Source organism: Vogesella sp. LIG4 (assembly GCF_900090205.1).
In the GTDB taxonomy this organism is placed as follows: domain Bacteria; phylum Pseudomonadota; class Gammaproteobacteria; order Burkholderiales; family Chromobacteriaceae; genus Vogesella.
In genome coordinates, this window is the sequence record NZ_LT607802.1 from 2,638,106 (window position 1) to 2,747,992 (window position 109,887).

Here is a 109,887-nt window from a genome sequence, read left to right on the forward strand (position 1 = left end):
TGTCACCGAGCGTCTCGCCGGCGCCCAGCGCATCGACGGCGCCGCTGTCGTGCACGGTGTAGTGCCATTCACCTGTGGTTGTATCGACCGAAGCGGTGCCGTAGGTGGCGGCAGTGCCCTGCAAGGCGAAGCTGTGGCTGTCGCTGGCATCGACATCGCTGTAGGCGATGACACCGCTGGTGCTCCTGCTGCTGTTGTCGTCGCCTTCGGACACCGCGCCATTGGCGGTAGTGTTGGCCGCATCGATCAGCGGGGCGTCGTTGGTGCCGGTGATGGTGACGCTGACCAGCTGATCGACGTAACCGCCATGGTTGTCGCTGACGCGCACGGTGAAGCTGTCGCCGAGGGTTTCGCCGGCGCCCAGCGCATCGACCGCACCGCTGTCGTGTACGGTGTAGTGCCAGGTGCCATCGGCATCCACACTGGCGGTGCCGTAGGCCGCGGCAGTGCCCTGCAGCGCAAAGCTGTGGCTGTCAGTGGCATCGACATCGCTGTAGGCGATGACGCCGCTGGTGCTCCTGCTGCTGTTGTCGTCGCCTTCCGAGACGCCACCGCTGGCGGTGGTGTTGGCCGCATCAATCTGCGGCGCATCGTTGGTGCCGGTGATGGTGACGCTGACCAGCTGGTCGACGTAGCCGCCATGGTTGTCGCTGACGCGCACGGTGAAGCTGTCACCGAGCGTCTCGCCGGCGCCCAGCGCATCGACGGCGCCGCTGTCGTGCACGGTGTAGTGCCATTCACCTGTGGTTGTATCGACCGAAGCCGTACCGTAGGCCGCGGCAGTGCCCTGCAGCGCAAAGCTATGGCTGTCGCTGGCATCGACATCGCTGTAGGCGATGACGCCGCTGGTGCTCCTGCTGCTGTTGTCATCGCCTTCCGAGACGCCGCCGCTGGCAGTGGTGTTGGCCGCATCGATCAGCGGCGCATCGTTGGTGCCGGTGATGGTGACGCTGACCAGCTGATCGACGTAACCGCCATGGTTGTCGCTGACGCGCACGGTGAAGCTGTCGCCGAGCGTCTCGCCGGCGGCCAGCGCATCAACGGCGCCGCTGTCGTGCACGGTGTAGTGCCAGGTGCCATCGGCATCCACACTGGCGCTGCCGTAGGTAGCCGGGGTGCCATGCAAGGCGAAGCTGTGGCTGTCCGTGGCATCGACATCGCTGTAGGCGATGACGCCGCTGGTGCTCCTGCTGCTGCTGCCGTCGTCACCTTCCGAGACGCCGCCGCTGGCGGTGGTGTTGGCCGCATCGATCAGCGGGGCGTCGTTGGTACCGGTGATGGTGACGCTGATCAGCTGGTCGACGAAGCCGCCGTGGTTGTCGCTGACGCGCACGGTGAAGCTGTCGCCGAGGATTTCGCCGGCGCCAAGCGCATCAACGGCGCCGCTGTCGTGCACGGTGTAGTGCCAGGTGCCATCGGCATCGACCGAAGCGGTGCCGTAGGTGGCGGCAGTGCCCTGCAAGGCGAAGCTGTGGCTGTCGCTGGCATCGACATCGCTGTAGGCGATGACACCGCTGGTGCTCCTGCTGCTGTTGTCGTCACCTTCCGAGACGCCGCCGCTGGCAGTGGTGTTGGCCGTATCGATCAGCGGCGCATCGTTGGTGCCGGTGATGGTGACGCTGACCAGCTGGTCGACGAAGCCACCCTGGTTGTCGCTGACGCGCACGGTGAAGCTGTCGCCGAGCGTCTCGCCGGCGGCCAGCGCATCGACCGCGCCGCTGTCGTGCACGGTGTAGTGCCATTCACCTGTGGTTGTATCGACCGAAGCCGTACCGTAGGTGGCGGCAGTGCCCTGCAGCGCAAAGCTGTGGCTGTCAGTGGCATCGACATCGCTGTAGGCGATGACGCCACTGGTGCTCCTGCTGCTGCCGTCGTCACCTTCGGACACCGCGCCGCTGGCGGTAGTGTTGGCCGCATCGATCAGCGGCGCATCGTTGGTGCCGGTGATGGTGACACTGACCAGCTGATCGACGAAGCCGCCGTGGTTGTCGCTGACGCGCACGGTGAAGCTGTCGCCGAGGGTTTCGCCGGCGGCCAGCGCATCGACGGCGCCGCTGTCGCTGACGGTGTAGTGCCAGGTGCCATCGGCATCCACACTGGCGCTGCCGTAGGTAGCCGGGGTGCCATGCAAGGTAAAGCTGTGGCTGTCGCTGGCATCGACATCGCTATAGGCGATGACACCACTGGTGCTCCTACTGCTGTTGTCGTCGCCTTCGGAGACGCCACCGCTGGCAGTGGTGTTGGCCGCATCGATCAGCGGGGCGTCATTGGTGCCGGTGATGGTGACGCTGACCAGCTGATCGACGAAGCCGCCGTGGTTGTCGCTGACGCGGACGGTGAAGCTGTCGCCGAGCGTTTCGCCGGCGCCCAGCGCATCGACGGCGCCGCTGTCGTGCACGGTGTAGTGCCATTCACCTGTGGTTGCATCGACCGAAGCCGTACCGTAGGTGGCGGCAGTGCCCTGCAGCGCAAAGCTGTGGCTGTCGCTGGCATCGACATCGCTGTAGGCGATGACGCCGCTGGTACTCCTGCTGCTGCCGTCGTCGCCTTCCGAGACGCCACCGCTGGCAGTGGTGTTGGCCGTATCGATCAGCGGCGCATCGTTGGTGCCGGTGATGGTGACGCTGACCAGCTGGTCGACGAAGCCACCCTGGTTGTCGCTGACGCGCACGGTGAAGCTGTCGCCGAGCGTCTCGCCGGCGGCCAGCGCATCGACCGCGCCGCTGTCGTGCACGGTGTAGTGCCATTCACCTGTGGTTGTATCGACCGAAGCCGTACCGTAGGTGGCGGCAGTGCCCTGCAGCGCAAAGCTGTGGCTGTCAGTGGCATCGACATCGCTGTAGGCGATGACGCCGCTGGTGCTCCTGCTGCTGTTGTCGTCGCCTTCGGACACCGCGCCATTGGCGGTGGTGTTGGCCGCATCAATCAGCGGCGCGTCGTTGGTGCCGGTGATGGTGACGCTGACCAGCTGGTCGACGTAGCCACCGTGGTTGTCGCTGACGCGGACGGTGAAGCTGTCGCCGAGGGTTTCGCCGGCGCCCAGCGCATCAACGGCGCCGCTGTCGTGCACGGTGTAGTGCCATTCACCCGTAGTCGCATCGACCGAAGCGGTGCCGTAGGTGGCAGCGGTGCCCTGCAGCGCGAAGCTGTGGCTGTCGCTGGCATCGACATCGCTGTAGGCGATGACGCCACTGGTGCTCCTGCTGCTGCCGTCGTCACCTTCGGACACCGCGCCGCTGGCGGTAGTGTTGGCCGCATCGATCAGCGGGGCGTCGTTGGTGCCGAGGATGCTGACGGTAATTACCTGGGCGGTGCCATCGGCGGTCGTGACGGTGAAGCTGTCGGTGTAGGTGGTGCCGGCCACGAACTCGTCGTGGGCGTTGTTCATGGTGTAGTTCCAGTGGCCGCCAGCATCGATGCTGAACTTGCCGTAGCCGTGGTTGCCGTCCACGCTGGTCTGCACCACGAAGGCGGCGGAGCTGTCCACATCGGTAGCACTCAGTGTGCCGCCGGTGCCCTGCGCCACATTGCTTTCGGTCAGGGCTGCCGTACTGGTGCCGGTGATTACTGCGGCGTCGTTGGTGCCGAGGATGCTGACGGTGATTACCTGGGCGGTGCCATCGGCGGTAGTGACGGTGAAACTGTCGGTATAGGTGGTGCCGGCCACGAACTCGTCGTGGGCGTTGTTCATGGTGTAGTTCCAGTGGCCGCCAGCATCGATGCTGAACTTGCCATAGCCGTGGTTACCGTCCACGTTGGTCTGCACCACGAAGGCGGCAGAGCTGTCCACATCGGTGGCACTAAGGGTGCCGCCGGTGCTCTGCGCCACATTGCTCTCGGTCAGGGCTGCCGTACTGGTGCCGGTGATCACTGCGGCGTCGTTGCTGCCGAGGATGCTGACGGTGACTACCTGGGCGGTGCCATCGGCGGTCGTGACGGTGAAGCTGTCGGTGTAGGTGGTGCCGGCCACGAACTCGTCGTGGGCGTTGTTCATGGTGTAGTTCCAGTGGCCGCCAGCATCGATGCTGAACTTGCCGTAGCCGTGGTTACCGTCCACGTTGGTCTGCACCACGAAGGCGGCGGAGCTGTCCACATCGGTAGCGCTAAGGGTGCCGCCGGTGCTCTGCGCCACATTGCTTTCGGTCAGGGCTGCGGTACTGGTGCCGGTGATCACCGCGGCATCGTTGGTGCCGACAATGGTAATGGTGACATTCTGTGTGACCACTGAACCATGCCCATCGTTGATGGTAACCACATAGGTTTCAGTAACGATTTGGCCTCCAGCGAGGTATTGGGCGGCTGCATTGTTCAGGGTGTAAGACCAGTTCACGTTACCGTTGGTGGTGCCGGTGCCTTCGTTCACTGGCGCCAGTACAAAGCTACCCAGCGTGGTGCTGTTACCGGCGGCGGGGGCAAACGAGGCGCTGTGGTGGTCATGGGCGTCCACGTCATGAAAAACGATGCTGCCTGAGGTGTTCAATGTACCGCTTGGGCTGGCGCTGGCGCTGGAGCTGGTGGTCAGCGGAGCATCTTCGGTGACCGTGCCACTGCTGATGCTGGCAGTGCTGAGGGTGACGGCGTCGTTCGCACCGGAAAATACTACCTGTGCCGTTGCCCAGCTGAGCGTGCCGTTACCAAGGCGGATGGCATAGGTAAAGCTGTCCTTCAGTACTTCTCCAACAGACAGCGCCTGCAGACTGGCTTTGAAAGCAGTCGATAAAGTTGCTGAGTCGTAGCCCACCTTACCGTCGGCGGTAATCCAGATTCTTGCGCCATTCGCGCTGTAGTCGGGGGTCGAATCGATGATGCCCCCTTTGTCATCCTGAACCAGCAGGTCTGCCGGGGCGTAGGTTTTGGTTCCGACCGAATCACTGATCCCGTCATCCAGCGACCAGAGCGTTTTCGCATTGCCCCCCAGGTCGTTGGCCATCACATCCAGATACATCACCGCCTGCGTATCTTCAGTGATGGCACTGTTCAGCCCGTTGATCAGCGCGGAGGTGAAGCTGTCATCCTGAGCTTGAGGCGTATTCGAGAACGAGGTGGCAGTTCCACCGCTGCTGGTTGTGGCCATGGTGATTATTCCCCCTGAATGGTCGGCGCGCTTGTATCGATCCGGCAAGCCAATTTGTAAACATCTCGAATAGTAGTTTTCAGGGGAATTAAATCTATTGTCCTTCGGTACACCCCGGTTTTTCCTGGAAAAAGCGGGGCCTATGCGCTATGGGTGGCATTTTCCGGCAGCGCAAAAGCAAAAACCCCGCACCGAGGTGCGGGGTTTTGCGGCCAACCTTGTGAGTCTTAGCGATCCACGTGGTAGTTCGGCGCTTCCTTGGTGATCTGCACGTCGTGCACGTGGGATTCGCGCATGCCGGCGGAGGTAATCTCCACGAAGCCGGCTTTTTCGTGCATTTCGTCGATGGTGCGGCAGCCAAGGTAGCCCATGGAGGAGCGCAGGCCACCCACCAGCTGGTGGATTACCTGGGCGATCGGGCCCTTGTACGGCACGCGGCCTTCGATGCCTTCCGGTACGAACTTGTCGGCGTTGCTGGTGGTGTCCTGGAAGTAGCGGTCGGCGGAGCCCTGGCTCATCGCGCCCAGGCTGCCCATGCCACGGTAGGACTTGTAGGAGCGGCCCTGGTACAGCTCGACTTCGCCCGGTGCTTCCTCGGTGCCGGCAAACATGCCGCCCAGCATCACGGCGTTGCCGCCGGCTGCCAGTGCCTTGGAGATGTCACCGGAGAAGCGGATGCCGCCGTCGGCGATCATCGGCACGCCGGTGCCTTTCAGCGCTTCGGACACGTTGTGGATGGCGGTCAGCTGCGGCACGCCCACACCGGCCACGATACGGGTGGTGCAGATGGAGCCGGGGCCGATGCCCACTTTCACGCCGTCGGCGCCAGCGGCCACCAGGGCGCGGGCAGCGTCGGCAGTGGCGATGTTGCCGCCGATCACGTCAACGTGCGGGAAGTTGGTTTTCACCCACTTCACGCGGTCCAGCACGCCCTGGCTGTGGCCGTGGGCGGTGTCCACCACGATCACGTCCACGCCGGCTGCCACCAGTGCGGCTACGCGCTCGTCGGTGTCGCCGCCGGTGCCTACCGCTGCGCCTACGCGCAGACGGCCCTGGCTGTCCTTGTTGGCGTTCGGGTGTTCGCTGGTCTTGATGATGTCTTTTACGGTGATCAGACCCTTCAGCTCGAAGTCGTCATTGATCACCAGCACGCGCTCCAGGCGGTGCTTGTGCATCAGTTCGCGGGCTTCTTCGATGCTGGCGCCTTCCTTCACGGTTACCAGGCGCTCGCGCGGGGTCATGATGCTGGCAACCGCCTGGTCGAGGCGGGTTTCGAAGCGCAGGTCACGGTTGGTGACGATGCCCACGACTTTGCCGTCCTGCACGACCGGCAGGCCGGAAATCTTGTGCTGACGGGTCAGCAGCACCAGATCGCGCACCAGCATGTCCGGGGCGATGGTGATCGGGTCCTTGACCACGCCGCTTTCATGGCGCTTCACCTTGGAGACTTCCAGTGCCTGCTTTTCGGCCGGCATGTTCTTGTGGATGATGCCGATGCCGCCTTCCTGCGCCATGGCAATGGCCAGGCGGGATTCGGTAACGGTGTCCATCGCAGCGGAAATCAGCGGCAGGTTCAGGCTGATGTTGCGAGTGAGCTTGGTGGAGAGGGTGACGTCGCGCGGCAATACGGAGGAGTGGGCCGGGACGAGGAGGACGTCGTCGAAGGTATAGGCTTTCTCGATAATGCGCATCTTGGCGTTCCTTTGGCGGCAAAAACGCATTATACCGATATGCCTCTTGCAGTGCAAAAAGCCCATTGCCGGTTTCGACTCTGCCGGCCGTACGTATACAATCAAGCTATCGCTATTTAATGAAACGGATAAGCGCCATGGGGATGGGGAACAGGTTGTTGTTGCTGGCTTGTCTGCTGGCTGCGGCTGGCGCCCAGGCGGTGGATGTCTACCGCTGGAAGGATGCCAAAGGCCATATGGTGTATTCCGATACGCCGCCGCCAGGACGCAGCGCCACCAAACTCATTCTGCAGGCCGGTGCGCCACCGGTGGCGGCGGATGCGTCTGCGCCGGCGGGCAAACCGCCGATGGACGGCCAGGCCATCAATGCCAAGGCCAAGGAGCAGAACAAGCGCATCATGGATACCAATTGCCGTACGGCAAGAGAAAACCTGGGCATGGTGAACAAGCCGTTGCCGCCGGGCGCTGCGCCCAGTGCCAGCCGCGATGAAAGCATTCGCCGGGCCCAGGAAGACGTAAAGACCTGGTGCCAGCCATAAATGTCATTACCGTTTGACCCCAAACCGGTGCTGGCCAGCCTGCCTGGCCTGCCCGGCGTGTACCGCATGCTGGATGCCGCCGGCAACGTGCTGTATGTCGGCAAGGCCATCGACCTCAAGAAGCGTGTTAGCTCCTACTTCCAGAAAAGCGACCTCAGCCCGCGCATCCAGCTGATGGTGGTGCAGATCGCCGCCATCGAAACCACGGTAGTGCGCAGCGAAGCCGAAGCGCTGATCCTGGAAAACAACCTGATCAAGGCGCTGGCGCCCAAGTACAACATCCTGTTCCGCGACGACAAGTCGTATCCCTACCTGATGTTGTCCGGCCACACCTATCCGCAGCTGGCGTACTTCCGTGGCGACCCCAAGAAACCCAACCAGTACTTTGGCCCGTACCCGAACGGCTACGCGGTGCGCGAGAGCATCCAGATCCTGCAGAAAGTGTTCCGCCTGCGTACCTGCGAGGACAGTGTGTTCAGCAACCGCTCGCGGCCCTGCCTGCTGTACCAGATCAAGCGCTGCACCGCGCCGTGCACCGGCGAGATCACACCGGAGCAGTATCGCGAGGATGTGCGCCGCGCGGTGACCTTCCTGCAGGGCAAGCAGAACGAACTGATCGACGAGCTGACCGAGCGCATGTTGGCCGCATCGGAAAACCTGGATTTCGAACGTGCCGCCGAGCTGCGCGACCAGATTCAGGCGCTGTCTCGGGTGCAGGAAAAGCAGTTCGTGTCCAGTAATGCCAGCCAGCTGGATGCCGACGTAGTGGCCATCGCCAGCGAAGCCGGCCAGGTGTGCGTCAACCTGGTGATGATCCGCGGCGGCCGCCACCTGGGCGACAAGAGCTTCTTCCCCAGCAATGCCGACGACACGCTTGCGGCCAACCTTGAGGCTTTCCTGGCCCAGCATTACCTGGGCGCAGCGTTGCCGTCGGTGATCATCCACAACGAGGAAGTGTCGCCGGAGCTGCAGCAGCTGCTGATCGAGCAGGCGCAGAAGCGGCTGGCCTTTGTCGGCAACCCCATCGGCGAGCGCCGGGTGTGGCTGGAAATGGCCGAGAAGAATGCGCGCATCGCCATAGGCCAGCGCCTGCTGAGCGCCGCCAGCCAGACCGCCAGGTTGGCCGCATTGGCCGAGCTGATGGAAGTGGACGAGATTGCGCGGCTGGAGTGTTTCGACATCAGCCACACCATGGGCGAGGCCACGGTGGCGTCCTGCGTGGTGTACGACCGCGGCGGCATGCAGCCGTCGGAATATCGCCGCTTCAATATCGAAACCGCGGCGGCAGGCGACGACTACGCCGCCATGCGCGAGGCGCTGACCCGGCGCTACACCCGGCTGGCCTCCGGCGACGGCAAGCTGCCGGACGTGCTGCTGATCGACGGTGGCAAGGGGCAGGTGGGTGTGGCGCTGGAAGTGCTGGCCGAAGTGGGGGTGGATGTGCCCATCGTCGGCGTGGCCAAGGGCGAGGAGCGCAAGCCGGGGCTGGAAACACTGATCGTGCCGCACCTGCAAAAAACGCTACAATTGCCGCGCGATCACGCCGCCCTGCACCTGATCCAGACGGTGCGCGACGAAGCGCACCGTTTCGCCATTACCGGCCACCGGGCACGGCGGGCCAAGGCGCGCACGCAGTCCACGCTGGAGGACATTCCCGGCGTGGGGCCAACGCGGCGCCAGCGGCTGCTGACCCGTTTTGGCGGTCTGCGCGGCGTGGTGGCCGCCAGTATCGACGACCTGGCGCAAGTAGACGGCATCAGCCGCGCGCTGGCCGAGAAAATCCATAATGCCCTGCATTAGATAACAAGAAACCCCGACACATGCCCTTCAATTTGCCGATTCTGCTTACCTGGCTGCGCGTGGCGCTGATTCCCGTCTGCGTCGCCGTGTTCTTTTTACCGGACAGCGTGTTGATAGAGCATCACCGCAACAGCCTGGGGGCTTTCATCTTTGCGCTGGCGGCGGTAACCGACTGGCTGGATGGCTACCTGGCACGCCGGCTGGGGCAGACCTCGGCGTTCGGCGCCTTCCTCGACCCGGTGGCGGACAAGCTGATCGTGGCCGCCGCGCTGATCCTGCTGGTGGAGCTGGCACGTACGCCGGGCTGGATGGCGATGATCATCATCGGTCGCGAGATCACCATTTCGGCCTTGCGTGAATGGATGGCGGGCATGGGCAGCCGCAGCAGCGTGGCCGTTGCCTATATCGGCAAGCTCAAAACCAGTGCACAGATGCTGGCCATTCTGTTGCTGCTGTACGATGGCCCGCTGTTGTCGGGCATCATGACGCGCGAGCTCGGCAATCTTTGCATGTATGTCGCTGTAATTTTGACTTTGTGGTCAATGGTTTATTATTTGCAGATGGCGGCGCGGGAATTTTCGGGCAAAAAAATTGATGTTTGAGCGTTGACAAGCCTGAATCCATCATTATAATTCGCCTTCTCTTAACGACGCAGACGCAGCAGCGAAAGCGAAGTTGTCGAGAAAACGGTTTTGCGGGAATAGCTCAGTTGGTAGAGCGCAACCTTGCCAAGGTTGAGGTCGCGAGTTCGAGCCTCGTTTCCCGCTCCAGAAAACCAAGCAGTATATGCGACGCGGGAATAGCTCAGTTGGTAGAGCGCAACCTTGCCAAGGTTGAGGTCGCGAGTTCGAGCCTCGTTTCCCGCTCCACAAACTGTAGCAGTACATGCGACGCGGGAATAGCTCAGTTGGTAGAGCGCAACCTTGCCAAGGTTGAGGTCGCGAGTTCGAGCCTCGTTTCCCGCTCCAAAAATTCAAGCAGTATTATGCGATGCGGGAATAGCTCAGTTGGTAGAGCGCAACCTTGCCAAGGTTGAGGTCGCGAGTTCGAGCCTCGTTTCCCGCTCCACAAAACTGCAGCAGTACATGCGACGCGGGAATAGCTCAGTTGGTAGAGCGCAACCTTGCCAAGGTTGAGGTCGCGAGTTCGAGCCTCGTTTCCCGCTCCAAAGATTGTTCAAATTGTTTGAATGATGTAAACTTCAGGCAATAAGTTTTACGGCGCGGTAGCAAAGCGGTTATGCACCGGATTGCAAATCCGTGTAGGTCGGTTCGACTCCGGCCCGCGCCTCCAACAGAAAGCCCCGGTAGATGAAAATCTGCCGGGGTTTTTGCTTTACGGGCGCAGCTTTCCCGCTTGCTGGCAAATGCTGCCGGCAGATGTCCGGCAGGGCAGTTTTGCCGCTGATGTCCGATTGTCCGGGGCCGCGCTTTCGGCTAGAATCGCCCCCCTGTTCTGTTTGCCCCGGTGGTGAAATTGGTAGACACAAGGGACTTAAAATCCCTCGCCTTCGGGTGTGCCGGTTCGACCCCGGCCCGGGGCACCACGGCTTTTGCCGCAACAGCACAGACAAAAAACCCGCACGCATCAAGCGCTGCGGGTTTTTTGCGTTCTGACGGGTGTGATGTGGTTCTATGACATCCACGAAGTTGCGGGGGATGCACAGGGGCGTCGGCGATGGTGTATGGGTGATATGCCCCCAATGTCACTGCATTGGTGATGAGGAGGGCTTATGCCCCCTGACTGCTCTTCAAGTGCAGCAAGCTGCGCTACGTGAAGAGGGAAAGCCCAAAAAGCTTGCGGATGGCTACGGGATGTCCCTGGAACTGATGCCGAATGGGGCAAAGCCCTGGCGCTAAATTATCGATTTGCAGGTTAAGGAGACGCGACTCGCCTTGGGGGCTTGCCCAGAGCTTGCTCTCTATCTTCATCAGGCCCCACAGCTTGGCCTTGTTTGGCCAATTGCTGCAGCTTGTGCATTAATTAACTGCAAAAGTATCGTATTGCTCAGGCAGGGATGCATTTCCATAATCTAGGTCAGCATGTGCGAAGGCATGGTCTGTCCTAAAGGAGATGTAAATGGTTGCAGTTATCCGTCTTGAGCAGCATGGCAGCCCCGATGTCTTGCAGATACAGGAAGCAAACCCTGCCACCCCTGGGGCGGGCGAGGTGTGGATCGAGCAAGCCGCCATTGGCGTGAACTACCTGGATGTGATGCAGCGTAATGGCTCGGTGCCAATCCCGCTGCCATCCGGCCTGGGGCTGGAAGGCGCCGGCCACGTTACCGCCGTGGGGGCCGGGGTAAGCAATGTCCAGCCTGGCGACCGCGTGGCTTATGCCACCGGCCCGCTGGGGGCTTATGCCAGTGGCCGGATCTACCCTGCCGAGCGACTGGTCAAGTTGCCGGACAACCTGTCCTGTGAAGATGCGGCGGCCATCCTGTTCAAGGGCATCACCGCGCAGTACCTGCTCACAAGCACCTATCCGGTAGGGCCGGGCACCAGCATCCTGCTCTACGGCGTGGCCGGCGGTGTGGGTGCCATCATGGCGCAGTGGGCCAGGCAGCTGGGGGCATGCGTGATCGGCGTGGTGTCGAAGGCGGCCAGCGTGGCCAAGGCGGAGGCGCTGGGCTGCGACGCGGTGCTGGTCTTTGATCCGGCCACACTGGCCGCCGAGGTTGGCCGCATCACGCACGGCCGCATGGTGGATGTGGTGTACGACCCGATTGGTCGCATCTCGTTTGAGGCCTCGCTGAACAGCTTATGCCCACGCGGGCTGATGGTGTCGTTCGGGGCATCATCCGGTGTACCGGCTGCGGTCGAGCTGGCCACGCTGAATGCCAAAGGCTCGCTGTTTCTCACCCGACCATCACTGGCCGCGCATACGGCCAACGTTGCGGAGTACCAGCAACGCGCGCAAGACGTGCTGAACGCCGTGAGCAGCGGCGTGATCACCCCGCATATCTGGGGGCGTTACGCCCTGGCCGATGTGGCCACCGCCCATGCCGATCTCGAAGCCGGGCGTGCCTCCGGCAGCATTATCCTGCAGCCATGATGTACGACGCATTCGACAATCAACATAGCGACGAAATCGCCGCCCTGCTGGCGGTGGCATCCGAAGGCTCGTTCGTGGCCGCCGGACGCCTGCTGCAGCGCCATCCGACCGTGGTGTCCAAACGGGTGGCCGCCATGGAGGCGCGGCTGGGCATCCGGCTGATAGAACGCACCACCCGGCAGGTCCGCCTGACGGATGCCGGCATGCAACTGACACAGAAGCTGCGCACGGCCATCAACCTGATTACCGAGGCCGAGCAAGAGGCATCGGCTGGTGCAGCGGAAGTGCGTGGCACCTTGCGGCTTGCCTTGCCGGCCGCCATGGGGCGGCAATGGCTGGCGCCGCTGATGCCCGCGTTTCTGGTGGCCTATCCGCAGGTGTCCATCGTGGCCGATTACAGCGAACGCTTTGTGGACATCATTGCCGAAGGTTTCGATCTGGCCATTCGCATGGGGGAGCTGCACGACAGCCGGCTGATCGCCAAAAAGCTTGGTGATCACCGCCGTATCCTGTGTGCCTCCCCGGCATACATCGCCGCCCATGGCTTGCCGGGCAGCCCCCAGGCGCTGGCGCAGCACAACTGCTTGCGCTTCAGCGGCTTTGCCACGTTTCCGCAATGGCGTCTGAGCAATGGGAGCCAGCAGCAAACGGTGCTGGTAGCAGGCTCGATGACCAGCAATGACAGCGAGGCCCTGCTGGCTGCCGCCTGTGCCGGGAGCGGCATTCTGGCTGCCGGCGAGTGGCTGATGAGCCGCGACATCGCTGCTGGCAAGCTGGTACGGGTGCTGCCGGACTGGCAACTGGATGCCCCGGGCGGCATCTACCTGGTGCGCCCATCGGCCAGGTTTGCCGCCGCCAGCACACTGGCGTTCAAAGCCTGGATCGAGGAGCGATTCCGTACCGGACTCCCCTGGCAAATCGGGGGGAATTGAGATACTGCAGCCAGGAAATGACGCCCACCCGTACCGGGGCGTGGCGTTGTCGGTAACGTCATCGTGCCTGGCGGACTGCTCTCTGCTTTTGATTGCTATGGCCTGAAGGCGGCAGATCACCGCAACAACACAGACAAAAAACCCGCACGCATCAGGCGTTGCGGGTTTTTTGCTGGCAATGTGCTTGCGGCCAACCCTGGCCGCGGCAGGATTGCTAGTGGGGCACTATCTAGTGGGGAACGATGATGGGCGGCAGACTGGCGGCCTGTTTCTTCATGTGTTTGGCGTTCCGCTTTTCCTTGAACGTGTGCGTGGCCGGTTTCTTGGCCTCCTTGGTACTGTGTCTGGTCTTGCTCATGATGCGACTCCTTGGCGAAGCAGCGGCTGAGTGTCGCGGCTTATCGCCAGTATAGGCATTGCCGACCGTGATGCCGCCCGAATCGCGCCTGACGCTAGTCCACGCCCAACTGCTGGCGGAAGTCGTTGAGAATGCGCTGGTAACGGCCGTTCTTGTGCAGTGTCTGCAGGCCGGCTTCGAATTTTCGCGCCATGCTGGCGCCATCCGGGTTGCGGCGCGAGAACGCTAGCCAGAAGGCATCCACGCCGACCACGCCCAGCCTTCCCACCTTGTCCCGGGCCGGAGGGTTCTTGTTGAGCTGCATGAGGCCGGGCAGGGTATTCATCAGGATGTAATCCACCTGGTGGGCCAGCAGCATGTCAATGAGTTGTTCGTCCTTGGCTGCGGTGATCTTGCGGATGTCGCTATCGGCAGTGAAGCTGGAGGGGTAGGTGTAGCCTTGGGTAAGGCCTACCGTATGGCCGTGCAGTGTGGCCTGGGTGACGGTGCTGCTCTGGTCGGTGACCAGGCCGAAAATGGCGGCTTCTTCATAAAACAGCGGCGTGCGGTGCCAGATGTATTTGCTGCGGTTGTCGGCGGTGATGGAGACATCGAAGCAGCCGACGACACTGCCGGTTTCCGCCATTTTCAGGCACTGCGAAAACGGCACGGTGACAAACCGCGTGTTGATATCCTGGCTGGCAAAGGCTTCGCGTACCAGCAGCGGGGTCAGTCCCTGCGGTGCATTGCTGCCGGTCCTGCCGTAGGAGTAGGGCGGCCAGTCGTCCTCTGCCGCGATGACGATGGTTTTTGCCTGGGCGATGCTTGTCGCCAGGCAAAGCAGCAGAGCGAGGACACGATCGATCATGATGAAAGCCCCTGTTATGGTCGGCCGACTATATCGTTATCTAATAACAAATTTAAGGTATGTTTACCGATATTGAGTATTACATGGGCAGCAAAAAACCGGGGCAAGCCCCGGTTTTTTGTTGTCGGGCGGGAGCGCTACCTCCCGCCATGGCCGATAACGCCACCGATGGCGGCACCGCCCACGGTGCCGATACCGCTGCCATTAGTCAGAATGGAACCGGCGACACCGCCGATGGCTGCACCGATAGCGGTATTCTGCTGGCGCTGGGTCATGCCGGCGCAACCGGCGAGGGAAGTCAGGATCAAGGTAATGAAGATACTGCGGCTCATGGATGTTTTCATGTTGGGGCTCCTTCACAGGGCCGACGACAGAGGCCGGCATACATGCTCCACGGTCTTTGTGAGACTCCATGCCTTGCGCCCGGGTTCCATGGCAATGGCCGTCATGTTGCCTACAATGATGGCGTAATGCCGGCATTTGCCTGTCGGCGGCGGGCATCAGCAGCAGGAAAGGGGTGGCGATGAAGGACGCAGCAACACGCCCGGCGGTGGCGCAGGACGTTATCCGGCTTTACGACGAATACACCCACCAGCCGCTGTCGCGCCGGGTTTTCCTGCGCCGCCTGGTGCGCCTGCTGGGCAGCTCTGCCGCGGCCTATGCGGTGCTGCCGCTGCTGGAAAACAACTATGCGCATGCCGACCTGATCGCCCCCGGCGACCCGCGGCTGCAGGCTGGCGATGTGCATTTTGGCAGTCTGGGCGCGGCGCCGTTGAGCGGCTACCTGGTGCAGCCGCAGGGGCAGGCCGCCAAATCCCTGCCGGGCGTGGTGGTGGTGCACGAAAACCGCGGCCTGAACCCGCATATCTGCGATGTTGCCCGCCGGCTGGCGCTGGCCGGCTTCCTGGTGTTGGCGCCGGACTACCTGTCGCCGCAAGGCGGCACGCCGCTGAATGAGGATCAGGCCCGCGACATGTTCGACAAACTGGACGCGGCCACCACCCGCGAGGTGGCCAGCCAGGCTTTCGGCTACCTGCGTACCGCCGGCAACGGCAGGGTGGGTGCGGTGGGATTCTGCTGGGGCGGAGGGCAGGTCGGGCAGATGGCGGTGCAGTTGCCGGATCTGGCCGCTGCCGTGCTGTATTACGGCAACCAGCCGGCAGCAGCAGAGGTTGGCCGCATCCAGGCGCCGCTGCTGTTGCACTATGCCGGGCTGGACGAACGCATCAATGCCGGCATCCCGGCGTTCGAGGCGGCGCTGAAGGAGGCCGGAACCAGCTACCGGCTCTATGTCTACCCGGGGGTGAACCACGCCTTCAACAACGATACCAATGCCGCACGCTACGACCAGGGTGCGGCCAACCTTGCCTGGCAGCGCACGCTGGAGTTCCTGCATCAGTACTTGTCGCCGTAAACGCAGCAATGCCCCGGTGCTCAGGCCGGGGCATGCTGTGCGGTGGCGGCATCGGCAGGGCTAGCCGTGCTTGCCGCCGCCCTTGCCTTCGTGGCTGTGGTGGTCGCCCTTGCCGTTGTGGTCACTATCGTTGTCATCATCCGGAAGGGCCTTTTTCGCCGGGATGGCCCGCCGTACGTGGGGAATGGCCGGTGCGGTGCCGGAGCGGGTGGTGACCGGGTGCCCATCGATGGTGATCCTGCCGCGGACACGGTTGAGGGTGCCCTGGGTGATGCCTGGCAGGCCCAGCAGCTGCTTGCTGCTGGTGAACAGCGTTGGCGGGCCGCTGAGCGGATGGGTGTCGTTGTAAATGCTCTGTGCGCTACGCGGGCTGAAACCGGCGTGTTCCAGCTGGCTGACCGTGGCGGTGTTGATGTCTAGCAGCACTGCCGCCACGCCGGCAGTGCTGGTGCCAAGCAGCGCGACTACAAGTAGTGATTTGCGCATGATGAACTCCATGATTTCTCCCTGCGGGGTCTGCTTCCTTTGCTGAAGCGGCCTTTACTGAGCGTAGACCCGCACGACCCTGCTTGCCACACCACTGGCGCGGTTCTTTTACCACTTGCCGGCGTCGTCCAGGGTGGCAAACAGGTGTTGCACCGCCTGCTGCCAGCCCGGTAATTGCAGGCCGAAAGTGCGCTGCAGCTTGCTGCAATCCAGCACCGAGTAGGCCGGTCGCTGTGCCTGCTGCGGGTAGTCGGCGGCGGGAATGGCCAGCAGCCCGTCCGGCGGCAGGGCAAGCTGCCAGCCGGCTTCGCGCGCCAGGCCGATGACGAACGACGCGTAGCGATGCCAGCTGGTGCAGCCCTGGCTGGCAACATGGTAGCTGCCATAGGGTTGCTGGTTGTCCACCAGGCTGCGCGCCAGCAGCTGGGCGCTGACATCGGCCAGCAGGCTGGCGGGGGTGGGGCTGCCGAACTGGTCGTCCACCACCTGCAGCTGCTCGCGGCTGGCGGCCAGTTGCAGCATGGTTTTCAGGAAATTGCCACCGTGCACGCCGGCCAGCCAGCTGGTACGCAGGATGAAATGCCGGCAGCCGCTGGCGCGTACCGCCTCCTCGCCCAGCCATTTGCTGTGCCCGTACACCGACAACGGCCGCGCGGCATCGTCCTCGCGCCACGGTGTTTCGCCGCTGCCGTCGAACACGTAGTCGGTGGAGTAGTGCAGCAGCAGTGCATCGTTGGCCGCAGCCCACTGCGCCAGGGCTGCGGGCGTGTCGGCATTGATGGCGTGAGCCAGCGCCGGCTCGCTTTCCGCCTGATCCACCGCGGTGTAGGCCGCAGCGTTGACGATGATGTCCGGCCGTTCGGCATCCAGCCAGGCCAGTACGGCGGTCGGGTTGGCCAGGTTGAGCCGCTGGCGGCCGGGGCAGCGCAGCTCGCCGAACAGGCACAGTGCGCGCTGCAGCTCGAAGCCCAGCTGGCCGCTGGCGCCGGTAATCAGGATGCGGGGCATGATGTCACTTTCAGCAGGAGGCCGGCGGCAGGCTGGCGGCCGTGCCGTGGGGCAATGCCATCATTGTAGCGGGCAGCCGCCGACCGCGCCGGCTGCCGCGGGCAAATCGTACGCGGCATCGCCTGGCGCGGCCCGCGGGTGTAAACTTGACGGCGTTTCGATAGCAGGTGTTTCGCATGCACCAGAGTCTTCTTGCTCGCCGTCAGCATCTGCTGGCGGCCATCGGCGACGCGGTAGCCGTGTTGCCCACCGCGCCGGTGGCAGTTCGCAATGCCGACGCCCACTACCCGTACCGTGCCGACAGCCATTTCCTCTACCTCACCGGCTTTACCGAGCCGGAAGCGGTACTGGTGCTGGATGGCCGCCGCGGCAAATCCATGCTGTTCTGTCGTGCCAAGAACCCGGATATGGAAATCTGGGACGGCTTTCGCTATGGCCCGCAGGCCGCGGCCGAGGCCTTCGGCTTCGACGAAGCCCACCCGGTGGACGAGCTGGATCAGCGCCTGCCCGAGCTGCTGGCCGACGTGCCGGTACTGTACTGGCCGGTTGGCCGCAACGCCGGCTGGGATGCGCGAGTGGCCGGCTGGCTGGACGCGGTGCGCGCTCGCGCCCGCCTGGGTGTGGATGCACCCAGCCAGTTCGGCGACCTGCTGCTGGCAATCGACGAGATGCGCCTGTTCAAGGACGAGCGCGAGCAGGCGGTGCTGCAACGCGCCGGGCAGATATCCGCCGAGGCGCACGTGCGCGCCATGCAGGCCACCCGCCCGGGGCGCTACGAATACGAGGTAGAGGCCGAGCTGCTGTACCACTTCGTGCGCAATGGCGCGCGCCAGCCGGCCTACGAGAGCATCGTCGCCGGCGGCGCCAATGCCTGCACGCTGCACTATGCGGCCAACAATGCACGGCTGAACGATGGCGAGCTGCTGCTGATCGATGCCGGCTGCGAATTCATGGGCTACGCCGGCGATATCACCCGCACCTTCCCGGTGAACGGCCGCTTCACTGCGCCGCAGCGCGACCTGTACGAAGTGGTGCTGGCGGCGCAGCTGGCCGCCATTGCCGCGGTACAGCCGGACGCCGCGCTGGATGCGCCGGCCGAGGCTGCGCTGCGCGTGCTGGTGCAGGGCATGCTGGACCACAAGCTGCTGGATGGCAGCGTGGACGGCGTGATCGAATCCGGCGACTACCGCCGCTTCTACATGCACGGCATCGGCCACTTCCTGGGGTTGGACGTGCACGACGTGGGCCTGCGCCGCCCCGGCGGCCAGTGGCGGGCGTTCCGCCCCGGCATGTGCACCACCATCGAGCCCGGCCTGTACGTGCGGCCGGACGACCGCGTACCGGCTGCCTTCCACAATATCGGCATCCGCATCGAGGACAACGTGCTGGTGACCGCCAGCGGCCACCACGTCTACACCGACGCGGCGCCCAAACGGATTGCCGACATCGAGGCGCTGATGCAGGCCCGCTAGTTGGCCGCAGCGTAGATACATCATGCAGACAGACATTCTTCATTCCGACATCGTCATCGTTGGTGGCGGCCCGGTGGGCGCACTGGCGGCCCTGCGGCTGAAGCAGGCCGGCCGCGACGTGTTGTTGATCGAGGCGCGCGCCAGGGATGTGCAGGTGCGCGACGCGCGCGCACTGGCACTGTCCTGGTACAGCCGCGAGCAACTGGCGGCGGCCGGTGCCTGGCCGGATAACCTGCCGGCCACCGACATCGACAGCGTGCACGTATCACAGCAGCAGGCCTGGGGCCGCACCGTGATCACCCGCGACGACCTGGCGTTACCGCACCTGGGCGCGGTGGTGGACTACCCGGTGCTGGCGCACAGCCTGGGCGAGGCGCTGGCCGCGCAGGGCGTGCCGGTGCTGTGGCAGCACAAGGTCCGTGCCGTGCAGTCGCTGGCGCGCTATGCCAGCCTGACGGTAGAGGATGCCGACGGCCGCAGCCGCCGGCTGACCGCGCGGCTGGTGGTACTGGCCGAGGGCGGCGCGCTGGCCGAGAGCCTGCCGGGCATCCAGCGCCATGTGCACGATTACCACCAGACAGCGCTGCTGGCCGAAATCAGCACCAGCCTGCCGCACGGCAACATCGCCTACGAGCGCTTTGCCGATGCCGGGCCGTTTGCACTGCTGCCGCATGGCGAGCGCATGATGCTGGTATGGACGCGCACGCCGGACGACGCGCAGCGCCTTATCGATGCCGACGAAGCCAGCGTGCTGGCCGAGCTGCAGCAGGCCTTCGGCGAGCGCCTTGGCAGCTTCAGCGCCATTGGCGAGCGCGCCGCGTTCCCGCTGCTGCTGCGCCAGCTCAACCGCGTGGTGTCCGGGCGGGTGGTGATGATAGGCAATGCCGCCCAGACCATGCACCCGGTGGCGGCGCAGGGCTTCAACCTGGGGCTGCGCGATGCGGTGGCGCTCTCCGAACTGCTGGCCGATGCCGCCGACCCGGGCGATGCCGCGCTGCTGCGCCGCTACGCCGCGGCACGCCGCGTGGACAGTCACGCGGTGGTAGGCTTCACCCACGGCCTGATCCAGCTGTTCGACGGTGCCGGCCCGCTGCTGAAGCAGCTGCGTGGCGCCGGCATGAATCTGCTGGACAGCGTGCCGCCGCTGCGCAAGCGTTTTGCCAGCCACCTGGTATTCGGCGTGTAGCGCCAACGTTGGCCGCAAGGTGACAAGGAATACATGAAACAGCATTTTGACGTGGTAATCGTGGGCGGTGGCCTGGTGGGCGCCGCGCTGGCGCTGGCGCTGGACCGCCAGGGGCGCCGCGTGGCGCTGGTGGAAGGCCAGAGCGCCCGCTTCGAACAGCTGCAGGACGGCTGGGACGCGCGCGTGTATGCCATCAGCCCGGCCAACCGCCGCTTCATCGACAGCCTGGGCGCCTGGCCGGACATGGCGCGCATCGGCACCATCGCCGCCATGGATGTCAGCGGCGACCAGGGCGGGCGCATCGCCTTTTCCGCCGCCGATGCCGGCGCCGAGGCGCTGGCGTGGATCGCGGAAAACCGCTGGCTGCTGGCCGCCCTGTGGCGGCAGCTGCAGGACGCCAGCGGCGTGGAGCTGGTGGAAGGCGTGCGCCCGCTGCGCCTGAGCCACAACCCGCGCGAGGCGCAGCTGCAGCTGGAAGACGGCCGCGAGCTGACTGCCCGGCTGGTGGTGGGCGCCGACGGCGCCAACTCCTGGGTGCGGCAGCAAAGCGGCATCGCCGCCGACGTGAAGCCCTACGGCCAGAGCGGGGTGGTGGCCAACTTCGCCACCGAGAAGCCGCACGACGGCATCGCGCGGCAGTGGTTCCTGGGCGATGGCATCCTGGCCTGGCTGCCGCTGCCGGGCAACAGCATCTCCATCGTGTGGTCCACCGCGCAGCCGGAGCCGCTGCTGGCGCTGCCGACGGAACGTTTTGCCGCCGTGGTGGCCGAAGCCGGTGGGCATGCGCTGGGGCAACTGGAAGTACTCACCCCGGCGGCGGCCTTTCCACTGCGGCTGCTGACGCCGCAGCATGTGATTGCCGAGCGCGTGGCGCTGGTGGGCGATGCGGCGCATACCGTGCATCCGCTGGCCGGGCAGGGCGTCAACCTGGGCTTCCAGGATGCCGCCAGGCTGGCCGCCATCATCGCCGGCAGCAAGGACCCGGGCGAGTGGCTGGCGCTGCGCCGCTACGAGCGCGGGCGCAAGGAAGCGGTGCGCACCATGCAGCTTACCTGCGATACCCTGTTCGGCCTGTTCCACGCCAAGGAGCTGCCCGGCATTGCCTGGCTGCGCAATACCGGCCTCAACCTGACCAATCGACTGCCGCTGATCAAGCGACAGCTGGCCCGCCACGCGGTGGGTTTCTAACCGTAAAGGATTGCATGATGTTTCCCCTGCGCCGACTGGCCATCATTCCGCTGTGTCTGTCCTTGCTGGCCTGCACGGCTTCCGCCGCCGACGAAACCCCGGCCAGCGTGAAAGCGGCCTTCGCCAGCAAGTTCCCGCAGCACGAAGTCACCAGCGTGCAGCCGGCACCGGTGCCCGGCCTGTATGAAGTGGTGGTGAAAATGAAGCGCGGTGGCCGCGAGGAGTACACCATCGTCTACGCCGATGCCAAGGTGGAACACCTGCTCACCGGCGACCTGATTGACACCGCCAGCCACAAGAGCCTGACCGAGGCGCGGCTGGACGAGCTGAACCAGGTGAAGTTCGACTTCGCGGCCCTGCCGTTCGACAAGGCCATCAAGGAAGTGCGCGGCAAGGGCGAGCGCAAGCTGGCGGTGTTCTCCGACCCGGACTGCCCGTTCTGCAAGCGCCTGGAGCAGGAAAGCCTGTCCAAGCTGGATAACGTCACCATCTACACCTTCCTCTACCCGCTGGCGCAACTGCACCCGGACGCGCCGCGCAAGGCGGAGCAGATCTGGTGCAGCAAGGATCGCACCGCGGCCTGGACCGGTGTGATGCGCAACGGCAGCAAGCTGCCGGCCGGCAAGGCCAGCTGCGCCACGCCGCTGGCCGAGCTTGCCAAGCTGGGCGAGCAGTTGGGCGTGGAAGGTACCCCGGCGCTGTTCTTTGCCAATGGCAAGATGATTGCCGGCGCAGTACCGGTGGAGACCATTGAAGCGGCCTTCAAGGCCAAGTAAGCACGGCCATGGCCGCCTGGCTGCCCCGACCGCGGCTTGCCGTCTGCGCCTTGCTGGCGCTGGCTGTGCACGCCGCGGCGCTGCTGTGGCCGCTGGCGCCTGCGGCCAGTTCTGCTCCTGCGACCAACCATGAGCCTGGCGGGCCGCTGGCGGTGACCCTGCACGCCAGGGCCGTGCCGCATGCGGCGCCGTTGCCGCCGCTGGAAAGCATGGACAGCGGCGCGGAGCAGGCGCATGCGCTGGCGCAGGCCTCCGCACCGGTTGAGCAACTAGCCGACCCACCTGTCGAGCCGCCCGTCGAGGCATCGGCGGCCTTGCCCGGGGAGGCTGGCGAGCCGCAACCGGCGGCCGCGCCGTCGGGCGGCGGGTTCGATCCTTACTACCCGGCCAGCGAGCTGGACGTGCTGGCCGCGCCCATTGGCCAGCTGCTGCTGGATTTTCCGCGTGTCGCGCCGCAGGAGCTGCAGCTGGAGCTGTATATCGGCAGCGATGGCGCGGTGGACCGGGTGGCGGTGATCGCCGGCAATGCCGACAGCGACTATGCACGCTACGTGATGGCCAGTTTCCGCCAGGCCCTGTTTGTGCCGGCACAGAAGGGTGGCGTGGCGGTGCGCAGCCGCAAGCACATCCGCGTGGCACTGCAGCAGCCCTGATTATTGTTCGGCTTGATTTCAAACAACTGTTTCATGTTACATTTGCGCTGTCGGCTTCTGCCGCTGGGCTAACATAACATCAACCTGGAGCAAGACCTTGCTCCACTGTGCAAAGGATTCATGACATGTCCGATCTGAAAGCGCTGTTTGAACAGGCACAACAAGACGTGACCACCCTGGCCGAGCGCCCGGATAACCAGACCCTGCTGCAACTGTATGCACTGTTCAAGCAGGCTACCGAGGGCGATGTGCAGGGCGAGCGCCCGGGCATGATGGATTTCATCAACCGCGCCAAGTACGACGCCTGGGACAAGCTGAAGGGCCAGGGCGGCGAGCAGGCGATGCAGGGCTACGTAGACCTGGTGAAGTCGCTGCTGGCCTGATCGCCGGGCGGTTGCGGTAAATAAACAAGGGCTGGTGCGTTGCACCAGCCCTTGTCGTTTTCATGGCGACGTTCAGGCGCCGAACCAGCCCTGCTGCCGCGCGTGTTCCAGCTGCGCTTCCAGGTAGTGCCACAGTGCCGGGCAGCCTTCGCGGATCGGCGGGCCGATGCGCTTTACCACCCGCTCGTGGCTGATGCCGTTCTCGCGCCAGCTCTGGCCGTTGTTGGCCAGATTCAGCAGCACCGGCATGGCGCGGTCGGCGGCGTGGGCGAAGCGTGCTTCGGCCGTTTCGCCGTCCTCGAATTCCTGCCACAGCGCCAGGAAGCGCGCGCCCTGGCCATCCGGCAGCAGGCCGAAGATGCGCGTCACCGCCGCCAGCTCCGCCGCCTTGCGCTCCTCCCAGCCTTCCTCGGCGTAGACGATGGTGTCGCCGGTTTCGATCTCGCCGATATCGTGCACCAGCAGCATGCCGATCACGCGGTGGATATCCACCGGCTGCGGCGCATAGGGCTGCAGCGATGCGGCCAACATGGCGATCTGCCAGCTGTGCTCGGCGGAGTTTTCCTGGCGGTCCAGCCCCAGCGGGCGGGTCTTGCGGGTTACACCCTTGAGCCGGTCCAGCTCCAGGATGAAATCTACGATGGCTTGCATGGCTTGCTTTCTAGTCGGTGGTGCCGGTTACGCTGCGTACCAGCACGGCAATGTCGTAATCGCTGTCCGGCCCGGCGCTGCCATCGGCATGTGAACCATACAGCAGCACCGCGCTGGCGCCGTATTGCTGCTGCAGTTCATGGCTGATGCCCTGCAGCACGCTTTCCGTGGCGGTGCTCATTGCCCGGGGTTGGCCGCATCCAGGCTGCGCACGAACTCGCCGGCATCCTGGTAGCCGATGACCTGCTGCGTCTGCCGGCCGGCGGCATCGTACAGCATGATGCCCGGCGGGCCGTACAGGCCGAAGCGTTTGAGCATGGCCTGCTGCGCCGGGTTGTTGGCGGTAACGTCGGCCTGCAGCAGCAGCATGTGATCCATGCGCTGGCGCACCGCCGGGTCGCGGAAGGTGGTTTCTTCCATCTCGACGCAGCTCACGCACCAGTCGGCGTAGAAGTCCAGCAGCACCGGCTGGCCGGCGGCACGGGCGCGTGCCAGCGCGGCATCCAGCTCGGCATTGCTGGCCACGCGGGTAAACACCGCCTTGGGCAGCTGCGTGCCATGCCAGATGCCGGCCCACGGCAGGCGCGGCGACGGCGCACCGGTGGCGGCGCCGACAATCTGTAACAGGCCGGCCACGGTGAACAGCACCGCCAGCAGCCGGCGCAGCCATGCGGCCAACCCCTGGCCGCCGACACGCAGCAGTTGCCAGGCAATGCCCAGTGCCAGCGCGCTCCACAGCAGCATGGTGAGGGCAGTGGGCAGGAAGGGCCCGGCCATCCAGATCGCCACGCCCAGCATCACGCAGCCGAAGGCGGCCTTGACGGCATTCATCCACTGCCCGGCGCGCGGCAGCACGTGGCCGCCGAAGGTGCCCACCAGCAGCAGCGGCAGGCCCAGGCCCAGCGCCATGGCGTACAGCGCGGCACCGCCCAGCAGCGCGTCGCCGCTTTGGCCGATGTAGCCCAGCGCCACTGCCAGTGGCGGTGCCACGCAGGGGCCGATCAGCAGCGCCGACAGCGCGCCCATGGCGAACACGGTGGCGACATGGCCGCCGGACAGGCGGTTGGAGGTGGAGGCCAGCCGGCTTTGCAGTGCTGCCGGCAGCTGGATGCTGATCACGTCGAACATCGCCAGCGCGAACAGCACCATCAGCGCAGCGGCGGTCAGGATTACCGCCGGCTGCTGCAGCCACACGGTGAGCAGGCTGCCGGTGAGGCCGGCGGCCACACCCACCGCGGTGTAGGTGAGCGCCAGGCCCTGTACATAGGCCAGCGACAGGCCGAAGCCGCGGCGTTTGCTCAGCCGGTGGCCGTGGCCGGCAATCAGCGAGGACACGATGGGCAGCAGCGGGTACATGCAGGCGGTGAACGCCATGGCGAGGCCGGCGGCAAAGAACGCCGCCAGCGTGGCTGCCAGCTTGCCGCGCGCCAGCGTTGGCGCGGTGCTGTGGCTGGGAGCGCTGTCCAGCCACGGGTTGCTGTTCATGCCGTCACCCACCTTCAGGGTGCGGGTCAGCGGCGGGTAGCACAGGCCGGCGTCGGCACAGCCCTGCACCACGGTCTTCAGTGCGAAGCCGGCAGGCAGCGGGGCCGAGATCGGCAGCGCCAGGGTGATGCCGTGGTGGAACACCTGCTGGCGGCCGAAGTAGGGGTCGGTCTTGGCTTCGCCTGCCGGCAGAACGGGGAGGCTGACGCTGCCGGCCGGCTGCGGCGTGAGCTGGATGCGCTCGCGGTACAGGTAGTAGCCGCGGGCTACGTCCAGGTGCAGCAGCAGTTGCTGGCCCTGCTGCTCCAGCCGCGCGGCAAAGGCGCGTTCCGGCGGCAGCAGGTCATCGGGATTCAGCGCCCAGCTGCCGGCGCTGAGCAGCATCAGCAACAGCAGGGGAAACAGGCGGATCAGGCGGGGCAGGGACATGGCAGGCAGCGGAGAATGTATCGGCAAAAGACCACGGCGTGGTGCATTGGTTCAGGCTGGCAGCTTAACAGTGTGTGCGGCCAACGTCATGCCGCAGCACCTGAGCCAAGCGTTTGCTTGGTGTATGATGGAGCATCTGCCACGGAAACCCGGCCATGAAACTGCTTTTTGCCCACGCCAACAGCTTTCCTTCCTCCATCTACCGTAAATTGCATCAGCGGCTGGCGGAGCATGGCTATGAAGTGGGCTATCTGGACACCATCGGCCACGACGCGGCCTATCCGGTTACCGACTGTTGGCCGCAACTGGCCGACGAGATGCTGGCATATATGGCGGCCAACTACCGCGAGCCGGTGCTGGCGGTGGGGCATTCGCTGGGCGGGGCGGTGCTGTTCCTGGCGGCGCTGCGCGAGCCGCAGCGCTTCCGGCAGCTGATCGTGCTGGATTCGCCGCTGCTGGGGCCGCGCACCGGTTTTCTGATCTGGCTGGCCAAGCGGCTGGGCTTCATCCAGCAGCTCACCCCTGGCGGCACCGGCACACTGCGCCGGCGCGACAACTGGGCCAGCACCACCTCGGTGTACGACTACTTTGCGCGCAAGCCGGCGTTTGCGCGCTGGGACCCGGACTGCCTGCACGACTACGCGCAATACGGCACGGAGGACAATGGCGATGGCGGGCGGCGGCTGAAGTTCCGGCCGCAGGTGGAGCACGCCATCTACGAAACGCTGCCGCACGATGCCTGGTTCAAGCGCGGCAAGTTGCAGGTGCCGCTCAGCTACGTGGCGGCCGGGCAGGGCAGCGCCATCAGGCCGCATGACCTGGCCTTCATGCACCGCCATTTCGCCGCCGACATCCACGTGCAGCGCGGCAGCCATCTGTTTCCGCTGGAGCACCCGCTGGAAACGGCGGACCTGATTGCCCGGCTGGCGGGCGGTGCAGCGCGGGCTACAGCCGCGTAATCACCCACAGCCCGCCCAGCATGCCCACCATGGCCATGCCCAGTGTGGGCAGGCAGCGCATGGCCAGCTGGCGGCCGCCAATACTGAGAATCAGCCCGAACTTGAACACGGTGTTGGTGAGCACGGCAATGGCCACGGTGACCAGCAGCGGCTGCAGCGGCAACTGGTGCTGGCCGAACATCTCCATCACCGTCAGCGAGATGGCGTCCACGTCGTTGATGCCGGAAACCAGCGCCATCATGTACAGGCCGCTGTCGCCGAAAATGTTTTTCAGCCAGGCCGAGCACAGCATCACGAAGGCGAACAGCACGGCAAAGCCGAAGGCCACATTCAGCTGCGCCGGGTTTTTCAGCTCCAGCTCCGGCGCGCTGTCCGTTACCTTGCCGTAACGGCTGCCGATGAAAAGAGTCAGCAGCCCCAGCGCCATGCCCGGCAGCATGATGCCCAGCATGGGGCGGCCGGCGGTGGGGGCAATGGCCATCGCCAGCACCTGCAGGCGCAGGAACAGCACCATATTGGCCAGCAGGATCACCCGTACCGCCAGTTGCTGCGAGCCGGGGTTGCGCGCCACTTCGCGCGCATAGATCAGGCTGGTGGCGGTGGTGGACACCAGGCCACCAAGAAAGCCCAGCAGCGGCGCGCCGACTTTTTCGCCCAGGATCTTTACCGCCATGTAGCCGGCCAGCCCCACGCCGACGATCAGCACCACCAGTAGCCAGATGCGGTGCGGGTTGAATGCCGAATACGGCCCGAAGCCCTGGTTGGGCAGGATGGGCAGGATGATGAAGGTGAGGGTGGCGAACTGCAGCAGCGACAGCAGGTCGTGCCGCTGCAGCTTGTGGGTGAAGCTGGTCAGTTCCGGTTTCAGGTACAGCAGCCCGGTGGTGATTACCCCCAGCGCCACCGCCAGCTCGATATTGCCCAGGCCTATCATCACCCCCAGCGTGTAGGCCACCAGCAGCGCGATGACGGTGGTGGTGCGCGGCTCGCTGGGCTCGTCCGGGTTGCGGCTGGACAGCGGTAGAAAGCCCAGGCCGGCCACGGCCAGCAGCCCGGCAGCCGGCAGCCACTCGCCACCCAGCGACGGAATCAGCATTGCCAGCATGGTGCCCAGCATGCAGACCAGCGGGAAGGTGCGGATGCCGGCCAGCACGTGCTGCTTGCGCTCGCGCTCCACCCCGATCAGCAGGCCGATGCCCAGGCTGGAAAGCAGTGCCGGCAGGTTCTGGTACGGCGTGCCGGCCAGGTGCAGCCAGGCGGAAAGATCCCATTGCATATTGTTGTTCTCCGGGCAGATGGCAAAACGGCCAGCAGCGGGAGCTGCTGGCCGGTTCCGGTGCCGGGCGGGGTTTAGTCGCCCTTCAGCCGTGTGGCGATGCTGCGGGCGATGCCTTCCGCATCCAGGCCGCAGCCGGCCAGCAGCAGCGCCGGGTCTCCATGCTCAACATAATCGTCGGGCAGGCCCAATAGCAAGGTTTGAATGGCGATACCGGCGCTGGACAGCGCTTCCAGACAGGCGCTGCCGGCGCCGCCCATGATCACGTTCTCTTCCACCATCACCAGCAGCTCATGGCTTGCGGCCAACTGTCTGACCAGCTCGGCATCCAGTGGCTTGACGAAGCGCATGTCGGCCACGGTGGCATCGAACTGCTCGGCGGCGGCCAGGGCCGGGGTCACCATGCTGCCGAATGCCAGAATCGCCACCTTGCCGTTGCCCTGGCGGCGGATATGGCCCTTGCCGACGGGCAGTGCCGTCATCTCCTGCTCTACCGTCGCGCCCGGGCCGGTGCCGCGCGGGTAGCGCACCGCGCTCGGCGTATCCAGGGTGAAGGCGGTGTACAGCAGCTGGCGGCATTCGTTTTCGTCTGACGGCGCGATGACGGTCATGTTCGGGATGCAGCGCAGGAAGGACAGGTCGAAGGCGCCGGCATGGGTGGGGCCGTCGGCGCCCACCAGACCGGCGCGGTCGATGGCGAACACCACCGGCAGGTTCTGGATCGCCACGTCGTGGATCAGCTGGTCGTAGCCGCGCTGCAGGAAGGTGGAGTAGATCGCCACCACCGGCTTCATGCCGTCACAGGCCATGCCGGCGGCGAAGGTCACCGCGTGCTGCTCGGCAATCGCCACGTCGAAGTAGCGGTCCGGGTGCTCCTTCTCGAAGCGCACCATGCCGGAGCCTTCGCGCATCGCCGGGGTGATGCCCACCAGGCGCGAGTCCTGCTTGGCCATATCGCACAGCCAGTCGCCGAAAATCTGCGTGTACTGCGGCTTGCCGCCGCCGCTCTTGCCGGCGGCCAGGCCGTTGGCCGGGTCGAACTTGGTCACACCGTGGTACTTCACCGGGTCGTTCTCGGCCAGCTTGTAGCCCTGGCCCTTCTTGGTGACGATGTGCAGGAATTGCGGGCCGGACAGGCTGCGGATGTTCTTCAGCGTGTCCACCAGCACGTCCACATCGTGGCCGTCGATGGGGCCGATGTAGTTGAAGCCGAACTCCTCGAACAGCGTGCCGGGGGTGAAGAAGCCCTTCACGTGCTCTTCCACCTTGCTGGCGATTTCACGCAGCGGCGGCGCCATGCCCAGCACCTTGCTGCTGCCCTGTTTCATTGCCGCGTAGAAGCGGCCGGACATCAGCTTGGCCAGGTAGTTGTTCAGCGCGCCCACATTGGGCGAGATCGACATATCGTTGTCGTTGAGGATCACCAGCAGGTCGGTGTCCATCGCGCCGGCGTTGTTCAGTGCCTCGAAGGCCTGGCCGGCGGTCATGGCGCCATCGCCGATGATGGCCACGCACTTGCGGTTCAGGTTCTGCGCCTTGGCGGCTACCGCCATGCCCAGCGCGGCACCGATGGAGGTGGAGGAGTGCCCCACGCCGAAGGTGTCGTACTCCGATTCGCAACGCTTGGGAAAGCCGGCCAGGCCGCCCAGCTGGCGCATGCTGCCCATGCGCTCCTTGCGGCCGGTAAGAATCTTGTGCGGGTAGGTCTGGTGCCCCACGTCCCACACCAGGCGGTCGTCCGGGGTGTTGAACACGTAGTGCAGGGCAATGGTCAGCTCGATGCTGCCCAGGTTGGAGGCGAAGTGGCCGCCGGTCTTGCTGACGGTCTCCACCAGGAATTCGCGCAGTTCCTGCGCCAGTTGCGGCAGCTCGTGGCGACCGAGTTTTCTCAGGTCGGCCGGACTCTGTATGGTGTCGAGCAATGTTGTCATGTTGATTTTTTTGTAATGATCAGAACGAGCGGGCGACGATGTACTCGGCCAGCTGTTTCAGGCGCAGCGCGCGCTCGCCGAACGGCGCCAGCGCCGCCAGCGCGTCGTCGTACAGGTCGCGTGCATAGGCGCGGGCTTCGCCCAGGCCCATCAGGCTGACATAGGTGGGCTTGTCGTTGGCCGCATCCTTGCCGGCGGTCTTGCCCAGCGTGGCAGTGTCGGCTTCCACGTCCAGCACGTCGTCCACCACCTGGAACGCCAGGCCCATGCGCTTGGCGAAGTGGTCCAGCGCCTCGGTCTGCGCGCCGTCCAGCGGTTGGCCGCACAGCGCGCCCAGCAGTACCGAGGCGCGAATCAGCGCACCGGTCTTCATCAGGTGCATGAACTCCAGCTCCGGCTGCGACAGCGGCTTGCCGACGCTGGCCAGGTCGATGGCCTGGCCGCCGGCCATGCCGGCGTGGCCGGATGCCTGCGCCAGCAGCTTCACCATGGCCAGCTGCTGCTCGGCAGCCACGCCCGGCAGTGGGGTGGCCACCAGTTCGAAGGCCAGCGTCTGCAGCGCATCGCCCACCAGCAGCGCGGTGGCTTCGTCGAACCGCACGTGGCAGGTGGGCTTGCCGCGGCGCAGCACGTCGTCGTCCATGCACGGCATGTCGTCGTGCACCAGTGAGTAGGCGTGGATCATCTCCACGGCACAGGCCACGCGCGCCACGTTGGCCGCATCGGCGCCCACCAGCTCGGCGGCGGCGAAGGCCAGCAGCGGGCGCACGCGCTTGCCACCCTGCAGCGTGCTGTAGCGCATCGCCTCGTGCAGCACGTGCGGTGCGCGGTCAGCGGCTGGCAGCAAGGTTTCCAGCGCCGTTTCCACGGTCTGCTGGGTGGCGGTCATCCAGGCGGTGAAGGGGTTATTGGCCATCGGCGAGGTCCAGCGGCTTGAGTTCGTCGTTCTCCAGCACGCGCAGCTGTTGTTCGGCGTCCGCCAGTTTGCTCTGGCAGAACTTGATCAGTTCCATGCCCTGCTTGTAGGCGGTCAGGGCGTTGTCCAGCGGCATGTCGCCGCTTTCCATCGCCCGGATGATGTCTTCCAGTTGCGCCAGTGCGCTCTCGAAGCTGGCCTGGGGCTTGTTGGTTTTGGCCATTGCAGGTCTTTCCGTCAATGAATGGCAAGTTGGCCGCCATTGTAGGCGTTTTTGTGCTGTGTCACAAAGCCGCCATATCGCGCCGCAGCAAGCGCCAAACCCCGTGCCAGGCGGGCGCTAGGGCTGCCGCGGCCTGGGGAACAGCAGCGAGGCGATCACCGCGCCTGCGATCACCACGAACACCACGCCCAGCGACAGCGCCACCGGCACGTGCAGCAGCGGCAGCAGCAACAGCTTCATGCCGATGAAGGCCAGCACAATGGCCAGGCCGTAGCGCAGCAGGTGGAAGCGGTCGGCCACGCCGGCCAGCAGGAAGAACATGGCGCGCAGGCCGAGAATGGCGAAAATATTGGAGGTGAGCACGATGAACGGGTCCACCGTTACCGCGAAGATGGCCGGAATGCTGTCCACCGCGAACACTACGTCGGACAACTCCACCATCACCAGTACCAGGAACAGCGGCGTGGCATGGCGCAGGCCGTTCTGTAGCACGAAAAAGGCCTCGCCGTGCAACTTGTCGGTCATGCGGATGTGGCGGCGCAGGAACTTGAGCAGCGCGTTGTCGGTAAGGTCCTGCTGCTCTTCCTTTTCCGGCAGCAGCATCTTCAGGCCGGTGAACAGCAGGAAGGCGCCGAACACATAGAGTATCCAGCCGAACTGCTGCACCAGCGCCGCGCCGAGGAACACCATCAGCGTGCGCAGCACGATGGCGCCGAACACGCCGTACAGCAGCACGCGGCGCTGGTGCTCCACCGGTACCTTGAAGAAGCCGAAGATCATCAGGAAGACGAAGATATTGTCCACCGCCAGCGATTTCTCGATGACGTAGCCGGTGAAGAACTCCAGCGTCTTCTGGTTGGCCACCGCCACGCCATGGGCCGGGTCGTGCGCCAGCACCCACCACAGCCAGCCGCCAAAGGCGCTGGCCACGCTTACCCATACCAGCGACCAGCCGGCGGCTTCACGGGCCGATACCTTGTGCGCGCCGGTTTTTTTCAGCGCCAGCATGTCGACGGCGATCATCAGCAGCACGGCGATGAAGAACACGGTGTAGAAAAACGGCGAACCGATGGAGGGCAGGGCCTGGGCCATATTCGATAAAACTCCCGGGTGGTGGCGGTGTGTTGATGTGGATTTGTTATGATCTGCCGCGATGACAATCGCCTCGCGCGGCATGTTTTACATATTGTTACATTTGCCGCTTGCTGTGACGGGGCCCGCTGCCACTGGTTCACTACTCATGCAAAAAAATATTCCGAAAAATATTCTGATTACCGGCTGCTCCAGCGGCATCGGCCTGGACGTGGCGCGCGGCCTGCGCGCTGACGGCTGGCGCGTGTTCGCCACCGCGCGGCGCGGCGAGGACGTGGCAAGGTTGGCCGCAGAGGGTTTTGCCGATGCGCTGCAACTGGATGTAGACGACAGCGACAGCATCCGCAGCGCGGTGGCCGAGGTGCTGCGCCGCACTGGCGGCCGGCTGGAGGCGCTGTTCAACAACGCCGGCTTCGGCCAGCCCGGCGCGGCGGAGGACATTCCGCGCCAGGCCATGCGCGAGCAGTTCGAAACCAATTTCTTTGGCGCGTGGGAGCTGAGCAACGTCGTGCTGCCGGTGATGCGGCGCCAGGGCGAGGGCCGCATCCTGTTCAACAGCTCGGTGCTGGGCTTTGCGGCGATGCGCTACCGCGCCGCCTACAACGCGAGCAAGTACGCGATGGAAGGACTGTGCGACACGCTGCGGCTGGAGCTGGCCGGCAGCGGCATCCACGTCTGCCTGGTGGAGCCGGGGCCGATCGAGAGCCGCTTCCGCCCCAATGCGCTGCAGAAGTTTCTGTGCAATGTGGATATCGAGGGCAGTGCGCACCGCGAGTCGTACCAGCGCCAGCTGGCGCGGCTGCAGAAGGTGGGGCATGCGCAGCCCTTCACCCTGCCGGGCACTGCGGTACTGCACGAAGTACGCAAGGCCTTGGCCGCACGCCGCCCGGCAGCACGCTACCGGGTAACGGTGCCTACCCGCGTGTTCTGGCATCTGAAATGGCTGCTGCCCACCCGCTGGCTGGATTGGCTGCTGCTGCGGGTGTAGTGGCGCTCAGCTCACGCTGACGCGGTTGCGGCCGGCCAGCTTGGCCTGGTACAGCTGCTCGTCGGCCTGCTTCAGCAGCTGGCTGACTTCCATCTGCCCGGTGGCGGCGCCAATGCTGATGGTGAGCTGCAACTCGCCACGGCTGGTGGCCTGCACCGCGCTACCCACCTGCTGGCGGAATGCCTCCAGCAGCGGCTGCGGCGAGGTGTCCAGCGGCAACAGGATCACGAATTCCTCGCCGCCGAGGCGCGCCACCTGCTCGCGGCCGAAGGTTTCCGCCAGCAGGCTGCCCAGCCAGCGCAGCGCCTGGTCGCCGATATCGTGGCCGTAGTTGTCGTTGATCTGTTTGAAGTTATCGATATCCAGCATTGCCAGCGCATGCGGAAACGGCTGCTTCTGCACCCGCTCGAAAAAGCTGCGGCGGTTGGGCAAGCCGGTGAGCAGGTCTTCGTGCGCGGCGCGCGACAGGGCCTGCAGGTTCTCCACGTACTCGATATTGCGGGTGACGCGGCAGAAGAACTCCTCGTGATTGAACGGCTTGGTCAGGAAGTCATCGGCGCCGGCCTTGATGAAGCGCGCGCTCATGCTGGAATCCTGGCTGCTGGAAATGCCGATGATGGCCAGCTCCTCCTGGCTGCGAAAGCGGCGGATCTCGCTGCACAGCCGCACGCCGTTCATGCCCGGCATGTCGTGGTCGGTAAGCACCAGGCGGATGCCCGGGTCGCTGCCCAGCTGCGCCAGCGCAGCCTCGCCGTTGGCCGCTTCGATGACCTCGTACAACTGCCGCTGCAACAGCTGGCTCAGGTAGCCGCGTATCGCGCTGGAATCGTCCACCACCAGCACGCGGGTGCCGGGGTTGTGCTCGATGCGGCGCAACATGCGCAGCGTGTACTCGTAGGCGGCCGGGTTTTCCTTGGGGATGTAGTCCACCACCGGCTGCAGCAGCACCTGCTCGCGGGTGGCCAGGTCGTTGCGTGCGGTCAGTACGATGGTGGGGATGCGGCGCTTGAGCAGCTCCACCAGCGCCTCGCCCTCCGGCGCATCCGGCAGGCAGTAGTCCAGCACGCAGGCCAGCAGCGACTCGCCGTCCTCGCTGGCCAGGATGCGCTGCATTTCCTGCTTGCTGGCGGCGCAGACGGCGGTATAGCCATCTTCTTCCAGCATGCGCTGCAGGGTACGCAGCACGGAGGAGTTGTCTTCTACCAGCAAAACGTGGCGGCTGTGCATGGCGGGTGGGGGCGGGTAAAGGTTGGGGTGGAAAAACAATATGACCATCAATATATACATTTATCGTGATCAATGAAGCGCTTTGCAAGCGGCATGCGCCTGCGGCTGGCCGCCCGGAACGGGACGGCAGGCGGCGATTCGGTTTATAATTGGCGTCATTTTTTGCCTAACCAGACCGAATTCACACCATGACCCAGGAACTTGCCAAGAGCTACGAGCCGGGCGACATCGAGCGCCGCTGGTACGACCAATGGGAGCAGTCCGGCTACTTCCAGCCGCATATGGACAGCACCCAGCCTTCCTTCTGTATCCAGCTGCCGCCGCCCAACGTCACCGGCACCCTGCACATGGGCCATGCGTTCAACCAGACCATCATGGATGGCCTGACCCGCTACTACCGCATGAAGGGCCACAACACCGCCTGGATTCCGGGTACCGACCACGCCGGCATCGCCACCCAGATCGTGGTGGAGCGCCAGCTGGCCGAGCAGGGCGTGAACCGTCACGACCTGGGCCGCGACGCCTTTACCAGCAAGGTATGGGAGTGGAAGGAGAAATCCGGCGGCACCATCACCAGCCAGATGCGCCGCGTCGGCTGCTCGGTGGACTGGAGCCGTGAATACTTCACCATGGACGATGCCCGCGCCGAAGTGGTGACCGAGGTATTCGTGCGCCTGTTCGAACAGGGCCTGATCTACCGTGGCAAGCGCCTGTCCAACTGGGATGCCAAGCTCGGCACCGCCATCTCCGACCTGGAAGTGGTCTCCGAGGAAGAAGATGGCCACATGTGGCACATCAAGTACCCGGTAGTCGGCAGCGATGAGTTCGTTACCGTGGCCACCACCCGCCCGGAAACCCTGCTGGGCGACGTGGCCGTGGCCATCAACCCCACCGACGAGCGCTACCAGCACCTGCTGGGCAAGATGCTGGAGCTGCCGCTGACCGGCCGCCAGATCCCGGTGATCGCCGACGACTACGTGGATGCCGCCTTCGGCACCGGCTTCGTCAAGATCACCCCGGCGCACGACTTCAACGATTACCAGGTGGGCAAGCGCCACGACACCAAGCTCATCAACGTGATGAGCCTGGAAGCGCGCATTCTCGCCAAGGCGCAGGTATTCGGCTTTGACGGCACCGCCGAAGGCACCATCGACCTGCCGGCCGCCTACGCCGGCCACACCACCGCCGAGGCGCGCAAGCTGATGCTGGCCGACCTGGACGCCCAGGGCCTGCTGCTGGAAACCAAACCGCACAAACTGATGGTGCCGCGTGGCGACCGTACCGGTACCGTGATCGAGCCGCTGCTCACCGACCAGTGGTTCGTGGCCATGAGCAAGGTGGGCGAGGGCGACGCCACCGGCAAATCCATTGCCGAAAAAGCCATCGACGCCGTGGCCAGCGGCGAAGTGCGCTTCATCCCGGAAAACTGGGTGAACACCTACAACCAGTGGATGAACAACATCCAGGACTGGTGCATCAGCCGCCAGCTGTGGTGGGGCCACCAGATTCCGGCCTGGTACGACGAAGACGGCAACATCTACGTTGGCCGCACGGAAGAAGAAGTGCGCGCCAAGGCCGGCGGCAAGACCCTGCGCCGTGAGCAGGACGTACTGGACACCTGGTTCAGCTCGGCGCTGGTGCCGTTCTCCACCCTGGGCTGGCCGGCTGACACCGCCGAACTGCGCGCCTTCGTGCCGTCGCAGGTACTGGTAACCGGCTACGAGATCATCTTCTTCTGGGTAGCCAGGATGATCATGATGACCACCCACTTCATGGGCAAGGTGCCGTTCAAGGACGTGTACATCCACGGCATCGTGCGCGACCACGAAGGCAAGAAGATGTCCAAGTCCGAGGGCAACGTCATCGACCCGGTGGACCTGATCGACGGCATCGCGCTGCCGGAGCTGGTAGCCAAGCGCACCACCGGCCTGCGCCGCCCGGAAAAGGCACCGCAGATTGCCAAGGCCACCGAAAAGCTGTTCCCGGAAGGCATCCCGGCCTACGGTACCGATGCCCTGCGCTTCACCATGGCCAGCTACGCCAGCCTGGGCCGCAGCGTGAACTTCGACTTCAAACGGGCTGAAGGCTACCGCAACTTCTGCAACAAGCTGTGGAACGCCACCCGTTTCGTGATGATGAACGTGGAAGGCAAGGACTGCGGCCAGGATGAAAGCCTGCCGCTGGAATACAGCTTCGTCGACAAGTGGATGATCGGCCGCCTGCAACAGGCCGAAGCCGAAGTGACCGAGGCGCTGGACACCTACCGCTTCGACATCGCCGCCCAGGTGATCTACGAATTCATCTGGAACGAGTACTGCGACTGGTACGTGGAACTGGCCAAGGTACAGCTCTCGACCGGCAACGAAGCACAGCAGCGTGCCACCCGCCGCATCATCGTGCGCGTGCTGGAAGTGGCGCTGCGCCTCACCCACCCGCTGATGCCCTTCATCACCGAAGAGCTGTGGCAGACCGTGGCGCCGCTGGCCAACGCCAAGAAAACCGACTCCATCATGCTGGCCGCCTGGCCGGTGGCGGCGCCCGAGAAGATCGACGCTGCGGCCAACGCCCGCATGGACGCCTTCAAGGACCTGGTGAACGCCGTGCGCAACCTGCGCGGCGAAATGGGCATCGGCCCGGCGGTGAAGGCGCCGCTGTTCATCGAGAGCAAGGACGCCAGCCTGGCGGACTTCGTGCCCTACCTGAAACTGCTGGCCCGCGTATCCGAAGGCAGCATCGTGGCCGCACTGCCGGCTGACGACGCCCCGGTAGCCATTTCCGGCGACGCCCGCCTGATGCTGAAGGTGGAAGTGGACAAGGCCGCCGAAACCGCACGCCTCACCAAGGAGCAGGGCAAGGCGCAGGCGGAGCTGGACAAGCTGACCGCCAAGCTGGAAAAGCCGGGCTACGTCGACAAGGCGCCGGCACACCTGGTGGAACGCGACAAGGCACAGCTGACTGAGCTGAATGACAAGCTGGAGAAGATCAGGGTGCAGCTGGCCAAGCTGGCCTGAGCCTGATTCCCGCCAACAAGGCTGCCGCTCGCGGCAGCCTTGTTTTTGTCCGGTCGCCACATGGCAGTGCCGGGCCAGGCACGATTTCCCGCACATCAAACGAAAGCAAGAACATGAACTGCAAGACGCTGTTTGCCCTGATCGCAACCCTTTGTGCCGGCTCCGCCATGGCAGCCGGACAGGGCTGGTATGCCGGCGTGGCCGCTGGCCAGGCGCAAACCCACTTTACCGGCCAGGAGCAGCTTGGCTACGGTGCCGATGGCAAGGTTTACGATTATTCCGCTGCACAGAAAGTGTATGCCGGCTATGGCATCAACCAGACTTTCAGCGCCGAACTGAGTCTCTTCAATCTGGGCCACAGCCGCTTCTCCGGCACGGTGCTGGGCGCGCCGGCACAGGATCGCTTCGGCGCCAAGGGCCTGTCGCTGGCTGGTGTGGCGACCCTGCCGCTGAACGATAAGCTGGCACTGTTCGGCAAGCTGGGGGCTGCGGCAGTAACTACCAACTACACCTGTGTAGTGGCTTGTGACCCGCTGCACAACAATGACCACCACGGCATCTACGCCAACTACGGTGTGGGTGCGCGCTATGCGCTGACTCCGGCGCTGTCTGCTCGTGTCGAGTACGAGCGCTTCGACGGCATGAAGTATGAAACCGGCATTGGTGCCAGCAACTGGCGTGGCCACTTCCGCAGTGATACCGATTTCCTGTCGCTGGGCCTGCAGTACGGCTTCTGATTCTTGAGTAGTAGGGCGGAAGCCCCGGCGTGCCGGGGTGTTCCGCCGCAAGCTTGGCCGCAAGTCTGCACCGCTTGCGGCCAAGCTTTTTGTGTAGGGCGGTTTCGTACCCTTGGCGTGATTGCCGTGGTGAGTTGCGGCGGAACGCCCGCTTTGCGGGCTTCCGCCCTACATGACCGGGCGAAGTAGGGTGGAAGCCCCGGCGTGCCGGGGTGTTCCGCCACAAGGTTGGCCGCAAGCTTGGCCGCAAGTCTGCACAGCTTGCGGCCAACCTTTTTGTGTAGGGCGGTCTCGTACCCTTGGGATGATTGCCGTGGCGTGTTGCGGCGGAACGCCCGCTTTGCGGGCTTCCGCCCTACATGACCAGGCGAAGTAGGGCGGAAGCCCCGGCGTGCCGGGGTGTTCCGCCGCAAGGTTGGCCGCAAGTCTGCACCGCTTGCGGCCAAGCTTTTTGTGTAGGGCGGTTTCGTACCCTTGGCGTGATTGCCGTGGTGTGTTGCGGCGGAACGCCCGCTCTGCGGGCTTCCGCCCTACATGACCGGGCGGTGACAATCGCTTGCCAATGGTATCGGCTTCTTCTTTTACGCTTTGCCATCGACTCAGAGGAGCAGGTTGATGGCAAGTTACCGTCGGATGTTCGTGGCAGGTGGAACGTATTTCTTGACCGTCACTTTGCTGGAGCGTGGTTCGTGTTTACTGGTGACGCATATCGATGCGTTGCGTGATGCGGTCCGGCAGACGCAGCGAGTGCGGCCGTTCGGCATTGATGGCTGGGTGGTGTTGCCAGATCATTTTCATTGTCTGATCACGCTGCCACCCGGTGACGATGATTTTTCCAATCGCATCAAGGCGATCAAGATTCGGTTTGTTCGGCAGCTGGCGGCGAGTGAGGAGCGGAATGCCGTACGTGTCCGCAAGGGGGAGCGAGGTATCTGGCAACGCCGTTTCTGGGAGCATGTCATTCGTGACCAGACGGATTTCAATCGCCACCTCGATTACATTCATCGCAATCCACTCAAGCATGGGCTGGTTACGCATGTTGCGGCATGGCCGTATTCGACTTTTCATCGCTATCTGGCCGCTGGTGTGTATCAGTCTGACTGGTGCGGGGTAGAGGATGCTCTGCGAGCACGGTAGCCTGGATTGAATGAAATGAAGCCCGACGTTTACCGCGTAATTCCAAGGTTGGCCGCATGCCCTGACGGTATTGCGGCCAACTTTGCTTTGTCTGTGGCGTCCATTACGCGGATGTAGCCGCTACTCATCGTTGCCACCCGGCAGTCGGGCGCGGCATCTACTGTTGATCATGAAAAACGCCCGCATGCAGCGGGCGTTGTCATGTCTGCGGCCAACGTTGGCCGCAAGCGGGCATCAGCATTCCACGATGTTTACCGGCACTTCGATCACGTTGATCGCCAGGCCGCCACGCGCGGTTTCCTTGTATTTGTTGCTCATGTCGCGGCCGGTGTCGCGCATGGTCTTGATCACCCGGTCCAGCGACACGAAGTGCTGGCCGTCGCCGCGCAGTGCCATGCGCGCGGCGTTGATGGCCTTCACTGCCGCCATGGCGTTGCGTTCGATGCACGGCACCTGTACCAGGCCGCCCACCGGGTCGCAGGTCAGGCCCAGGTTGTGTTCCATGCCGATTTCGGCGGCGTTTTCCACCTGTTCAGGCGTGCCGCCCAGCACCTCGGCCAGCGCGCCGGCGGCCATGGAACAGGCGGAACCGACTTCGCCCTGGCAGCCGACTTCGGCGCCGGAGATGGAGGCGTTGAGCTTGAACAGGATGCCGATGGCGCCGGCGGTAAGCAGGAAGCGCACCACACCGTCTTCGCTGGCATTGGGCACGAAGCGGGCGTAGTAGTGCAGCACCGCTGGGATGATGCCGGCCGCGCCGTTGGTGGGTGCGGTGACCACGCGGCCGCCACCGGCGTTTTCCTCGTTCACCGCCAGTGCGTACAGGTTTACCCAGTCCATCACCGTCAGCGGGTCGCGCAACGCGGCTTCCGGGGCGTTGGTGAGCTTGCGGTACAGGTCGGCGGCGCGGCGCTTCACTTTCATGCCGCCGGGCAGGATGCCTTCGTGGCTGCAGCCGCGCTGCACGCAGCTTTGCATCACCTGCCAGATCTGCAGCAGGCCGGCGCGTACTTCGTCCTCGCTACGCCAGGCCAGCTCGTTTTCCAGCATGATCTGGCTGATGCTCTTGCCTTCGCGCTGGCACAGGGCCAGCAGTTCGGCGCCGGTCTTGAACGGGTGCTTCAGTTCGGTAACGCCCGGCGGCACGAAGCCGGCGTCGATGGCGGCCTCATCCACCACGAAGCCGCCGCCTACCGAGTAATAGGCACGCTTGGACAGGCTGTTGCCGTCGGCGTCGAAGGCTTCGAAGATCATGCCGTTGGGGTGGTAGGGCAGGGCCTTGCGCTTGTACAGCAGCAGGTCTTCCGCCTCGTTGAAGGCAATGCGCTGCTGGCCGAGCAGGGTGATGGCCTTGTCGGCACGGATGGTGGCCAGCATCTGCGGCACGGCATCGGTGTCGACCAGGTCGGGCAGCTCGCCGGCCAGGCCCAGCAGCACCGCGGTATCGGTGCCGTGGCCTTTGCCGGTGGCGCCCAGAGAGCCGAACATTTCCGATTTCACGCGCGCGGTGGCGCTCAGCTGGCCATCCTTTTCCAGGCGGGCGATGAACTGGCGCGCGGCACGCATCGGGCCGACGGTGTGGGAGCTGGACGGGCCGATGCCGATCTTGAACAGGTCGAAAACACTGATAGCCATGCTGCTTCTCTTGTCTGGTTGTGGCGCCGCCGTGGGTTGGCGGCGCCCGGTTTACAGGGGGTGGCCCCGTGCTGTTGGATAACGCACCGCGGCCAGGGTTGGCCGCAGCGCTTAGAGCTTATTCACGATCTGCTGCGCTTCGGCGATACGGCGTTGAAAATACCTTCGGAATGCTCATTGACTCCATGTCAATTCCGCTTCCTCAGCCATTTTCGCCTTGTCTCGCTCTAGCTCACGAGATCGTGAACAAGCTCTTATTACTATTTAACGATAGACCGGATACGCGGCGCAAAGCTCCGCTACCTGGCGTTTTACGCGTGCACCCACTTCCGGGTTCTCGATATCGTCGAGGATGTCGCAGACCCAGTGCGCCACCTGGCGTGCCTCGGCTTCCTTGAAGCCACGGCTGGTGATGGCCGGGGTGCCGATGCGGATGCCGCTGGTCACGAACGGGCTTTGCGGATCGTTCGGCACCGCGTTCTTGTTCACGGTGATGTGAGCGGCGCCCAGCGCGGCATCGGCCGCCTTGCCGGTGAGGCCCTTGTCGATCAGGCTCAGCAGGAACAGGTGGTCGTCGGTCTTGCCGGACACGATGCTGTAGCCGCGGTCCTGGAACACCTTCACCATGGCGCGGGCGTTGGCCAGCACCTGTTTCTGGTAATCGACGAATTCCGGCTGCAGCGCCTCCTGGAACGCCACTGCCTTGGCGGCGATGACGTGCATCAGCGGGCCGCCCTGGATGCCGGGGAATACCACTGAGTTCAGCTTCTTCTCCAGTTCCGGGTTGGCCGCAGCCAGAATCAGGCCGCCACGCGGGCCGCGCAGGGTCTTGTGGGTGGTGGTGGTCACCACGTGGGCGTGCGGAATCGGGTTCGGGTACAGCCCGGCAGCCACCAGGCCGGCCACGTGGGCCATGTCCACGAACAGGTAGGCGCCGATGCTGTCGGCGATCTGGCGCATGCGCTTCCAGTCGACGATCAGCGAGTAGGCGGAGAAACCGGCCACGATCATCTTCGGCTGGTATTCGTTGGCCATGCGCTGCACTTCGTCATAGTCGATCTCGCCGGTGGCCGGGTTCAGGCCGTACTGCACGGCGTGGTAGATCTTGCCGGAGAAGTTGACCTTGGCGCCGTGGGTGAGGTGGCCGCCATGGGCCAGGCTCATGCCGAGCACAGTGTCGTGCGGCTCCAGCAGCGCCATGTAGACGGCGGCGTTGGCCTGGCTGCCGGAGTGCGGCTGCACGTTGGCGTAGTCGGCGCCGAACAGCTGCTTGGCGCGGTCAATGGCCAGCTGTTCCACCACGTCCACGTGTTCGCAGCCGCCGTAGTAGCGCTTGCCGGGGTAGCCCTCGGCGTATTTGTTGGTGAGCTGGCTGCCCTGGGCCTGCATCACGCGCGGGCTGGTGTAGTTTTCGGAGGCAATCAGCTCGATGTGGTCCTGCTGGCGCTGGTCTTCGGCCTGCATGGCGGCCCACAGGGCGTCGTCAAAGCCGGCAATCTGCATATCCTGGGTAAACATCGCGTATCTCCTGGTCGCCGGCGCAGGCGGCAAAACGTTGGCCGCACCGCGCCTTGAATAAAACGGGCGGTGATGGACGGACGGTCTGTGGAATGGCAGACAGGGTAATGGGGCGTCCGCCCGGTATCACCGGACGATGCCCCCTCTGTCCCTTTGCCTGAGAGATTGCGGCGCAGTATTGACTGGCCATGCTGCCTTCGGCGAGGCCGCGCGGTTGCGGGCCTACTCTCCAGAGTGCCTGACCAGTGCAGTTCTTTTGCCTGAGAGTTTCTGGGGCGATTCCCCTTCGGCGCTGCCGCTGGATCAGATCCGGGCAGTCTCTCCTGCACTGGTGGCGGCCAACCTTGCGATTGGCTGCGTAGCTTGGCGCAATCTAGAGAAGCTGGCCGTGGCTGTCAACGCATGTCGGACAGTATTCGATGTGCAGGTGCAGCATTGGTGTGGCTGGCTGACAGTAGTTAGCGCTTGCCGCCGGACAAGGGCTGCAGCCCGGATTTGCCGTTTGCGGGTGGTGATGGCATATCGCGCCAGAAGTTTCTTGCGCATTGCATATTGTCTACGGGGGCTATGGAATTTTTTGCGATTTAAACCTAACATATCGAAATTGCAAAGTTGTTTTAAATCAATTTTTTGCGACAGCATGGCGCAAATGCACGCAGAAAGTGCATGAAATTGTTTTCTGGCTATAACAGGAACGGGGCTCGCTCCCCGGTAGTAACATCCACTCACTTCAAAATCCAATAAACAGGGGAAGTATCTATCATGTCTTTGCGCGCAAAACTGATGACGTTCGTGCTGCTGGTAATTGCAGCACTGGCAGTCGTCTTCTGTAGCGTTGCCTACTGGAAGATGAGTGCCACGCTGGCAACCCAGATCGAAGGGCAGATCAAGATGGCTGCCGACAATAAGGTGAGCTTCGTATCAGAGTGGGTGCAGAGCAAGCAGCATATTGCTGCTTCGGTACTGCCGCGTTTCGGTACTGGCGAACTCAAGCCGATACTGGATCAGGCCAAGGCCGCCGGTGGCTTTGACGACATGTATATCGGCCAGCCGGACAAGACCATGACCCAGCCCACCGGGGCGACACCGGTACCGCCAGGCTATGACCCGACCGTACGGCCGTGGTACCTGGCTGCCAAGGATTCCGACGGTCCTATCGCTTCGCCTCCGTATATCGACGCTGCAACCAAGAAGCCGATCATCACCTTTGCCCAGGCGCGCAAGGATGGCGGCCAGCTGGTGGCGGTAGCCGGTGGCGACGTGACGCTGGCGCGCGTGGTGGAAGAAGTGGTGTCCGCCAAGCTGCCGGGCGATGGCTACGCCTTCCTGATTACCGCGGCAGGCGATGTGATCGCCCACCCGCAAAAAGACTCCGCGCTGAAGAAAATCGGTGAGGTCATTCCAGGCTTCGACCTGGCTGGCCTGAGCAAGGATGGCGTGATCCAGTCCGCCTCCATCGATGGCGAAACCCAGCTGGTGGCGCTGTTCCCGGTGCCGAAGACCAACTGGCTGTTCGGCGTGCTGGTGCCCAAGGCTGCCGCCATGGCACCGGTGAGCCAGCTGCTGATGGTAATGGTGGGCCTGGCGATTGCCGGCATGATCCTGGCCAGCATCCTGGCCTATGTGGGCGTGGCACGCATGCTGTCCGGCCTGGGCACCCTGCACAAGGCGATGCAGGAAGTGGCCAGCGGCCATGGCGACCTCACCAAGACCCTGCCGGTGGGCAACCGTGACGAAGTGGGCCAGATCGCCGACGCCTTCAACCAGTTCGTGGCCAAGCTGCGCGAGATGTTCATCACCGTGCGCGACGAATCCGAAGCCCTGGCACGCGATGCCGGCGAGCTGAGCAGCGTGGCCGAGCAGATCGGCCAGGACTCCCGCGTGCAGTCCACCGAGCTGTCTGCTACCGCGGCCACCATCGAGGAAATCACGGTCAGCATCAACCACATTGCCGACCACGTGGGCGAAACCGAGGCGCTGGTGGCGCAGTCGCGCAGCAACTCGGTGGATTCGCACCGTGCCATGGCCGAGGTGGAGCGCGAAGTGCAGTCCATCCAGACCGCCGTGGCTTCGCTGCACACCGTAATGGGCAGCCTGTCCGGCCAGTCCGAACAGATCAAGGGCATTGTCGGCGTGATCCGCGACATCGCCGATCAGACCAACCTGCTGGCGCTGAACGCGGCCATTGAAGCTGCCCGCGCCGGCGAATCCGGCCGCGGCTTTGCCGTGGTGGCCGATGAGGTGCGCAAGCTGGCCGAGCGTACCGCCACTGCCACCGTGCAGATCGCCGAGATGATCGACACCGTGATCCGCCGCACCGGCGAGGCCATCGAGCATGCCGATACCACCAACGAGAAGGTGGCATCCGGTGTCACCTTGTCGCGCCAGGCGGCCGACAAGGTGGAAGTGATCAAGAGCAATGCCGAGGAAATCTCCTCGCGCATGGGCGAAATCACCTCCTCCACCGCCGAGCAGGGCATCGCCACCAACGAGATGGCACGCAGTGCCGAGCGCGTGAACGTGATGGCGCAGCAGACCGACAGCAGCCTGCAGCAGGCGCTGGCCACCATCAACCTGCTGGCGCAGCGCGGCGACGAACTGAAGTCGCTGGTTGCCCGCTTCCGCCTCTGAGCGCATTCTCTGCCTTGCATCGCCCCGGCCCGTGCCGGGGTTTTTCATTTAAGGAGCCGGCCATGCGCGACCCGTTCACCGTATTCGGCAGCAGCCCCGTCGTGCTGGACGGCGCCATGGCCTCGGAACTGGAGCGCCGTGGCTGCGACCTGAACGATGCGCTGTGGTCGGCGCGGGTGCTGATCGAGCAGCCGCAGCTGATTCGCGATGTGCACTACGACTACTTCCTGGCCGGCGCCGACGTGGCCACTACTGCCAGCTACCAGGCGAGCTTCCCCGGCTTTGCCCGTCGTGGCATTGATGCCGGTGAGGCTGCGCGGCTGATGCGGCTGTCGGTGGAGCTGGCGCAGGCGGCGCGCGACGCGTTCTGGGCCGACGAGCACAACAGGGTTGGCCGCACGCGCCCGCTGGTGGCGGCCTCGGTGGGCCCTTACGGCGCCATGCTGGCCGACGGCTCGGAATACCGCGGCCACTATGGCCTCTCCGAGCAGCAGCTGGTGGACTTTCATCGCCCGCGCATCGCCGCACTGCTGGCGGCCGGGCCGGACTTGCTGGCCTGCGAGACCATTCCCTGCCAGCAGGAGGCGCTGGCACTGGCGCGGCTGCTGCGGGACGAGTTTCCGCAGGCTGCGGCGTGGATCAGCTTCTCCTGCCGCGACGATGCCAATCTGAGCGAAGGCACTCCTCTGGCCGATGCTATCGCCGCGCTGCAGCCATTCGCCCAGGCGGTGGCGGTAGGGGTGAACTGCACCGCGCCGCGCCACATCGCGCCCTTGTTGCAGGCGGCGGCACAGGCCAGCGGCAAGCGGCTGCTGACCTATCCGAACTCCGGTGAAACCTACGACCCGGTGAGCAAGACCTGGCACGACAGCAACGAACCGCAGGCATTTGCCGATGCCGCCCGCCAGTGGCGCGCGGCCGGCGCCAGTTGTATTGGCGGCTGCTGCCGCACCACGCCGGACGACATTCGCGCGCTGGCCGCCTGGCTGCGCGGCAGCCGAGGGCAGGGTACTGCATGAGGTGGTGGCTTGCTGTGGCGTAAAGTTGCCGGAAAATGATTTATTTGTTTCTGTAATGGCAGTGAATTGCCATTTCGTGGATTCTTGATCTGGATGCTGGTGGTTGCCGGGGTGGAAAAGTAAAATGGCCACTTCTTTTGTTGCGTCGCAATATCAATCATGACCACGCTCAGCCCATCCGCCATCCCCGAGGCGGATACCGCCATCGCCCACAGCCTGCTGGAAGACGTGCTCGCCATCCTGGTGGGCACGCTGCTGGTGGCTTTCGGCGTGGCGATGTTCAAGCAGGCCGGCCTGCTCACCGGCAGCACCGCCGGCATCGCCTTCCTGCTGCACTACCGCACCGGCCTGCCGTTCGGCGCCATCTTCTTCACCATCAACCTGCCGTTCTACTGGCTGGCCTGGCGCCGCATGGGCTGGCGCTTCACGCTGAAGACCTTTATCGCGGTGAGCCTGCTGTCGCTGTTCACCAGCATGCACGGCCAGTTCCTGCACCTGGGCAGCCTCAACCCGTTCTACACCGGGCTGGTGGGCGGGCTGATGATGGGCATGGGCTTCATTGCGCTGTTCCGCCACCAGGCCAGCCTGGGCGGCATCAATATCCTGGCGCTGTTCCTGCAGGATCGCTACGGCATCCGCGCCGGCAAGCTGCAGCTGGGGCTGGATCTGCTGATTCTTGGCACTTCGCTGCTGCTGGTGAGCTGGCCGGCGCTGCTGGGCTCTATCCTGGGGGCCGCGGCGCTGAACATGGTGATCGGCTTCAACCACCGCCCGGACCGCTACATCGCCATATAGCCGCGTTGGCGCGATGGACACGAAAAAGGTTGGCCGCATGCGGCCAACCTTTTCTGCTTTGGAGCATGCTGTTCAGGCTTGGCGATCCGCCGGGTGGTTCACGCCGTCGTTCACCGGCACCGGGCCGAGTTCATACGGGTTGACGCCTTCCAGGCAGCCGACGTTGTAGCCGTACTGCTGCGGGTTGCTGCGCCGCTGGTGGTGGGTGTAGATGCCGCACTCACCGCAGAAATAGTGGCTGGCGGTGCGGGTGTTGAACTGGTACAGCCTGAGCTTGTCCGCGCCCTGCACGATGCGGATGCCGGCCAGCGGCACCGAGGCGACGATGGCGCCCTTGCGGCGGCAGATGGAGCAGTCGCAGCGGCGCGGGTCGACGATGCCGTCCGGCAGATGCAGCTCCAGTACCACCGCGCCGCAGTGGCAGCTGGCGGTGTGGTATTCGCGGATGGGGGTGTTGCCGACCTGCTTGATCATGGCGGCCTCCTGGCTGAATGGCATCGGCATGATGCCGGCTGCGGGGCAGGGCTGCTACTGGCCGTTGGGCGTGGCGCGGTCTGTGGCACGCCGGATAGGCGATTTCCGGGATGCGCTGCGTTTATCCGGGCTACGACGGGGCAACAAAAACCCGGCGCGCGGCCGGGTGGGGTCAGTTCTTCTGGTGGCCGTTCTCGTGGAAGGCCAGGCTGTAGTCGGCACCGGCATCCACCGCCAGTGCGTCCTTCAGCCAGGGCAGCACGGCTTCCAGTTCGGCCTTGAGCGTCCACGGCGGGTTGACCACGAACATGCCGCTGCCGTGCATGCCGAAGCCGTCCTGCGACGGTTTGCGCACGGTGAGGGTGACGTCCAGCCAGCTGTGGCAGGGCAGCTTCTTCAGCTCGCGCACCATGTCGCCCACGTCCTTGCGCTGCAGCAGCGGGTACCAGATGGCGTAGCTGCCGGTGGCGAAGCGCTTCAGCGCCTCTTTCATCGCCCGTACCACGTGCTGGTAGTCACCCTTGTCCTCGTACGGCGGGTCGATCAGCGTCAGCGCGCGGCGCGGCGGCGGCGGCAGGATGGACTTGATGGCCTCGAAGCCGTTGGCCTTGTCCACTTTTACACGGCGGCCGGCGTCGGCAAAGCAGTGCGACAGCAGCTCGAAATCGCTGGGGTGCAGCTCGAACAGCCGCAGCTTGTCGCTGCCGGCCATTACCTCGGCGGCGAACCAGGGCGAGCCAGGGTAGTGGCGCAACTCGCCATCCTGGTTCATGCCGCGCACCACTTCGAGATAACGCTGCACCAGCTCGGGCGCGTCGTCGCGCTGCCACAGCCGCGCCACGCCATCCACGTATTCGGCGGTCTTGGTGGCATAGCCCTCGGTGAGGCTGTAGGCACCGGCGCCGGCGTGGGTGTCGATGTACCAGAAAGCGCCTTTCTGGCCGAGATAATCAAGAATCTGCACCTCTACCAGGTGCTTGAGTACGTCGGCGTGGTTGCCGGCGTGAAAGGCGTGGCGATAACTGAGCATGGGCGTGGGCCGTCAAAAACAGCCGGCTATTGTAGCGTAAGCCGGGTTTACGATCTGCTGCGCTTCGCGCGATACGGCGTTGAAACCGGCTTCGCAATGCGCATTTACTTTTGTAAATTCCGCTTACTCAGTCGTTTTCGCCTTGTCGCGCCCTAGCTAGCGAGATCGTGAGCTGCTTCTATGTCGCCCAGCCATGCCACTGGCAGCGCCTCACGCCAGCCCAGCTCGCCGATCAGGCGGGTGAAGTCGCCAGTAAGCGGCGCGGTGAGGCAGAGCGCTTCACCGTTTACCGGGTGCGTCAGCTGCAGTTCCACCGCGTGCAGCAGCATGCGGCCAACGTTGAATTGCTGCTGGAAGAAGCGGTTATGCACGCCCTTGCCGTGAGTGGCGTCGCCGATGATGGGGTGGGCGATGTGCTTGAGGTGGCGGCGCAGCTGGTGGCGGCGGCCGGTTTCCGGCTGCAACTCCAGCAATGCGTAGCGGCTTTGCGGGTAGCGGTCCACCGCGAACGGCAGCTCGCAGCGCGCCAGCGTGCGGTAGCGGGTGAACGCCGGCTGGGCGTTGAGCTGGGCATTACCGTGCACGTATTCGCGCTCGTCCGGTTGGCGGGTGATGGGGTGGTCGATGTCGCCGCTGTCCTGCGGGTGGCCGCGCACCACCGCTAGGTAGGTCTTGCCGGGCTGGCGGCCGGCAAACTGCTCGTTGAGCAGCCGCGCGGTAGTGGCATCCAGCGCGAACAGCAGCACGCCGCTGGTGCCGCGATCCAGCCGGTGCACCGGGAACACCTGGCGGCCGATCTGGTCGCGCAGCAGCTGCACCGCGAAACGGGTTTCGCGGCGGTCGATCTCGCTGCGGTGCACCAGCAGGCCGGAAGGCTTGTCGATGGCGATCAGGTAGTCGTCACGGTAGAGAACAGTGAGCATGCGGCGGGCCGGCGGCAAAAGCGCGCATTCTACCGCAAGCCGGCACGCGGGTTGGCCGCATGGCGTAAAGCCATGTGGCATGAAGTGTGCTATCGATGAAGCTGCCCGCCACGAGCAAGGAATCACCATGCTTTCCCGTTTACCGCTGTTTGCCTTGGCGCTATTGCTGGGCGCCTGCGCCGCCACGCCGTCTTTCACCTACAGCCCACTGCCGACGCAGCCGGAGCTGGCCAGCGGCTATCAGGACAAACCGGGCTGGGCCACTCGTCATGACGCGGTGGCGGCGGCCAACCCGCTGGCCACCGATGCCGGCCGCCAGGTGCTGGCCGCCGGTGGCAGCGCGCTGGATGCTGCCATTGCGGTGCAGATGGTGCTGGGGCTGGTGGAGCCGCAGAGCAGCGGCATCGGCGGCGGCGCCTTGCTGCTGTACTGGGACGGCAAGGCGGTAAGCGCCTGGGATGGCCGCGAGACCGCGCCGGCCGCCGCCGACGAGCGGCTGTTTCTCACTGCCGACGGCAAGCCGATGGACTTCGATGCCGCCGTGGTGGGCGGGCGTTCGGTAGGCGTGCCGGGCGCGGTGGCGATGCTGGAAATGGCGCACCGCGAGCAGGGCAGGCTGCCGTGGGCGGCACTGTTCCAGCCTGCTATTAATCTGGCGGAACAGGGCTTTGCCGTCAGCCCGCGGCTGTACACGCTGCTGCAGGCGGACGATTACTTGCGGCGGGACCCGGTGGCGGCCGTCTACTTCTACCAGCCGGACGGCAAGCCGTGGCCGGTGGGGCATGTGCTGAAGAACCCGCCCTACGCCGAGGTGCTGCGTGCCATTGCCGCCCAGGGCAGCAAGGCGCTGCTGCAGGGGCCGGTGGCGGCGGCCATTGTGGCCAAGGTGCGTGGCCATGCGGCCAACCCCGGGCTGCTGACGCTGGCGGACCTGGCCGCCTACCGGCCGAAGAAGCGCACGGCACTGTGCAGCGACTACCGTGCGCGTGAGCATGATTACCGGCTGTGCGGCTTCCCGCCGCCCAGCAGCGGCATGCTGGCCATCGGCCAGATCCTGGGCATCCTGAACAACACCGCCGCCGCCGGCCTGCCGCTGCAGCAGGGGGCGGATGGCAAGCCGCTGCCGTCGCCGCAATGGCTGCACCTGTATACCGAGGCCTCGCGGCTGGCGTTTGCCGATCGCGGCAAGTACGTGGGCGACCCGGACTTTGTGGCCGCGCCCGGCGGCAACTGGCTGAGCATGCTGGCGCCCGGCTACCTGGCGGCACGCGCCGGGCTGATAGGCGAAACCAGCATGAAGACCGCGCAGCCCGGCCAGCCGGGTATGCTGCAGGCCGCACTGGGCATGGCCGCGCCGCAGCCGGAGTACGGCACCAGCCACATCAGCATCATCGATGCTGACGGCCACGCGTTGAGCATGACCACCACGGTGGAGGCGCAGTTCGGCTCGCGGCAGATGGTGAACCCGTCCGGCCACGGCGTGGGTGGCTTCCTGCTCAACAACCAGCTGACCGATTTCAACTTCGCACCCAATGACGCCGCCGGCCTGCCCACTGCCAACCGAGTGCAGCCAGGCAAGCGCCCGCGCAGCTCGATGAGCCCGACGCTGGTGTTCGACAAGGCCGGCGGCCAGGTGCTGATCAGCGCCGGCAGCCCCGGCGGCGCGCAGATCATCCACTACACCGCCAAGACGCTGTACGCCATGCTCAACTGGGGCATGGACGCGCAGCAGGCCATCAGCCTGCCCAACTTCGGCGCCAGCGGCGCGCCCACCCAGCTGGAGCAGGGCCGCTTCCCACCCGCCACCGTGGCCTGGCTGCAAGCGCACGGCCATGAAGTGCGCGAAACCGAGATGACCAGCGGCCTGCAGGCGATAGGCCGCCGCGACGGCGGTTTCTTCGGCGGCGCCGACCCGCGCCGCGAGGGTGTGGTGATGGGGGAGTGAGTGGTGCTGCCAGTAAAAAAGCCAGGCTGGCCAGCCTGGCTTTTTTGTTGCCCTTGCCGCCTGCGGCGGCCGGGGCGCTTACTTCACCACCACGCGGCTGAAGTCCACGCGGCCGAAGGGGCTGACCTGGAAGCCGCTGACATTGCCGGTGGTGAGCACGGCCGCTGTGGGGTGGGCCAGCGGCAGCCACAGCGCCTGCTCCTTGATGATCTGCTGTGCCTTGGCATAGTTGGCCGCACGCTGCTTCGGGTTGGCGATGCGGCGGGCGTCGGTGATCAGTTTATCCAGCGCCGGGTCGCAGTAGCGGGCGAAGTTGGTGCCGGACTGTACCGCCGCGCAGCTGAACTGCGGGGTGAGGAAGTTGTCGGCGTCGCCGTTGTCGCCGGCCCAGCCCATGAACAGCAGGTCGTGCTCGCCGGCCTTGCCGCGCTTGATCAGCTCACCCCATTCCAGCACCTTGATCTCGGCCTTGATGCCCACCTTGGCGAGGTCGGCCTGCAACAGTTCGGCGCCGGCTTTCGGGTTGGGATTGAGCGTGCTGCCGGTGGGGCGTACCCAGATGGTGGTATCAAAACCGTTGCCGTAGCCGGCATCGGCCAGCAGTTTCCTGGCGCGGGCGATGTCCAGCGGGTAGTCCTTCACCGCCTTGTTGTAGCCGAAGGTGGATGGCGGGAACGGGTTGCTGGCGGCGATGGCGCTACCGGCGAATTCCACTTTCAGATAGTTGGCCTTGTCGAAGGCCAGGTTCACCGCCTGGCGCACGCGCTTGTCGTCAAACGGCTTGTGCTGGCTGTTCAGGGCCACGAAGGCGGTGGAGAACATCGGCGTGCTCAACACCTTCACCCCGGCTGCGCCGGCGGCATCGGCAATGTCCTGCGGCTTGGGGCTGAGCGAAATCTGGCACTCGCCGGCCTTGATCTTCTGCGCGCGCACCGCGGTGTCCGGGGTGATCACGTAGGACAGGCGTTCGGCGTTCGGCTTGCCGGCAAAGTAGGCAGGGTTGGCCGCATAGCGCACCACGCTGTCCTTGACGAAGCTCTGGAACACGTAGGGGCCGGTGCCTACCGGCTGGCTGTTGAACTGGTCGAAATTGCCGCTCCTGGCCAGTTGGTCGGCATATTCGGCGGAGTAGATGCTGGCAAAGCCCATGGTCAGCAGCGGCACCAGGGTGGCGTCCGGCTGGTTGAGGTCGAAGCGCACGGTGCGGGCATCCACTTTCACCACGGCCTTGATCAGCTTGTCCAGCTGGAAGGACTTGGCGTGCGGGTAGCCGGTGGGGGAGGTCTTGTACCACGGGTGGTCGGGGTTGAGCATGCGCTGGAAGCTGAACACCACGTCGTCGGCATTCAGCGGGCGGCCGGGCTTGAACCAGGCGGTGCGGTGGAAGCTCACGTTCTGGCGCAGGGTGAAGCTGACCGACAGGCCGTCGTCCGCCACTTTCCAGCTGCTGGCGAGGCTGGGTACCACCTTGCCGGCGCGGGCGTCGTAGTCCACCAGGCGGTTGAACACCACGTCGGCGCTGGCGTTGGTGGTGGTCAGCGAGTTGTAGCGCACCACGTCGAAACCTTCCGGGCTGGCTTCGGTGCATACGGTTAGCGGTTTGGCGTAGGCGGCGCCGCAGGCGAGCAGGGCGGCGGCGAGCAGGGTGAGGCGGGTGTGCATGACGGTTCTCCACTAAGGGGCGCATCGGAAGACGCCTGCTTTCGTTGCGATATTGCGTTGCTTGCGATTGTGCCTCCTTGCATATCAAGCATATGCCGCGGAGGTCGTTTCGTTAGCGCCTTGTCTCGCTTGAAAACCGGGGTTTTCGAGGCACCCTAAGGCAGAACGGCGCTTGCCGCGCCGTTCGGGTATTGGAATCTGCAAACTATGGCGCAAGCATACCGTGTTTGCCGTCAGCCTCGCCAAGCCAAATATCGCTAAAGATATGCAGATTTCACCTTAGGACAGTTTCAACCGTAGCGTTGCAGCAGCGGCGTTGCCGTGCGCTGCAGCAGCGCCGCCAGCGTGGACAGCGCCAGCTGCTGGCGCTTGCCCAGGTGGCGGGCGTACACCGCGCTGTATTCCAGCTGCGGCTCGCCGCCGCGGTGGCGCTTGAATTCGCCGGCACCGGCGCTGTAGTGCAGTTGCAGCCCGCGCTGCTGTGCCTCGCGCAGCAGCAGTGCCATCAGCCGGCGGTAGATGCCCAGCTTGGGCGGCAGCCGGGTGTCGTAGCCGATCAGCGGGGTGGTGAGCCAGCCGTGGCGCGCCAACAGGCCGATGCAGCCCACCACGTTGCCGCCCAGTTCCAGCGCGTACAGTTCCAGGAAGCGCCGCTGCAGGCACAGCTGGAAGAAGTGCGCGCTGAAGTCCGGGTTCAGCGCCGAGTGCTTGTCGATGAACAGGTCGCGAAAGCAGTACTGCAGCTGCGGCAGTTGTTCCGGGCGGATGTCGTCCGGCCCCAGCAGGCGCAGGTCGCTTTGTTCCAGCAGGCGCTGGTCGCGTTTGACATGGTTGCGGCGCCATACCTCCGGCTGCGCCGGGTCGCACAGGTAGACCAGCCGCGCCGGCAGCAGCAGCCAGCCCTGTGCGGCCAACTGTGTCGGCAGGCCGGGGTTGGCCGCAGCACAGACATTGCGCAGCAGCAGCGGGCGTTCCGGGTTCGGCGTCAGCAGGCTGTCGCGCAGCTCGGCCAGCTCGGCATCCTGCCATTGCGGGTGCAGATTGGTGGACAGCAGCCAGTTGTCCGGCAGCAGGGCGCTGTCCAGCCGCGCGGCACTGATCAGCCCGCCCAGTGGCGAGGCGGCCAGCGCTGCCAGCGCCTGCACCCGGCCGCCATGGTGGCGCGCCTCGGCTTGCGGGTAGCGCAGCCAGGCCGAGCGCGGGCTGGCTACGTAGCTGTCCTGGGTGGAGGACTGCTGCAGCTGCGTCACCGGCAGCGGGCCGTGGCGGCTGGGGTACAGGCTGATGCGGCACGGCGCATTGCTTACCCAGTGCCGGCCACCCAGCTGCTGCCCCTGCTGCAGCCATTCGCCGTGGGCGTCCGGCTGCAGTGCGTGCGGCGCCCGGTTCATGTGCGCTTGCAGTACAGGTGTACGCCGCCGTAGATGGCGGCGCGGTCACGCGCGTGCAGGCTGCGGTTGTAGTCCGGGTCGGTGTGCCAGCAGGCCATCAGCTGCGGCGCCAGCCGGCCTTCCAGCGGCGAGCGGCTGCCGCCGGTGCGGAACACCACCCGCGCGCCGGGGGCGGCGGTGCGGGTGATCTGCCGCCACAGCGCGTTGAGCTGGGCGTCATCCATCCAGTCCTGCGCATCCAGCAGCAGGTAGGCGTCCAGCGACTGCGGCGCGCAGCCGTCCAGGAAGTCGGTCATCGAGCCATGGTGGCCCAGCAGCCGCGTCAGGTTGTGGCGGATGCTTTCGTAGTGGCGCGACTGCAGGTACATCGGCAGCGCCTCCTGCTGGCCGATGTCGTAGCGGCGGGCAAACGCCTGCTGCGCGAAAGGGTTGGCCGCAAGCGGGAAATCGCAGGCCAGGCGGCGCATGCGCTGGCTGAACAGCGTGGCCAGGTCGCCGCCGGCGTCCTCGCGCAGCGCGGCGAACTGCGCCGGCGGAATGCCCATGCTGTACAGCAGGCTTTCGCGGCGGGCCAGGAAGCGCAGCAGCGGGTGGCGGAATACCGGCTCCAGGTGGCGGTCGAACAGCGCGCGTTGCTCATCCAGGCTGCCGGCGTCGGCGATCTTGCCAAGGTTGCCGCCCAGCAGCCGCGTTACCAGGTGGCCAAAGCCGATGAAGCGGCCGAGCAGGCCGTGGCGGTAGGCGTGATGGGCAAACAGCTGGTAGCGCTGGCGGCCGCGCCAGTCCTTGCCTTCCCAGTACTGGCGCGCCACCACCGGCAGCTGCGGCGCCACGTAGCGGCGAAAGCGCTGCGGATTCTGCTTGCGGTCGGCGCTGCCGAGGAAGTCCAGCAGCGTCTGGTAGTCGGGCAGGGTGGCGAAGGCGGCCTTTTTCAGCGCCAGCATCGCGAGGTGGCTGTGGTTCAGATCCACCGCGTGCACCACCGCCGGCTGCTGGCTCAGGTAGGCCAGCGCATTGCAGCCGCCGGAGGCAATGGTGACCAGCCGTGCGCCGGGCTTCAGCGCCAGTGCCTCGATGTCGATCTGCGGGTCTTCCCAGATCTGCGCGTAGACCAGCTGGCTGAACCAGCGGGCGAACAGCTTGTCCCCCAGCGCCTTGCGGCCGGTGGTTGTGGTGTTGCGAACTGCCTGATGTACCAGGGTATGCGTGCTCATGGCTGTCTCCCGCGTGACGTTTGCTGACAATGCTGCCCGCCTTGCATGGCAGGCGTGTGACAGCGCCGCTGCCGGGGAGTGGTGCCGGAGCTTGGTGCCAGCTTGGCCGCATCGAAAACAGGGCCGGTAGCGGCTCAGGCAGTAGTCGTTGCGCCCGATGTCGGCCCGTCGGGAAGTCTCGTGCTGCCGGCAGCTACGCCATGGCGGTAGCTGCCGGGCGTCATGCCAGCCCATTCCTTGAAGGCGCGGATGAAGGAATTGGTGTCCTGGAAGCCGAGCAGGAAGGCGATTTCTCCCTGCGGGATGACGGTGCGGCCCAGGTAATGCTGTGCCAGCTGTTGCCGGGTGCCGTTCAGGATATGGCTGAAGCTGGTCGATTCCTCGCTTAGCTGGCGCTGCAAGGTGCGCCGGCTGACTGCCAGCTGCTTTGCCACCGCCTCGATGCCGTACTCGCCGGCCGGCAGGTTCTCCAGCAGTAGTGCCTTGACACGCTCGCTCATGCTGGCGCTGGCGTCCAGTTCCGCCAGGCGCTTGCGCAGGGCGGGCTCGAACACTGCCCACATTGCCTCATTGGCGGTAAGGAAGGGGCGTACGCCGTCCTGGCTGGCAAAGCGGATCTGGACTGCGCTGCCCTGGCGTGGCATCACGCCGAAGAAGTCGGCATAGGCGGCCGGGTCGGGCGGCAACTCCGGCAAGACTATCGCCTGCGGCACCACGCGCTGGCGGGTGCCGAGCCGGGTCAGCTGGGTAAGGAACACCAGTTCGGTCATGGCCAGGCTCTTGGGGATGGCGCCGTCGTTGCCGTAGCAGGCCAGCGTGGCCGTGGTGCCGCTGGGGGCGATATCTACCGTCAGGGTCATCGGCCCGATGAGCTTCTTGAACGTGGCGAGCCGCTGTAGCGCCACGTTGAGATTGGGGCTGCAGAAGCTCGCGAAAATCGGCGGGTCAAATGTCTCGACCGAGATCGCCATGCCGATTTTCAGCGGCAGGGTCAGCACGTCCGTTGCCTGTTCCAGCGCCTGCCACAAACCGAAATACTGGGCAGCGCTGATGCTGGCCTCCTGGCGGGTAAACAGGTCCGCGGGCAGGCCGGCCAGCCGCAGCACATGCTCGGGGTGAAGCCCCATATCGCTAAGCAGCAAGCGCCAGCCGGGGTGCAGCGAAAAGTGCGTGGCACGTTTCATGGTATCTCTTTACCTGCGCAAGGGCGCTCAGGGTTGGGGAAGCTGCCGGCTGTCGATCAGCTGCTGGAACATGTCCTGAGCCGATGCCGCCAGCGGGCGGTACTGCATCTTGAGTTCGCGGATGCTCTTGCCATTGTCCGCCTGCCACGCGTAGCCGACATTGCGGGCCACAAATTTGCGCGTGGTGCTTTTGTCGGCCAGTGGCGCCACCAGCCAGACCAGCCACTTGGGCAGGATGCGGCGTGGAATGGGGTAGGCCTGGTATGTCGGCAGCAGGGTGCGGGCCATCGCGGGCAGCGAAGTATTGTGCCCGGAGATGATGTAGCGCCCCTTTGCCTCTGGCAGGTAGGCGGCCCGCAGATGGGCCTCGGCCAGGTCGCGCACATCCACGGCGCCGAGGCCGATGTCGGGAACGCCTGCTTTCATCCTGCCGTTGCCCAGCTGCTGCATCAGCTTGAAGCTCTCCGAGGTGGCGTGCGGGTTGATGCCTGGGCCAATCACCAGGCTGGGGTTGATGACGACCAGGCCCCAGCGCGACTGCCTGGCAGCGATTTCCCATGCCTCCCGCTCCGCGACGGTCTTGGAGTAGGAGTAAGGCACATGCTCGAGCGACGACGAGCTGTTCCAGATGTCTTCGGTCAGGATCTGGCCCGGCGCGTTCCAGACATCCGCATTGTCACCATAGATCGCCGCGCAGCTGCTGGTGAGCACCACGCGCCGCACCGATGCGGTATTGCAGGCCGTTTCCAGCACGTTGCGCGTGCCCAGCCGTGCCGGGTCTACCAGCTCCTTTTGCGGGTCGCGCACATCGAGCGTGAACGGGGAGGCGGTATGAAACACGATGCTGCAGCCGGCCATGGCTTGCGCATAGGAGCCAGGTTCGAGCAAGTCGGCCCGGAAGAAGCGGATGCTGCCTGGCGAGTTGGCTGCCAGCGCCTGCAGGTGGGCGATCTTGCCGGCATCCCCGGGGTGGCGCACCGGTGCGTGCACGGTGACACCCGCTTCCAGCAGGCGTTTGACGATCCAGCCGGCAACGTAGCCGGTGGCGCCCGTCACCATGACGGGCCGGGTGTGGTCGATATTGAGCATGGTGCTGTCTCCGCTGTGTGCCGTGTGCTATGGGCCAGGCAGCAAGCTGTTGCTTGCCGCGCAATGAAGACATTGTCGGTAGAGCCGGGCCGGCAGGCACTAGCGCATCGTGCCAAGCAATATGCAAATCGCGCCATTGCTGTTTGGCCCACCTTGCCGCACCACGTTGTAGCTACTGCGGCCAACCCTGGCCGGCGGCGGAATGCGATTTCCTTGCGCTGGATCAGGTGGCGGCGGTGTACACCGTCTGGAGCGGGTTGGTACGATAACAATAATTAATCTTGTTTCTAATGGCCTTGTACCGCATGAGGATTCTGCCGTGAGTCACCGTCATACTCCGCTGCATCAGCTGCCCAAGGGCAGCCGCGCCACCATTGTGGATATCGCCAGCCATGCGCACTTTGGCGCGCTGGATGCGCAGGTGACCCAGCGCCTGAAGGAGCTGGGTTTTCTGCCCGGCGCGGTGCTGCAGGTGATCGGCTTCGGCCTGTTCGGCAGCGACCCGGTGGCGGTGCGTATCAACGGTACCAAGTTCGGCCTGCGCCGCGCCGAGGCCGCCAAGATCCTTACCGCCCTGCACCCGGCCTGATCCGACTCCATGTCTCATTCCCTTTTGCGCTTTGCCCTGGTGGGTAACCCCAACTGCGGCAAGACCGCGCTGTTCAACTGCCTTACCGGTGCCAAGGCCAAGGTGGCCAACTACGCCGGTGTCACCGTGGAAAAACGCAGCGGCCCGCTGGCCGGGGTTGGCCGCAACGCCGAGCTGATCGACCTGCCCGGCACCTACAGCCTGTACGTGGCCTCGCCGGACGAGCAGGTGGCGCGCCGCGTGATCCTGGGGGAAATGGCCGGCGAAGCCAGCCCGGACGTGCTGGTGGCGGTGATCGATGCCACCAATATCAAGCTGGGGCTGCGCCTGGTGCTGGAGTTGCAGGCGCTGGGCCTGCCCATGGTGCTTGCGCTGAACCTGGCCGATGCGGCGCGCAGCCGCGGTATCCGCATCGATACCGCGCTGCTGGCGCAGCGGCTGGGCATGCCGGTGGTGGAAACGGTGGCGGTGCGCAAGGATGGCGCTGCCGAGCTGCGGCAAACGTTGGCCGCAGTGGCCGCCCGTGCCAAGCCGCGCAGCGGCACGCTGCAGCTGCCGGATCGCGCCGAGGCGGTGGAAGCCGTCTACGCGCGCATCGACAGCCTGCTGGCCGAGTGCGTCTCGGCGCCTGCCGAGGCGCCGCGCTGGCAGGACAAGCTGGATGCGCTGGTGATGCACCCGGTGCTGGGGCTGGTGATTCTGGCGGTGACGCTGCTGCTGATGTTCCAGGCGGTGTTCGCCTGGGCCAAGCCGGTGATGGACGGCATCAGCGCCGGCATGGACTGGCTGGGCGCCACGGTGGGTGGCCTGCTGCCGGCCGGCATCCTGCACGACTTCGTGGTGGATGGCCTGATTGCCGGCCTGGGTGGTGTGCTGGTGTTCCTGCCGCAGATCATCATCCTGTTCGCCTTCATCCTGGCGCTGGAAGATTCCGGCTACCTGCCGCGCGCCGCCTTTCTGCTCGACCGCGTGATGCGCGGCGTGGGGCTGTCCGGCCGCTCGTTCATTCCCATGCTGTCCAGCTTCGCCTGCGCGGTGCCCGGCATCATGTCCACCCGCAGCATTGCCGACCCGCGCGAGCGGCTGATCACCATCATGACCGCGCCGCTGATGACCTGCTCGGCGCGGCTGCCGGTGTACGCGCTGGTGATCGGCGCCTTTGTGCCGGCCCGCACGGTATGGGGCGTATTCAATCTGCAAGGGCTGACGCTGTTCGCGCTGTACCTGGCCGGCATTGCCAGCGCCGCGCTGGTGGCCTGGAGCATGCGCCGGAAGCAGGCGGCCACCGATGCCTTTCCGCTGCTGCTGGAGCTACCCAACTACCGCTGGCCGAACGGCTATCACTTTCTGCTGGGGCTGAAGGAGCGGGCGTGGATCTTCCTGCACCGCGTCGGCACCGTGATCCTGGCGCTGTCCATCGTGCTGTGGTTCCTGGCTACCTTTCCGCATCCGCCGGCCGGGGGCACGCTGCCGGCCATCGAGTACAGCTTTGCCGGCATGCTGGGCAAGTTCATGCAGCCGCTGTTTGCGCCGCTGGGCTTCAACTGGCAGATGTGCATCGCGCTGATCCCGGCCATGGCCGCGCGCGAGGTGGCGGTAAGTACCCTGGCTACCGTGTACGCGGTGGGCGGCGAGGCGGCACTGGGCGGTGCGCTGGCGCACAGCTGGGGCCTGCCGGTGGCGCTGGCCTACCTGGCGTGGTTCGTGTACGCACCGCAGTGCCTGTCCACCATCTCGGTGGTGCGGCGCGAAACCAACTCGGCACGCAGCACGCTGCTGTTCGTGCTCTATCTGTTCGTGCTGGCCTATGCCGGCGCCTTTGCGGTGCGCCAGCTGGCCATGGCGTGGTGGTAATCGGGAGTCGTCATGAGCAATGACATGCTGCAGCACATCATCGTGGGCCTGATCGTGGCTGCCGCGGCCGGCTATCTGCTGCGCCGCTACCTGCCGCGTCGTGGCGGCAAGGGCCGCAAGGGCGGCAACAGTGCCTGCGGTTCGTGTGGTGGGTGCAAGGGCGGCGGCTGCCACTAGGCTGCTTCAAGCGCCGCGCCCTATGCCGATGCGGCCCTAGCGCGGGCGCAGCCGGATCTGCTCTCCGAAATTTGCCACCAGATAGCGGGCAAATTTAGCGACCAGCCGCTCCTGGGCTTGTACGACATCCGCCACCTGCATGCCTGTAGTGCTTTCCCGGTCGCGGAATACGCCACTCTGCAATGGCTGCTGCTGCCCCCTGGCGAGCAGGCTCCAGCCTACTTCGAGTTCCGCCCCCTGGCCTACAAGCAGGCGGAACACCCGCACGTCCAGCACGAGCGAGAAATCGGCTTGCGCCAGGCCCGGCTGCGGCCAGGCATAGACGGTTCCCACACCCGACTGGCGCGAGAAATCCAGCGCCACCGCCTGCGAGAACAAGCGTGGCAGGCTGGCTACCCAGCGCTGCTGTTCGGCCAGGGTCAGGCGGCCATCCGCCTGCTCCAGCACCAGCTGCGGGTGATCCACGCCTGCCGGCAAGGTTACCGGGCCTACCAGCAGGCTGGCGCCGGCGACAAGGTTGGCCGCAGCAGGCGCAACGGCGGCCAGGTCATGAAAGCTTGCCGGCGCGGAGGCGCAGCCCGTGAGTATCAAGGCGGACAGGGCAAGCAGAGTGGTGACGCTGCGCTTCATGGGGCATCTCCCGGCTTGCCGCGGATCAGTGCTTCGGGGTGGCGGTCGAGATAGTCGGCCAGCGCGCGGAAGCTGCGCGCGGCTTCGCTGACTTCCTGCGCGGCGTTGCGCACATCCTGCTGCAATGGTGAATTGGCCTGCAGCGTCTGCTGGGTGGCGTCCAGTGCCTTTTGCAGCTGCTCCAGAGTCTGCGTGGCCTGCGGCAGCACTTTCGTATCGACGTTGTTCAGCAACTGGCGGGTGGTGGCCAGCATGTCGCGCAATTCGTGGACGGACTGGTCCACGCCGCTGCCGATGGAGTCCAGCGGTATCTTGTCCAGTTTGCGGGCGATGCGCTGCATGATCGCCTGCAGCTCTTCCAGATCACCGGGGATGGTGGGCATCACGTCCATATTCTGTTCGCGTCCCAGTTGCACGGACTTGGCGTCGCGGAAGAAATCCAGCGCCACGAACAGCTGGCCCGTGATCAGGCTGCCGGAACGCAGTTGCGCACGCAGGCCGTTGGCCACCATCTGCTTGAGCGACAGTTGCTCCTGCAGGCTGCGGTTCTTGTCGAGATTGCGCGACAGGGCCAGCAGCCGGCTGGGGAAGATGCGCACATCCACCAGCATGTTGAAGTCCTTGCGCGCCTTGTCGTACTCCATGCCGATGGCGGTGACTTCGCCGATGATGATGCCGCGGAAGTCCACCGGCGCACCCACCACCAGGCCGCGTACCGATTGCTGGAACTTGAGGCGTATCGGATAGGCCTCATGGTCTGTCGTGCGCATCGCGGCCTCGTGGGTTGCCGCCAGGCCGAATACCGACCCTGCCGCCGCCGGCGGCAGGGTTTCAGTGGACGATGGCGACTCGAAGGCGATGCCGCCCAGTGCAATGGCGGTCAGGGACTGGGTGTTTACCTTCAGCCCGTTGGCCGAAACGGAGAGATCCACACCGCTGGCGTGCCAGAAACGGCTGTCCGGCACCACAAAGCGGTCGTACGGCGCATTGATGAATACCGTGAGGTTCACGTTCTGCCCGCTCTTGTCCAGTTCATAGGCCACCACTTGCCCCACTGGTACCCGGCGGTAGTACACCGGCGAGCTGATATCCAGCGAGCCGAGGTCGGCAGACTTCAGGATGAACTGCTTGCCCGGCAGGCCGCCGGTAATGATGGGGGGCACTTCCAGGCCGGTAAACTGCTGGCCGGCCTTGGCGCTCTGGCCTGCGTCCATGCCGATATAGGCGCCGGACAGCAGCGTGCCGAGCCCGGACACGCTGCCACCCGCGATACGCGGGCGTACGATCCAGAAGCGGCTGTCGCTGGTAAGGTAGGGCTCGGCTGCCTTGCTCATCTGCACCGTGGCGACAATGTTCTTGCGATCCTCGCTCACTTTTACCGCGGTCACTTCGCCAATATCCACATCCTTGTACTTGACGCGCGTCTTGCCCGCTTCCAGCCCCTCGGCGTTGCGGAAGGTGATGGTGATGGCGGGCCCGCGCGACAGGATGGCGTGCACGGCCAGGTAGCCTCCGATCAGCGCGGCCACCACCGGAATCAGCCACACCAGCGACGGCGACCAGCGCTGCCGTGTTACCAGCAGCGCCTGCGGCAGCTCCGGCGGCACGGGTTCTTGCGGCGCATCGTCACGTTTGTCAGTCATTCTTTTCCTCTATCGGGTCCCAGATGAGCCTGGGGTCGAAGCACATGGCGGACAGCATGGTGAGCACCACCACGGCGCCGAAAGCCATGGCGCCCGGGCCGGCCTTGATGCTGGCCAGCGACTGCAGCTGCACCAGCGACACCAGCAGCGCTACCACATAGATATCCAGCATTGACCACGGGCCGATGATTTCCAGCAGCCGGTACAGCCGCGTGCGTTGCCGGGGCGCCCAGTTCGAGCGGCACTGCACGGTGATCAGCAACAGCAACATGGCCAGAATCTTGAGCAGCGGCACCAGCACGCTGGCGGTGAACACCACCAGCGCCAACGGCCAGGAACCGCTTTGCCATAGAAATACCACACCGCTCATGATGGTGTCGTTCTGCGTGCCGGACAGCATGGCGGTTTCCATGATCGGCAGCAGGTTGGCCGGCAGATAGCAGATAACCGCCGCCAGCAAAAAGGCCCAGGCGTATTCCACGCTGCGTTTCTTGCGCGGCCGCACTTCAGCCCCGCAGCGCGGGCACAGCGCCGCTTCGTCCCGGCTCGCGTTCGTCCCTTGGCACAACAGGCCGCAAGCGTGGCAATGCCAGCAGCCATGCGCGGCGGCGGAGTTCAGCGGATAGTGCGACATGTTTCGTAGCGCTCCCACAGCATGGCGGCGTCAAAACGGCTGGCACTGGTGGCCAGCAATACGATCAGGGCGAAAAACGACCACAGCCCGATGCCGGGGTGTACCTGTGCCAGATGTGCCAGCTTCACCAGCGATACCAGCACACCCAGCATGAACACCTCTACCATGCCCCAGGGGTGTAGCAGCCGGATCAGCCGCATCGCACGCGGAAAGCCGCGTGGCGCGTGGCCCAGTGTCAGTGGCAGCAACAAGTAGAGCAGGGCCAGCAACTCGATGCCTGGCAACAGCACGCCGGTGAACAGCACCAGCATGGCCACCGGCAGCATGTCCTGATGCATCAGCTGTATGGCCGTACCCAGCAGCGTGGTGGCGGTGCGAATGCCGCCGGCCTCCAGCCCCACCACCGGAAACACATTGGCCAGCAGGAAGACGAAGATGCCGGTCAACACCAGTGCCAACGAGGTTTGGGGCTGATAGCCCGGCGCACGGTGCAGCAACCCGCCACAGCGGCAGCAGAGCACGTTTTGTGCTGCGCCGGGCGGCGCCAGCTGCAAGAGGTCGCACTCGGGGCAGGCGAGCTTGATATGGCGGGCTGTTGGGGTGCTATCGCTCATCATCTGCGAAAGATTGTCATCAAGATGCTTAATTATCCGACTTAAAACCACCACCCAGCGATGTAATTGCGCGTGAACCCGGTAGCACTGTGCCCGGCTGCCGTGGCATCGGCAGCCGGCAGCGGTATGCCTGGCCAGCAGGGGCTGGCCGGCAGCCATGCGAAGCGGTGATAATGCAGCCCGAATCAGCCTGGCCGGGTGTAGCGGCTGTGCCGGCCAACCCAATTACCTTCATGCCAACTTCGGGATCTCTCTACATGGACTTTTTCAACATTCTCATCCTGGCGATAGTGCAGGGCGCGGCGGAGCTGCTGCCGGTTTCCAGCTCGGCGCATGTCATCGTGGCCGAAAAGCTGATGGGGCTCGACCCGACCTCGCCGGAAATGACGATGCTGCTGGTGATGCTGCACACCGGCACCATGTTCGCCGTGATCGTGTACTTCTGGCAGGCCTGGCGCGACACCTACTTCTCCTCGGGCCATGCTTTTCGCAGCAATGCCCGGCTGATCGTGGTGGCGACCGCCGCTACCGGGGTGGTGGGCCTGCTGCTGCTGAAGCTGATCAAGCACCTGGTTGCCGGCAACGACCCCGGCTTTGAAATCGAGCACCTGTTTGCCAATGCCAAGCTGATGGCCGCGGCGCTGGCTGCCGCCGGCGTGCTGATCATCGCCTCGTCGCGGCTGCCGGAACGCGCCAATGGTGCGCTGAACCTGCGCACCGCGGCCTGGGTGGGGGCGGTGCAGGGGCTGTGCCTGCCGTTCCGTGGCTTCTCCCGCTCCGGCGCCACCATCTCCACCGCGCTGGCGCTGGGTAGCAGCCGCCGTCGGGCGGAAGAATTCAGCTTCGCCCTGGCGGTGGTGCTGACTCCGGCGGTCATCGTCAAGGAGGCGTTCCGCCTGTACCAGTCGCATGCGCTGACGGTGGCCAAGAACGGCACCAGCCTGCTGCAGCTGGTAGGCCCCAGCCTTGTCGGCATGCTGTTGAGCTTTGTTGCCGGCCTGCTCGCGCTGCGCTGGCTGTCCCGCTGGCTGGAGCAGGGCCGCTGGCACTTCTTCGGCGCCTACTGCCTGGTGGCTGCCGTGGTGGTACTGCTGGTCGGCTAAGCCGCAGTGCTGAATACGGGTCTGCCAAGGCCCACGACAAGGCCCTTGCGCATGGCGCAAGGGCCTTGTTCGTTAATGCCGCCAGCGGCGGCCGTGCCGGCCCGCAGACGTTGGCCGCAAGCCGGTGGTGCGGGCTCAGCCGCGGGCGGCCTGCGCCTGCGCCCGGCGCGCCGCTGCCACCAGGCCATCCAGCCAGTCCTGGTGGCCGTTGATCATCGGGTTGGGCCTGGCCTGTGCCAGCGCCTGTGCCGGTTTGCCCTGCTGTGTCTCCTGGGTAAGGATGCGCACCCGGCCGGCGGACAGGTCTTCGATCAGCCAGGCGTGGTGCACGTCCAGGCGGTCTTGCGGCGTGCTGCCCGCCCAGCCATGCCAGGCGATGCGCGCGGCTTGACCGGCTGTTGGCGGTACATGCTCCACCACCTGCGCTTCCACCGGAAAGCCGAAGGTTTCAAAGTAGAAGCGCACGCCCTGGGCCAGCGCCGGGCCTAGGTGGTCGTACAGCCGCGGGTTGGCCGAATTGGCGTAGTAGCCGGGCCACAGCCCCGGGGTGTTCAGCCATGGCCAGATATCGTTTGTGCCGAGCCCGGCAACGATGATCTCGTTGGAGCAGAAATTGTCGCTGAAGCCCGGTACATAGCCTGCTGGCCAGATGATGTCGCTCATGCTGATTCCTGTATTTGTTGGCGGATGGGCGGCACTGTACCGGTCAGCAAAAAATCAATAAATCGCGCTAATATCAATTTATTTGTTACCTGAAAGAACAAATGGCGCACAGCAGCAATGCCACCCGCCTGGGCAGCATCGAACTGTTCTGCAAGGCGGCCGAGCTGGGCAGCTTCACTGCCGCGGCCGAGGCGATGGGGCTGACACCGGCGGCGGTCAGCCGCTCGATCCGACGCATGGAAGAGCGCCTGGGGGTGCGGCTGTTTGCCCGCACCACGCGCAGCGTGCGCCTGACCAGCGAGGGCGAGCTGTACTGGCAGGAGTGTCGCCAGGCACTGGGGCAAATCGCCGAGGCGGAGCGGGCACTGGGCGGCCGCCAGCAAGTGCCCAGCGGCGTGCTGCGCATCAGCGCGGGCACGCTGTACGCCAACTACCGGCTGCTGCCGCTGCTGGGCGAATTTACCGCCGCCTACCCGCAGGTAGCGCTGGAGCTGAGCCTGTCCAACCGCGTGGTGGATATCGTGGACGAGGGCTACGACCTGGCAATACGCATCGGCACGCCACAGGATTCGCGCCTGGTGGCGCACAAGCTGGAAGACGCCTCGCTGGGGGTGTTCGCCACGCCGGCCTACCTCGCGCGGCGCGGCACCCCGCAGACCCTGGCCGACCTGGCAGCGCACGACTGCCTGCAGTTCGTGGTGCCCGGCAGCGGTCGCGGCATGCCGTGGCTGTTCCGTGATGCGGACGGCCGCGAGCTGGAATTGCTGCCGGACAGCCCGCACCGGGTGCGCGACGACCCCCACGGTTGCATCAGCTGGGGCATGGCGGGCGGCGGGCTGTTCCAGAGCTACCACTTCATTGCCGCACCGGCGCTGGCGCGCGGCGAACTGGTGGAGGTGCTGCCGGCCTACGCCGGCCGCTCGCGGCAGTTCTCGGTGATCTACCCGCAGCAGCGCCATCTGTCGGCGCGGGTGCGCGCCTTCGTTGACTTCATGCTGGCGCGGCTGCGCACGCCGCCGCGCTGAGCCGGGGCCTTACCAGCGCTGCTGCGCAAACCGCGCCACCAGGAAGTCCAGCAGCGCCCGCACCGCCGGCGACAGGTGGCGGCGCGACGGATACAGCGCGTAGATGCTCATCTGCGGCGGCTGCCAGTCCGGCAGTACCGGTAGCAGCCGGCCATCCTGCAGCAGGGCGCTGGCAAGGTAAGTGGGTTGCAGGCTGATGCCGCCGCCGGCCAGCGCCGCGTGCAGCAGCACGGTGGCGTCGTTGGCGGTGAGGCGGGTGGCCACGCTCACCGTCGCCCGTTCCTCACCGCGCTGGAACTGCCAGCTGCTGCGGCCAACGTTGCTGTGGCCCAGGCAGCGGTGGCCGGCCAGCTCCGCCGGGGCGTGCGGTGTGCCTGCCTGCGCCAGGTAGGCGGGGCTGGCCACCAGCACCGAGTCGCACAGCGCCAGCGGGCGGGCGATCAGCGCCGGGTCCGGCTCGCTGCTGATGCGTATCGCCAGGTCGATGCGCGCCTCCACCAGGTTGAGGGTGGCATCGCCCACGTTCAGGTCCAGCTTCAGCTGCGGGTGCAGCGCCAGGAAGTCCGCCAGCGCCGCCGCCAGGTGGGCGTGGCCGAAGGACATGCTGCTGGTGAGCCGCAGCTGGCCGCGCAGGCCGCCGCCGGCCGGCGCCACTTCGTCTTCCACCTCCGCCACCAGCGCCAGCATCTGCAGGCAGCGGCGCAGCGCCTGCTCGCCGGCATCGGTCAGCGTGACGCTGCGGGTCGTGCGCTGCAGCAGCCGCGCACCCAGCCATTGTTCCATCTCGGCCACGTAGCGCGTCACCATGGCGCGCGACATCTGCAGCCGCTCGGCGCTGGCGCTGAAGCTGCCGCTGGCGGCCACGTCGGCGAATACCCGCATGGCGGTGACTCTGTCCATGTTATCTGCTCGATTTGTGCAACAAATATGCGCAGTTTATCCGGTTTATCTGGCCGGATCGGGAAATTATAGTGACGTCCATCAAGCACGCGGCCAGGCCGCAGAAAGGACACATCATGATTCGCCACAGCATCGTCGCTGCCTCCCTCGCCCTGGCCTTTGGCGCTGCCCACGCCGCGCAGCCGCTGCAACTGCAGGTATACAACGCCGGGGAGGGCAGCTTTCACGCCAACGCCGTGGTGGTGAGCGGCGAACACGAAGCAATGGTGATCGACAGCGGCTTCACCCGCGCCGATGCCTACCGCATTGCGGCCAGGGTGCTGGACAGCGGCAAGACGCTGAAGACCATCCTGATCAGCAATGCCGACCCGGATTACTACTTTGGCGCCGAGGTGCTCAAGCAGCTGTTCCCGCAGGCCGAGGTGGTGGCCAGCCCGGCGGTGGCCGGCGCCATCCGCACCCGGCTGGCAGGCAAGCTGGCGTTCTGGGGGCCGAAGATGGGCGCCAATGCGCCGCAGCAGCCCATCGTGCCCACTGCCTTGAGCACGGATAGCCTGAGCGTGGACGGCGAGAAGATCGAGCTGCGCGGCACCCGCGGCGTGCTGGCGAGTCGACCCTATGTGTGGATTCCGTCGCTGCACGCCATTGCCGGCAACGTGGCGCTGTTCAGCGGCCTGCACGTATGGACCGCCGACACCCGGCAGCCGGCCGAGCGCCAGGCCTGGCTGGCGCAGCTGGACGAGATGGCGGCGCTCAAGCCCGCCATCGTGGTGCCGGGCCACATGGCCGCCGGCAGCGCGCTGGACGCCAGCGCCATCAGCTACACCCGCAACTATCTGCAGCGTTTTGACAGCGAAGCGGGCAAGGCCAACAATGCCGCCGAACTGATTGCCGCCATGCAGCGCGCCTACCCGCAGGCCGGCATGGGGCTGGCGCTGGATATCGGCGCCAAGGTGAATAAAGGTGAAATGAAATGGTAAAGGCCTCCCTGCATTACTACTACGACCCGCTGTGCGGCTGGTGCTACGGTGCCGCGCCGCTGCTGGCCGCCGCCAGCCAGGTGCCGGGCCTGCAACTGGTATTGCACGCCGGGGCGATGATGAGCGGCCCCAACCGCCAGCCGGTAAGCGCCCAGCTGCGCCAGTACGTGATGACGCACGATCAGCGCATCCACCAGCTTACCGGCCAGCCGTTTGGCGATGACTATTTCCATGGTCTGCTGCTGGATAACAGCGCGGTGTTCGACAGCACGCCGCCGACGCTGGCGATCCTGGCGGCCGAGGCGCTGGGGATGGACGGGCTGACCATGCTGCATCGCCTGCAGCAGGCGCATTACGTGGAAGGGCAGCGCATCGCCGAGCCGGCGGTGCTGCAGCAGCTGGCGCAGGAACTGGGGCTGGACGGCGCGGCCTTCGCTGCCGAATACCAGCACCAGCAGGGCGAGTTCGCCGCACACGTTGGCCGCAGCCACCGCGACATGGCCGCGCATGGCCTGCGCGGCTTCCCCTCGCTGCTGCTGGAGCTGAACGGCCGCCTGCAGCGGGTGGAACTGTCGCCGTACCTGGGCAAGCCGGAGGCGTTTGCCGGTTATCTGCAAGGCTTGCTGGCGGGTGCCGCCGGTATGGCAGAGGCCGATGCGCCGTTCTGCACGCCGGATGGTTGCGAGGGTTGAAGCAACAGTTCATGCCCGTGTTGATGTGGTAGGCAGTCTGGCGCGGGTATGGCCTGCCACCTCCGGGCTACCGTGTGAATTGTAGGGTGGGCAAAGGCCATGGGCCGTGCCCACCGGCAGGATGTTATTGGTGGGCACGCTGTGCTTTGCCCACCCTACGGTAGCCATCGTTTCGCATGAAAAAACCGCCAGCCTGGCGGTTTTTTTTGCGGCCAACGTGCGCTGCGGCTTACTGCGCCACCGCCAGCAAATGCGAGTCCAGCACGTCCTCGCTGGCGGCCACTGGCTGGCCGGCCTGTACCGCGGCGATCCAGTCGTCGGTACTGGCCACCGCGGCAAAGCCGGTCTGCATCACCACGGTGAATACGCGGTGGATCTCCTCGGCGCTGGCGCTGCCGGCGCGGTTGCGGTAGGGCAGCGAGCCGCTGGCATCATGCAGCAGCTCCACCTGCCAGCCGTCGTGGCTGGCGTGCAGCACGGTGGCGGCATCGCAGTTGTGGGTCATGTAGCCGACGATGCTCAGCGTGTCGATGTCACGCGCACGCAGCCAGTCGGCCAGATCGGTGCCGGTAAAGCAGCTGGCTTCCTGCTTGCTGATCAGGTGGTCGTGCGGGCGCCCGGCGATGCTGGGGTGCAGCGCGGCGCCGTGGCTGCCTTCGGCAAAGATCGGCGTGCCGGGCGGGGCGATGTGCTGCACCACCACCACCGGGATGCCGGCGGCGTTGGCCGCATCCATGGCGCGGCCAACGTTGGGCAGGGTGATGGCCGGGTCCGGGTAGCTGATGCCCAGCTTGCCGGTGAAGTATTCGTTCTGTACATCGATGACGATCAGCGCGCGGCGCGGTGTGTTCATGGCGGTTTCCTGTGTCGGGTGGCGATGACGGCAGTGTGCCGGCGCGGCAGGTGGCTCACGAGTGGCCCGTATGACAATTTGCGTTAAGATCGGGCCATCGTAGAGGAGGCTGGCTATGTCCGAGATTCGTGTTGCCGTGGTGGCGTTCGACCAGATCAGCCCGTTCCACCTGTCGGTGCCCTGCGTGGTGTTCGGCGAGAACCAGCTGCAGGCGCCGGCCTACCGGCTGCAGGTGTGCGCCGCCGAGCCGGGAGCGCTGAGCACTTCCGCCGACTTTGGCCTGACGCTGGCGGCCGGGCTGGAGGTGCTGCAGCAGGCCGAGGTGGTGATCGTGCCCAGCTGGCGCGATCACGAGGAGACGGCGCCGGCGCCACTGCTGGCCGCCTTGCGCGCGGCATACCAGCGCGGGGCACGCATTGTCGGGTTGTGTCTGGGCGCCTATGTGCTGGCGCAGGCCGGGCTGCTGGATGGCCGCCGCGCCACCACGCACTGGGCCTATGCCGACGATTTCGCCCGCCGCTTTCCGCAGGTAGAGGTGGATGCCGCCGTGCTGTATCTGGACGATGGCCCGCTGCTGACCTCGGCCGGCACCGCCGCCGGGCTGGATTGCTGCCTGCACCTGTTGCGCCAGCTCAGCGGCGCCGAGGCGGCCAACAGCGTGGCGCGGCAGCTGGTGACGCCGCCGCATCGCCAGGGTGGCCAGGCGCAGTACATCGAGCAGCCGCTGCCGGCCAGCGTGCGCGACGAGCGGCTGTCCGGCCTGCTGGACTGGGTGCGCGGCCACCTGCATCAGGCGCACAGCCTGGACAGCCTGGCCGAACGCGCGCTGATGAGCCGGCGCACCTTCACCCGACACTTCCGCCAGCTTACCGGCGGCACGGTGCAGGGCTGGCTGCTGGCCGAGCGCCTGGCGCTGACCCAGCGGCTGCTGGAAACCAGCGCGCTGCCGGTGGAGCACATCGCGCAGCAGGCCGGCTTCGGCTCGCCGGCCTCGCTGCGGCTGCATTTTCGCAAGGCCTTCGGCGTGGCGCCCAGCGAGTGGCGGCAGACCTTCCAGGGGGCGCGCGATTGATCAGGCCGGCAGCGCAATTGCCTCGCCGTTGAGACTGAATGCCATGCCCTGCGGCCCGAAGCGCATCTGCGTGTCGGTATGCAGGCTGGCCTGCAGCGCACGGTAGTACTCGAACACCGCCATGCGCTCGCTGTCGCTGCGCGCCGCGTACCACGCCCTGGTGTAGGCAACGCCGGCTTCCAGGCTGGGGATCTGGCTGGCCAGCGCGTTGACGTTGTGGATGGCCAGCGACAGCTTGTCGTCGCCGTTGATCAGCTTTTCGATGGCGGCGGCGTCCGGGCGGTCGCCGCGTACCGTGATGTAGCCGGTGTTGGGGTCGCTTTCCACCAGCTCGAACGCCGGGCTGGCGCTGATGCCGGCCGCGGCCAGTTTTTGCTGCAGCCGCGTCTGCACATCGGCAGCCATGCGGCCAACGTTTTCACGCGTGGGCAGCATCAGCGCCTGTTCCTGCTCGGTGAGCGGCCTGTTGCCGCCGCTGGCGGCTGGGGTAACGGTATTGGCCGGCGTGCTGCTGGCACTGGCCGTGGCGGCAAAGCTGCCGCCGTTGCCGGTAGTTTTTGCCTGCGCGCTGCCGCCCAGGGCGGGGCTGGCCGGCGTAATCTGGCTGCCGATCTGCATCATGCTGTCCTTCCCGGTGGTGAAGGCGACTGATTACGCAAATGGCATGCCAGCGTTGTGGCAGGTGCTTCAGCCCTCGTTGGCCGCAGGGCGCGCCAGGGCGGCACCGGCATGCGGGTGCAGGCGGCGGAACTGCAGTGCCGACAGCATGGCCAGCACGCCCATGATCACGAAGGACCAGGAAAAATCGCTGACCTGCAGCGTGGCATGTGCCTGTATGCGGGCAATGCCCTGCAGCGCAAAGGCTGCCACGGTCACCCCCAGGCCGGAGGCCAGCTGCATCGCCACGCTGGACAGGGTGGAGGCATGGCTCATGCCGCCGTGGTTGATGTCGGCGAAGGCAATGGCGTTCAGGCTGGTGAACTGCAGCGAGCGCATGCAGCCGCCCAGCAGGAAGGTGGCCAGCATCAGCCAGTGCGGGCTGTGCGCATCGAACAAGCCGTAGCCGGCGAAGGACAGGCCGCACAGCAGGCTGTTCACCAGCAGCACCTGGCGGAAGCCGAAGCGCTGCAGCACGTGGCCGACAATGGTCTTCATGAACATGGCGCCCAGCGCGGTGGAGCAGGTGAGCAGGCCGGACTGGAACGGTGTCAGCCCGAAGCCCAGCTGCAGCATCAGCGGCAACAGGAAGGGCGTGGAGCCCATGCCGACGCGGAACAGGAAGCCGCCGATCAGGCTGGCGTGAAAGGTGGGAATGCGCAGCAGCGACAGGTCCAGCAGCGGGTGCGGGTGGCGGCGCGCATGCCAGGGGTAGACGGCCAGCAGCAGGCCGCCGGTAATGGCCAGCACGCTGGACCAGCCTACCGACAGCATATGCTTGCCTTCGGTAGCCAGCCCCAGCATGGCCAGCGACAGCCCCAGCCCGGTGAGCGCAAAACCCATCCAGTCCAGCGGCGGCACCTTGTCGTCACGCAGGTTTTCGATATAGCGCCCGGCCAGCACCAGCCCCAGGAGGCCGATGGGCAGGTTGATCAGGAAAATCCAGCGCCAGTGGAAATAGGTGCTGATGAAGCCACCCAGCGGCGGCCCCACCACCGGGCCCAGCAAGGCCGGAATGGTGAGATAGCTCATCGCCCGCACCAGCTCTTCTTTCGCCGTGGTGCGCAGGATCACCAGCTTGCCCACCGGCACCATCATCGCGCCGCCGATACCCTGCAGGAAACGCGCCAGCACGAAGCCTTCCAGGCTGTGGCTGAACGCGCACAGCAGCGAGCCGGCGCTGAACACCACGATGGCGGCGCGGAACACCCGCCGCGCACCGAAGCGGTCGGCCATCCAGCCGCTGACCGGAATGAACACCGCCAGGCTTACCAGGTAGGAAGTCAGCGCCAGTTTGAGGGCAATCGGGTCCACCCCCAGGTCGACGGCAATGGCCGGCAGCGAGGTGGCAATCACGGTGGCGTCCATGTTTTCCATGAACAGGGCGGTAGCGATGATCAGCGGCGTGAGCATGCTGCGGGACAGGCGGAACGGCATGGTGGGCACTTGCGGACAGTCAGGTTGGCAATTTAACAGATATTTAGATTTCTGATTGTCACGCGAGGTAATAGTTTCCCGGCCAAATGTACAGGTGGGTAAATATTCCCATGCACGCGGCGCGCAGCGGGAACAGGGCGGCGGCACAGCGTTGCCGGCGCCACCATCAGCCTCAAAGGTTGGCCGCAAGCCTGCGGCCAACCTTTGCGCCTTACAGCATCATGCCGCCGGATACCTCGATGCGCTGTGCGTTCACCCAGCGGTTGTCGTCCGACAGCAGCGCGGTGATGGCGCCGCCGATGTCGTCCGCCTCACCGACGCGGCCCAGCGCGGTCTGGCTGGCCACGAAGCGGTTCACCTCCGGGTTGTCGCGCACCGTACCGCCGCCAAAATCGGTGGCGATGGCGCCGGGGGCGATGGTGTTGACGGCAATGCCGCGCGGCCCCAGCTCCTTGGCCAGGTAGCGGGTCAGCACCTCCACCGCGCCCTTCATCGCCGCGTAGGCGGCATAGCCCGGCAGCGCGAAGCGGGCCAGGCCGCTGGACAGGTTGACTATGCGCCCGCCGTCGGCCAGCAGCGGCAGCAGCGCCTGGGTGAGGAAGAACATGCCCTTGAAGTGGGTGTTCAGCAGCAGGTCGAACTGCGCCTCGCTGGTGTCGGCAAAGGCGGCGTGCACGCCCATGCCGGCGTTGTTCACCAGGAAGTCGAAGCTGTCGCGCTGCCAGTGCTCGCGCAGTGCTGCGCGCACGGCGTCGGCAAAGCCGGCATGGCTGGCCACCTGGCCCACGTCCAGCTGCAGCGCCAGCGCCTTGCCGCCCAGTGCTTCGATGGCGGCGATGACTTCGTCGGCGGCGGCGCGGTTGCTGTGGTAGGTGAAGATGATGTCGGTGTTGCGGGCGGCCAGTTTCAGTGCGGTGTTGCGGCCCAGGCCGCGGCTGGCGCCGGTGATGATGGCGATCTTGCGCATGATGAGTCTCCTGCTGGCGGTAAGGGAACGGCGGTTGCCGTCATGCTGTGCAGTCTATTGCCGGCAGTTGACGCGATAAACCGGCCAGTTCTGGTTAGACTATCCGTATAAACCGGATAATGAGGCGAGCCATGGAGCAATTGGACGCAATGCGCGTATTCCAGCGGGTAGCGGAGCTGGGCAGCTTCATTCGCGCCAGCGAAAGCCTGGGCCTGCCGCGCGCCACGGTGTCGGATGCGGTGCAGCAGCTGGAAAGCCGGCTCGGCACCCGGTTGCTGCACCGGACCACACGGCGGGTGCAGCTTACCCAGGACGGGCAGCTGTTCCTGGAGCGCAGCAGCGACCTGCTGGCGGATTTCGACGAGCTGGGCGCCATGTTCCAGCAACAGCAGGCGGCGGTCAGCGGCCGGCTGCGGGTGGATATGTCCAGCGGCATCGCCCGCAATATGGTGCTGCCACGGCTGCCGGCCTTTCTTGCCGCCCATCCCGGGTTGCAGCTGGAGTTGTCCAGCACCGACCGCCGCGTGGACCTGGTGCGTGAAGGCTTCGACTGCGTGGTGCGGGTGGGCGAGGTGCGCGATGCCAGCCTGATCTGCCGGCCGCTGGGGCGCTTTGCGCTGGCCAACTGCGCCAGCCCCGCCTACCTGGCGGCGCACGGCACGCCGCAGACGCTGGACGATCTGGCCAGCCACAGCATGGTGCATTACGTGCCGCAGCTGGGTGGCAAGCCGGATGGCTTCGAATACCTGGATGCGGCGGGGCAGCGCTGCTTTGCGGCGGTGGCCGGCCGGCTGGTGGTGAACAGCGTCGACGCCTACCTGGGGGCCTGCCTGGCCGGCATGGGCATCATCCAGCTGCCGCGCGTGGCGGTGGCGGCAGCGTTGGCCGCAGACCAGCTGCGCGAAGTCTTGCCGCAGTGGCAGGCCGCGCCGATGCCGGTAAACCTGCTGTATGCCAACCGCCGCCACCAGCCGCGACGGGTGCAGCTGTTCATGAACTGGCTGGACGAGGTGATTCGCCCGTATCTGCTGCCGGTAGCGGGCTGATGGCAAGGCCCTTTCGCATCGCGAAAGGGCCTTGGCGGATAAGCCGGAAGGCGGCCAGCTTGCTTGGCTTGCTGGTGCGGCACGGCTTGGTGTGAATCAGTTACCTTGTCAGCAGGCTGGCCGTGGCGGGAGGCTCACTCCACCGGCAGCCGGGTACCGCCGGCGCCGCCGCGGCGCTTGGGCAGGGTGAGCGTCAGTACCCCGTTTTCGTATTTGGCGCTGGCCAGTTCGCGGTCGATATCGGCCGGCAGCTGGAAGCTGCGCGACACCATGCCGTAGTAGCGCTCGCTGCGCAGATTGCGCTCGTCCTTCTGGCTGTCGAACTGTTTCACTTCCGCCTTGATGGTGACCTGCGGGCCGTCGATCTCCACCTGGATATCTTCCTTGGCCACGCCAGGCACCTCGGCCAGCACGGTGTAGCTGCTGTCGGATTCGTTGACGTCCAGCTTGATCTGCGACGGCAGGGTATCGCCGTGCAGCGGTTTGATGAAAAAGCCGGGGGTGGTGAAATCGCGGAACAGTTCGTCGAACAGGCCGCTGCGGGAGGGCAGGATATTCATGGCTTCTCCTTGCGCATCAGTGGGTTGTAGCGACTTAGAGCCGCTTGCCATGGATATAGTGCCGCAGGGCTGGCTACTCAAGGGCTGGGGGCGGCGTGGTTTGATCTGTGGCAAATGCTGGCACGCAGGGTGGGCAAAGCGCAGCGTTGTCACCAGTTCGCAGCTTGGGGAGCCTGCGTAGCGAAGCCCAGCGCCTACCGCATCTGGTATTGCATCCGTTGCGCGGCTGTTGTTTGAAGTTGCCGGTTCCCGCCAACGGGCTTGGGGCGCGCCGGTTTGGTGCTGGCTCTTGTGCCGTCAGGCGGATTGTTTGGCTGTGGCTCGCTGTAGGGCGGGTTGGCCGCAGGCCATACCCGCGCGATGTTGGCAGCTTGCGCGGGTATGAACCGCTGGTTCAACCCGCCCTACGCGGTGCCACATGCGGGCTGGCAAAGCACCGCCTGCCCACCAGCGGCAGCTGGCTTGCGGCCAACCTTGCAGGCAATAAAAAAACCACGCAGAGCGTGGCTTTCGGTACAGGGGCCGGGGCTTTTACTGCAGCTCCAGCGCCAGCAGTTCTTCCACCGTCTGGCGGCGGCGGATCAGGCGGTCGGTATCGCCGTCCACCAGCACCTCGGCGATCAGCGGGCGGGTGTTGTAGTTGCTGGACATCGACGAGCCGTAGGCGCCGGTGTCATGGAAGATCAGCAGGTCGCCCACCCGCGCCGCCGGCAGCGGGCGCGGCAGTACCACGCCGCCATCGCCCTGGGTGAATACGTCGCCGGATTCACACAGCGGGCCGGCTACCACGCAATCCTGTTCCGCCTGCTGCACGCCGTCGTGCGGCACCACGCTGATGTGGTGGTAGCTGCCGTACATCGACGGGCGCATCAGTTCGTTGAAGCCGGCATCCACCAGCACGAAATGGTTGCGGCCAACGTTCTTGGTGGCGCGCACCTCGGCCAGCAGGTTGCCGGATTCGGCCACCAGGTAGCGGCCCGGTTCGATCTCCAGCGCCAGCGGGTGGCCGATCAGCGCCGCCGCTTCCTGGCGCGCGGTATCCCACAGCCCGAAGTAGTGGCCGGTGTCCACCGTGGCATCGCCGTCGCGGTAGGGAATCGACAGCCCGCCGCCGGCGGAGATGGCGTGCAGGTCCTGGCCGGCCTGCTTCACCAGCCGCACCAGGTCCACCATGGCGCCGCACACTTCCTGCAGGTGGCTGTAATCCACGCCGGAGCCGATGTGCATGTGCAGGCCCACCAGCTGCAGGCCGTGCTGGCGGATCACCGCCAGTGCCGCCGGCAGGTCGGTGTGCCAGATGCCGTGCTTGCTGTGCTCGCCGCCGGTGTTGGTCTTGTTGCTGTGGCCGTGGCCGAAGCCGGGGTTGATGCGCAGCCATACGCGGTGGCCGGGCGAGGCTTCGCCCAGCTGGTGCAGCATGTCGATGGAGCCGGCGTTCACCGGAATGCCGTGTTCCACCACCAGCGCCAGGGTGGGGCGGTCGATCAGGTCGGCGGTGAACACGATGCCGGACGGCTCGCCGGCGGCGTCGTAGCCGGCGGCCAGCGCGCGCAGGATTTCGCCGCGCGATACCGCATCCACTTTCACGCCCTGTTCGCGCATCAGCAGCAGGATGTGCACATTGCTGCATGCTTTCTGCGCAAAGCGGATGGTGTCGAACTGGCGCAGCGCGGCGATGCGCTCGCGGATCACCGCGGCGTCGTAGGTCCACAGCGGGGTGCCGTAGTGCTGGGCCAGTGCGGTGAGGCGGGCGGTGTCTGGGGTCTGCATGGTGTTTGTCCTTGGCGCTATTTGTTGCCTGCCATCATGCGCGCAGGTGTTAATTCAGTAAAATGCTAATATTTCTACCATCGATTCATTTTTGATATGGGGGTAGCCATGAGCATCGGCCATCGGCACGTCGAGATCTTCCGCGCGGTGATGACCAGCGGCAGCGTTACCGCCGCCGCGGCGCTGCTGCACACCTCGCAGCCCACTGTCAGCCGCGAGCTGGCGCGGCTGGAGCAGCTGCTGGGCTTCGTGCTGTTCGACCGCATCAAGGGTCGGCTGTTGCCCACTGCGCCGGCGCTGGCGCTATACGAGGAGGTGCAGCGTTCCTACATCGGCCTGGAGCGCATTGTGGAGGCGGCGGCCAACCTGGCACGGCCGGACGGCGGCCAGCTGGCGGTGGCCTGCCTGCCGGCCTTCGCCCACGCGCTGTTGCCGGCGGTGTGCCGCCGCCTGCACGAGGTGGCCGGCATGGCGCGGGTGGCGATTACGCCGCAGGAGTCGCCGCTGCTGGAGGAGTGGCTGTCGGCGCAGCGTTTCGACATCGGCCTGACCGAATCGGTGGAAGCGCCGCCGGGCACCACGCTCACGCCGCTGCTCAGTGCCGACGAGGTATGCGTGCTGCCGGACGGCCACCCGCTGCTGGCCCGGCCGGTGCTGACGCCGCAGGATTTTGCCGGCCAACCGTTCGTGAGCCTGTCGCCGCAGGATGCCTACCGCCTGCAGCTGGACGCGGTGTTCGCCGCCGCCGGCGTGGCGCGGCAGCTGGTGTGGGAGACACACAGCGCGGTGTCGGTATGCGCGCTGGTGCAGCAGGGGCTGGGCGTGGCCATCGTCAACCCGCTCACCGCGCTGGCCATGGCCGGGCAGGGGCTGCAGCTACGGCGCTTCGCGGTATCGGTGCCGTTTGCCGTCAGCGTGCTGCTGCCGCAGTTCCGCCCGTCCACCCCCTTGGCCGCACGTTTTGTCGAGCTATTGCAGCAGGAAGCGGCGGCGCTGCGCCAGCGGCTGGCACAACTTTAGCGCTCCACGCTTGAAAAGCCGTTGGCCGCATGCTGGCGCAGCCTGCAGTTAACGCTATGGTTTCTTTGTGATTTTATTTAAAATTAGAGGCGGTGAAGGCGGCTTTAAACGGAATTACGGCCGATTATTGCTGCCGATAATAAAGAATAATTTAAAAATCGAGAGAGAAGTCATGCGCAAATTTGTGCTGCTGGTGTGCGCGCTGCTGCTGTGCGGCCTGGCGCAAGCCATGTCGGTCACCTTCATCAACCCCGGTAAACACGACGAGATCTACTGGCTGACCGCCTCGCGCGCCATGCAGGCGGCGGCGGACGACCTGGGGGTGCAGCTGGAAGTGCTGTACGCCGAGCGCATCCACCCGCATGCGGTGGAGTTTGCCCGTGAAATCGCCGCCCGGCCCAAGGCCAGGCGCCCGGATTACGTGATCCTGTCCAACGACTACGGCACCGCGCCGGAAATCCTCAAGCTGCTGGATGGCGCCGGCATCCGCACCTTCCTGGCCTTCAGCGGCCGCGGTGACGACAAGGGGCCGGAGCCGATGGGCGCGCCGCGCACCCAGTTCCACCTGTGGCTGGGTTCGCTGGAGCCGCACGCCGAAGATGCCGGCTACCAGTCGGCCAGGGCGCTGATCCAGAAAGGCCGCAAGGCCGGGCTGCCGCGCGTGGCTGGCAAGCTGCAGCTGATCGCCATCGGCGGCGACCGCTCCACGCCCACCTCCATGCTGCGCGATGCCGGCATGCGCCGCGCGGTGGCCGAGGCCGGCGATGTGGAGCTGGTGCAGGAAGTCTATGCCGCCTGGACCCGCGAGCGCAGCGCCGAGCAGAGCGAGTGGCTGTACAAGCGCTACCCGCAGGCGCGGCTGGTGTGGGCCGGCAACGACCTGATGGCCTTCGGCGCCATGGATACCTGGCGCAAGCAGGGCGGCACGCCGGGCAAGGACGCCCTATTCAGCGGCATCAATACCTCGGCCGAGGCGATGCAGGCGCTGCGCGATGGCAGCCTGACGGCGCTGTCCGGCGGCCATTTCATTGCCGGCGCCTGGTCGCTGGTGATGCTGTACGACTACGACCGCGGCATTGATTTCGCCCCGGATGGGCTGGAGCAGGACCGCAGCATGTTCACGCTGTTCGATGCCACCAGCGCCGAACGCTTCATGCGCGATTACGGCAACCTGGATTTCTCGCACGTGGATTTTCGCCGATACAGCAAGGCGCTGAACCCGCGGCTGAAGCACTACGATTTCAGCTTCAAGCAGCTGTTGAAATAAGGATGCCACTTGTCGCGTAATTTCCGCCCGCTCGCCCATGCCCTGATCCGCCGCATCGCACTGCTGGCGGTGGGCTGTGCGCTGCTGTTCAGCGCGGTGCAGGGCATCTGGCTGTACCGCTCGGTGCAGCAGCAGCTGCTGGGCAATATCCAGTACCTGGCCAGCAGCAACATCCCGCTGCTGTCGGTATCGCTGTGGGACATCGAGCCGGAGGCGGTGCGCCGCCAGCTGTCGGTGATCGTCGCGCGCCCCGGCGTGGCTTTTGCCCGCATCAACGTGGTGACCGGGCAGATGTTCGAGGCCGGCGACTCCAGCACGCTGTACAACAACCGCGTGACGCGCTTTGTCATCCCCATGCCCAACGGCAGCAGCAAGCCGCTGGGCGAGCTGCTGATCGTGCAGCGCGAGGCCTATATCTACCAGCAGGTGGCCAGCTCGCTGATCGGCATGCTGCTGGGCTACCTGCTGCTTACCGTGCTGATCTGCGGCCTGGTGGCCTATGTGCTGCGCCGCGACCTGGAGCGCCCGATGCGCGAAATCGCCGCCTTTGCCGGCCGCCTCACGCCGCAGAGCCTTACCGACCCGCTGCGGCTGCAGCGTGGCAGGCGCGAAGTGCATGACGAGATCGACCTGGTGGCCGGCGGCTTCGTCACCCTGCAGAACGCGCTGACCGAGCACATCGACTCGCTGGACCAGCAGGTGGAGGAGCGCACCCAGCAGCTGGAAACCGCGCTGGGCGAAATCCGTGCGCTGCTCACCCACGATGCGCTTACCGGCTGCTACAACCGAGCCTTCCTGGCCGAGCGCCTGCCGCAGGAAATGACCCGCGCCCAGCGCAGCGGCCAGCCGCTGGCACTGGTGTTCTGCGATATCGACCACTTCAAGCAGATCAACGACGAATACGGCCACCTGGTGGGCGACGAGGTGCTGACGGCGGCGGCTTCGCGCCTGCTGAGCCAGTTGCGCAGCGACATCGACTGGGTGGTGCGCTTTGGCGGCGAGGAATTCGTGATCGTGCTGCCGGATACCGGCCACGACGCGGCGCAGCAGGTGGCCGAGCGGCTGCGCGATGCCATTGCCACCTCGCTGCGGCTGCAGGATGGCCGCCGCCTGCAGATCACCGCCAGCCTGGGCGTGGCGCTCTGGCAGGCAGGCGAGGGCATGGAGCCGTGGCTGAAGCGCGCCGATGCCCTGCTGTACCAGGCCAAAATGCGCGGTCGCAACCAGGTGGCGGCCTGAGCGCATGCCTGTTCCCGCGGACAGTTACTGCGGATGGCGTATTGCCGCCGGGCGCCGGTGGCGGCATGCTGTGCCGGCCCCACTGATCTGGTTTGCCATGGCTGATTCGCTCGTGAAATTCCCGCGTGCCGGGCTCGCCGTTGCCGTGCTGCTGGCTGCTGCCACCAGCGGTGCGGAACCGTTGCGCGCGGCGATCCGCGTGCCGGTTTACAGCGAATATTCGGAGCCGCCGTTTGCCGCCGAAGGCAGCAACAGCCTGTCGCTGCGGCTGGCCGACTGGCTGACGGCACATGCGGCCGGCGCGTATGTGTTCCAGGCGGTGTCGCTGCCCAGAAAACGCCTGTCGGCGCTGATAGCGCAGCCGGGCTGGCAGGGGCTGGTGCTGTGGGCCAATCCGGTATGGTTCGACGATGTCGGCATGCGCCGCTACGCCTGGTCGCAACCGCTGATGCAGGATGTGGACCTGGTGATCTCGCGCCAGGAGCTCTCACTGGAATATGGCGATCTCGGTCACTATACCGCCTTGCGGCTGGGGGGGATTGCCGGGCACCGCTATGCGGATGTGGACCGGCTCTTCGCTGATGGCCAGCTGCAACGGGAGGATGCCGACAGCCAGCTGCAGAATGTGTTCAAGCTGCGCCGGCAGCGCATCGATCTCACCTTCATCCAGGCCTCGTCGCTGCCATACCTGCTGCAACAGGTTCCGGATCTGCGGACCTGGGCCTATTTCTCCCGCAGCAACCGTGGCCAGGTGACGCGCTACTGCTTTGCCGACAAGGACAACCGGCGCCTGATCGGCTACGTCAACGCACAGATCGGCCTGCTGCAGCAGGACAAAACCTGGCAGGGCTGGCTGAAGTACTGACGCAACGTCGCAAAGGTTGGCCGCAAGCGCCGGCGGGCAGAAAAATGCCGCCCGGCGGTCAGCGTGGGCGGCATTGCGGCTTGCGGGGTGTTCAGGCTGCGCGGCCGCCTGCAGTCTGCCCGTTCAGGCTGCTGCTGTCGGTCGGCGCCGGAATCGGCTCGATGCGGCCGAGCAGGAACACGAAGGCGGCCATGCCGATCAGCAGCATTACGCCTGCCACCAGGAAGGCATTGCTGAACGAGTGGGTGCTGCCGACGATGATGCCGGTGACGATGGGGGCGATGGCACCCATCATGTTGTTGGCGAAGTTCATGATGCCGCCCACGGTGCCGGTGCCGCCTTGCGGCGCGATCAGCGACGGTAGCGACCAGCCCACCGGCGCGGCGGCGGCCAGGCCGCTCAGCGCGATGGTGATCCACACGATGGCAATGTACGGGTCCTGCGTGGTGGTGGTGCCGAATACCGCCAGCCCCAGCAGCATGCCGCCCAGCAGCACGCCCTTGCGCACGCGGGTTTCGTCGTGGCCGCGGGCGATCAGGTGGTCGATCAGCCAGCCGCCCACCAGCAGGTCGGACAGGGTGGCGAAGATCCACGGAATGGCGGAGAACCAGGCGGACTTCAGGATGCTCATGTGCATGGTCTGCACCAGGTAGCCCGGCAGCCAGGTCAGGAACAGGTAGAACACATAGCCATAGGCGGCAAAGCCGATGGACAGCCCCCACACTTTGCGCTGGCGCAGCAGGTAGCCCAGCATCTGCAGCGAGCCGCCCTGGGCGCCGCCTTCCGGCGTGGCGCCGCCGGCCACGATGTGGCGGTATTCCTCGGCCGACAGCTTGCTGTCCTTGCTCGGGTCACGGTAGATCGCCCAGAACGCCACGAAGTAGCACAGGCTCAGCACCGCGGTCAGGCCGAAGCCCCAGCGCCAGCCCAGGTGCACCACCGCCAGCGCCACCAGCGGCACGCCGATCACGTTGGAAAACTTGGCGGCGGCATCGAAGATGGCGGTGGCCATGGCGCGCTCGCGGCGCGGGAACCAGTAGCCGGTGGCCTTGGAGCTGGCCGGGAAGCCCGGCGCCTCGGCCACACCCAGCAGCGCGCGGGCGGCGAAGATGCCGCCAAAGCCGCCGGCCAGCGCGGTAAGCGATGCCGCCACGCCCCACAGGAATGCCCCCCAGCGTCCCACTTTGCTCACGCCGAAGCGGTCCAGGATCACCCCGGTGGGAATCTGCAGCAGCGCGTAAGTCCAGAAGAAGGCGCTGAACAGCAGGCCCAGGTCGCTGTTGTCGAGATGGAATTCGCTTTGCAGCTGCGGTGCCGCCACCGACAGGCTGATGCGGTCGAAGTAGTTCACCAGGATGCCGACGCCCAGCAGGGTGCCGATCTGCCAGCGGCGCCCGCCGCGTGGTGTGCTTGCAGTCATGGATGTGTCTCCTCTGATGTTCTCTGGTTTGTGTGTGATGTTGCTTATTGGCCGGGCCGCTGGGAGAGGCGGTCCAGGATGCTGCGGGTAATGGTTTGCGGCGTGTCTTCCACGTTGACGGTGAGCGCGTTTTCGTCGGCACTCGGCGGCTCCAGGTCGGCGAACTGGCTGGCCAGCAGGCTGCTGGGCATGAAGTGGGCGCTGCGTTGCTGCATGCGCGGCGCAATCTGCTCCACGCTGCCGGCCAGATGCACGAACAGGATGTCCGGGTCGGCGGCGCGCAGTATGTCGCGGTAGCGGCGTTTCAGCGCCGAGCAGGCCAGCACGCTGCCGCTGCCATCGGCACGGCTTGCGGCCAACCTTGCCGCCAGGGTTTCCAGCCAGCCCTGGCGGTGCTTGTCGTCCAGCGGTGTGCCGGCGCTCATCAGCGCGATGTTTTCCGGCGGGTGGAAGCTGTCGCCTTCGATGAAGACGATGCCCAGCTCGGCGGCCAGGGCCTGGCCGATGTGGCTCTTGCCGCAGCCGGCCACACCCATGATCACGATATTGTTTGCAGTCATGTTAGCGCTAACATTATGAGATAAAAAAAACCGCCCACTCAGCCGGGCACTCCAATGGCTGCGATGTTAGCGCTAACAATTTTGCAATGGCAACGGCTGGCAGGGCAGAAATTTCAGCACGCCAAATCAGCTGCTCTGCCTATGTTGCAGCGCAAAACCCAGGTCGATACAGGCTGTTTCACCGGATTTTCCCTGCAGCCTGGCCAGCAGTTGTTGCGCTGCAATGCGGCCAATGTCATGGCGGGGTGTGGCAATTGTGGTCAATGGCGGGGTGGTCCAGGCGGAAGGCGCCAGGTCGTTGAAGCCGGCCACCGCCAGTCGGGCGGGTACCGCGATGCCGCGCTGCTGGCAGCGCGCCAGCAGGCCGATGGCCAGGTCGTCGTTGCAGCAGAACACTGCATCGCAATCCGGCTGTGCGGCCAACAGTGCATCCAGCATGTCGGCGCCCATCTGCATGCTGGACGGCCGCGGGTCCAGCAGCTCGTGCGCCGGCTGGCAGCCGGCGGCGCTCAGTGCCGCGCGGTAGCCGGCCAGGCGCTTCTGTACCCGCTCGTCCAGCTGCGCGCCGAGGAAGGCGATGCGTCGGTAGCCGCGTGCCAGCAGGTGGGCGGTCATTGCCCGGCCGGCGTCTTCCTGCGAAAAACCCACGCAATCGCGGCCGTCGCTGGCCAGGTCCATCATGTGCACTGCCGGCAGCTGGTGGCGCGCCACCAGGTTGCGGAAGGCTTCGCTCTGCGCCAGCCCGGTGAGCAGCAGGCCGTCCGGGCTGTGCTCCAGGTAGGCGCGCAGCAGTTGCAGCTCCTGGTCGGCGTCGTAGTGGGTGTTGCCGATCAGCAGCTGGTAGCCGGCCGGCTGCAGCACTTCCTCGATGCCGGTCAGGGTGTCGATGAACACGGTGTTGCTCAGCGAGGGAATCAGCACCAGCACGGTATGCGAGCGCGCCGACGCCAGGTGGCGCGCGGCACGGTTGGGCACGTAGCCCAGTTGCTCCACCGCGGCCAGCACCTTTTCCCGCAGCGCTTCCGATACCTTGTCCGGCGTGTGCAGCACGCGCGACACGGTAATGGCGCTGACGCCGGCGGCCTGGCCGACGTCGTGCAGGGTGACGCCGCTGCCGGCGCGGATACGGGACTTTCTGGACATGGCGGGCTGTCGGGTAGGAAAACAGCGGCGATTCTAGCGCAGCCCCGGCAATTGATCAGCGCCGCGCGTGGCCGCGGCGGTGCAGGGCAGGGCGGCGGCCAAACAAGCGCACCGCTCGTATTCACAGCGATTTTGGATTATAAACCGCAGGAAGTTCGGGGTTTTCGGCGGTGCCGATAACGCCAATAGCATAATAATTGACGGGGACATGATTGCTGCGGGCAATATCGCGCAGCATTCTGCTGATGTATGCGTTTACTGCTTTGTAGTGTCTTGTTGATGGTTGCCAGCGTGCCGGCCTGGTCGGCCACGGTAATCAATCTTGCCTCCACGGATTATCCCCCCTATTTTTCGCCATCACTGCCGGGCGACGGCGTGGTTGGCGCCATTACCCGCGCCGCACTGGCCAAACATGGCTATACCCTCCAGCTGCATTACCGCCCGTGGGCGCGGCTGATGTCCGAAGTGGAGGGTGGCCATTTCGATGGCGTGATGGCGGTGTGGTATTCGCCGGAGCGCGCCGGCTATCTGTTGTTCAGCCAGCCGGTGGCCAATACCGTGATCGGCTTTTACCAGCGCAAGGACAAGCCGCTGAATGTGCAGTCGCTGGCCAGCCTCAAGCCTTATCTGGTGGGCACGGTGCGCGGCTACAAGAACCCGGATGCGTTCGATGCGGCCAGGCTGGACACCGAGCAGGCCAACGACGACCTGAGCAATCTGCGCAAGCTGGCGGTAGGCCGGCTGGACCTGGTGCTGATCGACAAGGCGCTGGCCCACCAGCTGTTGCCGCAGCTGCCGGGCAATATGGCGGCCCGCATCCACTGGCAGAATCCCCCGGTGGCGGTGATGCCGCTGCATGTCGGCTTTTTTCGTGGCATGACGGGCGCCGTCAAGTTGAACAGCGATTTCAACGACGGGCTGGCGCAGCTCGAATCCAGCGGCGAGCTGGAAAAAATCTTCAAGCGCTTTCACTTTGCCCAATAATCCGGCGCAGGGTTGGCCGCAAACCGGTAAAGCGATGCCCCATGCCAATATCAACAAATGGCCGGAAATTATTGATAAGTGGATATTGAGAGCACGACAAATTGATGGCCGGTGATGACCCAGAAAAATCGCCCGCGTCCGGCAAGCTGCTGCAGCGGCACCCGGCGTTGATCCTTGCGTTTGCCGTGCTGCTGGTTGGCGTCATGCTGGGGCTGGTGGGCAATGTGCTGCTGCGGCAGCGTCAGGAAATGGTGCTGCATGCTGCCGACAATGCCGAAAACCTGGCATTGATTTCGGAACGGGAAATCACCCGCACCCTGCAATTATTCGACCTGTCCATCCAGGCGGTGGTGGACGGGGTAGTCAACAAAGAGGTGCTGGCACTCTCGCCGGGTATGCGGCAGATGGTGCTGTTCGACCGTTCGGCAACGGCGGGCAAGTACCTGGGCTCGCTGCTCTTTGTCGATGATCACGGCAATATCGTGTTCGACTCCGCCGCCGAAACGCCGCGCCACGGCAATTTTGTCGATCGCCCCTGGTTCACTGCCCACCTGCACAATGCCGATGCCGGCCTGTATATCAGCCCGCCGTATCGTTCCCGCTTGCGCAACGGCATGCAGAGCATCGCGCTGAGCCGGCGTGTGCAGCATGCCGACGGTTCGCTGGCCGGCGTGGTGGTGGGCGCCATCGACCTGGAGTATTTCCGTGCCCTGTTCAGCGGCCTGAACCTGGGCGGCGATGGCACCATCAACCTGATGTCGGGCAGCGGCACGGTGATCATGCGCCTGCCGTACCGCGATGACTGGATCGGCGCCAACCTGGCCAACAGCACCAACTTCCTGCGCGCGCGGCAACAGCACGAGCGCTTTTTTGTGGGCACCAGTGCGCTGGATGGCCGCACCCGGCTGTACGTGGTGCGCACCTTCAAGACCCTGCCGCTGGTAATCAGCGTGGCGCAGGGCCTGGACGAGGTGTATGCCCAGTGGTGGCGCCAGGCCAGGATGGTGGTGCTGCTGATTTCCCTGCTGGCAGTGAGCCTGCTGGCGGCGGCGTGGCTGCTCACCCGCGAGTTCCAGTCACGGTTGAAGGCGGAGCGCGAGCTGCTGCTGCTGGCCGAGGTGGACGGGCTTACCGCGCTGAACAACCGTCGCAAGTTCGATGCGCTGTTCGAGCGCGAGTGGCTGCGGGCCAAACGCCTGCACCACCCGGTAGCAGCGCTGTTCGTGGATATCGACTGGTTCAAGGGCTTCAACGACAGCTATGGCCATCAGCGCGGCGACGATGTGCTGCGGCAGGTGGCGCATGTCATTGCCGGTGCGCCCAAGCGGCCGGCCGATGTGTCGGCGCGCTTTGGTGGCGAGGAGTTCGTGCTGGTGCTGCCGGATACCAATGCGCGCGGCGCCGCCAAGGTGGCGCAGCGCATTGTGGATGAGGTGCGCGCGCTGCAGATTCCCCACGCTGGCAGCAGCTATGGCTGCGTGACGGTCAGCGTTGGCTATGCCTGCAGCGATATGGGCGTTATCGAGGACGGCAAGGCACTGATCGCCCAGGCCGACCGGGCGCTGTACCTGGCCAAGTCGCGCGGCCGCAACCGGGCGGTCAGCGCGCTGGAGTCGTAGCGGGGCTTGCGGCCAACCTTTGTGATCCGATCAGCTGGCCGCCGCGGCCAGCAGCCAGTCGTGCAGCGCCTGTGCCGCGGGGCGCAGGCTGGCACCGCGTGGGTGCACCAGGTAGTAGGCCTGCGCTACCGGCAGCACGCAGTCGAACGGTTCGATCAGCAGACCCTGCCGCAATTCCTCCGCCACCAGCAGCCGGCTGCACAGCACCACGCCACGGCTGTGGCGGGCGGCTTCTATGGCAAGCGAGGTCTGGTTGAAATGCAGGCCGGGCAGGGCGGCCACCTGCGTTGCGTCCAGCCCGGCAAAGCGGCCCAGCCAGGCCGGCCAGTGCGGGTGCAGGGTAGAGTGCAGCAGCGTGGCGCGCGCCAGGTCGGCCGGCGCCGCCAGGCCAAGCTTGGCCGCATAGTCCGGCGCGCAGAACAGCCGCGCCTCGTCCGGCAGCAGCAGGCTGGCCGCCAGCTGCGGGTCCTTGCCGTCGAAGTGGCGCACGGCCAGGTCGATGGCATCGCGCTCGAAATCCACCAGCGTGGTGGAAGCCACCAGGTGCAGCGCAATCTCCGGGTAGCGGCTGAGGAAATCCGCCATGCGCGGCGCGAACCACTTGGCCGCCAGCGTGGGCGGCAGCGACAGCCAGGCTTCGCTGCTGCGCCGCTTGCGCAGCGCGTGGCTGGCCTGCTGGATGCGCGCCAGCGACGGCTGGATCGCCTGCCAGTATTCCTGCGCTTCCGGCGTGGGGCGGATCTGCCGGGTTTCGCGCACGAACAGCGCTGCGCCCAGCCAGTCTTCCAGCTTCTGCACCTGCTGGCTGACGGCGCCCGCCGTTACCGCCAGCTCATTGGCTGCCAGAGCAAAACTCATGTGCCGCATGGCGGCATCGAAAGCCAGCAAGGCTTTCATCGGTGGGTAGCTTGTCATATACCGCAGATTTTCTATTGCATGGCGCAACTATAATCGTTTGTCGGCCAGCGTGCCGCCGGCAACAATCGGGGCATCATCACTCGTGCTGGCGGATTCGACATGAAACACCTTGCCTATGCGGCCTTCCTGCTCCTGGGCCTGATCTGGGGCAGCAATTTCCTGTACATGAAATGGGCGGCGGTGTGGCTGAGCCCGGCGCAGATCGTGCTGCTGCGCGTGCTGTTCGGCTTTGTGCCCATTCTGCTGCTGGCACTGGCCCGCGGCGTGCTCAGCTGGTCGCAGCTGCGCCAGCTGCCGCACTTCATCGCCATGGCGCTGCTGGCCACCGCCGTCTACTACTACGCCTTTGCCGCCGGCACCGCGCGGCTGCCGTCCGGCATCGCCGGCATGCTCAGCGGCGCCATTCCGCTGTTTTCCTTTGTTACCGCCTGGCTGTTCCTGCGCGAGGAGCCGCTGAACCGCCGCACGGTGGGCGGCCTGCTGCTGGGTTTTGTCGGCGTACTGCTGATCGCCCGGCCATGGGCGGCCGGCAGCATCGATCTGCATGGCGTGCTGTACATGGTGCTGGGTTCGCTGAGCGTGGGCAGCTCCTTTGTGTATGCGCGGCGCTTCCTGGCCGGCAAGGGCTATTCGCCGCTGGCGCTGTCCACCTGGCAGACCGGGCTGGCGCTGCTGATGCTGCTGGCGGTGACCGATCTGCACGGCATGGGTGGCATCCTGCAGGATGGCCGCGCGCTGGCCGGGCTGGTGCTGGGCCTGGGCCTGCTGGGCACTGGCCTTGCCTATGTGCTGTATTACTGCATCGTGCAGCAGCTGGGCGCGCTGCGCGCCGCCGGCGTGACCTATATCCCGCCGCTGGTGGCGCTGGCGATCGGCAGCATGGTGGCACACGAAACCCTGCAGACGGCCCACCTGCTGGCGGTGCTCTGCATCCTGGGCGGGGTGTTCCTGCTGCAGACCGGCAAGGCTGCCGGCAGCGTGTCGTCGCGGTAAGGGCGTTATTACTGGGCGGCGCAGTATTTACCGCCTGCTAACGAAAGGCATGCTCATTAGCTGTGTGCATAAGGGCCTGCGAAAATTTCACTTGCATATATGCCGTCTGAATTGTAAATAAACTTCAACTGAACAGTTGGAGAGCATGATGAGGATTTCGCAGCGGCTTGCCCTGATGTTATCGGTAGCAGTTATCGGCACCCTGACGCTGACTGCCAATTCCTTTCTGCAGATGCAGCGCCTGAACGGGCAGATAGACAGCATCGGCAACGATGTACTGCCCAGCGTGCGCATTCTGGGCGACGCCGGCAAGGAGCTGGTGGAGACGCGCAATTCGGTACTGGCGCATGTAATGGCTGCCGATCTGGCGAAAAAGACCGAAATCGAGGCGGACTACAAGGACAACCTGGCCTCGCTGCACAAGGACATCGGCCAGTACGAAACCATGGCGCTGAGCAGCGAGGAAAAGGTCTACCTTGGCCAGCTGAAGGCCGGCGTGGACGAACTGAACCGCAAGTACGACGGCGTGCTGGCTGCCTCGCGCGCCGGCCAGACCGAAGAAGCCATGCAGCAGGCGCGGGCGGCGCGTGATCACTTCAAGGCCACGCAGAAAGTGGTCGATGAGCACATCCGCTTCAACCAGCAGCAGGCCGACCGTGCGCTGGCCGACGCCAGAAGCGTCAGCAGCAGCGCCGAGCTGATGTCCACGGCCATCACGGCGGTGGCCATCGTGCTGCTCCTGGTGCTGGGTTACCTGAGCTACCGCCAGATCATCGGCAGCGTGCAGCGCGGCCAGCGCGGCATCCAGCAGCTTACCGAGTCGCTGGATTTCACCTCCCGCTGCCAGGTAAGCGGCAAGGATGAAATTGCCGACATGCTGCATGCCTTCAATGCACTTACCGACAAGCTGCAGGGCAGCCTGAGCACCGTGGTGGCCGCCTCGCGCGAAGTCACCCAGTCCGCCACCGAGCTGGCCAGCTCCGCCCGCCAGGTGGCTGCCGGTTCCAATGCGCAGAGCGAATCGGCTTCCACCATGGCCGCCGCGCTGGAGCAGATCACCGTCAGCATCAACCACGTGGCCGACCGCACCCATGAGGCCAACAACCTGGCGCAGGACACCGGCAGCCGCGCCCAGAGCGGCGAGGAGGTGATTGCCGGTACCAGCGAGTCCATCGAAAGCATTGCCGGCGCGGTGGAGCATGCCGCGGAAGAAGTCGGGCAGCTGGGTGAGCGCACCCGCGAGATCGCGGTGGTGGTGAACGTGATCAAGGACGTGGCCGACCAGACCAATCTGCTGGCGCTGAATGCCGCCATCGAGGCGGCACGCGCCGGCGAAATGGGCCGCGGCTTTGCGGTGGTGGCAGACGAGGTACGCAAGCTGGCGGAACGCACCGCGCAATCCACTCAGGAAATCGCCGCCATCATCGGCGCCATCCAGAATGTGTCCAGCAGCGCTGCCGAACGCATGCAGGGCGTGGTGAGCAATGTGGAAAGCGGGGTGAGCGAGGCCGGCAAGGCGCGCGGCGCCATCCAGTCGATTGCCGAAGTAGCCGGCCAGAGCCGGCACCTGGTGGGTGAAATCAGCCACGCCATCCGCGAGCAGGGCTCTGCGGCCAACAGTATTGCGCTGCAGGTGGAAAGCGTGGCGCAGATGGCGGAGGAAAACTCGGCAGCGGCGGCGCTGGTTACCGATCTGGCCAGCCGGCTGCACCAGCTGTCACAGGCGATGCAGCAGGAAGTGGCGGTGTATCGGGTGTGATGCTGCGCAGTTGCAGCAATCGCTACTGCACACTTGTTCTGCGCCAGACTGTGTGAATCCGCTACGCGGATGATGATTCTGGTGCCGGTTCCGCCCGGCGGACGGGGTACTTTCTTTTGCTTCGCCAAAAGAAAGTACCCAAAGAAAAGGCGCCCCGGGGCTGCTCGAAACCCCGTGCAAAAAGGCACGCCCCAGGCGCCGCCGAACTCGCCCCTCGCTAACGGCTCGGGACTCAGACAGATCGGCGTCTTAAAACCTGGGGCAAATTAATACAATTTCGCCCGGCTCGCGCCGACGGGTTCAGGGCAAGTCGATACCGTTCTAACACCTGTACGCTTGGGAGCGATTGCCTAAGCGAATACTCTCACCCCAGCGCCAGTGCCAGGTAGTCGTAATCACGGCGTGCGGCGGCCACCTGGGTCAGGTCCAGGCTGATGTCCAGCATCTGTTCATCCTCGCCGCTAGCCAGCAGCAGGGTATTGCCGTACGGGTCGGCCACCTGGCTTTCGCCGCAGAAGGTGTAGTCGTCGCCCGGCCCCACGCGGTTGCACATGGCCACGAATAGCTGGTTCTCCATCGCGCGCATCGGCACCGCCATGCGGTGCACCCGGCCGTAGGGCTGCATATTGCCGTCCAGCACCACGATCAGCTCCGCGCCCTGGTGCGCCAGCTGGCGCGCGGTTTCCGGGAACTCGATGTCGAAGCAGATCAGCAGGCCGATGCGGATGCCGCGCCAAGTCACCACCGGAAACTGCCGGCCGCGCTGGAACACGCCCTGGTCCGACAGGTAGAGGTGCGATTTGCGGTAGTCGAGCACGATGCTGCCATCGGCATCGATCAGCAGCCCGCAGTTGTAGTAGCCGTCGTCGCGGCGCTCGGCCACGCCGATGGCGACAGCCACCCGGGCAGCCTGCGCGGCGGCGCGCAGTGCGCTTACCACCGGGCCGTCCAGCGGCTCGGCCAGCTCGGCGATATTGCCGGCAGTGGGAAAGCCGGGGACGAAGGTTTCCGGCAGCACCAGCAGATCAGCCTGGCCGCTGGCGGCGTGAATGGCGGCCAGTGCCTTTTCCAGGTTGGCCGCAGGGTCGCCATCGCGGCAGCTGGCCTGCAGCAGGCGCAGTTTCAGTGTGCTCATATGATTCGGGCCCGACCTGGCTGAGCAGGCCGGGCCTCGCTCCTTTTAGGCTGCCGGTTCGTAGGCCACACCCTTGTCATGGGCGTGGTGCGGGTCGAAGCGCAGGCTGGCCAGTGCCTGCTCGCTGGCCTCGATGGCCGGTTGCTCCGCCGGCAGGTCCAGGCTGCGGCTCAGCAGGTAGTAGGCCACGCCGGCTACCAGCAGGCCCACCAGCCAGCCGATGTCCACGCCGCCCAACCGGGTGGCGATGGGGCCGGTATACACCCCCGGCAGCACGAAGAACGGCACGGTGGCGGCAAAGCCCAGCAGGTAGGCGGCCAGGCCCTGCTTGCCCCAGATGCCGTAGATGCCATGCGGGGTGAACAGGTGGGTAATGGCATAGCGGCCACGGCGTACATAGAAGTAGTCCACCAGGTTGACGGCGGTCCAGGGCACCAGCAGGTACAGCATGATGGTCAGCGCGGCGAACAGCATCTCGATGGCGTTGACGCTGGTGGCCAGCGAAATCGCCGTCCACAGCGCGGTGAGCAGCACGATCACCACCACGCGCAGCGCACGGGTTGGCCGCACGGTCTTCAGCGAATCCATGGCGGTGACCACGGTGAGCATGCCGCTGTAGGCGTTCAACCCCATGGTGGCCACCATGGCGGTGATGGACGACAGCGCGATCAGCGCGCCAAAGCCGTGGAACACCGCATTGCCGGACTGGTACAGCGCCACCAGGCCGTCGCTGGCGCCCAGGCGGGTAGCCAGCCAGGCGCCCATGGCGATCAGCCAGATCGCCGACGAGGCCGCACCCAGGAACACCGAGGCGATGATGGAGCGCGCCGGGGTATTGCGCGGCAGGTAGCGCGAGTAGTCGGACACATACGGCGCGTAGGTGATGTTGTAGCTGGCGCTGGCGGCGATCTGCGCGGCAAACGCCACCAGGCTGAAGCCGCCCGCGCTCGGCACCTTGCCGCCGGCACCGCCGGTGAGGATGGCGTAGCTCAGCACCAGGTACAGCGGCAGGCTGAGGTAGAACACCCAGCGGAACACGCGGTGCAGCCAGTCATGGCCGTAGATCGCCAGCAGCATGCCGATCAGCGAGGTGATGACGGTCACCACGGTGGCGTTCCAGCCGAAGATGCCGTTCAGGCCGCTGGCCATCAGCACCACGTCCACCACGTTGAAGCCGACAAAGGTGAACAGCGTGCCGATCAGCACCAGCGACACGCCGCGGTAGCCGAACTGCGCCCGCGACTGGATCATCTGCGGCAGGCCAAGCTCGGCACCCTGCGAGGCGTGAAAGGCCATGAACAGCGTGCCGAACAGGATGCCGATGGCGCCGGCCAGCGCGGTGTAGCCCAGCGACAGGCCCATGCTGGGGCCGATGAAGCCGATGGCGATGGTGAAAAACTGGAAATTGCCGAGGAACCAGAACGGCCCCTGGTCGCGCACGCGGCCATGGCGCTCGTGTTCCGGTACGTAATCGATGGAACGTACTTCGATACCGCCGCGTGGCGGTTCGCCAGTGTGATTTGGCATTGTCTTCTCCTAGTAGACATGAATTCAGCGCCCCTGTTTGTTGTTGTGCGGGGCCTGATTGCGTTACTGCACTGCTGTACTGCCGGCTCAGATGGCCGTTACGACATGCCGTATCTCCTGAAAGGCGGCGAGGCCCCATGGCCCCAGTTCACGCCCGAGGCCGCTTTGCTTGCAGCCGCCCCAGGCAGTTTGCGGAAAAATCAGCTGCGGGCTGTTCACCCAGGCCAGCCCCACTTCCAGCTCGGCGGCCAGCCGTTCAGCACGGGCGGCATCGCCGCCGACCACGGTGGCCACCAGGCCGAAATCGCTGTCGTTGGCCAGCGCCACCGCTTCGGCGTCGTCCGCGAAGGCGCGCACGCAGGCCACCGGGCCGAATATCTCTTCGCGCCACAGCCGGCTGTGCGCCGGCAGCTCGGCAAACACCGTCGGCTGCAGGAAGTAACCGCGCGCATGCTGCGCCGGGCGCTGCCCGCCGGCGAGCAGGCGACCGCCATCGGCCAGGCCCTGGGTGATATAGCCCTGCACCCGCTGGTACTGCGCGGCGCTGATCAGCGGGCCGATGTCGGCCTCGCTGCCGCCAATGCGAAGGTTGGCCGCAGCGGCGGCAAAGCGGGCAACGAACTCGGCGTATAGCGGCTGCGCAACCAGGATGCGCGCGGTGGCCGAGCACATCTGGCCGGCGTTGAAGAAGGCGCCGCCCACGGCCAGCTGCACCGCCTGCTCCAGCTCGGCGTCGTCCAGCACGATCAGCGCCGACTTGCCGCCCAGCTCCAGGCTGACGCGCGCCATGCGTTCGGCAGCGGTGCGCATCACCGCCTGGCCGCTCTTGTTGCTGCCGGTGAAGGAGATCTTGTCCACGCCGGGGTGGCTGCTCAATGCCGCGCCCACGTCGCCGCCGCCGCACACCAGGTTGACCACGCCGGCAGGCAGGCCGGCGGCATGGATGATACGCAGCAGCTCGATTTCCGCCAGCGGGGTGAGTTCGGATGGCTTCAGCACCACGCTGCAGCCTGCGGCCAACGCTGGCGCCAGTTTCCAGGCTGTGGTCACCATCGGGAAATTCCACGGCACGATCAAGGCCGCCACACCCACCGGCTCGCGGCGCACGCTGGCGCGGAAGCCTTCGTCCGGCAGCGCCACGGCAGCAGGCTGCTGGCCATCGCTTTGCAGGCACAGCCCGGCGTAGTAGTCGAAGGTGCCGATGACATCCTGCACGTCCAGCTCGGCTTCCAGCCGCGGCTTGCCGTTATTGCGCATCTGCAGCGCAATGAGCCGTTCGCGGGCGGCATCCACGCCGCTGGCAATGGCGCGCAGCAGCTCGCCGCGCTGGCGCGCCGGCAGCCGGCGCCAGCCTGGTAGCGCCTGGCGGGCAGTCTGTACTGCGGCATCCACCTGGGCGGCATCGGCCGCGGCCAGGGTGGCCAGCACGCTTTCATCGGCGGGGTTGGTCACCGTCAGCGTGGCGCCCTTGCCCGGCTGCCAGAGGTTGCCGATCAGCACCGCCTGCGGCGGGGTGAGGTGTTCGCTCATGTTCATCCCCTCAGGCTGCCGGCAGCGGCGACAGGTGTTCGTGCACCGCCAGCCAGGCGCCGTCAGCCTGGCGCTGGAACACGATGGTTTCGCGCTCCTGCAGCTGCTGCTCGCCCTCGAAGCCGGCGATCACGGTATCGACGTGGTGGGTGAAGATCGCCACCTCGCCCAGCAGCTGCACCTGCTGCTGGCTGGAGTTGCAGCGCTGCACGCGAAAGCCGTAGTCGCGCTCCCACTGCTGCCACAGCGCCTGGTAGGCGGCGCGGCTGTCCAGGCGCTGTGCGCTGGTGTGGAACACGAAGCTGGCTTCGGGTGCGAAGGCGGCGAAGTAGGCGGCGGTGTCGTGGCGGGCGAAGGCGTCCACCAGCTGCGCGGCGGCAGCGAGTACTTGTTGTTGCATCACGCTCCCCTTAGCTGCGGTACTCGACGCCGGGCAGCACGCACAGCATCTCGAAGGCAAGGTTGGCCGCAAGCAGCGCGGTGGTGCCCAGCGGGTCGTACGGCGGGGATACTTCCACTAGGTCGGCGCCCACCAGGTTGACGCCCTTGAGGCCGCGGATGATCTCCAGCGCCTGCGGCACGGTGAGGCCGGCGATTTCCGGGGTGCCGGTGCCGGGGGCGAATGCCGGGTCGATGCCGTCGATGTCGAAGCTCAGGTACACCGGGCCGTCGCCCAGCATCTCGCGCACCTGCTGCATCAGCGGCGCCAGCGATTTGCCCCAGCAGTCCTCGGCCTGCACCACGCGGAAGCCCTGCTCGCGGCACCAGTCGAAATCCTCGGCGGCGTAGCCGGTGCCGCGCAGGCCGATCTGCACCACGCGGTTGCAGTCCAGCAGGCCTTCTTCCACCGCGCGGCGGAACGGCGTGCCGTGGGCGATCTTCTCGCCGAACATGGTGTCGTTCACGTCGGCATGGGCATCCACGTGCACCACGCCCACCTTGCCGTACTGCTTGTGCATGGCGCGCAGGATGGGCAGGGCGATGGTGTGGTCGCCGCCCAGGGTGATGGGGCGGCAGCCGCCGGCGATGATGTCGTCGAAGGCTTGCTCGATGCGCAGGATGGAGTCGTGCAGGTTGTACGGGTTGGTGGCCACGTCACCGATGTCGGCCACGCGCAGCGAATCGAACGGTGCGGCGCGGGTGGCCATATTGTAGGGGCGCAGCAGCACCGATTCGGCGCGGATCTGGCGCGGGCCCAGGCGGGTGCCGGTGCGGTTGGACGTGCCCAGGTCGAAAGGCACGCCCACGAAGCAGGCATCCAGCCCGGCGCTGGAATCGCATTGCGGCAGGCGCATCATGCTGGCAATGCCGCCGAAACGCGGCATCTCGTTGCCGCTCATCGGCTGGAAGGTAGGATGGGACATCTTGGTTTCTCCACTTGTGGGCATCTCTAAAAACTCAGCTTTCGTCGCGATACTGCGTTGCTCACAAAAAATCCCTCCTTACATATCAAACATATGCGGCGTCGGGATTTTTCATTCACGCCTTGTCTCGCTTAGAAACCCGGGTTTTTCGAGGCACCCTTGCGTCGTTCCCGGTAAACCCGGAATCTGTTGTGTGAATCGAGTGTAGAAACCTTGTCACAAGGGAAGAATTACAGACTTGCAACCTTCACATTGAAGCGCATCAATGTAAGGAAAGCGGAGAGGAACGAATGCTCAACAACCTGCACGACCTGGACCTGCGCCTGATTCGGGTCTTCCTGGCGGTGGTGGAGGCCGGCGGTGTAACGCCGGCGCAATCGGCGCTGAATGTGTCGCAGTCCACCATCAGCATCCAGCTGTCCACGCTGGAAACCCGGCTCGGTTTCCGGCTGTGCGAGCGCGGCCGCGGCGGCTTCAGCCTCACGGCGAAGGGCGAGAACTTCGTCATTTCGGCGCGCCGCCTGCTGCTGGCCATCGACGATTTCTGCGTCGAGGCACGGCACATGGGCAAGCGCCTGGTGGGCAGCATCAACCTCGGCCTGATCGGCAATACCCCGGTGCAGCAGAACATCCGCATCAGCCAGGCCATTGCCCGTTTTCGCCAGCGCGACGAGGCGGTGAAGTTCTCGGTGCAGGTGCGCCCGCCGGGTGACCTGGAAGAACAGGTGCTGAACGGCCAGCTGCACCTGGCGGTGGGTTACTTCTGGCACCGGCTGCCCAGCCTGGAATACACGCCGCTGTTCGTGGAGCGGCAGGTGGCCTACTGCGGCCAGGGCCACCCGCTGTTCGAGTGTGCCGGCGCGCTGGAGTCCGGCGAGGTGGCCGACTACGACTGGGCCTGGCGTGGCTACCCGCTGCCGGAGGCGCAGCACGCCACCTCGCAACGCCACGTCACCGCGGTGGCGGACAATATGGAAGCCATCGCCGTGCTGTTGTTGTCCGGCTTTCACCTGGGCTATCTGCCGGAACACTTCGCCACCCCGTACGTGGAGCAGGGCCTGCTGCGGGCGCTCAACCCGCAGCAACTGCACTACTCGGTGACCTTCCACGTGCTGACCCGACGCGAGCCGCAGCGCGGCGACATCCTCAAGGCCTTTCTGGAAGACCTGCGCAGCGAATACCTGTAGCGGCAGGGCGCTTGGAGCGTGTTCACGATCTAGCGGGCTAGAGCGAGACAAGGCGAAAACTGGGGGCGCGTAATTGACATGCAGTCAATGCGCATCCCTGAGCCGGATTCACGCCGTATCGCCGACGCGCAGCAGATCGTGAACAGGCGCTTACAGCCCGAGCTGCGACAGCGAGGGGTGATCGTCCGGGCGCGGGCCGTGCGGCCAGTGGTACAGCCGCTCGCTTTCCTTGATCGCCAGATCGTTGATGCTGGCAATGCGCACGCGCATCAGGCCGTGCTCGTCGAACTCCCAGTTCTCGTTGCCGTAACTGCGGAACCACTGGCCGCTGTCGTCGCGCCATTCGTAGGCAAAGCGCACTGCAATGCGGTTGCCGGTAAACGCCCACAGTTCCTTGATCAGCCGGTAATCGATCTCGCGCTGCCACTTGCGGGTAAGAAACGCCGCAATCGCCTCGCGGCCCTGCAGGAACTCGCTGCGGTTGCGCCAGCGGCTGTCCTCGGTATACGCCAGCGCAACACGCGCCGGGTCGCGGCTGTTCCAGGCATCTTCCGCCATGCGCACTTTCTGCGCGGCGGTGGTGGCATCAAACGGGGGCAGGGGTGGTCGGGACATGATGTGCTCCATGGCTGGGGGCTGACGGGCAGACAAGGCCGGGCAAGGTTGGCCGCATGGTGGTGCTACTGGCAGGCGTGGCAGCGCAGCCGGCTACGCTGCCGGAGCCTTATGCTGCCCGATATTGCTGTGGCGTGCATGGTATTGCTGCCGGATGCGGCCAACATGGCGTGCCGCCTGGCGCAAGCGGCACAGCGCGCAGTGCTCGACGCGTATCAATCTTCATGTTTGCGTATGCCTGGCGTGTGCTTGCAGTAATGAACTCACGCCAGCCCACGTCGCGATATTGCATTGCTCGCGAAGTTCATCCTTGCATATCAACTATATGCAGCGTCGAGTTTTTTCTCGCCTTGCCCTGTTTGGAAGCCGTTTTTTACGAAGTTCCTCTGATTCAGCTTGTCGAAATTGACGAGCCACAATGATTGAATGCTTATTCATGATGTTTTCAATATTAAGATAACAGTGAATATTTATAAGGGTCGTGTGCATGTAATTAACGCATGCTACAAATTGCAATGTTTGGTATTTTCTGGTGGCGTGAAGTGGTGTGAAAAACGTTGCGCCTAATTAAGCTAAGCACGGTCTGCAGGTTGGAAAGCCAAGATGGCTTCCTGTCGATAGCCTTGCAGGATAAATATTTGAAATACTGCAGAGAACCCAAGGTGGTTTTGTATTCCCCTTTTTAACACTGATCTGAATATTTTTCGGAAATTCATATTTATATTTAATGTGCTGGTGCGCTAGTGGCTGTTTTTTAATGAATTGCTGTGCGGCCGGCGTGGCGTGGGGAGTCTGCTTGTTGAATTCTTGTGGTGATCCATGACTTTTGTTTTTTCACGATAGTACTATCAGTTTGATGGTCTATCCTGCATGAATGGAGTGTATGTCACTCTTCCCATTAATGCAGGAGGGTTTGAATAATGAATAATTTCATCCTGATGGCATTGCATTTTGCCAGGGCAATACTGGTGGTGAGCTTGTTTGGCTCCGCCGGCTTGGCCGCAGCACAAAATGCGATGATCCTGCCGAAGGCGGGAGTGGCGTATTACCACATTCCTGTATGCCCAGGCCCTGCGAATGCCGGCACGGTTCGCTGTCACGCTCATGTTTTAACCGACATCAAGGGGGTGCCGCAGGCTACCAAGGCTGGCGGTAGCGGTACGCCTGTACTGCCATCCAGCGGTTTTGGCAGCCCGCAATTCCAGGGCGCCTACGGTTTGAGTGGCTTGAGCGGTAGCCCCGGTAGCGGTATGACGGTGGCGATTGTGGATGCTTACGATAACCCCAGGGCCGAGCAGGATCTGGCGTATTACAGTACTGCGTGGGGGTTGCCGAGTTGTACTACGGCGAACGGCTGCTTCCGGAAAGTAAACCAGAACGGCGGAACCAACTATCCGCGCGCCAATGCCGGCTGGGCGCTGGAAATCGCCCTTGACGTGCAGACCGTGCATGCAGTGTGCCCGAATTGCAGGATTCTGCTGGTCGAGGCAAGTAGCAGCAGTATCAGCAACCTGCTTGCCGCCGAGAATTATGCGGCTGCCCATGCGAATGTCGTTTCCAACTCCTGGGGCTCAAGCGAATTTTCAGGTGAAGCCAGCTACGATACGTATTTCGGCCGGGTTCTGACCACCGTATCGTCAGGCGATTCAGGCTATGGCGCGCAATGGCCTGCCGCTTCGCGTAATGTCATTGCCGTGGGGGGGACTACCCTGATGTTGAGCGTGACGGGCAGTAGTTACACGCGTTATAGCGAAGCTGTTTGGTCCGGCTCGGGCTCCGGCTGCAGTAAATATTTGCCGCAAAGCGTTTGGCAATCAAATTACTTCCTCATCCATGGCAATCCATCCCCTAGCTGCAATAATCGGGTAATTGCCGATGTGGCCGCCGATGCAGACCCCGGCACCGGGGCGGCTGTATATGATTCTTACGGCTATAACGGCCAGTCGGGTTGGTTTGTTGTCGGTGGTACCTCGCTCGCCTCGCCGATTATTGCCGCAATCTACGCTATGGCTGGCAACGGGCTGGATACTGCATCGATTTACAGGAACGTGAATTACGGCTCAACGATTTATGATGTGAAATCCGGATCAAATTCCAACTCGGGCTGCAGCGATAATCTGTGTTCTGGCCTGCCTGGTTTTGATGGCCCTAGCGGGCTGGGCACCCCGATCGGTGTGGGGGCATTCACGCCGTAGCTACGGTAGCAAGGCTGCTTGCTTTATTTCTGTTTGCCCAGGCCGGCGTCTGGCGTTAACGGGCAGGGCGAGCCTGCCGGACGGCAAATGGCAGCGGCGGAGCGCGCTGGCCGCGAATGATTGCGTGGGCACGTGTCGGCCAGGCGGCGTGCAAGGCGAAAATGTTTCATGAACTGGAAAAGGCACCTGGGAGGTGCCTTTTCATATGTGCAAGGGGCCGGGTAGTTTTGTCTTGTACTTGGGTCCGAGAGGGACAACACGTAATCACTGCCTTGGGCGTACTGGCAAATACGACCCGGCGGTTGCGGCAATGGCCTGCCTTGCACCTTAAACCTGGCGCATTCCCAGCGTGTGCTTGCAGCGCGGGTAGTGCTGGCAGCCCCAGAAACTGGCCCGGCCGGCCTTGCCGCTTACCGCGCGCATGCGGCCGCCACAGCCGGGGCAGGTGGGAATGTGGTAATCGCCAGCCGTGGCAAAACGCAGCAGCTCGTCCCGTGCCGGCTGCGGCAGACGCAGGAACATCATCAGCAGCATCTCGCCATCCATCAGCGTGATGTTGTTGCTGCTGGCGACTGCTTTGGCATCATCGCTGTACTGGCCGCAGGTCATGAAAAACGCCTTGGCGATCTTCTCGTGCGTCATCACCCCCAGCAGCTCGCGCACCGGCTTCACCCCGACAAACCGTTCACCCCAGGCCTTGCACTGCACGATGGAAGTGGCACGGCCGGAATCATCCTGGAACAGGCGGATATCGATGCCGCCATCCGGCCCCAGCGGCGTGGTCTCCGCGCGTATGCCCTTCAGCTCATAAAACTTCTGGCACACATCCTCGAAGCGCTTCCACTCCAGCGCGCGTATCAACTCCAGCGACCAGTTGGCCGCAAGCCCGTCCACCGGTGCCGGCTCGCTCTGCGTGGCAGGGGAGGTCATCAAGTCGCTGACGCGGGTGTCGTAATGCGACGGCTCAGCCTGCACCGGCTTGAGCGGCGCCAGCTTGCCCGCGCTGCCTCCATCTTGCTGCCGGCTGCGCAGCCAGGACAGTAACGCCAGCAATAACAGGGAACCGGCCACCAGCCAGGCCAGCTGCGACAGCATGATCACCACGATGGCAAACACCGGGTTGCCACCAAGCACCGCCGGCAATACCGCCTTCATCACGATGAAAGCCACCCCCGCCAGTACCGCGCTGACCTGCCACGGCGCGGCAATCAACTCTGCGGCCAACCCTTGCTTGCGTGATCTGCGTGCCATGTGAGTGTCTCGGAATAGTCTGATGGCATTCTAGGCGGCATATTTATGTCATGCAATTTGTGGGTGACTGGGCAAGTCCATCCAGCGCAAGACGCATAAGGAGTACGACAAATGGAAACCATGAACATTGCGGATCTGGCCACGCACTTTAGCGCCCTGAGCCGTGTAGTGCCGCTGCGCCCATTCGAAGTGAAGAAGACTACGAGCGGGCTATGGCAGTGATGAATACGCTGCTGGACGCTGGTGCGGCTGACGAACAGCACACGCTTGCCGATCTGGTGGCCACCCTGGGTGAACTGGTTGCCGACTACGATGCTGTTCACTACCAACTACCGGACGTGACCGGGGCGGATGCGCTACGTTTCCTGATGCAGCAGCACCAGCTGACGCAATCTGACCTACCGGAAATCGGCACCCAGGGCGTGGTGTCGGAAATACTGCGCGGCAAGCGGGAACTGAACGTGCGGCATATCCGTGCGCTGGTGGGGCGCTTCCACGTGCCAGCGTCGGTGTTTATCTAGAGTATGCAGCCTGCAGTGAAGCAAGTGAGTTGCAACAAGTAAAAAGCCACCTGACGGTGGCTTTTTTACTGTACTGCTTGGCGTGCCAAAGAGGATGCAGCTGGGCAATGGCTCAATAGTTTTTCTGTCAATCTCAAGTCAGACAAGACGACTTCTGCTTTCGACCCTAAGCGGAAGTTGGATACTTCAGAAAGCTGACATTCAACGTCTGAATTCACTGATCTGCGCGCCTTTTCGCGCAAATCAGGTGGAACAATGGGTTAGACCACACGGCCGCCTAAAGGCCAATAACCCTATTCCAGTCCGCTACATACATATATATCCGCTGGAATTCACTAGGTAAGAGCATTCGGTTATGGGCGATGAAATTACGAGCCTTCTCCAGTTCATCCATCCGCTGTTTGAGCCAATGCTGAGATGGCATCAAGGCTTCGAAATGTTTCCAGCTTTCCAGGATGATTGACGCCAATTGGCCGAAGTCAACGAAGCCAAGGATGTCTGACTTCTCCCCTTCGAGCCATGAATCATCAAATGCGGTCTTCTGTCGGGATTCAGCATGCTGCTTGATCTTTGCAGGAAGTTTGTTGGCCCACTCCGGCCCCTCCTTTTCCTCAAGCGTTTCGCGTATTAGAGAGCGAACTTCGTTTTCAAAGCAGTGAAGGACCGCATACAGGCGAGCCATCTCAAGAGCACCGTTTCGACGCGATACCCCAAAAGGGGCTAGTGCCTCGGACAAGAGCCGTTCTTCGGCTTGACTATGATCGGCACCAACTTGGATACCAGCAGCCTGAAATTGCCCAGCCTCTGATTCAAACATGAGGCCCCGAAACATATAGTCGCGCAGGTCTTTTCTGATGTCAGTCAAGGAGGTGCTCCTTCAAGGATTTGAAGATTGCGTTGAATACCTCGATGTCTTTTGTTGCGGGTAGGTGTATCTGGATGTTGTAGTGCAGAGATGGACGACTGTGCGCCTTTGTCAATGCCTCGGCAGCTTCTTTTGGGGGCGGTGCCTCTTGGGGGGCAACCTTGATCTCTGGTTGGGCCGGTGGCTTCGAATTCAAGTCAGCGAGATCCAACAAAGCAAAGAACGTTGCTGCCATCAGTTTTGCAGTGTTGGGACTTGCGTTGTGGGCACTCTTGAATTTGCCTTCGATTAGGTCGCGGTCAGCGGTAGTGGGCTTTGCTTTGATCGTAAAAAGATCACCATAGGCCTCTTTGATCGCTTCGGCCATCACCTGCCGTGGGTGAGCACCGCGATAGTCGTGATAGCGGCTCGTAGGTGTACCTTCCGCCGACAGGAAGCCCAGCGCCTTCAAGATTGGGATTACGGCGCGGAAATTGGATGATGTATATCCCCAATCCTTCAGATGCTGATTTGTGAACTTGTCGGGAGCGGCTGCTTCCGAAATGCGCTGAAATATTTCAGGCAACTGACCATAAACCTGCACGTAGGCATTTGTGAGTGCCATTCAAATCTCCCCCTGCGCCGTTGTATGGCATTGAAATTACCCGATGGAGTCCGATTATCAAGGATGAATCATGCGGACAGCATCCATGCCCGTCCGCTTTGGACGTGCTTTTGTGTCTGGCTGCTAATAGCCGATTTCAGTCGTTAAGACTCCCGACTTGGTAACACGGGGGGCTACGGCTATATCCCGAAAAATGCCCTTGTCCTTGTTGATGGTGTCCGCTATGTTAGTTAATGTCAACGGCAACTACTTCCTTGGTCTACAGGCGGCGCACAAATCCTAGATCGTGAGGGCAGGCATAGAGGCCTATATCAGTCCCTCGGGCTACGTACACTCTTGCGTCACACTTCTCATATATCGAAAGCCGACATGACAACTTCCCCTTTGCTAACAAGGGTTTGGAGTTGTTCAGTCTTCGGCTGATGCTATGGCTCCATTCCCGAACCTGAACGGAGCCATCATGTCTCTGACTACTCATGTCGAGTCGGATCTGACGGCGTGTGAGACACGCTTTCTGCTGGCCGGCCACGACATGGTGCAGTGCACCTGCTACCTGCATCGCGCTGCACACTCGATTTCCCCTTCCTGAGCATTGAAAAAGAACGCTTGCGCCAAGCCAGCCAGCGGGATACCTGCGTGCTGATTCTTGGCGGCATGGCGTGGTCGCTCAAGCCGTATGGCAGTGCCTCGGGCTATTGGTAGGAGATCAAGAGCGCGAATGTCAGCGTGAAATTTGGAAAGTAATGAAAGGCTTGGACTTGCAGAGCCCGGGCTTGCTGAGCATGGCTATTGTGAGCTTGATTGGGATGTGGGAGAGGAAGAGGCTGCGGTGCTGTGGCCAATGTTGGCCGCACAAGGAAATGTCGAGCAGAAACGCAAAAAAGCCACCCGAAGGTGGCTTTTTTGTTTCTACTGGCGTCCCCACGGGGATTCGAACCCCGGTTATCGCCGTGAAAGGGCGGTGTCCTAGGCCTCTAGACGATGGGGACAAAAAATCCGGCCAGCGGCCGGATTTTCTGAGGTGTTGGTGGTGGAGGTAAACGGGATCGAACCGATGACCTCTTGCATGCCATGCAAGCGCTCTCCCAGCTGAGCTATACCCCCACAGACGCTGCGTCGTTCAACGCGGAGCACATATTAGTTCACGGCTTTCGTGGCGTCAAGCATAAATTTTGCAAGCAGTGAAAACAGGCCGCTGCCGCGCTTCGCTTATAATGCGCGCTTTGCCTGTAGATGGATGCGCGCCGATGGCGGTGGATCATTACGAGAACTTTCCGGTAGGGTCGCTGGCGCTGCCGCGGCGCATGCGCAAGGCGGTGCATGTGATCTACCGTTTTGCGCGCCATGCCGACGATATTGCCGACGAGGGCGATGCCCCTGCGGTGGAAAGGTTGGCCGCATTGCAGGCGCTGCGCGAGGAGCTGGACCGCATCGCCGCCGGCGAGCCGGCGCAACAGCCGCTGATGCAGGCGCTGGCCGGTGTCATTGCCGAACGGCAACTGCCGCTGCAGCCGTTCTATGACTTGCTATCGGCGTTCAGCCAGGACGTGGAAAAGACCCGCTACCAGGATTTTGCCGAGCTGGTGGACTACTGCCGCCGTTCCGCCAACCCGGTGGGGCGGCTGATGCTGGCGCTGTACGGCGAGCACGACAGCCGCAGCATGGCGATGTCGGATGGCATCTGCACCGCGCTGCAGCTGATCAATTTCTGGCAGGACGTGGCCATAGACTGGCAGAAGGGCCGGGTGTACATCCCGCAGGAAGATCTGGCGAAATTCCGCATCAGCGAGCAGCAGATTGCGCGCGGCAATGCCGGCGGCGTGTGGCCGATGCTGATGGATAAAGAGGTGAAGCGCGCGCTGGCCATGCTGCAGGCCGGCTCGCCGCTGGCGCTCAAGCTCAAGGGGCGTTTTGGCCTGGAGCTGCGCATGATCGTGCTGGGCGGCGAGCGCATTCTGAAAAAGATTCACGATGCCCGTGGCGATGTGTTCAACCATCGCCCGGTACTGGGCTGGAGAGACTGGCCCGTGATTATCGGCAAGGCGCTGTGGGCGCCGTTTGCCAGACGGGCAACCCGAAAAACGCCGGGTTTCTAAGCGAGACAAGGCGCGAATGAAAAATCCCGACGCCGCATATGTCTGATATGTAAGGAGGGATTTTTCGTGAGCAACGCAGTATCGCGACGAAAGCGGGTGTTTTTCGAGGTGCCCAGACGAGGGAGATGGGTGTGACCCCACAACAATATTGTGAAGACAAGGCGGCGAAAAGCGGTTCCAGCTTTTACGCCAGCTTCCGCTACCTGCCCAAGGAGCAGCGCGATGCCATGGTGGCGCTGTACGCCTTCTGCCGCGAGGTGGACGACGTGGTGGACGAGATCCACGACGACAACGTGGCGCGCACCACGCTGGCCTGGTGGCGCACCGAGCTGGCAGCCATGTACCAGGGCACGCCCAATCACCCGGTGATGCGCGCGCTGCAGCCGCAGGTGGCGCGTTTCGACCTGCCGCAGGAGTGGTTTGCCGAGATCATCGACGGCATGCAGATGGACCTGGACGTGCCGCGCTACAACCGTTTCAGCGACCTGCAACTGTACTGCCACCGTGTAGCCGGGGTGGTGGGGCAGCTGTCGGCGCAGATCTTCGGCTACCAGGATCGCGCCACGCTGAAATACGCGCACGAGCTGGGGCTGGCGTTCCAGCTCACCAATATCATCCGCGACGTGGGCGAGGATGCGCGTCGTGGCCGGCTGTATCTGCCGGTGGAGGACCTGCAGCGCTTCGGCGTGCCGGCGGCGGATGTGCTGGCCTACAAGGAAAGCCCACAGTTCACCGAGCTGATGCAGTTCCAGATTGCTCGGGCACACGAGCATTACCGTCGTGCCTGGGCGCTGCTGCCACAGGGCGACCGCAAGGCGCAGCGCATCGGTCTGGTGATGGCTGCCATTTACCGCGCCACGCTGGACGAAATCGCGCTGGACGGCCCGGGCAAGGTGCTGAACCAGCGGTTGTCGCTGTCGCCGGGGCGCAAGATCTGGCTGGCGTGGAAGACCTGGAACTTCGGCTACAAGCCGTGACACCGCGCGTTGCCATCATCGGCGCCGGCTGGGCCGGCCTGGCAGCCGCCATCGAGCTGGCCGATGCGGCCAACCTTACCGTGTTCGAAGCCGGCCGCGTGCCCGGCGGCCGCGCCCGCGCGGTGGAGCTGGACGGCATGCGGCTGGACAACGGCCAGCACATCCTGATCGGCGCCTACCGCGACAGCCTGCGGCTGATGCAGCGGGTAGGGGTGGATACCGCTGCAACGTTGGCCGCACAGCCGCTGAGCTGGCAGCAGGTGGACGGCATCAGCATGCGCTGCCCCTCGTGGCCGGCGCCGTGGCAGCTGCTGGCCGGCCTGCTCGGCGCGCGCGGCCTGCGCTGGCGAGACAAGCTGGCGCTGCTGCGCCTGTTGACCTGGCTCAGGGTGCAAGGCTGGCGAATCGGGCAGGATGTCGCCGCACTGGCCTGGCTGCGTGAGCACGGGCAGGGCGAGCGGCTGCTGGATTGCTTCTGGACGCCGCTGATCCTGGCCACGCTCAACACGCCGCCGGCGCAGGCTTCCATGCAGCTGCTGGCCAATGTGCTGCGCGACAGCCTTGGCTCGCCGCGCGGTGCGGACAGCCGGCTGCTGCTGCCGCGCGTCAATCTGGGCGCGCTGTTTGCCGAGCCGGCGCTGCAATGGTTGGCCGCACGCGGCGCCGATATTCGCCTGGGGCAGCGCATCGCCGCGGTGGACTGGCGCAGCCGCAGCGTGGCCGGCGAGCGTTTCGACGCCATCATCGTGGCCACCGCGCCCTACCATGCTTTACGACTGGTGGATGCGCCCGCCTTGCAAAACTTGCTCAAGGCATGGCAATACCAGCCGATAAGCACCGTATACCTGCAGTTTGCCGACCGGGTGGTGTTGCCGGCGGCAATGACCGGGCAGGTGCACGGGTTGGGGCAGTGGTGGTTCGACCGCGAGGCCTTGAGTGGCGAAGCCGGGCTGGTGTCGGTGGTGATCAGTGCGCAGGGGGCGCACGAATCGCTATCGCACGATGAGCTGGTGCGGCGCTGCGAGGCGGAATTGCGCCGCGCCGTACCGCAACTGCCGCCGCTGCGGCAAGGCCGGGTAATTACCGAACGGCGTGCCACCTTTGCGGCCAACGTAGCCTTGCCACGCCCCGATGTGCGACTTCCCGTAAAATCGGGCTACCTGGCGGGTGACTGGCTATGTGCCGACTACCCGGCTACTCTCGAAGGAGCAGTACGCAGCGGCATTGCCGCCGCCGGAGCCCTCATGCAGGACTGGACAACAAAACAATGATGCAGACTTTTGACGATAACTATCTGGCCGGCCGCGTAATTCTGGTGACCGGCGCTACCCAAGGGGTAGGCCGCGAAACCGCGCTGGCCGCCGCACGCCATGGCGCTACCGTGGTACTGCTGGCGCGCAGCGTGCGCGGGCTGGAAAAGATTTACGACGAAATCGTGGCGCAGGGCTCGCCGGAGCCGGTGGCGATTCCGCTGGACCTGCTGGAAGCCACCGACGACGCCTTCAACACCCTGGCGTACCAGATCAAGCACGCGGTTGGGCGGCTGGATGGCATCGTGCACTGCGCGCAGCATTTCTTTGCACTGTCGCCGCTTACCGACCAGCGTATCGACGAGTGGATGAACCAGTACCGCATCAATACCGTGGCGCCGTTCGCACTCACCCGAGCCTGCCTGCCGCTGCTGAAGGCGGCGGAAGACGCCAGCGTGGTGTTCATCGGCGAAACCCACGGCCAGCAGCCGGGGCCGTTCTGGGGCGCGTTCGGCGCTTCCAAGGCCGGGCTGAACTACCTGATGCAGGTGGCGGCGTCGGAATGGGACATGTTCCCCAATCTGCGGGTGAATCTGCTGGTGCCGGGGCCGGTCAATTCGCCGTTCCGCGTGCGTACCCACCCGGGCGAGGACAAGAGCGAGCGCGGCAACCTGGTCGACCTGATGCCGCACATGCTGTACTGGATGGGCGGCGCCAGCCGCGGCCGCAGCGGCGAAATCATCGCGCTGGATCTGCGCACCAACAAGGCATAAGGACGAACGATGCGGGCTTATCTGCTGTTGCCAGCCATGATGTTGCTGACCGGGTGCAACTGGGTCATGAACATCAGCGGCCTGGCGGCCGAATCCAACAAGGCGATCGGGGCCTCGTGCCGCCAGACCGGCCGCTCGCTGGAGGAGTGCTACAGCCGCAACCCGGAGGCCGACAAGGCGCAGATTTTCGCCGGCTGGCGCGAAATGCAGGACTACATGGCCAAGAACAAGCTTGAGACCATGCACCCGATGTCGGAAGCGCCCCCGCCTGCCAGCGGGGATGCCTCCGGCCCGGCTGATGCCCGCGCCGATTCGCCGGCTCAAAAAAAAAGTAGTGCCCTGAGCGGCAAGGCGGCAGCAGCGGGGGCGGTAGCCGCGCCGCCTGCTGCCACCAAGCCGGTGGAGGTGCGCAAGCCGCTGACCAACGAGGAAGCGGAAGCGATGGCCAAGCACGACCCGCTGCTGGATTCCATCCTCTCCACCGTGCGCGGCGAAGACAAGCCCAAGGCGCTGGAGAAGAAGAAAGACCCGCAGGCCGGTAACGATAACCGCCTGCTCAACATCCTCAACGAAATCAACAGCAGCCAGCCCGAGAAGGGCGCACCCGACAAGCCGGCCAGCTCGCACTGAGCTGCCGCGCATCCTGCTGCCGATTGGGCTTGCCTGCCAGCCGCCTTGCCGGCAGACTCGGCATCCGCAGTGCGGATACTCATTCATGGCCAAGAACAAAACCATCTACCAGTGCAGCGAATGCGGCGGCAGCTCGCCCAAGTGGCAAGGGCAATGCCCGCATTGCAACGCCTGGAATACCCTTAGCGAAACCGTAGCCGCACCGGCTGCGGCCAACCCGCGCTTCCAGAGCTGGACGGCGCAGAGCCAGCCGGTACAGGTGCTGTCCGAAGTGCAGGCCA

The 109,887-nt window shown here is 64.8% G+C and carries 99 protein-coding genes, 9 tRNA genes and 2 riboswitches (1 of these 110 running past the window's edge); of the genes, 55 read left to right on the plus strand and 53 right to left on the minus strand.

The window, feature by feature from the left end:
* Both PSELUDRAFT_RS12425 and guaB read right to left on the minus strand, forming a co-directional pair.
* On the minus strand, nucleotides 1-5,074 hold a 5,074-nt coding region (locus PSELUDRAFT_RS12425), incomplete at its 3' end, for a VCBS domain-containing protein (protein WP_197693858.1).
* Between the two features lie 227 nt (nucleotides 5,075-5,301).
* On the minus strand, nucleotides 5,302-6,765 hold the full coding sequence (gene guaB / locus PSELUDRAFT_RS12430; RefSeq protein WP_088967143.1) for an IMP dehydrogenase: 1,464 nt from the start codon (nucleotides 6,763-6,765) through the stop codon (nucleotides 5,302-5,304).
* Nucleotides 6,766-6,902: 137 nt separating this feature from the next.
* Between guaB and PSELUDRAFT_RS12435 the strand changes: the two genes are divergently transcribed.
* The 12 genes from PSELUDRAFT_RS12435 (at nucleotide 6,903) to PSELUDRAFT_RS12490 (ending at nucleotide 13,090) form a co-directional block, all read left to right on the plus strand.
* Entirely contained in the window at nucleotides 6,903-7,304 is a 402-nt protein-coding gene (locus PSELUDRAFT_RS12435) for a DUF4124 domain-containing protein (RefSeq protein ID WP_157725116.1), read from the plus strand.
* Entirely contained in the window at nucleotides 7,305-9,104 is a 1,800-nt protein-coding gene (uvrC, locus tag PSELUDRAFT_RS12440) for an excinuclease ABC subunit UvrC (RefSeq protein ID WP_088967145.1), read from the plus strand.
* A gap of 20 nt (nucleotides 9,105-9,124) precedes the next feature.
* Entirely contained in the window at nucleotides 9,125-9,706 is a 582-nt protein-coding gene (gene pgsA / locus PSELUDRAFT_RS12445) for a CDP-diacylglycerol--glycerol-3-phosphate 3-phosphatidyltransferase (RefSeq protein ID WP_088967146.1), read from the plus strand.
* Nucleotides 9,707-9,798: 92 nt separating this feature from the next.
* Nucleotides 9,799-9,874, plus strand: a tRNA-Gly gene (locus PSELUDRAFT_RS12450).
* A gap of 23 nt (nucleotides 9,875-9,897) precedes the next feature.
* A tRNA-Gly gene (locus PSELUDRAFT_RS12455) sits at nucleotides 9,898-9,973 on the plus strand.
* 23 nt (nucleotides 9,974-9,996) lie between these two features.
* Nucleotides 9,997-10,072: transfer RNA gene (locus PSELUDRAFT_RS12460), tRNA-Gly, on the plus strand.
* A gap of 24 nt (nucleotides 10,073-10,096) precedes the next feature.
* A tRNA-Gly gene (locus PSELUDRAFT_RS12465) sits at nucleotides 10,097-10,172 on the plus strand.
* A 24-nt stretch (nucleotides 10,173-10,196) separates the two neighbouring features.
* Nucleotides 10,197-10,272 (plus strand) — tRNA-Gly (locus tag PSELUDRAFT_RS12470).
* 51 nt (nucleotides 10,273-10,323) lie between these two features.
* Nucleotides 10,324-10,397: transfer RNA gene (locus PSELUDRAFT_RS12475), tRNA-Cys, on the plus strand.
* Nucleotides 10,398-10,565: 168 nt separating this feature from the next.
* Nucleotides 10,566-10,650 (plus strand) — tRNA-Leu (locus tag PSELUDRAFT_RS12480).
* Nucleotides 10,651-11,183: 533 nt separating this feature from the next.
* Complete coding sequence (locus tag PSELUDRAFT_RS12485) at nucleotides 11,184-12,158, plus strand: quinone oxidoreductase (protein WP_088967147.1); 975 nt, start codon at nucleotides 11,184-11,186, stop codon at nucleotides 12,156-12,158.
* Complete coding sequence (locus PSELUDRAFT_RS12490) at nucleotides 12,155-13,090, plus strand: LysR family transcriptional regulator (RefSeq protein ID WP_088967148.1); 936 nt, start codon at nucleotides 12,155-12,157, stop codon at nucleotides 13,088-13,090. Before PSELUDRAFT_RS12485 ends, PSELUDRAFT_RS12490 begins: the two co-directional genes overlap by 4 nt.
* A gap of 229 nt (nucleotides 13,091-13,319) precedes the next feature.
* On the opposite strand, the gene PSELUDRAFT_RS19940 is transcribed toward PSELUDRAFT_RS12490, so the two are convergent.
* The 3 genes from PSELUDRAFT_RS19940 to PSELUDRAFT_RS12500 form a co-directional block, all read right to left on the minus strand.
* On the minus strand, nucleotides 13,320-13,448 hold the full coding sequence (locus PSELUDRAFT_RS19940) for a hypothetical protein (protein ID WP_255374051.1): 129 nt from the start codon (nucleotides 13,446-13,448) through the stop codon (nucleotides 13,320-13,322).
* Nucleotides 13,449-13,542: 94 nt separating this feature from the next.
* Complete coding sequence (locus PSELUDRAFT_RS12495) at nucleotides 13,543-14,295, minus strand: ABC transporter substrate-binding protein (RefSeq protein ID WP_088967149.1); 753 nt, start codon at nucleotides 14,293-14,295, stop codon at nucleotides 13,543-13,545.
* Between the two features lie 137 nt (nucleotides 14,296-14,432).
* Nucleotides 14,433-14,639, minus strand: a complete 207-nt coding sequence (locus PSELUDRAFT_RS12500) for a glycine zipper 2TM domain-containing protein (RefSeq protein ID WP_088967150.1) — start codon at nucleotides 14,637-14,639, stop codon at nucleotides 14,433-14,435.
* Nucleotides 14,640-14,818: 179 nt separating this feature from the next.
* On the opposite strand from PSELUDRAFT_RS12500, the gene PSELUDRAFT_RS12505 reads away from it, so the two are divergent.
* Nucleotides 14,819-15,709, plus strand: coding sequence for a dienelactone hydrolase family protein (locus PSELUDRAFT_RS12505; protein WP_088967151.1), 891 nt, complete (start codon nucleotides 14,819-14,821; stop codon nucleotides 15,707-15,709).
* A gap of 60 nt (nucleotides 15,710-15,769) precedes the next feature.
* On the opposite strand, the gene PSELUDRAFT_RS12510 is transcribed toward PSELUDRAFT_RS12505, so the two are convergent.
* Both PSELUDRAFT_RS12510 and rfbD read right to left on the minus strand, forming a co-directional pair.
* Nucleotides 15,770-16,207 (minus strand): helix-hairpin-helix domain-containing protein, encoded by a 438-nt coding sequence (locus PSELUDRAFT_RS12510; RefSeq protein ID WP_088967152.1) that lies wholly within the window; start codon nucleotides 16,205-16,207, stop codon nucleotides 15,770-15,772.
* 96 nt (nucleotides 16,208-16,303) lie between these two features.
* Nucleotides 16,304-17,203, minus strand: a complete 900-nt coding sequence (gene rfbD, locus PSELUDRAFT_RS12515) for a dTDP-4-dehydrorhamnose reductase (RefSeq protein ID WP_088967153.1) — start codon at nucleotides 17,201-17,203, stop codon at nucleotides 16,304-16,306.
* A gap of 176 nt (nucleotides 17,204-17,379) precedes the next feature.
* On the opposite strand from rfbD, the gene PSELUDRAFT_RS12520 reads away from it, so the two are divergent.
* The 6 genes from PSELUDRAFT_RS12520 to PSELUDRAFT_RS12545 all read left to right on the plus strand — a co-directional run bounded on the left by PSELUDRAFT_RS12520 (nucleotide 17,380) and on the right by PSELUDRAFT_RS12545 (nucleotide 22,861).
* Nucleotides 17,380-18,675, plus strand: coding sequence for an aminopeptidase P N-terminal domain-containing protein (locus PSELUDRAFT_RS12520; RefSeq protein ID WP_088967154.1), 1,296 nt, complete (start codon nucleotides 17,380-17,382; stop codon nucleotides 18,673-18,675).
* 22 nt (nucleotides 18,676-18,697) lie between these two features.
* The gene (locus PSELUDRAFT_RS12525) at nucleotides 18,698-19,861 is read left to right on the plus strand and encodes an FAD-dependent monooxygenase (RefSeq protein WP_088967155.1); all 1,164 of its coding nucleotides are present in this window, start codon (nucleotides 18,698-18,700) and stop codon (nucleotides 19,859-19,861) included.
* A 33-nt stretch (nucleotides 19,862-19,894) separates the two neighbouring features.
* Entirely contained in the window at nucleotides 19,895-21,049 is a 1,155-nt protein-coding gene (locus PSELUDRAFT_RS12530; protein ID WP_088967156.1) for a UbiH/UbiF family hydroxylase, read from the plus strand.
* A 14-nt stretch (nucleotides 21,050-21,063) separates the two neighbouring features.
* On the plus strand, nucleotides 21,064-21,825 hold the full coding sequence (locus tag PSELUDRAFT_RS12535; RefSeq protein ID WP_088967157.1) for a DsbC family protein: 762 nt from the start codon (nucleotides 21,064-21,066) through the stop codon (nucleotides 21,823-21,825).
* Between the two features lie 8 nt (nucleotides 21,826-21,833).
* On the plus strand, nucleotides 21,834-22,478 hold the full coding sequence (locus PSELUDRAFT_RS12540; protein WP_157725117.1) for a hypothetical protein: 645 nt from the start codon (nucleotides 21,834-21,836) through the stop codon (nucleotides 22,476-22,478).
* Between the two features lie 125 nt (nucleotides 22,479-22,603).
* A complete protein-coding gene (locus tag PSELUDRAFT_RS12545; RefSeq protein WP_088967159.1) occupies nucleotides 22,604-22,861 on the plus strand; it encodes an acyl-CoA-binding protein in 258 nt (85 codons plus the stop codon).
* 72 nt (nucleotides 22,862-22,933) lie between these two features.
* On the opposite strand, the gene PSELUDRAFT_RS12550 is transcribed toward PSELUDRAFT_RS12545, so the two are convergent.
* Genes PSELUDRAFT_RS12550 through dsbD form a run of 3 tightly spaced genes read right to left on the minus strand, consistent with a single transcriptional unit; the run spans nucleotide 22,934 to nucleotide 25,426 of the window.
* Nucleotides 22,934-23,512, minus strand: a complete 579-nt coding sequence (locus PSELUDRAFT_RS12550) for an HD family hydrolase (protein ID WP_088967160.1) — start codon at nucleotides 23,510-23,512, stop codon at nucleotides 22,934-22,936.
* 10 nt (nucleotides 23,513-23,522) lie between these two features.
* Complete coding sequence (locus tag PSELUDRAFT_RS19440; RefSeq protein WP_157725118.1) at nucleotides 23,523-23,693, minus strand: nucleotidyltransferase domain-containing protein; 171 nt, start codon at nucleotides 23,691-23,693, stop codon at nucleotides 23,523-23,525.
* Entirely contained in the window at nucleotides 23,690-25,426 is a 1,737-nt protein-coding gene (dsbD, locus tag PSELUDRAFT_RS12555; protein ID WP_088967161.1) for a protein-disulfide reductase DsbD, read from the minus strand. Before dsbD ends, PSELUDRAFT_RS19440 begins: the two co-directional genes overlap by 4 nt.
* 155 nt (nucleotides 25,427-25,581) lie before the next feature.
* On the opposite strand from dsbD, the gene PSELUDRAFT_RS12560 reads away from it, so the two are divergent.
* The gene (locus tag PSELUDRAFT_RS12560; protein WP_088967162.1) at nucleotides 25,582-26,385 is read left to right on the plus strand and encodes an alpha/beta fold hydrolase; all 804 of its coding nucleotides are present in this window, start codon (nucleotides 25,582-25,584) and stop codon (nucleotides 26,383-26,385) included.
* Here PSELUDRAFT_RS12560 and PSELUDRAFT_RS12565 read toward each other — a convergent pair.
* From PSELUDRAFT_RS12565 to PSELUDRAFT_RS12585, 5 genes are all read right to left on the minus strand, one after another.
* Nucleotides 26,372-27,661: an MgtC/SapB family protein gene (locus PSELUDRAFT_RS12565; RefSeq protein ID WP_088967163.1), complete on the minus strand. Its 1,290-nt coding sequence runs from the start codon at nucleotides 27,659-27,661 to the stop codon at nucleotides 26,372-26,374. The genes PSELUDRAFT_RS12560 and PSELUDRAFT_RS12565 overlap by 14 nt on opposite strands.
* A gap of 74 nt (nucleotides 27,662-27,735) precedes the next feature.
* Nucleotides 27,736-29,592, minus strand: coding sequence for a 1-deoxy-D-xylulose-5-phosphate synthase (gene dxs / locus PSELUDRAFT_RS12570; protein ID WP_088967164.1), 1,857 nt, complete (start codon nucleotides 29,590-29,592; stop codon nucleotides 27,736-27,738).
* A gap of 19 nt (nucleotides 29,593-29,611) precedes the next feature.
* On the minus strand, nucleotides 29,612-30,508 hold the full coding sequence (locus PSELUDRAFT_RS12575) for a polyprenyl synthetase family protein (RefSeq protein ID WP_088967165.1): 897 nt from the start codon (nucleotides 30,506-30,508) through the stop codon (nucleotides 29,612-29,614).
* Nucleotides 30,498-30,731, minus strand: a complete 234-nt coding sequence (locus tag PSELUDRAFT_RS12580) for an exodeoxyribonuclease VII small subunit (RefSeq protein ID WP_088967166.1) — start codon at nucleotides 30,729-30,731, stop codon at nucleotides 30,498-30,500. Before PSELUDRAFT_RS12580 ends, PSELUDRAFT_RS12575 begins: the two co-directional genes overlap by 11 nt.
* Nucleotides 30,732-30,848: 117 nt before the next feature.
* A complete protein-coding gene (locus PSELUDRAFT_RS12585; protein WP_088967167.1) occupies nucleotides 30,849-31,823 on the minus strand; it encodes a TerC family protein in 975 nt (324 codons plus the stop codon).
* 148 nt (nucleotides 31,824-31,971) lie between these two features.
* Here PSELUDRAFT_RS12585 and PSELUDRAFT_RS12590 point away from each other — a divergent pair, with 148 nt between their 5' ends.
* Nucleotides 31,972-32,811 (plus strand): SDR family NAD(P)-dependent oxidoreductase, encoded by an 840-nt coding sequence (locus PSELUDRAFT_RS12590; RefSeq protein WP_088967168.1) that lies wholly within the window; start codon nucleotides 31,972-31,974, stop codon nucleotides 32,809-32,811.
* Between the two features lie 6 nt (nucleotides 32,812-32,817).
* Here the strand turns inward: PSELUDRAFT_RS12590 and PSELUDRAFT_RS12595 are convergent, their stop codons facing one another.
* Nucleotides 32,818-34,086 (minus strand): response regulator, encoded by a 1,269-nt coding sequence (locus tag PSELUDRAFT_RS12595; RefSeq protein ID WP_231895209.1) that lies wholly within the window; start codon nucleotides 34,084-34,086, stop codon nucleotides 32,818-32,820.
* Nucleotides 34,087-34,226: 140 nt separating this feature from the next.
* Here PSELUDRAFT_RS12595 and PSELUDRAFT_RS12600 point away from each other — a divergent pair, with 140 nt between their 5' ends.
* The 3 genes from PSELUDRAFT_RS12600 (at nucleotide 34,227) to PSELUDRAFT_RS12610 (ending at nucleotide 38,923) form a co-directional block, all read left to right on the plus strand.
* Entirely contained in the window at nucleotides 34,227-37,049 is a 2,823-nt protein-coding gene (locus PSELUDRAFT_RS12600) for a valine--tRNA ligase (RefSeq protein WP_088967170.1), read from the plus strand.
* A gap of 113 nt (nucleotides 37,050-37,162) precedes the next feature.
* Entirely contained in the window at nucleotides 37,163-37,786 is a 624-nt protein-coding gene (locus PSELUDRAFT_RS12605) for an outer membrane beta-barrel protein (RefSeq protein WP_088967171.1), read from the plus strand.
* A 615-nt stretch (nucleotides 37,787-38,401) separates the two neighbouring features.
* Nucleotides 38,402-38,923, plus strand: a complete 522-nt coding sequence (locus tag PSELUDRAFT_RS12610) for a transposase (RefSeq protein ID WP_088967172.1) — start codon at nucleotides 38,402-38,404, stop codon at nucleotides 38,921-38,923.
* Between the two features lie 234 nt (nucleotides 38,924-39,157).
* Here PSELUDRAFT_RS12610 and PSELUDRAFT_RS12615 read toward each other — a convergent pair whose 3' ends face one another.
* Nucleotides 39,158-40,558: an L-serine ammonia-lyase gene (locus tag PSELUDRAFT_RS12615; protein WP_088967173.1), complete on the minus strand. Its 1,401-nt coding sequence runs from the start codon at nucleotides 40,556-40,558 to the stop codon at nucleotides 39,158-39,160.
* A 264-nt stretch (nucleotides 40,559-40,822) separates the two neighbouring features.
* Entirely contained in the window at nucleotides 40,823-42,076 is a 1,254-nt protein-coding gene (glyA, locus tag PSELUDRAFT_RS12620; protein ID WP_088967174.1) for a serine hydroxymethyltransferase, read from the minus strand.
* A gap of 141 nt (nucleotides 42,077-42,217) precedes the next feature.
* A riboswitch (glycine riboswitch) is annotated at nucleotides 42,218-42,313 on the minus strand.
* Between the two features lies 1 nt (nucleotide 42,314).
* Nucleotides 42,315-42,412: riboswitch (glycine riboswitch) on the minus strand.
* 426 nt (nucleotides 42,413-42,838) lie between these two features.
* On the opposite strand from glyA, the gene PSELUDRAFT_RS12625 reads away from it, so the two are divergent.
* From PSELUDRAFT_RS12625 to PSELUDRAFT_RS12635, 3 genes are all read left to right on the plus strand, one after another.
* Nucleotides 42,839-44,707, plus strand: a complete 1,869-nt coding sequence (locus tag PSELUDRAFT_RS12625) for a methyl-accepting chemotaxis protein (RefSeq protein WP_231895210.1) — start codon at nucleotides 42,839-42,841, stop codon at nucleotides 44,705-44,707.
* A gap of 62 nt (nucleotides 44,708-44,769) precedes the next feature.
* Complete coding sequence (gene mmuM, locus PSELUDRAFT_RS12630; protein ID WP_088967176.1) at nucleotides 44,770-45,726, plus strand: homocysteine S-methyltransferase; 957 nt, start codon at nucleotides 44,770-44,772, stop codon at nucleotides 45,724-45,726.
* Between the two features lie 159 nt (nucleotides 45,727-45,885).
* On the plus strand, nucleotides 45,886-46,521 hold the full coding sequence (locus tag PSELUDRAFT_RS12635) for a YitT family protein (RefSeq protein ID WP_088967177.1): 636 nt from the start codon (nucleotides 45,886-45,888) through the stop codon (nucleotides 46,519-46,521).
* 72 nt (nucleotides 46,522-46,593) lie between these two features.
* Here the strand turns inward: PSELUDRAFT_RS12635 and PSELUDRAFT_RS12640 are convergent, their stop codons facing one another.
* The 3 genes from PSELUDRAFT_RS12640 to PSELUDRAFT_RS12650 form a co-directional block, all read right to left on the minus strand.
* Entirely contained in the window at nucleotides 46,594-46,995 is a 402-nt protein-coding gene (locus tag PSELUDRAFT_RS12640) for a GFA family protein (protein ID WP_088968485.1), read from the minus strand.
* A 172-nt stretch (nucleotides 46,996-47,167) separates the two neighbouring features.
* Nucleotides 47,168-48,025, minus strand: a complete 858-nt coding sequence (locus PSELUDRAFT_RS12645; protein ID WP_088967178.1) for a 23S rRNA (adenine(2030)-N(6))-methyltransferase RlmJ — start codon at nucleotides 48,023-48,025, stop codon at nucleotides 47,168-47,170.
* Between the two features lie 152 nt (nucleotides 48,026-48,177).
* Complete coding sequence (locus tag PSELUDRAFT_RS12650; RefSeq protein ID WP_088968486.1) at nucleotides 48,178-48,948, minus strand: pseudouridine synthase; 771 nt, start codon at nucleotides 48,946-48,948, stop codon at nucleotides 48,178-48,180.
* Nucleotides 48,949-49,075: 127 nt separating this feature from the next.
* Here PSELUDRAFT_RS12650 and PSELUDRAFT_RS12655 point away from each other — a divergent pair, with 127 nt between their 5' ends.
* On the plus strand, nucleotides 49,076-50,893 hold the full coding sequence (locus PSELUDRAFT_RS12655; RefSeq protein ID WP_088968487.1) for a gamma-glutamyltransferase family protein: 1,818 nt from the start codon (nucleotides 49,076-49,078) through the stop codon (nucleotides 50,891-50,893).
* Nucleotides 50,894-50,971: 78 nt separating this feature from the next.
* Here the strand turns inward: PSELUDRAFT_RS12655 and PSELUDRAFT_RS12660 are convergent, their stop codons facing one another.
* The 5 genes from PSELUDRAFT_RS12660 to PSELUDRAFT_RS12680 all read right to left on the minus strand — a co-directional run bounded on the left by PSELUDRAFT_RS12660 (nucleotide 50,972) and on the right by PSELUDRAFT_RS12680 (nucleotide 57,433).
* On the minus strand, nucleotides 50,972-52,555 hold the full coding sequence (locus PSELUDRAFT_RS12660; RefSeq protein WP_088967179.1) for an ABC transporter substrate-binding protein: 1,584 nt from the start codon (nucleotides 52,553-52,555) through the stop codon (nucleotides 50,972-50,974).
* A 290-nt stretch (nucleotides 52,556-52,845) separates the two neighbouring features.
* Nucleotides 52,846-53,946: a GNAT family N-acetyltransferase gene (locus tag PSELUDRAFT_RS12665; RefSeq protein ID WP_088967180.1), complete on the minus strand. Its 1,101-nt coding sequence runs from the start codon at nucleotides 53,944-53,946 to the stop codon at nucleotides 52,846-52,848.
* Nucleotides 53,943-55,160: a DUF3419 family protein gene (locus PSELUDRAFT_RS12670; protein WP_157725119.1), complete on the minus strand. Its 1,218-nt coding sequence runs from the start codon at nucleotides 55,158-55,160 to the stop codon at nucleotides 53,943-53,945. Before PSELUDRAFT_RS12670 ends, PSELUDRAFT_RS12665 begins: the two co-directional genes overlap by 4 nt.
* 134 nt (nucleotides 55,161-55,294) lie before the next feature.
* Complete coding sequence (locus PSELUDRAFT_RS12675) at nucleotides 55,295-56,344, minus strand: AraC family transcriptional regulator (protein WP_088967182.1); 1,050 nt, start codon at nucleotides 56,342-56,344, stop codon at nucleotides 55,295-55,297.
* A 27-nt stretch (nucleotides 56,345-56,371) separates the two neighbouring features.
* The gene (locus PSELUDRAFT_RS12680) at nucleotides 56,372-57,433 is read right to left on the minus strand and encodes an NAD-dependent epimerase/dehydratase family protein (protein ID WP_088967183.1); all 1,062 of its coding nucleotides are present in this window, start codon (nucleotides 57,431-57,433) and stop codon (nucleotides 56,372-56,374) included.
* Between the two features lie 319 nt (nucleotides 57,434-57,752).
* On the opposite strand from PSELUDRAFT_RS12680, the gene PSELUDRAFT_RS12685 reads away from it, so the two are divergent.
* From PSELUDRAFT_RS12685 to PSELUDRAFT_RS12695, 3 genes are read left to right on the plus strand one after another with little or no spacing between them, the layout of a single operon-like run.
* Nucleotides 57,753-58,022: a FeoA family protein gene (locus tag PSELUDRAFT_RS12685; RefSeq protein WP_231895211.1), complete on the plus strand. Its 270-nt coding sequence runs from the start codon at nucleotides 57,753-57,755 to the stop codon at nucleotides 58,020-58,022.
* 9 nt (nucleotides 58,023-58,031) lie between these two features.
* The gene (locus PSELUDRAFT_RS12690) at nucleotides 58,032-59,876 is read left to right on the plus strand and encodes a ferrous iron transporter B (RefSeq protein ID WP_088967185.1); all 1,845 of its coding nucleotides are present in this window, start codon (nucleotides 58,032-58,034) and stop codon (nucleotides 59,874-59,876) included.
* A gap of 12 nt (nucleotides 59,877-59,888) precedes the next feature.
* Nucleotides 59,889-60,053, plus strand: coding sequence for a FeoB-associated Cys-rich membrane protein (locus tag PSELUDRAFT_RS12695; RefSeq protein ID WP_088967186.1), 165 nt, complete (start codon nucleotides 59,889-59,891; stop codon nucleotides 60,051-60,053).
* A 36-nt stretch (nucleotides 60,054-60,089) separates the two neighbouring features.
* Here the strand turns inward: PSELUDRAFT_RS12695 and PSELUDRAFT_RS12700 are convergent, their stop codons facing one another.
* From PSELUDRAFT_RS12700 to PSELUDRAFT_RS19830, 4 genes are all read right to left on the minus strand, one after another.
* Complete coding sequence (locus PSELUDRAFT_RS12700; RefSeq protein ID WP_088967187.1) at nucleotides 60,090-60,683, minus strand: membrane integrity-associated transporter subunit PqiC; 594 nt, start codon at nucleotides 60,681-60,683, stop codon at nucleotides 60,090-60,092.
* Nucleotides 60,680-62,326: an intermembrane transport protein PqiB gene (locus PSELUDRAFT_RS12705; protein ID WP_088967188.1), complete on the minus strand. Its 1,647-nt coding sequence runs from the start codon at nucleotides 62,324-62,326 to the stop codon at nucleotides 60,680-60,682. Before PSELUDRAFT_RS12705 ends, PSELUDRAFT_RS12700 begins: the two co-directional genes overlap by 4 nt.
* Nucleotides 62,319-62,807, minus strand: a complete 489-nt coding sequence (locus PSELUDRAFT_RS12710) for a paraquat-inducible protein A (RefSeq protein WP_231895212.1) — start codon at nucleotides 62,805-62,807, stop codon at nucleotides 62,319-62,321. The genes PSELUDRAFT_RS12705 and PSELUDRAFT_RS12710 overlap by 8 nt, the downstream gene beginning before the upstream one ends.
* A gap of 134 nt (nucleotides 62,808-62,941) precedes the next feature.
* Complete coding sequence (locus PSELUDRAFT_RS19830) at nucleotides 62,942-63,418, minus strand: paraquat-inducible protein A (RefSeq protein ID WP_255374052.1); 477 nt, start codon at nucleotides 63,416-63,418, stop codon at nucleotides 62,942-62,944.
* A 413-nt stretch (nucleotides 63,419-63,831) separates the two neighbouring features.
* On the opposite strand from PSELUDRAFT_RS19830, the gene PSELUDRAFT_RS12720 reads away from it, so the two are divergent.
* The gene (locus tag PSELUDRAFT_RS12720; protein WP_088967191.1) at nucleotides 63,832-64,677 is read left to right on the plus strand and encodes an undecaprenyl-diphosphate phosphatase; all 846 of its coding nucleotides are present in this window, start codon (nucleotides 63,832-63,834) and stop codon (nucleotides 64,675-64,677) included.
* Between the two features lie 135 nt (nucleotides 64,678-64,812).
* Here the strand turns inward: PSELUDRAFT_RS12720 and PSELUDRAFT_RS12725 are convergent, their stop codons facing one another.
* Entirely contained in the window at nucleotides 64,813-65,340 is a 528-nt protein-coding gene (locus PSELUDRAFT_RS12725; RefSeq protein ID WP_088967192.1) for a polyketide cyclase, read from the minus strand.
* Nucleotides 65,341-65,441: 101 nt separating this feature from the next.
* Here PSELUDRAFT_RS12725 and PSELUDRAFT_RS12730 point away from each other — a divergent pair, with 101 nt between their 5' ends.
* Complete coding sequence (locus PSELUDRAFT_RS12730) at nucleotides 65,442-66,365, plus strand: LysR family transcriptional regulator (protein WP_088967193.1); 924 nt, start codon at nucleotides 65,442-65,444, stop codon at nucleotides 66,363-66,365.
* A 9-nt stretch (nucleotides 66,366-66,374) separates the two neighbouring features.
* Here PSELUDRAFT_RS12730 and PSELUDRAFT_RS12735 read toward each other — a convergent pair whose 3' ends face one another.
* Complete coding sequence (locus PSELUDRAFT_RS12735) at nucleotides 66,375-67,265, minus strand: LysR substrate-binding domain-containing protein (RefSeq protein WP_088967194.1); 891 nt, start codon at nucleotides 67,263-67,265, stop codon at nucleotides 66,375-66,377.
* Nucleotides 67,266-67,336: 71 nt separating this feature from the next.
* Here PSELUDRAFT_RS12735 and PSELUDRAFT_RS12740 point away from each other — a divergent pair, with 71 nt between their 5' ends.
* Together PSELUDRAFT_RS12740 and PSELUDRAFT_RS12745 are read left to right on the plus strand one after the other, a co-directional pair.
* The gene (locus tag PSELUDRAFT_RS12740) at nucleotides 67,337-68,245 is read left to right on the plus strand and encodes an MBL fold metallo-hydrolase (RefSeq protein WP_231895213.1); all 909 of its coding nucleotides are present in this window, start codon (nucleotides 67,337-67,339) and stop codon (nucleotides 68,243-68,245) included.
* Nucleotides 68,239-68,937, plus strand: coding sequence for a DsbA family protein (locus tag PSELUDRAFT_RS12745; RefSeq protein ID WP_088967195.1), 699 nt, complete (start codon nucleotides 68,239-68,241; stop codon nucleotides 68,935-68,937). Before PSELUDRAFT_RS12740 ends, PSELUDRAFT_RS12745 begins: the two co-directional genes overlap by 7 nt.
* Before the next feature lie 229 nt (nucleotides 68,938-69,166).
* On the opposite strand, the gene PSELUDRAFT_RS12750 is transcribed toward PSELUDRAFT_RS12745, so the two are convergent.
* Nucleotides 69,167-69,790, minus strand: a complete 624-nt coding sequence (locus PSELUDRAFT_RS12750) for a cysteine hydrolase family protein (protein WP_088967196.1) — start codon at nucleotides 69,788-69,790, stop codon at nucleotides 69,167-69,169.
* A 115-nt stretch (nucleotides 69,791-69,905) separates the two neighbouring features.
* Between PSELUDRAFT_RS12750 and PSELUDRAFT_RS12755 the strand changes: the two genes are divergently transcribed.
* Complete coding sequence (locus PSELUDRAFT_RS12755; protein WP_088967197.1) at nucleotides 69,906-70,862, plus strand: helix-turn-helix domain-containing protein; 957 nt, start codon at nucleotides 69,906-69,908, stop codon at nucleotides 70,860-70,862.
* On the opposite strand, the gene PSELUDRAFT_RS12760 is transcribed toward PSELUDRAFT_RS12755, so the two are convergent.
* The 3 genes from PSELUDRAFT_RS12760 to PSELUDRAFT_RS12770 form a co-directional block, all read right to left on the minus strand.
* Nucleotides 70,863-71,483 (minus strand): hypothetical protein, encoded by a 621-nt coding sequence (locus PSELUDRAFT_RS12760; RefSeq protein ID WP_088967198.1) that lies wholly within the window; start codon nucleotides 71,481-71,483, stop codon nucleotides 70,863-70,865.
* 66 nt (nucleotides 71,484-71,549) lie between these two features.
* Nucleotides 71,550-72,956 carry a DHA2 family efflux MFS transporter permease subunit gene (locus tag PSELUDRAFT_RS12765; RefSeq protein WP_231895214.1) on the minus strand — a complete coding sequence of 469 codons (1,407 nt, stop codon included), beginning with the start codon at nucleotides 72,954-72,956 and terminating at the stop codon, nucleotides 71,550-71,552.
* A 211-nt stretch (nucleotides 72,957-73,167) separates the two neighbouring features.
* Nucleotides 73,168-73,923 (minus strand): SDR family NAD(P)-dependent oxidoreductase, encoded by a 756-nt coding sequence (locus PSELUDRAFT_RS12770; protein WP_088967199.1) that lies wholly within the window; start codon nucleotides 73,921-73,923, stop codon nucleotides 73,168-73,170.
* Nucleotides 73,924-74,054: 131 nt separating this feature from the next.
* Here PSELUDRAFT_RS12770 and PSELUDRAFT_RS12775 point away from each other — a divergent pair, with 131 nt between their 5' ends.
* Entirely contained in the window at nucleotides 74,055-74,969 is a 915-nt protein-coding gene (locus tag PSELUDRAFT_RS12775) for a LysR family transcriptional regulator (protein ID WP_088967200.1), read from the plus strand.
* A 134-nt stretch (nucleotides 74,970-75,103) separates the two neighbouring features.
* Here the strand turns inward: PSELUDRAFT_RS12775 and PSELUDRAFT_RS12780 are convergent, their stop codons facing one another.
* Nucleotides 75,104-75,529 carry an Hsp20/alpha crystallin family protein gene (locus PSELUDRAFT_RS12780; protein ID WP_088967201.1) on the minus strand — a complete coding sequence of 142 codons (426 nt, stop codon included), beginning with the start codon at nucleotides 75,527-75,529 and terminating at the stop codon, nucleotides 75,104-75,106.
* Nucleotides 75,530-76,060: 531 nt separating this feature from the next.
* Complete coding sequence (lysA, locus tag PSELUDRAFT_RS12785; protein WP_088967202.1) at nucleotides 76,061-77,299, minus strand: diaminopimelate decarboxylase; 1,239 nt, start codon at nucleotides 77,297-77,299, stop codon at nucleotides 76,061-76,063.
* A 108-nt stretch (nucleotides 77,300-77,407) separates the two neighbouring features.
* Between lysA and PSELUDRAFT_RS12790 the strand changes: the two genes are divergently transcribed.
* From PSELUDRAFT_RS12790 to PSELUDRAFT_RS12805, 4 genes are all read left to right on the plus strand, one after another.
* Nucleotides 77,408-78,319 carry a LysR family transcriptional regulator gene (locus PSELUDRAFT_RS12790; RefSeq protein ID WP_088967203.1) on the plus strand — a complete coding sequence of 304 codons (912 nt, stop codon included), beginning with the start codon at nucleotides 77,408-77,410 and terminating at the stop codon, nucleotides 78,317-78,319.
* Nucleotides 78,320-78,491: 172 nt separating this feature from the next.
* On the plus strand, nucleotides 78,492-79,586 hold the full coding sequence (locus tag PSELUDRAFT_RS12795) for an ABC transporter substrate-binding protein (protein WP_088967204.1): 1,095 nt from the start codon (nucleotides 78,492-78,494) through the stop codon (nucleotides 79,584-79,586).
* A gap of 9 nt (nucleotides 79,587-79,595) precedes the next feature.
* On the plus strand, nucleotides 79,596-80,825 hold the full coding sequence (locus tag PSELUDRAFT_RS12800; protein WP_088967205.1) for a diguanylate cyclase: 1,230 nt from the start codon (nucleotides 79,596-79,598) through the stop codon (nucleotides 80,823-80,825).
* Nucleotides 80,826-80,922: 97 nt separating this feature from the next.
* Nucleotides 80,923-81,690, plus strand: a complete 768-nt coding sequence (locus tag PSELUDRAFT_RS12805; protein ID WP_157725120.1) for a hypothetical protein — start codon at nucleotides 80,923-80,925, stop codon at nucleotides 81,688-81,690.
* A 91-nt stretch (nucleotides 81,691-81,781) separates the two neighbouring features.
* Here the strand turns inward: PSELUDRAFT_RS12805 and PSELUDRAFT_RS12810 are convergent, their stop codons facing one another.
* From PSELUDRAFT_RS12810 to PSELUDRAFT_RS12820, 3 genes are all read right to left on the minus strand, one after another.
* Nucleotides 81,782-83,110 carry an MFS transporter gene (locus tag PSELUDRAFT_RS12810; RefSeq protein ID WP_088967207.1) on the minus strand — a complete coding sequence of 443 codons (1,329 nt, stop codon included), beginning with the start codon at nucleotides 83,108-83,110 and terminating at the stop codon, nucleotides 81,782-81,784.
* A 44-nt stretch (nucleotides 83,111-83,154) separates the two neighbouring features.
* Entirely contained in the window at nucleotides 83,155-83,670 is a 516-nt protein-coding gene (locus PSELUDRAFT_RS12815) for a gluconokinase (protein WP_088967208.1), read from the minus strand.
* Nucleotides 83,671-83,796: 126 nt separating this feature from the next.
* Nucleotides 83,797-84,813: a LacI family DNA-binding transcriptional regulator gene (locus tag PSELUDRAFT_RS12820; protein ID WP_088967209.1), complete on the minus strand. Its 1,017-nt coding sequence runs from the start codon at nucleotides 84,811-84,813 to the stop codon at nucleotides 83,797-83,799.
* 279 nt (nucleotides 84,814-85,092) lie between these two features.
* Here PSELUDRAFT_RS12820 and PSELUDRAFT_RS12825 point away from each other — a divergent pair, with 279 nt between their 5' ends.
* Both PSELUDRAFT_RS12825 and PSELUDRAFT_RS12830 read left to right on the plus strand, forming a co-directional pair.
* A complete protein-coding gene (locus PSELUDRAFT_RS12825; protein ID WP_157725121.1) occupies nucleotides 85,093-85,797 on the plus strand; it encodes an ABC transporter substrate-binding protein in 705 nt (234 codons plus the stop codon).
* Between the two features lie 104 nt (nucleotides 85,798-85,901).
* Nucleotides 85,902-87,416 (plus strand): diguanylate cyclase, encoded by a 1,515-nt coding sequence (locus PSELUDRAFT_RS12830; protein ID WP_088967211.1) that lies wholly within the window; start codon nucleotides 85,902-85,904, stop codon nucleotides 87,414-87,416.
* Nucleotides 87,417-87,446: 30 nt separating this feature from the next.
* On the opposite strand, the gene PSELUDRAFT_RS12835 is transcribed toward PSELUDRAFT_RS12830, so the two are convergent.
* Entirely contained in the window at nucleotides 87,447-88,331 is an 885-nt protein-coding gene (locus tag PSELUDRAFT_RS12835; RefSeq protein ID WP_088967212.1) for a LysR substrate-binding domain-containing protein, read from the minus strand.
* Nucleotides 88,332-88,433: 102 nt separating this feature from the next.
* On the opposite strand from PSELUDRAFT_RS12835, the gene PSELUDRAFT_RS12840 reads away from it, so the two are divergent.
* Both PSELUDRAFT_RS12840 and PSELUDRAFT_RS12845 read left to right on the plus strand, forming a co-directional pair.
* Nucleotides 88,434-89,327: a DMT family transporter gene (locus tag PSELUDRAFT_RS12840; RefSeq protein ID WP_088967213.1), complete on the plus strand. Its 894-nt coding sequence runs from the start codon at nucleotides 88,434-88,436 to the stop codon at nucleotides 89,325-89,327.
* 148 nt (nucleotides 89,328-89,475) lie between these two features.
* A complete protein-coding gene (locus PSELUDRAFT_RS12845; protein WP_255374053.1) occupies nucleotides 89,476-91,086 on the plus strand; it encodes a methyl-accepting chemotaxis protein in 1,611 nt (536 codons plus the stop codon).
* Nucleotides 91,087-91,450: 364 nt separating this feature from the next.
* On the opposite strand, the gene PSELUDRAFT_RS12850 is transcribed toward PSELUDRAFT_RS12845, so the two are convergent.
* From PSELUDRAFT_RS12850 to speB, 5 genes are all read right to left on the minus strand, one after another.
* The gene (locus PSELUDRAFT_RS12850; RefSeq protein WP_088967215.1) at nucleotides 91,451-92,221 is read right to left on the minus strand and encodes a carbon-nitrogen hydrolase family protein; all 771 of its coding nucleotides are present in this window, start codon (nucleotides 92,219-92,221) and stop codon (nucleotides 91,451-91,453) included.
* 45 nt (nucleotides 92,222-92,266) lie between these two features.
* A complete protein-coding gene (locus tag PSELUDRAFT_RS12855) occupies nucleotides 92,267-93,748 on the minus strand; it encodes a cytosine permease (RefSeq protein WP_088967216.1) in 1,482 nt (493 codons plus the stop codon).
* 87 nt (nucleotides 93,749-93,835) lie between these two features.
* Nucleotides 93,836-95,278, minus strand: a complete 1,443-nt coding sequence (locus PSELUDRAFT_RS12860) for an aldehyde dehydrogenase family protein (protein ID WP_179947543.1) — start codon at nucleotides 95,276-95,278, stop codon at nucleotides 93,836-93,838.
* Between the two features lie 10 nt (nucleotides 95,279-95,288).
* Nucleotides 95,289-95,678: a nuclear transport factor 2 family protein gene (locus PSELUDRAFT_RS12865; RefSeq protein WP_088967218.1), complete on the minus strand. Its 390-nt coding sequence runs from the start codon at nucleotides 95,676-95,678 to the stop codon at nucleotides 95,289-95,291.
* Nucleotides 95,679-95,688: 10 nt separating this feature from the next.
* Nucleotides 95,689-96,642: an agmatinase gene (gene speB, locus PSELUDRAFT_RS12870; RefSeq protein WP_088967219.1), complete on the minus strand. Its 954-nt coding sequence runs from the start codon at nucleotides 96,640-96,642 to the stop codon at nucleotides 95,689-95,691.
* Between the two features lie 290 nt (nucleotides 96,643-96,932).
* Here speB and PSELUDRAFT_RS12875 point away from each other — a divergent pair, with 290 nt between their 5' ends.
* Nucleotides 96,933-97,829, plus strand: coding sequence for a LysR family transcriptional regulator (locus PSELUDRAFT_RS12875; RefSeq protein ID WP_088967220.1), 897 nt, complete (start codon nucleotides 96,933-96,935; stop codon nucleotides 97,827-97,829).
* A gap of 150 nt (nucleotides 97,830-97,979) precedes the next feature.
* On the opposite strand, the gene PSELUDRAFT_RS12880 is transcribed toward PSELUDRAFT_RS12875, so the two are convergent.
* Nucleotides 97,980-98,444, minus strand: a complete 465-nt coding sequence (locus PSELUDRAFT_RS12880; RefSeq protein WP_088967221.1) for a nuclear transport factor 2 family protein — start codon at nucleotides 98,442-98,444, stop codon at nucleotides 97,980-97,982.
* Between the two features lie 920 nt (nucleotides 98,445-99,364).
* On the opposite strand from PSELUDRAFT_RS12880, the gene PSELUDRAFT_RS19445 reads away from it, so the two are divergent.
* Entirely contained in the window at nucleotides 99,365-100,639 is a 1,275-nt protein-coding gene (locus PSELUDRAFT_RS19445; RefSeq protein ID WP_157725122.1) for a S8 family serine peptidase, read from the plus strand.
* Nucleotides 100,640-100,966: 327 nt separating this feature from the next.
* Here the strand turns inward: PSELUDRAFT_RS19445 and PSELUDRAFT_RS12885 are convergent, their stop codons facing one another.
* A complete protein-coding gene (locus PSELUDRAFT_RS12885) occupies nucleotides 100,967-101,890 on the minus strand; it encodes a restriction endonuclease (RefSeq protein ID WP_088967222.1) in 924 nt (307 codons plus the stop codon).
* A gap of 212 nt (nucleotides 101,891-102,102) precedes the next feature.
* Here PSELUDRAFT_RS12885 and PSELUDRAFT_RS12890 point away from each other — a divergent pair, with 212 nt between their 5' ends.
* Entirely contained in the window at nucleotides 102,103-102,411 is a 309-nt protein-coding gene (locus PSELUDRAFT_RS12890; protein WP_197693860.1) for a type II toxin-antitoxin system HigA family antitoxin, read from the plus strand.
* 277 nt (nucleotides 102,412-102,688) lie between these two features.
* Here the strand turns inward: PSELUDRAFT_RS12890 and PSELUDRAFT_RS12895 are convergent, their stop codons facing one another.
* Nucleotides 102,689-103,276, minus strand: coding sequence for a Swt1 family HEPN domain-containing protein (locus tag PSELUDRAFT_RS12895; protein WP_197693861.1), 588 nt, complete (start codon nucleotides 103,274-103,276; stop codon nucleotides 102,689-102,691).
* A complete protein-coding gene (locus PSELUDRAFT_RS12900) occupies nucleotides 103,269-103,880 on the minus strand; it encodes a DUF5343 domain-containing protein (protein WP_088967223.1) in 612 nt (203 codons plus the stop codon). Before PSELUDRAFT_RS12900 ends, PSELUDRAFT_RS12895 begins: the two co-directional genes overlap by 8 nt.
* A gap of 460 nt (nucleotides 103,881-104,340) precedes the next feature.
* Between PSELUDRAFT_RS12900 and PSELUDRAFT_RS19945 the strand changes: the two genes are divergently transcribed.
* Nucleotides 104,341-104,469, plus strand: coding sequence for a hypothetical protein (locus PSELUDRAFT_RS19945; RefSeq protein ID WP_255374054.1), 129 nt, complete (start codon nucleotides 104,341-104,343; stop codon nucleotides 104,467-104,469).
* 324 nt (nucleotides 104,470-104,793) lie between these two features.
* Here the strand turns inward: PSELUDRAFT_RS19945 and PSELUDRAFT_RS12905 are convergent.
* Nucleotides 104,794-104,869 (minus strand) — tRNA-Glu (locus PSELUDRAFT_RS12905).
* A gap of 39 nt (nucleotides 104,870-104,908) precedes the next feature.
* Nucleotides 104,909-104,984 (minus strand) — tRNA-Ala (locus PSELUDRAFT_RS12910).
* A gap of 143 nt (nucleotides 104,985-105,127) precedes the next feature.
* Between PSELUDRAFT_RS12910 and hpnC the strand changes: the two genes are divergently transcribed.
* From hpnC to radA, 6 genes are all read left to right on the plus strand, one after another.
* A complete protein-coding gene (gene hpnC, locus PSELUDRAFT_RS12915) occupies nucleotides 105,128-105,976 on the plus strand; it encodes a squalene synthase HpnC (RefSeq protein WP_088967224.1) in 849 nt (282 codons plus the stop codon).
* A 131-nt stretch (nucleotides 105,977-106,107) separates the two neighbouring features.
* On the plus strand, nucleotides 106,108-106,953 hold the full coding sequence (hpnD, locus tag PSELUDRAFT_RS12920; protein ID WP_088968491.1) for a presqualene diphosphate synthase HpnD: 846 nt from the start codon (nucleotides 106,108-106,110) through the stop codon (nucleotides 106,951-106,953).
* Nucleotides 106,950-108,224 (plus strand): hydroxysqualene dehydroxylase HpnE, encoded by a 1,275-nt coding sequence (gene hpnE / locus PSELUDRAFT_RS12925; protein WP_088967225.1) that lies wholly within the window; start codon nucleotides 106,950-106,952, stop codon nucleotides 108,222-108,224. Before hpnD ends, hpnE begins: the two co-directional genes overlap by 4 nt.
* A complete protein-coding gene (locus tag PSELUDRAFT_RS12930) occupies nucleotides 108,221-108,976 on the plus strand; it encodes an SDR family oxidoreductase (protein WP_088967226.1) in 756 nt (251 codons plus the stop codon). Before hpnE ends, PSELUDRAFT_RS12930 begins: the two co-directional genes overlap by 4 nt.
* 66 nt (nucleotides 108,977-109,042) lie before the next feature.
* A complete protein-coding gene (locus PSELUDRAFT_RS12935) occupies nucleotides 109,043-109,606 on the plus strand; it encodes a hypothetical protein (RefSeq protein ID WP_088967227.1) in 564 nt (187 codons plus the stop codon).
* Between the two features lie 85 nt (nucleotides 109,607-109,691).
* On the plus strand, nucleotides 109,692-109,887 hold the 5' portion of the coding sequence (gene radA, locus PSELUDRAFT_RS12940; protein WP_088967228.1) for a DNA repair protein RadA. It continues 1,169 nt past the right edge of the window; only the first 196 of its 1,365 coding nucleotides appear in the window; its start codon is at nucleotides 109,692-109,694; its stop codon lies beyond the right edge, outside the window.

Excerpts from the sequence above, each read along its gene's own strand:
- PSELUDRAFT_RS12900 (WP_088967223.1), bottom strand. The coding sequence starts at position 103,880 with ATGGCACTCACAAATGCCTACGTGCAGGTTTATGGTCAGTTGCCTGAA.
- PSELUDRAFT_RS12815 (WP_088967208.1), bottom strand. The coding sequence starts at position 83,670 with ATGACTGCAAACAATATCGTGATCATGGGTGTGGCCGGCTGCGGCAAG.
- PSELUDRAFT_RS12615 (WP_088967173.1), bottom strand. The coding sequence starts at position 40,558 with ATGGCTATCAGTGTTTTCGACCTGTTCAAGATCGGCATCGGCCCGTCC.
- PSELUDRAFT_RS12725 (WP_088967192.1), bottom strand. The coding sequence starts at position 65,340 with ATGAGCGACATCATCTGGCCAGCAGGCTATGTACCGGGCTTCAGCGAC.
- PSELUDRAFT_RS12560 (WP_088967162.1), top strand. The coding sequence starts at position 25,582 with ATGAAACTGCTTTTTGCCCACGCCAACAGCTTTCCTTCCTCCATCTAC.
- PSELUDRAFT_RS12835 (WP_088967212.1), bottom strand. The coding sequence starts at position 88,331 with ATGACAAGCTACCCACCGATGAAAGCCTTGCTGGCTTTCGATGCCGCC.
- PSELUDRAFT_RS12660 (WP_088967179.1), bottom strand. The coding sequence starts at position 52,555 with ATGCACACCCGCCTCACCCTGCTCGCCGCCGCCCTGCTCGCCTGCGGC.
- uvrC (WP_088967145.1), top strand. The coding sequence starts at position 7,305 with ATGTCATTACCGTTTGACCCCAAACCGGTGCTGGCCAGCCTGCCTGGC.
- PSELUDRAFT_RS12850 (WP_088967215.1), bottom strand. The coding sequence starts at position 92,221 with ATGAGCACACTGAAACTGCGCCTGCTGCAGGCCAGCTGCCGCGATGGC.
- PSELUDRAFT_RS12735 (WP_088967194.1), bottom strand. The coding sequence starts at position 67,265 with ATGGACAGAGTCACCGCCATGCGGGTATTCGCCGACGTGGCCGCCAGC.
- PSELUDRAFT_RS12545 (WP_088967159.1), top strand. The coding sequence starts at position 22,604 with ATGTCCGATCTGAAAGCGCTGTTTGAACAGGCACAACAAGACGTGACC.
- PSELUDRAFT_RS12720 (WP_088967191.1), top strand. The coding sequence starts at position 63,832 with ATGGACTTTTTCAACATTCTCATCCTGGCGATAGTGCAGGGCGCGGCG.
- PSELUDRAFT_RS12820 (WP_088967209.1), bottom strand. The coding sequence starts at position 84,813 with ATGTCCAGAAAGTCCCGTATCCGCGCCGGCAGCGGCGTCACCCTGCAC.
- PSELUDRAFT_RS12495 (WP_088967149.1), bottom strand. The coding sequence starts at position 14,295 with ATGATCGATCGTGTCCTCGCTCTGCTGCTTTGCCTGGCGACAAGCATC.
- rfbD (WP_088967153.1), bottom strand. The coding sequence starts at position 17,203 with ATGCCCCGCATCCTGATTACCGGCGCCAGCGGCCAGCTGGGCTTCGAG.
- PSELUDRAFT_RS12700 (WP_088967187.1), bottom strand. The coding sequence starts at position 60,683 with ATGAAGCGCAGCGTCACCACTCTGCTTGCCCTGTCCGCCTTGATACTC.
- PSELUDRAFT_RS12580 (WP_088967166.1), bottom strand. The coding sequence starts at position 30,731 with ATGGCCAAAACCAACAAGCCCCAGGCCAGCTTCGAGAGCGCACTGGCG.
- PSELUDRAFT_RS12845 (WP_255374053.1), top strand. The coding sequence starts at position 89,476 with ATGAGGATTTCGCAGCGGCTTGCCCTGATGTTATCGGTAGCAGTTATC.
- PSELUDRAFT_RS12655 (WP_088968487.1), top strand. The coding sequence starts at position 49,076 with ATGCTTTCCCGTTTACCGCTGTTTGCCTTGGCGCTATTGCTGGGCGCC.
- pgsA (WP_088967146.1), top strand. The coding sequence starts at position 9,125 with ATGCCCTTCAATTTGCCGATTCTGCTTACCTGGCTGCGCGTGGCGCTG.
- PSELUDRAFT_RS12810 (WP_088967207.1), bottom strand. The coding sequence starts at position 83,110 with ATGACTGCAAGCACACCACGCGGCGGGCGCCGCTGGCAGATCGGCACC.
- PSELUDRAFT_RS12855 (WP_088967216.1), bottom strand. The coding sequence starts at position 93,748 with ATGCCAAATCACACTGGCGAACCGCCACGCGGCGGTATCGAAGTACGT.
- PSELUDRAFT_RS19445 (WP_157725122.1), top strand. The coding sequence starts at position 99,365 with ATGAATAATTTCATCCTGATGGCATTGCATTTTGCCAGGGCAATACTG.
- PSELUDRAFT_RS12625 (WP_231895210.1), top strand. The coding sequence starts at position 42,839 with ATGTCTTTGCGCGCAAAACTGATGACGTTCGTGCTGCTGGTAATTGCA.
- PSELUDRAFT_RS12765 (WP_231895214.1), bottom strand. The coding sequence starts at position 72,956 with ATGCCGTTCCGCCTGTCCCGCAGCATGCTCACGCCGCTGATCATCGCT.
- glyA (WP_088967174.1), bottom strand. The coding sequence starts at position 42,076 with ATGTTTACCCAGGATATGCAGATTGCCGGCTTTGACGACGCCCTGTGG.
- PSELUDRAFT_RS19945 (WP_255374054.1), top strand. The coding sequence starts at position 104,341 with ATGTCTCTGACTACTCATGTCGAGTCGGATCTGACGGCGTGTGAGACA.
- PSELUDRAFT_RS12645 (WP_088967178.1), bottom strand. The coding sequence starts at position 48,025 with ATGCTCAGTTATCGCCACGCCTTTCACGCCGGCAACCACGCCGACGTA.
- PSELUDRAFT_RS12675 (WP_088967182.1), bottom strand. The coding sequence starts at position 56,344 with ATGAAACGTGCCACGCACTTTTCGCTGCACCCCGGCTGGCGCTTGCTG.
- PSELUDRAFT_RS12520 (WP_088967154.1), top strand. The coding sequence starts at position 17,380 with ATGCACCAGAGTCTTCTTGCTCGCCGTCAGCATCTGCTGGCGGCCATC.
- dsbD (WP_088967161.1), bottom strand. The coding sequence starts at position 25,426 with ATGTCCCTGCCCCGCCTGATCCGCCTGTTTCCCCTGCTGTTGCTGATG.
- PSELUDRAFT_RS12635 (WP_088967177.1), top strand. The coding sequence starts at position 45,886 with ATGACCACGCTCAGCCCATCCGCCATCCCCGAGGCGGATACCGCCATC.
- PSELUDRAFT_RS12860 (WP_179947543.1), bottom strand. The coding sequence starts at position 95,278 with ATGAGCGAACACCTCACCCCGCCGCAGGCGGTGCTGATCGGCAACCTC.
- PSELUDRAFT_RS12640 (WP_088968485.1), bottom strand. The coding sequence starts at position 46,995 with ATGATCAAGCAGGTCGGCAACACCCCCATCCGCGAATACCACACCGCC.
- PSELUDRAFT_RS12510 (WP_088967152.1), bottom strand. The coding sequence starts at position 16,207 with ATGGAGTTCATCATGCGCAAATCACTACTTGTAGTCGCGCTGCTTGGC.
- PSELUDRAFT_RS12535 (WP_088967157.1), top strand. The coding sequence starts at position 21,064 with ATGATGTTTCCCCTGCGCCGACTGGCCATCATTCCGCTGTGTCTGTCC.
- PSELUDRAFT_RS12730 (WP_088967193.1), top strand. The coding sequence starts at position 65,442 with ATGGCGCACAGCAGCAATGCCACCCGCCTGGGCAGCATCGAACTGTTC.
- PSELUDRAFT_RS12760 (WP_088967198.1), bottom strand. The coding sequence starts at position 71,483 with ATGATGCAGATCGGCAGCCAGATTACGCCGGCCAGCCCCGCCCTGGGC.
- PSELUDRAFT_RS12540 (WP_157725117.1), top strand. The coding sequence starts at position 21,834 with ATGGCCGCCTGGCTGCCCCGACCGCGGCTTGCCGTCTGCGCCTTGCTG.
- speB (WP_088967219.1), bottom strand. The coding sequence starts at position 96,642 with ATGTCCCATCCTACCTTCCAGCCGATGAGCGGCAACGAGATGCCGCGT.
- PSELUDRAFT_RS12670 (WP_157725119.1), bottom strand. The coding sequence starts at position 55,160 with ATGAGCACGCATACCCTGGTACATCAGGCAGTTCGCAACACCACAACC.
- PSELUDRAFT_RS12755 (WP_088967197.1), top strand. The coding sequence starts at position 69,906 with ATGTCCGAGATTCGTGTTGCCGTGGTGGCGTTCGACCAGATCAGCCCG.
- PSELUDRAFT_RS12595 (WP_231895209.1), bottom strand. The coding sequence starts at position 34,086 with ATGGTCATATTGTTTTTCCACCCCAACCTTTACCCGCCCCCACCCGCC.
- PSELUDRAFT_RS12490 (WP_088967148.1), top strand. The coding sequence starts at position 12,155 with ATGATGTACGACGCATTCGACAATCAACATAGCGACGAAATCGCCGCC.
- PSELUDRAFT_RS12530 (WP_088967156.1), top strand. The coding sequence starts at position 19,895 with ATGAAACAGCATTTTGACGTGGTAATCGTGGGCGGTGGCCTGGTGGGC.
- guaB (WP_088967143.1), bottom strand. The coding sequence starts at position 6,765 with ATGCGCATTATCGAGAAAGCCTATACCTTCGACGACGTCCTCCTCGTC.
- PSELUDRAFT_RS12565 (WP_088967163.1), bottom strand. The coding sequence starts at position 27,661 with ATGCAATGGGATCTTTCCGCCTGGCTGCACCTGGCCGGCACGCCGTAC.
- hpnC (WP_088967224.1), top strand. The coding sequence starts at position 105,128 with ATGGCGGTGGATCATTACGAGAACTTTCCGGTAGGGTCGCTGGCGCTG.
- PSELUDRAFT_RS12610 (WP_088967172.1), top strand. The coding sequence starts at position 38,402 with ATGGCAAGTTACCGTCGGATGTTCGTGGCAGGTGGAACGTATTTCTTG.
- PSELUDRAFT_RS12935 (WP_088967227.1), top strand. The coding sequence starts at position 109,043 with ATGAACATCAGCGGCCTGGCGGCCGAATCCAACAAGGCGATCGGGGCC.
- PSELUDRAFT_RS12605 (WP_088967171.1), top strand. The coding sequence starts at position 37,163 with ATGAACTGCAAGACGCTGTTTGCCCTGATCGCAACCCTTTGTGCCGGC.
- PSELUDRAFT_RS12550 (WP_088967160.1), bottom strand. The coding sequence starts at position 23,512 with ATGCAAGCCATCGTAGATTTCATCCTGGAGCTGGACCGGCTCAAGGGT.
- PSELUDRAFT_RS19940 (WP_255374051.1), bottom strand. The coding sequence starts at position 13,448 with ATGAGCAAGACCAGACACAGTACCAAGGAGGCCAAGAAACCGGCCACG.
- PSELUDRAFT_RS12665 (WP_088967180.1), bottom strand. The coding sequence starts at position 53,946 with ATGAACCGGGCGCCGCACGCACTGCAGCCGGACGCCCACGGCGAATGG.
- PSELUDRAFT_RS12830 (WP_088967211.1), top strand. The coding sequence starts at position 85,902 with ATGGCCGGTGATGACCCAGAAAAATCGCCCGCGTCCGGCAAGCTGCTG.
- PSELUDRAFT_RS12875 (WP_088967220.1), top strand. The coding sequence starts at position 96,933 with ATGCTCAACAACCTGCACGACCTGGACCTGCGCCTGATTCGGGTCTTC.
- PSELUDRAFT_RS12585 (WP_088967167.1), bottom strand. The coding sequence starts at position 31,823 with ATGGCCCAGGCCCTGCCCTCCATCGGTTCGCCGTTTTTCTACACCGTG.
- PSELUDRAFT_RS12485 (WP_088967147.1), top strand. The coding sequence starts at position 11,184 with ATGGTTGCAGTTATCCGTCTTGAGCAGCATGGCAGCCCCGATGTCTTG.
- PSELUDRAFT_RS12745 (WP_088967195.1), top strand. The coding sequence starts at position 68,239 with ATGGTAAAGGCCTCCCTGCATTACTACTACGACCCGCTGTGCGGCTGG.
- dxs (WP_088967164.1), bottom strand. The coding sequence starts at position 29,592 with ATGACAACATTGCTCGACACCATACAGAGTCCGGCCGACCTGAGAAAA.
- PSELUDRAFT_RS12680 (WP_088967183.1), bottom strand. The coding sequence starts at position 57,433 with ATGCTCAATATCGACCACACCCGGCCCGTCATGGTGACGGGCGCCACC.
- PSELUDRAFT_RS12690 (WP_088967185.1), top strand. The coding sequence starts at position 58,032 with ATGTCTCATTCCCTTTTGCGCTTTGCCCTGGTGGGTAACCCCAACTGC.
- PSELUDRAFT_RS12590 (WP_088967168.1), top strand. The coding sequence starts at position 31,972 with ATGCAAAAAAATATTCCGAAAAATATTCTGATTACCGGCTGCTCCAGC.
- PSELUDRAFT_RS12505 (WP_088967151.1), top strand. The coding sequence starts at position 14,819 with ATGAAGGACGCAGCAACACGCCCGGCGGTGGCGCAGGACGTTATCCGG.
- PSELUDRAFT_RS12525 (WP_088967155.1), top strand. The coding sequence starts at position 18,698 with ATGCAGACAGACATTCTTCATTCCGACATCGTCATCGTTGGTGGCGGC.
- PSELUDRAFT_RS19440 (WP_157725118.1), bottom strand. The coding sequence starts at position 23,693 with ATGAGCACCGCCACGGAAAGCGTGCTGCAGGGCATCAGCCATGAACTG.
- PSELUDRAFT_RS12790 (WP_088967203.1), top strand. The coding sequence starts at position 77,408 with ATGAGCATCGGCCATCGGCACGTCGAGATCTTCCGCGCGGTGATGACC.
- PSELUDRAFT_RS12600 (WP_088967170.1), top strand. The coding sequence starts at position 34,227 with ATGACCCAGGAACTTGCCAAGAGCTACGAGCCGGGCGACATCGAGCGC.
- PSELUDRAFT_RS12750 (WP_088967196.1), bottom strand. The coding sequence starts at position 69,790 with ATGAACACACCGCGCCGCGCGCTGATCGTCATCGATGTACAGAACGAA.
- PSELUDRAFT_RS12770 (WP_088967199.1), bottom strand. The coding sequence starts at position 73,923 with ATGCGCAAGATCGCCATCATCACCGGCGCCAGCCGCGGCCTGGGCCGC.
- PSELUDRAFT_RS12805 (WP_157725120.1), top strand. The coding sequence starts at position 80,923 with ATGGCTGATTCGCTCGTGAAATTCCCGCGTGCCGGGCTCGCCGTTGCC.
- PSELUDRAFT_RS12795 (WP_088967204.1), top strand. The coding sequence starts at position 78,492 with ATGCGCAAATTTGTGCTGCTGGTGTGCGCGCTGCTGCTGTGCGGCCTG.
- PSELUDRAFT_RS12865 (WP_088967218.1), bottom strand. The coding sequence starts at position 95,678 with ATGCAACAACAAGTACTCGCTGCCGCCGCGCAGCTGGTGGACGCCTTC.
- PSELUDRAFT_RS12885 (WP_088967222.1), bottom strand. The coding sequence starts at position 101,890 with ATGGCACGCAGATCACGCAAGCAAGGGTTGGCCGCAGAGTTGATTGCC.
- mmuM (WP_088967176.1), top strand. The coding sequence starts at position 44,770 with ATGCGCGACCCGTTCACCGTATTCGGCAGCAGCCCCGTCGTGCTGGAC.
- PSELUDRAFT_RS12650 (WP_088968486.1), bottom strand. The coding sequence starts at position 48,948 with ATGCTCACTGTTCTCTACCGTGACGACTACCTGATCGCCATCGACAAG.
- PSELUDRAFT_RS12705 (WP_088967188.1), bottom strand. The coding sequence starts at position 62,326 with ATGACTGACAAACGTGACGATGCGCCGCAAGAACCCGTGCCGCCGGAG.
- PSELUDRAFT_RS12840 (WP_088967213.1), top strand. The coding sequence starts at position 88,434 with ATGAAACACCTTGCCTATGCGGCCTTCCTGCTCCTGGGCCTGATCTGG.
- PSELUDRAFT_RS12880 (WP_088967221.1), bottom strand. The coding sequence starts at position 98,444 with ATGTCCCGACCACCCCTGCCCCCGTTTGATGCCACCACCGCCGCGCAG.
- PSELUDRAFT_RS12775 (WP_088967200.1), top strand. The coding sequence starts at position 74,055 with ATGGAGCAATTGGACGCAATGCGCGTATTCCAGCGGGTAGCGGAGCTG.
- PSELUDRAFT_RS12435 (WP_157725116.1), top strand. The coding sequence starts at position 6,903 with ATGGGGATGGGGAACAGGTTGTTGTTGCTGGCTTGTCTGCTGGCTGCG.
- PSELUDRAFT_RS12575 (WP_088967165.1), bottom strand. The coding sequence starts at position 30,508 with ATGGCCAATAACCCCTTCACCGCCTGGATGACCGCCACCCAGCAGACC.
- PSELUDRAFT_RS12500 (WP_088967150.1), bottom strand. The coding sequence starts at position 14,639 with ATGAAAACATCCATGAGCCGCAGTATCTTCATTACCTTGATCCTGACT.
- PSELUDRAFT_RS12825 (WP_157725121.1), top strand. The coding sequence starts at position 85,093 with ATGGTTGCCAGCGTGCCGGCCTGGTCGGCCACGGTAATCAATCTTGCC.
- PSELUDRAFT_RS12780 (WP_088967201.1), bottom strand. The coding sequence starts at position 75,529 with ATGAATATCCTGCCCTCCCGCAGCGGCCTGTTCGACGAACTGTTCCGC.
- PSELUDRAFT_RS12695 (WP_088967186.1), top strand. The coding sequence starts at position 59,889 with ATGAGCAATGACATGCTGCAGCACATCATCGTGGGCCTGATCGTGGCT.
- lysA (WP_088967202.1), bottom strand. The coding sequence starts at position 77,299 with ATGCAGACCCCAGACACCGCCCGCCTCACCGCACTGGCCCAGCACTAC.
- PSELUDRAFT_RS12930 (WP_088967226.1), top strand. The coding sequence starts at position 108,221 with ATGATGCAGACTTTTGACGATAACTATCTGGCCGGCCGCGTAATTCTG.
- PSELUDRAFT_RS12890 (WP_197693860.1), top strand. The coding sequence starts at position 102,103 with ATGGCAGTGATGAATACGCTGCTGGACGCTGGTGCGGCTGACGAACAG.